Annotated in this window: 117 protein-coding genes and 2 riboswitches (2 of these 119 cut by a window edge); of the genes, 12 read left to right on the top strand and 105 right to left on the bottom strand. The window is 32.3% G+C overall.

All coding sequences use genetic code 11. The features are described 5' to 3' along the window. From ACY191_RS09080 to cmk, 21 genes are all read right to left on the bottom strand, one after another. Nucleotides 1-1153, bottom strand: the beginning of a protein-coding gene (locus tag ACY191_RS09080; protein WP_042738659.1) for a helicase C-terminal domain-containing protein. It extends 1550 nt beyond the left edge of the window; only the first 1153 of its 2703 coding nucleotides appear in the window; its start codon is at nucleotides 1151-1153; the stop codon falls past the left edge of the window. A 30-nt stretch (nucleotides 1154-1183) separates the two neighbouring features. Then, entirely contained in the window at nucleotides 1184-2155 is a 972-nt protein-coding gene (locus ACY191_RS09075) for a biotin--[acetyl-CoA-carboxylase] ligase (RefSeq protein ID WP_229367217.1), read from the bottom strand. Beyond that, nucleotides 2142-3347, bottom strand: coding sequence for a CCA tRNA nucleotidyltransferase (locus ACY191_RS09070; protein WP_463270005.1), 1206 nt, complete (start codon nucleotides 3345-3347; stop codon nucleotides 2142-2144). Before ACY191_RS09070 ends, ACY191_RS09075 begins: the two co-directional genes overlap by 14 nt. Continuing rightward, nucleotides 3340-4488, bottom strand: coding sequence for an N-acetyl-alpha-D-glucosaminyl L-malate synthase BshA (bshA, locus tag ACY191_RS09065; RefSeq protein ID WP_229367219.1), 1149 nt, complete (start codon nucleotides 4486-4488; stop codon nucleotides 3340-3342). Before bshA ends, ACY191_RS09070 begins: the two co-directional genes overlap by 8 nt. 27 nt (nucleotides 4489-4515) lie before the next feature. After that, complete coding sequence (locus ACY191_RS09060) at nucleotides 4516-4833, bottom strand: nucleotide pyrophosphohydrolase (RefSeq protein ID WP_229367220.1); 318 nt, start codon at nucleotides 4831-4833, stop codon at nucleotides 4516-4518. A gap of 452 nt (nucleotides 4834-5285) precedes the next feature. Continuing rightward, the gene (locus ACY191_RS09055) at nucleotides 5286-5981 is read right to left on the bottom strand and encodes a zinc metallopeptidase (RefSeq protein ID WP_042738654.1); all 696 of its coding nucleotides are present in this window, start codon (nucleotides 5979-5981) and stop codon (nucleotides 5286-5288) included. Nucleotides 5982-6018: 37 nt separating this feature from the next. Then, nucleotides 6019-6621 carry a DUF1405 domain-containing protein gene (locus ACY191_RS09050; protein ID WP_042738653.1) on the bottom strand — a complete coding sequence of 201 codons (603 nt, stop codon included), beginning with the start codon at nucleotides 6619-6621 and terminating at the stop codon, nucleotides 6019-6021. Nucleotides 6622-6625: 4 nt separating this feature from the next. Next, entirely contained in the window at nucleotides 6626-7186 is a 561-nt protein-coding gene (locus ACY191_RS09045) for a YpiB family protein (protein ID WP_042738652.1), read from the bottom strand. An 18-nt stretch (nucleotides 7187-7204) separates the two neighbouring features. Continuing rightward, nucleotides 7205-8452, bottom strand: coding sequence for a tetratricopeptide repeat protein (locus ACY191_RS09040; RefSeq protein ID WP_042738651.1), 1248 nt, complete (start codon nucleotides 8450-8452; stop codon nucleotides 7205-7207). Nucleotides 8453-8457: 5 nt separating this feature from the next. Further along, nucleotides 8458-9756: a 3-phosphoshikimate 1-carboxyvinyltransferase gene (aroA, locus tag ACY191_RS09035; RefSeq protein WP_229367221.1), complete on the bottom strand. Its 1299-nt coding sequence runs from the start codon at nucleotides 9754-9756 to the stop codon at nucleotides 8458-8460. Nucleotides 9757-9767: 11 nt separating this feature from the next. Next, nucleotides 9768-10835 (bottom strand): 3-dehydroquinate synthase, encoded by a 1068-nt coding sequence (aroB, locus tag ACY191_RS09030; protein ID WP_229367222.1) that lies wholly within the window; start codon nucleotides 10833-10835, stop codon nucleotides 9768-9770. 36 nt (nucleotides 10836-10871) lie between these two features. Further along, entirely contained in the window at nucleotides 10872-12038 is a 1167-nt protein-coding gene (gene aroC, locus ACY191_RS09025; RefSeq protein ID WP_042738648.1) for a chorismate synthase, read from the bottom strand. A gap of 333 nt (nucleotides 12039-12371) precedes the next feature. Then, the gene (gene ndk, locus ACY191_RS09020; RefSeq protein WP_042738647.1) at nucleotides 12372-12821 is read right to left on the bottom strand and encodes a nucleoside-diphosphate kinase; all 450 of its coding nucleotides are present in this window, start codon (nucleotides 12819-12821) and stop codon (nucleotides 12372-12374) included. Between the two features lie 138 nt (nucleotides 12822-12959). Further along, nucleotides 12960-13913: a polyprenyl synthetase family protein gene (locus ACY191_RS09015; RefSeq protein WP_042738646.1), complete on the bottom strand. Its 954-nt coding sequence runs from the start codon at nucleotides 13911-13913 to the stop codon at nucleotides 12960-12962. A gap of 26 nt (nucleotides 13914-13939) precedes the next feature. After that, complete coding sequence (locus ACY191_RS09010) at nucleotides 13940-14641, bottom strand: demethylmenaquinone methyltransferase (RefSeq protein WP_042738645.1); 702 nt, start codon at nucleotides 14639-14641, stop codon at nucleotides 13940-13942. A gap of 35 nt (nucleotides 14642-14676) precedes the next feature. Continuing rightward, entirely contained in the window at nucleotides 14677-15222 is a 546-nt protein-coding gene (locus ACY191_RS09005; RefSeq protein WP_107642084.1) for a heptaprenyl diphosphate synthase component 1, read from the bottom strand. A 261-nt stretch (nucleotides 15223-15483) separates the two neighbouring features. Continuing rightward, nucleotides 15484-15756 (bottom strand): HU family DNA-binding protein, encoded by a 273-nt coding sequence (locus tag ACY191_RS09000; protein WP_015900354.1) that lies wholly within the window; start codon nucleotides 15754-15756, stop codon nucleotides 15484-15486. Nucleotides 15757-15925: 169 nt separating this feature from the next. Beyond that, nucleotides 15926-16924: an NAD(P)H-dependent glycerol-3-phosphate dehydrogenase gene (locus ACY191_RS08995; protein ID WP_042738643.1), complete on the bottom strand. Its 999-nt coding sequence runs from the start codon at nucleotides 16922-16924 to the stop codon at nucleotides 15926-15928. A 19-nt stretch (nucleotides 16925-16943) separates the two neighbouring features. Beyond that, on the bottom strand, nucleotides 16944-18254 hold the full coding sequence (der, locus tag ACY191_RS08990) for a ribosome biogenesis GTPase Der (RefSeq protein WP_042738642.1): 1311 nt from the start codon (nucleotides 18252-18254) through the stop codon (nucleotides 16944-16946). A gap of 198 nt (nucleotides 18255-18452) precedes the next feature. Then, on the bottom strand, nucleotides 18453-19646 hold the full coding sequence (gene rpsA / locus ACY191_RS08985) for a 30S ribosomal protein S1 (RefSeq protein ID WP_042738641.1): 1194 nt from the start codon (nucleotides 19644-19646) through the stop codon (nucleotides 18453-18455). Between the two features lie 295 nt (nucleotides 19647-19941). Next, on the bottom strand, nucleotides 19942-20601 hold the full coding sequence (gene cmk / locus ACY191_RS08980) for a (d)CMP kinase (protein ID WP_042738640.1): 660 nt from the start codon (nucleotides 20599-20601) through the stop codon (nucleotides 19942-19944). A gap of 78 nt (nucleotides 20602-20679) precedes the next feature. On the opposite strand from cmk, the gene ACY191_RS08975 reads away from it, so the two are divergent. After that, on the top strand, nucleotides 20680-21654 hold the full coding sequence (locus ACY191_RS08975) for an asparaginase (RefSeq protein ID WP_229367223.1): 975 nt from the start codon (nucleotides 20680-20682) through the stop codon (nucleotides 21652-21654). Between the two features lie 836 nt (nucleotides 21655-22490). Here the strand turns inward: ACY191_RS08975 and ypdA are convergent. From ypdA to ACY191_RS08955, 4 genes are all read right to left on the bottom strand, one after another. Then, nucleotides 22491-23477 (bottom strand): bacillithiol disulfide reductase YpdA, encoded by a 987-nt coding sequence (ypdA, locus tag ACY191_RS08970; RefSeq protein ID WP_042738638.1) that lies wholly within the window; start codon nucleotides 23475-23477, stop codon nucleotides 22491-22493. Between the two features lie 287 nt (nucleotides 23478-23764). Then, nucleotides 23765-25585 (bottom strand): LysM peptidoglycan-binding domain-containing protein, encoded by a 1821-nt coding sequence (locus ACY191_RS08965; protein ID WP_463270004.1) that lies wholly within the window; start codon nucleotides 25583-25585, stop codon nucleotides 23765-23767. A gap of 150 nt (nucleotides 25586-25735) precedes the next feature. Then, nucleotides 25736-27115 (bottom strand): RecQ family ATP-dependent DNA helicase, encoded by a 1380-nt coding sequence (locus tag ACY191_RS08960; protein ID WP_042738636.1) that lies wholly within the window; start codon nucleotides 27113-27115, stop codon nucleotides 25736-25738. Continuing rightward, nucleotides 27105-28067: a helix-turn-helix domain-containing protein gene (locus ACY191_RS08955; protein WP_042738635.1), complete on the bottom strand. Its 963-nt coding sequence runs from the start codon at nucleotides 28065-28067 to the stop codon at nucleotides 27105-27107. Before ACY191_RS08955 ends, ACY191_RS08960 begins: the two co-directional genes overlap by 11 nt. Nucleotides 28068-28176: 109 nt before the next feature. On the opposite strand from ACY191_RS08955, the gene ACY191_RS08950 reads away from it, so the two are divergent. Next, nucleotides 28177-28425 (top strand): ferredoxin, encoded by a 249-nt coding sequence (locus tag ACY191_RS08950; RefSeq protein WP_042738634.1) that lies wholly within the window; start codon nucleotides 28177-28179, stop codon nucleotides 28423-28425. 143 nt (nucleotides 28426-28568) lie between these two features. Here the strand turns inward: ACY191_RS08950 and ACY191_RS08945 are convergent, their stop codons facing one another. From ACY191_RS08945 to ACY191_RS08920, 6 genes are all read right to left on the bottom strand, one after another. Continuing rightward, nucleotides 28569-29114 carry an ECF transporter S component gene (locus ACY191_RS08945; protein WP_042738633.1) on the bottom strand — a complete coding sequence of 182 codons (546 nt, stop codon included), beginning with the start codon at nucleotides 29112-29114 and terminating at the stop codon, nucleotides 28569-28571. A gap of 66 nt (nucleotides 29115-29180) precedes the next feature. After that, nucleotides 29181-29312, bottom strand: a riboswitch (FMN riboswitch). A 285-nt stretch (nucleotides 29313-29597) separates the two neighbouring features. Then, nucleotides 29598-31358 (bottom strand): ATP-binding protein, encoded by a 1761-nt coding sequence (locus tag ACY191_RS08940; protein WP_042739028.1) that lies wholly within the window; start codon nucleotides 31356-31358, stop codon nucleotides 29598-29600. Continuing rightward, entirely contained in the window at nucleotides 31342-32067 is a 726-nt protein-coding gene (locus ACY191_RS08935; protein WP_042738632.1) for a response regulator transcription factor, read from the bottom strand. Before ACY191_RS08935 ends, ACY191_RS08940 begins: the two co-directional genes overlap by 17 nt. Before the next feature lie 137 nt (nucleotides 32068-32204). Beyond that, nucleotides 32205-32942, bottom strand: coding sequence for a pseudouridine synthase (locus ACY191_RS08930; RefSeq protein ID WP_042738631.1), 738 nt, complete (start codon nucleotides 32940-32942; stop codon nucleotides 32205-32207). Further along, nucleotides 32935-33477, bottom strand: coding sequence for an SMC-Scp complex subunit ScpB (scpB, locus tag ACY191_RS08925; RefSeq protein ID WP_229367383.1), 543 nt, complete (start codon nucleotides 33475-33477; stop codon nucleotides 32935-32937). The genes ACY191_RS08930 and scpB overlap by 8 nt, the downstream gene beginning before the upstream one ends. Then, the gene (locus ACY191_RS08920) at nucleotides 33470-34201 is read right to left on the bottom strand and encodes a segregation and condensation protein A (protein WP_229367225.1); all 732 of its coding nucleotides are present in this window, start codon (nucleotides 34199-34201) and stop codon (nucleotides 33470-33472) included. Before ACY191_RS08920 ends, scpB begins: the two co-directional genes overlap by 8 nt. A gap of 92 nt (nucleotides 34202-34293) precedes the next feature. On the opposite strand from ACY191_RS08920, the gene ACY191_RS08915 reads away from it, so the two are divergent. After that, a complete protein-coding gene (locus ACY191_RS08915) occupies nucleotides 34294-34803 on the top strand; it encodes a DUF309 domain-containing protein (RefSeq protein ID WP_229367226.1) in 510 nt (169 codons plus the stop codon). A gap of 86 nt (nucleotides 34804-34889) precedes the next feature. On the opposite strand, the gene xerD is transcribed toward ACY191_RS08915, so the two are convergent. From xerD to ACY191_RS08900, 3 genes are all read right to left on the bottom strand, one after another. Then, nucleotides 34890-35777 (bottom strand): site-specific tyrosine recombinase XerD, encoded by an 888-nt coding sequence (gene xerD / locus ACY191_RS08910; protein WP_042738628.1) that lies wholly within the window; start codon nucleotides 35775-35777, stop codon nucleotides 34890-34892. A 42-nt stretch (nucleotides 35778-35819) separates the two neighbouring features. Beyond that, nucleotides 35820-36266, bottom strand: a complete 447-nt coding sequence (fur, locus tag ACY191_RS08905) for a ferric iron uptake transcriptional regulator (RefSeq protein WP_042738627.1) — start codon at nucleotides 36264-36266, stop codon at nucleotides 35820-35822. A gap of 103 nt (nucleotides 36267-36369) precedes the next feature. Then, entirely contained in the window at nucleotides 36370-36912 is a 543-nt protein-coding gene (locus ACY191_RS08900) for an NUDIX hydrolase (protein ID WP_042738626.1), read from the bottom strand. A gap of 207 nt (nucleotides 36913-37119) precedes the next feature. Here ACY191_RS08900 and ACY191_RS08895 point away from each other — a divergent pair, with 207 nt between their 5' ends. Next, nucleotides 37120-38034 (top strand): aldo/keto reductase, encoded by a 915-nt coding sequence (locus ACY191_RS08895; RefSeq protein ID WP_107512437.1) that lies wholly within the window; start codon nucleotides 37120-37122, stop codon nucleotides 38032-38034. A gap of 101 nt (nucleotides 38035-38135) precedes the next feature. Here ACY191_RS08895 and ACY191_RS08890 read toward each other — a convergent pair whose 3' ends face one another. Further along, on the bottom strand, nucleotides 38136-38894 hold the full coding sequence (locus tag ACY191_RS08890) for an SDR family NAD(P)-dependent oxidoreductase (RefSeq protein WP_229367227.1): 759 nt from the start codon (nucleotides 38892-38894) through the stop codon (nucleotides 38136-38138). A 143-nt stretch (nucleotides 38895-39037) separates the two neighbouring features. Here ACY191_RS08890 and proC point away from each other — a divergent pair, with 143 nt between their 5' ends. After that, entirely contained in the window at nucleotides 39038-39853 is an 816-nt protein-coding gene (gene proC / locus ACY191_RS08885; RefSeq protein ID WP_229367228.1) for a pyrroline-5-carboxylate reductase, read from the top strand. Nucleotides 39854-40501: 648 nt separating this feature from the next. On the opposite strand, the gene rnz is transcribed toward proC, so the two are convergent. Then, complete coding sequence (rnz, locus tag ACY191_RS08880) at nucleotides 40502-41422, bottom strand: ribonuclease Z (RefSeq protein WP_042738622.1); 921 nt, start codon at nucleotides 41420-41422, stop codon at nucleotides 40502-40504. Between the two features lie 151 nt (nucleotides 41423-41573). Here rnz and zwf point away from each other — a divergent pair, with 151 nt between their 5' ends. Beyond that, on the top strand, nucleotides 41574-43058 hold the full coding sequence (gene zwf / locus ACY191_RS08875; RefSeq protein ID WP_042738621.1) for a glucose-6-phosphate dehydrogenase: 1485 nt from the start codon (nucleotides 41574-41576) through the stop codon (nucleotides 43056-43058). 353 nt (nucleotides 43059-43411) lie between these two features. Next, nucleotides 43412-44275 carry an AraC family transcriptional regulator gene (locus ACY191_RS08870; protein ID WP_042738620.1) on the top strand — a complete coding sequence of 288 codons (864 nt, stop codon included), beginning with the start codon at nucleotides 43412-43414 and terminating at the stop codon, nucleotides 44273-44275. A 249-nt stretch (nucleotides 44276-44524) separates the two neighbouring features. Here ACY191_RS08870 and ACY191_RS08865 read toward each other — a convergent pair whose 3' ends face one another. From ACY191_RS08865 to ACY191_RS08850, 4 genes are all read right to left on the bottom strand, one after another. Then, nucleotides 44525-46177 (bottom strand): glycoside hydrolase family 13 protein, encoded by a 1653-nt coding sequence (locus ACY191_RS08865; protein WP_229367229.1) that lies wholly within the window; start codon nucleotides 46175-46177, stop codon nucleotides 44525-44527. 16 nt (nucleotides 46178-46193) lie between these two features. Beyond that, entirely contained in the window at nucleotides 46194-47189 is a 996-nt protein-coding gene (locus ACY191_RS08860) for a LacI family DNA-binding transcriptional regulator (RefSeq protein WP_229367230.1), read from the bottom strand. A gap of 301 nt (nucleotides 47190-47490) precedes the next feature. Next, the gene (gene gndA / locus ACY191_RS08855; protein ID WP_229367231.1) at nucleotides 47491-48900 is read right to left on the bottom strand and encodes an NADP-dependent phosphogluconate dehydrogenase; all 1410 of its coding nucleotides are present in this window, start codon (nucleotides 48898-48900) and stop codon (nucleotides 47491-47493) included. 82 nt (nucleotides 48901-48982) lie between these two features. Next, on the bottom strand, nucleotides 48983-50113 hold the full coding sequence (locus ACY191_RS08850; protein ID WP_229367232.1) for a M20/M25/M40 family metallo-hydrolase: 1131 nt from the start codon (nucleotides 50111-50113) through the stop codon (nucleotides 48983-48985). Between the two features lie 213 nt (nucleotides 50114-50326). Between ACY191_RS08850 and prli42 the strand changes: the two genes are divergently transcribed. After that, nucleotides 50327-50425 carry a stressosome-associated protein Prli42 gene (prli42, locus tag ACY191_RS08845; protein ID WP_157946403.1) on the top strand — a complete coding sequence of 33 codons (99 nt, stop codon included), beginning with the start codon at nucleotides 50327-50329 and terminating at the stop codon, nucleotides 50423-50425. 287 nt (nucleotides 50426-50712) lie between these two features. Here prli42 and ACY191_RS08840 read toward each other — a convergent pair whose 3' ends face one another. From ACY191_RS08840 to ACY191_RS08755, 18 genes are all read right to left on the bottom strand, one after another. Further along, nucleotides 50713-51705, bottom strand: a complete 993-nt coding sequence (locus ACY191_RS08840) for an aromatic acid exporter family protein (protein ID WP_229367233.1) — start codon at nucleotides 51703-51705, stop codon at nucleotides 50713-50715. A 10-nt stretch (nucleotides 51706-51715) separates the two neighbouring features. Beyond that, the gene (brxB, locus tag ACY191_RS08835) at nucleotides 51716-52153 is read right to left on the bottom strand and encodes a bacilliredoxin BrxB (RefSeq protein WP_042738614.1); all 438 of its coding nucleotides are present in this window, start codon (nucleotides 52151-52153) and stop codon (nucleotides 51716-51718) included. A 339-nt stretch (nucleotides 52154-52492) separates the two neighbouring features. Beyond that, complete coding sequence (locus ACY191_RS08830; RefSeq protein WP_229367234.1) at nucleotides 52493-53773, bottom strand: dihydrolipoamide acetyltransferase family protein; 1281 nt, start codon at nucleotides 53771-53773, stop codon at nucleotides 52493-52495. A gap of 12 nt (nucleotides 53774-53785) precedes the next feature. Next, on the bottom strand, nucleotides 53786-54769 hold the full coding sequence (locus ACY191_RS08825; protein ID WP_229367235.1) for an alpha-ketoacid dehydrogenase subunit beta: 984 nt from the start codon (nucleotides 54767-54769) through the stop codon (nucleotides 53786-53788). Continuing rightward, entirely contained in the window at nucleotides 54762-55760 is a 999-nt protein-coding gene (locus ACY191_RS08820; protein WP_107527621.1) for a thiamine pyrophosphate-dependent dehydrogenase E1 component subunit alpha, read from the bottom strand. Before ACY191_RS08820 ends, ACY191_RS08825 begins: the two co-directional genes overlap by 8 nt. A gap of 16 nt (nucleotides 55761-55776) precedes the next feature. Beyond that, nucleotides 55777-57198 (bottom strand): dihydrolipoyl dehydrogenase, encoded by a 1422-nt coding sequence (gene lpdA, locus ACY191_RS08815; protein ID WP_042738610.1) that lies wholly within the window; start codon nucleotides 57196-57198, stop codon nucleotides 55777-55779. 573 nt (nucleotides 57199-57771) lie between these two features. Next, nucleotides 57772-58668 (bottom strand): phosphate acyltransferase, encoded by an 897-nt coding sequence (locus ACY191_RS08810; protein WP_232138630.1) that lies wholly within the window; start codon nucleotides 58666-58668, stop codon nucleotides 57772-57774. Nucleotides 58669-58728: 60 nt separating this feature from the next. Next, nucleotides 58729-60411, bottom strand: a complete 1683-nt coding sequence (gene recN / locus ACY191_RS08805; RefSeq protein ID WP_042738608.1) for a DNA repair protein RecN — start codon at nucleotides 60409-60411, stop codon at nucleotides 58729-58731. A gap of 20 nt (nucleotides 60412-60431) precedes the next feature. Next, a complete protein-coding gene (gene ahrC, locus ACY191_RS08800; RefSeq protein WP_042738607.1) occupies nucleotides 60432-60884 on the bottom strand; it encodes a transcriptional regulator AhrC/ArgR in 453 nt (150 codons plus the stop codon). Nucleotides 60885-61400: 516 nt separating this feature from the next. Beyond that, the gene (locus ACY191_RS08795; protein ID WP_229367237.1) at nucleotides 61401-62279 is read right to left on the bottom strand and encodes a polyprenyl synthetase family protein; all 879 of its coding nucleotides are present in this window, start codon (nucleotides 62277-62279) and stop codon (nucleotides 61401-61403) included. Further along, complete coding sequence (locus ACY191_RS08790; protein WP_042738605.1) at nucleotides 62260-62490, bottom strand: exodeoxyribonuclease VII small subunit; 231 nt, start codon at nucleotides 62488-62490, stop codon at nucleotides 62260-62262. Before ACY191_RS08790 ends, ACY191_RS08795 begins: the two co-directional genes overlap by 20 nt. Then, on the bottom strand, nucleotides 62483-63820 hold the full coding sequence (xseA, locus tag ACY191_RS08785; RefSeq protein WP_107513289.1) for an exodeoxyribonuclease VII large subunit: 1338 nt from the start codon (nucleotides 63818-63820) through the stop codon (nucleotides 62483-62485). Before xseA ends, ACY191_RS08790 begins: the two co-directional genes overlap by 8 nt. A gap of 14 nt (nucleotides 63821-63834) precedes the next feature. Beyond that, nucleotides 63835-64221: a transcription antitermination factor NusB gene (gene nusB, locus ACY191_RS08780; protein WP_042738603.1), complete on the bottom strand. Its 387-nt coding sequence runs from the start codon at nucleotides 64219-64221 to the stop codon at nucleotides 63835-63837. A gap of 124 nt (nucleotides 64222-64345) precedes the next feature. After that, nucleotides 64346-64708 carry an Asp23/Gls24 family envelope stress response protein gene (locus ACY191_RS08775; RefSeq protein WP_042738602.1) on the bottom strand — a complete coding sequence of 121 codons (363 nt, stop codon included), beginning with the start codon at nucleotides 64706-64708 and terminating at the stop codon, nucleotides 64346-64348. Nucleotides 64709-64724: 16 nt separating this feature from the next. Then, nucleotides 64725-66083 (bottom strand): acetyl-CoA carboxylase biotin carboxylase subunit, encoded by a 1359-nt coding sequence (gene accC / locus ACY191_RS08770; protein ID WP_042738601.1) that lies wholly within the window; start codon nucleotides 66081-66083, stop codon nucleotides 64725-64727. After that, entirely contained in the window at nucleotides 66083-66556 is a 474-nt protein-coding gene (gene accB, locus ACY191_RS08765; RefSeq protein ID WP_042738600.1) for an acetyl-CoA carboxylase biotin carboxyl carrier protein, read from the bottom strand. The genes accC and accB overlap by 1 nt, the downstream gene beginning before the upstream one ends. A 330-nt stretch (nucleotides 66557-66886) precedes the next feature. Beyond that, entirely contained in the window at nucleotides 66887-67444 is a 558-nt protein-coding gene (efp, locus tag ACY191_RS08760; RefSeq protein WP_042738599.1) for an elongation factor P, read from the bottom strand. Nucleotides 67445-67472: 28 nt separating this feature from the next. Beyond that, nucleotides 67473-68531 (bottom strand): M24 family metallopeptidase, encoded by a 1059-nt coding sequence (locus ACY191_RS08755; protein WP_463270003.1) that lies wholly within the window; start codon nucleotides 68529-68531, stop codon nucleotides 67473-67475. A gap of 104 nt (nucleotides 68532-68635) precedes the next feature. Between ACY191_RS08755 and ACY191_RS08750 the strand changes: the two genes are divergently transcribed. Together ACY191_RS08750 and ACY191_RS08745 are read left to right on the top strand one after the other, a co-directional pair. Further along, nucleotides 68636-69217, top strand: a complete 582-nt coding sequence (locus ACY191_RS08750; protein WP_042738597.1) for a hypothetical protein — start codon at nucleotides 68636-68638, stop codon at nucleotides 69215-69217. Nucleotides 69218-69244: 27 nt separating this feature from the next. Then, the gene (locus tag ACY191_RS08745; RefSeq protein WP_042738596.1) at nucleotides 69245-69463 is read left to right on the top strand and encodes an SA1362 family protein; all 219 of its coding nucleotides are present in this window, start codon (nucleotides 69245-69247) and stop codon (nucleotides 69461-69463) included. A gap of 343 nt (nucleotides 69464-69806) precedes the next feature. Here the strand turns inward: ACY191_RS08745 and ACY191_RS08740 are convergent, their stop codons facing one another. After that, nucleotides 69807-70637: a lipoate--protein ligase family protein gene (locus tag ACY191_RS08740; RefSeq protein WP_042738595.1), complete on the bottom strand. Its 831-nt coding sequence runs from the start codon at nucleotides 70635-70637 to the stop codon at nucleotides 69807-69809. A gap of 168 nt (nucleotides 70638-70805) precedes the next feature. On the opposite strand from ACY191_RS08740, the gene ACY191_RS08735 reads away from it, so the two are divergent. Continuing rightward, nucleotides 70806-71192, top strand: coding sequence for a rhodanese-like domain-containing protein (locus tag ACY191_RS08735; protein WP_042738594.1), 387 nt, complete (start codon nucleotides 70806-70808; stop codon nucleotides 71190-71192). A 373-nt stretch (nucleotides 71193-71565) separates the two neighbouring features. Here ACY191_RS08735 and gcvPB read toward each other — a convergent pair whose 3' ends face one another. The 29 genes from gcvPB to ACY191_RS08590 all read right to left on the bottom strand — a co-directional run bounded on the left by gcvPB (nucleotide 71566) and on the right by ACY191_RS08590 (nucleotide 98429). Continuing rightward, nucleotides 71566-73044, bottom strand: a complete 1479-nt coding sequence (gene gcvPB / locus ACY191_RS08730) for an aminomethyl-transferring glycine dehydrogenase subunit GcvPB (protein ID WP_107527751.1) — start codon at nucleotides 73042-73044, stop codon at nucleotides 71566-71568. Continuing rightward, on the bottom strand, nucleotides 73031-74383 hold the full coding sequence (gene gcvPA, locus ACY191_RS08725) for an aminomethyl-transferring glycine dehydrogenase subunit GcvPA (RefSeq protein WP_042738592.1): 1353 nt from the start codon (nucleotides 74381-74383) through the stop codon (nucleotides 73031-73033). Before gcvPA ends, gcvPB begins: the two co-directional genes overlap by 14 nt. 15 nt (nucleotides 74384-74398) lie before the next feature. Continuing rightward, entirely contained in the window at nucleotides 74399-75490 is a 1092-nt protein-coding gene (gene gcvT, locus ACY191_RS08720; protein ID WP_229367238.1) for a glycine cleavage system aminomethyltransferase GcvT, read from the bottom strand. Nucleotides 75491-75565: 75 nt separating this feature from the next. Beyond that, a riboswitch (glycine riboswitch) is annotated at nucleotides 75566-75663 on the bottom strand. Further along, nucleotides 75660-76133: a shikimate kinase gene (locus ACY191_RS08715; protein ID WP_042739026.1), complete on the bottom strand. Its 474-nt coding sequence runs from the start codon at nucleotides 76131-76133 to the stop codon at nucleotides 75660-75662. (Overlaps the previous riboswitch by 4 nt.) A 206-nt stretch (nucleotides 76134-76339) precedes the next feature. Beyond that, on the bottom strand, nucleotides 76340-76780 hold the full coding sequence (locus tag ACY191_RS08710) for a competence type IV pilus minor pilin ComGF (RefSeq protein WP_042738589.1): 441 nt from the start codon (nucleotides 76778-76780) through the stop codon (nucleotides 76340-76342). 257 nt (nucleotides 76781-77037) lie between these two features. Further along, the gene (gene comGD, locus ACY191_RS08705) at nucleotides 77038-77484 is read right to left on the bottom strand and encodes a competence type IV pilus minor pilin ComGD (RefSeq protein WP_042738588.1); all 447 of its coding nucleotides are present in this window, start codon (nucleotides 77482-77484) and stop codon (nucleotides 77038-77040) included. Next, complete coding sequence (gene comGC, locus ACY191_RS08700) at nucleotides 77462-77779, bottom strand: competence type IV pilus major pilin ComGC (RefSeq protein WP_042738587.1); 318 nt, start codon at nucleotides 77777-77779, stop codon at nucleotides 77462-77464. The genes comGD and comGC overlap by 23 nt, the downstream gene beginning before the upstream one ends. 19 nt (nucleotides 77780-77798) lie before the next feature. Beyond that, nucleotides 77799-78866, bottom strand: a complete 1068-nt coding sequence (gene comGB / locus ACY191_RS08695) for a competence type IV pilus assembly protein ComGB (RefSeq protein WP_229367239.1) — start codon at nucleotides 78864-78866, stop codon at nucleotides 77799-77801. Continuing rightward, nucleotides 78838-79812, bottom strand: a complete 975-nt coding sequence (gene comGA, locus ACY191_RS08690) for a competence type IV pilus ATPase ComGA (RefSeq protein WP_463270002.1) — start codon at nucleotides 79810-79812, stop codon at nucleotides 78838-78840. The genes comGB and comGA overlap by 29 nt, the downstream gene beginning before the upstream one ends. A gap of 67 nt (nucleotides 79813-79879) precedes the next feature. After that, on the bottom strand, nucleotides 79880-80503 hold the full coding sequence (locus tag ACY191_RS08685; protein WP_107527939.1) for an MBL fold metallo-hydrolase: 624 nt from the start codon (nucleotides 80501-80503) through the stop codon (nucleotides 79880-79882). Nucleotide 80504: 1 nt separating this feature from the next. Further along, nucleotides 80505-80828 carry an MTH1187 family thiamine-binding protein gene (locus ACY191_RS08680; RefSeq protein ID WP_042738585.1) on the bottom strand — a complete coding sequence of 108 codons (324 nt, stop codon included), beginning with the start codon at nucleotides 80826-80828 and terminating at the stop codon, nucleotides 80505-80507. After that, entirely contained in the window at nucleotides 80828-81814 is a 987-nt protein-coding gene (locus ACY191_RS08675; RefSeq protein WP_042738584.1) for a glucokinase, read from the bottom strand. Before ACY191_RS08675 ends, ACY191_RS08680 begins: the two co-directional genes overlap by 1 nt. 4 nt (nucleotides 81815-81818) lie before the next feature. After that, nucleotides 81819-82016 (bottom strand): YqgQ family protein, encoded by a 198-nt coding sequence (locus tag ACY191_RS08670; protein WP_042739023.1) that lies wholly within the window; start codon nucleotides 82014-82016, stop codon nucleotides 81819-81821. Beyond that, nucleotides 82006-83460, bottom strand: a complete 1455-nt coding sequence (locus tag ACY191_RS08665; protein ID WP_229367242.1) for a rhomboid family intramembrane serine protease — start codon at nucleotides 83458-83460, stop codon at nucleotides 82006-82008. The genes ACY191_RS08670 and ACY191_RS08665 overlap by 11 nt, the downstream gene beginning before the upstream one ends. A gap of 11 nt (nucleotides 83461-83471) precedes the next feature. Further along, nucleotides 83472-84014: a 5-formyltetrahydrofolate cyclo-ligase gene (locus ACY191_RS08660; protein ID WP_042738582.1), complete on the bottom strand. Its 543-nt coding sequence runs from the start codon at nucleotides 84012-84014 to the stop codon at nucleotides 83472-83474. Nucleotides 84015-84160: 146 nt separating this feature from the next. After that, on the bottom strand, nucleotides 84161-84310 hold the full coding sequence (gene rpmG, locus ACY191_RS08655) for a 50S ribosomal protein L33 (protein WP_042738581.1): 150 nt from the start codon (nucleotides 84308-84310) through the stop codon (nucleotides 84161-84163). 128 nt (nucleotides 84311-84438) lie between these two features. Further along, a complete protein-coding gene (locus ACY191_RS08650; protein WP_042738580.1) occupies nucleotides 84439-86490 on the bottom strand; it encodes a peptidoglycan D,D-transpeptidase FtsI family protein in 2052 nt (683 codons plus the stop codon). Between the two features lie 122 nt (nucleotides 86491-86612). Then, nucleotides 86613-87212 carry a superoxide dismutase gene (locus ACY191_RS08645; RefSeq protein ID WP_042738579.1) on the bottom strand — a complete coding sequence of 200 codons (600 nt, stop codon included), beginning with the start codon at nucleotides 87210-87212 and terminating at the stop codon, nucleotides 86613-86615. 274 nt (nucleotides 87213-87486) lie between these two features. Continuing rightward, nucleotides 87487-87900 carry a Fur family transcriptional regulator gene (locus ACY191_RS08640; protein ID WP_229367243.1) on the bottom strand — a complete coding sequence of 138 codons (414 nt, stop codon included), beginning with the start codon at nucleotides 87898-87900 and terminating at the stop codon, nucleotides 87487-87489. After that, complete coding sequence (locus ACY191_RS08635) at nucleotides 87890-88750, bottom strand: metal ABC transporter permease (RefSeq protein ID WP_042738577.1); 861 nt, start codon at nucleotides 88748-88750, stop codon at nucleotides 87890-87892. Before ACY191_RS08635 ends, ACY191_RS08640 begins: the two co-directional genes overlap by 11 nt. Further along, nucleotides 88747-89520: a metal ABC transporter ATP-binding protein gene (locus ACY191_RS08630; RefSeq protein WP_042738576.1), complete on the bottom strand. Its 774-nt coding sequence runs from the start codon at nucleotides 89518-89520 to the stop codon at nucleotides 88747-88749. Before ACY191_RS08630 ends, ACY191_RS08635 begins: the two co-directional genes overlap by 4 nt. Before the next feature lie 155 nt (nucleotides 89521-89675). Continuing rightward, nucleotides 89676-90566 carry a deoxyribonuclease IV gene (locus tag ACY191_RS08625; RefSeq protein WP_042738575.1) on the bottom strand — a complete coding sequence of 297 codons (891 nt, stop codon included), beginning with the start codon at nucleotides 90564-90566 and terminating at the stop codon, nucleotides 89676-89678. 8 nt (nucleotides 90567-90574) lie between these two features. Beyond that, complete coding sequence (locus ACY191_RS08620) at nucleotides 90575-91915, bottom strand: DEAD/DEAH box helicase (RefSeq protein ID WP_042738574.1); 1341 nt, start codon at nucleotides 91913-91915, stop codon at nucleotides 90575-90577. Between the two features lie 137 nt (nucleotides 91916-92052). Then, nucleotides 92053-93156 carry a Nif3-like dinuclear metal center hexameric protein gene (locus ACY191_RS08615; protein ID WP_042738573.1) on the bottom strand — a complete coding sequence of 368 codons (1104 nt, stop codon included), beginning with the start codon at nucleotides 93154-93156 and terminating at the stop codon, nucleotides 92053-92055. Next, a complete protein-coding gene (locus ACY191_RS08610) occupies nucleotides 93157-93834 on the bottom strand; it encodes a tRNA (adenine(22)-N(1))-methyltransferase (RefSeq protein ID WP_042738572.1) in 678 nt (225 codons plus the stop codon). A 63-nt stretch (nucleotides 93835-93897) separates the two neighbouring features. Next, the gene (rpoD, locus tag ACY191_RS08605; RefSeq protein WP_042738571.1) at nucleotides 93898-95004 is read right to left on the bottom strand and encodes an RNA polymerase sigma factor RpoD; all 1107 of its coding nucleotides are present in this window, start codon (nucleotides 95002-95004) and stop codon (nucleotides 93898-93900) included. Between the two features lie 136 nt (nucleotides 95005-95140). Next, entirely contained in the window at nucleotides 95141-96925 is a 1785-nt protein-coding gene (gene dnaG, locus ACY191_RS08600; RefSeq protein ID WP_229367244.1) for a DNA primase, read from the bottom strand. Nucleotides 96926-96968: 43 nt separating this feature from the next. Next, the gene (locus ACY191_RS08595; protein ID WP_042738569.1) at nucleotides 96969-97793 is read right to left on the bottom strand and encodes a pyruvate, water dikinase regulatory protein; all 825 of its coding nucleotides are present in this window, start codon (nucleotides 97791-97793) and stop codon (nucleotides 96969-96971) included. Nucleotides 97794-97805: 12 nt separating this feature from the next. Beyond that, the gene (locus ACY191_RS08590; RefSeq protein ID WP_082039184.1) at nucleotides 97806-98429 is read right to left on the bottom strand and encodes a helix-turn-helix transcriptional regulator; all 624 of its coding nucleotides are present in this window, start codon (nucleotides 98427-98429) and stop codon (nucleotides 97806-97808) included. 349 nt (nucleotides 98430-98778) lie between these two features. Here ACY191_RS08590 and ACY191_RS08585 point away from each other — a divergent pair, with 349 nt between their 5' ends. After that, nucleotides 98779-100170 carry a glycine--tRNA ligase gene (locus ACY191_RS08585; protein ID WP_042738568.1) on the top strand — a complete coding sequence of 464 codons (1392 nt, stop codon included), beginning with the start codon at nucleotides 98779-98781 and terminating at the stop codon, nucleotides 100168-100170. A gap of 128 nt (nucleotides 100171-100298) precedes the next feature. Here the strand turns inward: ACY191_RS08585 and recO are convergent, their stop codons facing one another. The 17 genes from recO to hrcA form a co-directional block, all read right to left on the bottom strand. Beyond that, a complete protein-coding gene (gene recO / locus ACY191_RS08580; protein ID WP_042738567.1) occupies nucleotides 100299-101057 on the bottom strand; it encodes a DNA repair protein RecO in 759 nt (252 codons plus the stop codon). Between the two features lie 22 nt (nucleotides 101058-101079). Then, nucleotides 101080-101979 (bottom strand): GTPase Era, encoded by a 900-nt coding sequence (gene era / locus ACY191_RS08575; protein ID WP_229367245.1) that lies wholly within the window; start codon nucleotides 101977-101979, stop codon nucleotides 101080-101082. Further along, nucleotides 101979-102383 carry a cytidine deaminase gene (cdd, locus tag ACY191_RS08570; protein ID WP_042738565.1) on the bottom strand — a complete coding sequence of 135 codons (405 nt, stop codon included), beginning with the start codon at nucleotides 102381-102383 and terminating at the stop codon, nucleotides 101979-101981. The genes era and cdd overlap by 1 nt, the downstream gene beginning before the upstream one ends. Nucleotides 102384-102474: 91 nt before the next feature. Beyond that, nucleotides 102475-102810: a diacylglycerol kinase family protein gene (locus ACY191_RS08565; protein ID WP_042738564.1), complete on the bottom strand. Its 336-nt coding sequence runs from the start codon at nucleotides 102808-102810 to the stop codon at nucleotides 102475-102477. 4 nt (nucleotides 102811-102814) lie between these two features. Further along, entirely contained in the window at nucleotides 102815-103276 is a 462-nt protein-coding gene (ybeY, locus tag ACY191_RS08560; RefSeq protein WP_042738563.1) for an rRNA maturation RNase YbeY, read from the bottom strand. Next, nucleotides 103277-104224 carry a PhoH family protein gene (locus ACY191_RS08555; protein ID WP_042738562.1) on the bottom strand — a complete coding sequence of 316 codons (948 nt, stop codon included), beginning with the start codon at nucleotides 104222-104224 and terminating at the stop codon, nucleotides 103277-103279. A 632-nt stretch (nucleotides 104225-104856) separates the two neighbouring features. Beyond that, complete coding sequence (locus ACY191_RS08550; RefSeq protein ID WP_042738561.1) at nucleotides 104857-105513, bottom strand: hypothetical protein; 657 nt, start codon at nucleotides 105511-105513, stop codon at nucleotides 104857-104859. 15 nt (nucleotides 105514-105528) lie between these two features. Then, nucleotides 105529-106512, bottom strand: a complete 984-nt coding sequence (gene floA, locus ACY191_RS08545) for a flotillin-like protein FloA (protein WP_042738560.1) — start codon at nucleotides 106510-106512, stop codon at nucleotides 105529-105531. Between the two features lie 12 nt (nucleotides 106513-106524). Next, the gene (locus ACY191_RS08540; protein WP_042738559.1) at nucleotides 106525-107235 is read right to left on the bottom strand and encodes an NfeD family protein; all 711 of its coding nucleotides are present in this window, start codon (nucleotides 107233-107235) and stop codon (nucleotides 106525-106527) included. A gap of 305 nt (nucleotides 107236-107540) precedes the next feature. Further along, nucleotides 107541-107717, bottom strand: coding sequence for a 30S ribosomal protein S21 (rpsU, locus tag ACY191_RS08535; RefSeq protein ID WP_042738558.1), 177 nt, complete (start codon nucleotides 107715-107717; stop codon nucleotides 107541-107543). Nucleotides 107718-108140: 423 nt separating this feature from the next. After that, nucleotides 108141-109487: a tRNA (N(6)-L-threonylcarbamoyladenosine(37)-C(2))-methylthiotransferase MtaB gene (gene mtaB, locus ACY191_RS08530; RefSeq protein WP_042738557.1), complete on the bottom strand. Its 1347-nt coding sequence runs from the start codon at nucleotides 109485-109487 to the stop codon at nucleotides 108141-108143. 5 nt (nucleotides 109488-109492) lie between these two features. After that, the gene (locus ACY191_RS08525) at nucleotides 109493-110245 is read right to left on the bottom strand and encodes a 16S rRNA (uracil(1498)-N(3))-methyltransferase (RefSeq protein ID WP_463270001.1); all 753 of its coding nucleotides are present in this window, start codon (nucleotides 110243-110245) and stop codon (nucleotides 109493-109495) included. 2 nt (nucleotides 110246-110247) lie between these two features. Then, nucleotides 110248-111186, bottom strand: coding sequence for a 50S ribosomal protein L11 methyltransferase (gene prmA, locus ACY191_RS08520; RefSeq protein ID WP_042738555.1), 939 nt, complete (start codon nucleotides 111184-111186; stop codon nucleotides 110248-110250). 3 nt (nucleotides 111187-111189) lie between these two features. Next, a complete protein-coding gene (gene dnaJ, locus ACY191_RS08515; RefSeq protein ID WP_042738554.1) occupies nucleotides 111190-112323 on the bottom strand; it encodes a molecular chaperone DnaJ in 1134 nt (377 codons plus the stop codon). Between the two features lie 150 nt (nucleotides 112324-112473). Beyond that, complete coding sequence (gene dnaK, locus ACY191_RS08510; RefSeq protein ID WP_042738553.1) at nucleotides 112474-114312, bottom strand: molecular chaperone DnaK; 1839 nt, start codon at nucleotides 114310-114312, stop codon at nucleotides 112474-112476. A 49-nt stretch (nucleotides 114313-114361) separates the two neighbouring features. After that, nucleotides 114362-114988, bottom strand: a complete 627-nt coding sequence (grpE, locus tag ACY191_RS08505; protein WP_042738552.1) for a nucleotide exchange factor GrpE — start codon at nucleotides 114986-114988, stop codon at nucleotides 114362-114364. A gap of 29 nt (nucleotides 114989-115017) precedes the next feature. Then, a protein-coding gene (gene hrcA, locus ACY191_RS08500; RefSeq protein ID WP_042738551.1) for a heat-inducible transcriptional repressor HrcA crosses the window boundary here: on the bottom strand, nucleotides 115018-115343 show its 3' end. 655 nt of this gene lie beyond the right edge of the window; 326 of the gene's 981 nt are visible here — the last part of the coding sequence; the start codon falls outside the window, past its right edge; its stop codon occupies nucleotides 115018-115020.

Here is a 115343-nt window from a genome sequence, read left to right as displayed (position 1 = left end):
TTAAATCAAGCTCTTGAATATCACCAGTTTCAGTTTCTGTTATCCAAATAAGTAACTGCATTTTCAATATATTTACTTCGTAATTTGTCGATTCGTCTTTAAGTATTTGGCTTATCAATCCTAAAGCAATATAATCACGTTTACTTTTAATTAATGACGCATTTATTTTGAAATTCAATGCCTTTTTTAAAGCAGGGATATCTTTAATAAGTAATTGATTTTGTAATAATTTCGTATTTGTAGAAATCATTACATGTTTACCAGTCTCAATATTATACATTATCGCTGCAAGTAAGTAGGCAATTGACTTTCCGCTTCCTAAAGGGGCCTCGATCATTGCTTTTTCACTATGCATTAATTGTTCTAGGATAATTTCAGCTAGATATAATTGCTGCGGTCTATAAGTGAGGTTTAACTCCTCAGTCACCATTGTATATAAATCTTTTAATGTACCTTCAAAATTAACTTTAGGTGCTTTAAAGTCCGTTTGCTTCTTATATATTATTTGTTCGAATTGCTCATAATGTTGATCTAATGTCTCTTGGTTATGATTGCGCACCATTTCAAAGATAATGTCATATAAGTCATACTTTAAGTTTTTACTTAAATAATATAGTTGCTTTAAAGTATCGAGTGGTAATGATTCGAACTTTTCAAAGGCAAGTATCATTAATTGTGCCGTTGTTTCTGCATCTTCATCCGCTCTATGTGCATTATCCAATGCAATACCATGCGCTTCTGCTAATTCACTAAGTTGGTAACTCTTATCTGTTGGAAATGCTACTTTAAACAACTCTAATGTATCCAGCACTTTTTTAGGACGATATTTTATATTACAAGATTTAAAAGACTTCTTAATGAAATTTAAATCAAAAGCGACATTGTGTGCCACAAATATACAACCATCTAATTGTTTATAGATGTCTTCGGCAATTTGATGAAAATAAGGAGCTTGATTTAGCATTTTGTCTTCAATTGAGGTCAATGCCTGAATAAAAGGAGGAATATCTAAATCAGTTTTAATTAATGAATGATAGGTGCCAATGATTTTATTCTCACGAACGAACGTAATGCCAATTTGTATAATTTCATCATAGTCTAATTGATTACCTGTCGTTTCTAAATCAACGACTGCATAACAAGGTGTATTCATCTGTATTCCTCCTTTCGCTTAATTATGACTTTAAAACTCTATGTCAGCACTGATTAATTTATGTTGTTGATTTTCATTATCTATTACGATTAGCACGCCATCATTATCAATGTCTAGTACTTTACCTAAAAATTGATTACCATTTTCCGTGAATTTTAATTCCTTATTCCAAATATTAGAAGCATCAATATATTCCTCACGTATTGTAGAAAATGGTTCTGAAATAAATTGGTTATAACGGTATTCTATATGCTTAACTAATGCTTGTAAAAAATAGTAACGATTGATTATATCATTTGAATTTATTCTAATACTAGTGGCCTTTTCAATTAATTCACCAGTGAAATCAGCTTGAGATTGATTCATGTTGATTCCAATACCACAAATGACTGCTTCTATGCCATCACTATTAGCTACCATTTCAGTTAAAAAGCCACAAACCTTTTTACCATCAATATAGATGTCGTTTGGCCATTTGACAGTTACTCTTTTTTCAGAAAATTGTTGAATTGCATCTCTAATACCTAAAGCCATAAACAAATTGAATTTAGTTATAGTATCAAATGGTACATTAGGACGCAAAACAATGGACATCCATAGGCCTTTACCTTTTGATGACGCCCATGGTCGGTTAAAGCGACCTTTTCCTTCTGTTTGCTCATCGCTAAGGATTAAATAGGTATCGCTGTTACCCACAAGCTTTTGTTTGGCTAATATCTGAGTAGATGGTGTCGATTCTATTACTTCAATATGATTAAAAAGATTTTGTGCTTTAATAATTGGTTGTACAATGCCACTATACCATTTTTCTGGGAGTTGTATTAAGCGATGACCTCTATGATTTATGGACTCAATTTCACAGCCTTCTAATTTTAATTGATCAATAATTTTTTTGACAGCCGTACGCGAAATCGTTAATTGTTCGGCAATAAACTGCCCAGAAATATAATCTGGCTGATGTTGATATAAAATTTGTATTACATCTTTACTATATTTTGACATGTGTTTTCACCCATTCTAAAATTTCATTCTTCTGATTGTTTATTTCTCCACGAATAATGGCACATTCGATATCGCGTAATAATAGTTTTAACCATGCGCCACCAGGCTGATTTAAAGTGGTCAATATGTCATTACCATTAATTGCAATCTGTTTTCTTGAAGTTATCGGTAGTTGAGCATAAGTTTCATTAATTGTGTCTCTATTAACAATTAATGGTTGCAGGTCAATAATTTGATTATCGTGTAATAATTCAGAGTGGTTTAATACATTAATAATATCTACTTTGCCGTAATCATAAACAAAATATTTTAAATCATTTTTACTTGAAATATTAGGAATAGTTTGGATCAACTGTTCATATTTTGTTATTGCTTTCTTTTCCTGATTACTTATTTTTAACATTGATAAAGAAGCCTCTACCATAGGTTGTTGAACTTTCAAAGCAGCAATTAGTAAAGTGAAATCGACAGGTAGGTTGACTTGGAATTTTGTAAAATCAAATTGATTAAAGTAAGTTATATAGTTGAATGCATTTAAGGATTTTAAATTATTATAACTTTGAGTGATATACTTTCCAGTAAATAATTTTTTTAATTCAACAATTATTCGCTCAATTGAAAGATGCTCAATACTAGCAATGTGTGATTTCATTCCTAAATAAGTTGATTCTTCCAGCATAAATCCAAGTTGTGCTTGAAATCTGAGTCCTCTAATAATACGCAATGCATCTTCGTTAAATCTTTCGGCAGCATCACCTACTGTACGAATGATTTTATTTTCAATGTCCTGTTGTCCATTAAAGTAATCAAGTATACGATAGTGCGTATCCATGGCGATTGCATTCATCGTAAAATCACGTCGCTTTACATCTTCATATAAATCTCGGACGAAATAGACTGCATTAGGTCGACGATGGTCATCGTATTCCCCTTCAGCTCTAAATGTTGTGATTTCATATTGTTCATGTTTATAAACTACATTAATAGTGCCATGTTCCCTACCAATTGGAATTGTTTTGTCAAAAATTGCTTCAATTTCATCTGGTGTTGCACTGGTTGTGATATCAATGTCATGAATTTCTTTATGCATTAAATAATCTCGAACAGAGCCACCGACGAAATATGCTTGATAATCATGTGTGATCAAGTTGTTTAATATAGGTTGAGCTGCTTCAAAAATAGATTTATTCATTGTTTCCCTCTAACATTTTTCTATAATAATACTCATATTGATCTGCAATTAAATCTGATGCAAAACGTTGTTCTACATCTGCTAACATTTTCGTTTGCATTTCTTTATATAAATTGTCATCAAGTAGTAGTTTTTTAGCATATTTACTAGCTGAGTCACTATCTCCAACATCAACTAAATAACCTGTTGATTCATGTTTAATGACTTCCTTTATGCCTCCTGCTGTAGAACCAATTGGCACCACACCAGATTTCATAGCTTCCAGTAATGTAAGTCCAAAACTTTCCTTTTCACTCAGTAATAAAACTAAATCAGCTATCTGATAAAATTCACTCACCCAGTCTTGTTTACCAAGGAATAATACATGTTCCTCAACAGCTAAGTCTTTGGCTTTTTGCTTCATGTCCATTAATTCTGGGCCATCACCCAATAATAATAACTTAGAAGGTATTTCTTGTTGTACCTTTGCAAATGTTTCAATAATTGTATCGATACGCTTGACTGCTCTAAAGTTAGACACATGGATGAATACCTTTTCGTTATCTTTTATACCATAACATGCTTTTAAGTGCTTACTTTTTTCTGATAGTTCATCAGATTTAGTTGGAAATTCATTTTCACGAACAAAATTATAAATCGGAACGATATCTTTATCAGTTTCAATAATATCCTGTGTTTGTTGTGCTAATGATTCACTGACACTTGTTACAATATCACTTTCTTCAATACCAAATTTTATGGCATTTTTTAATGAATGATCGTAACCCAATACTGTAATATCTGTCCCATGTAATGTCGTCATAATTTTAATATTTTTATGCGACATATGTTTCGCCAATATACCGCATACGGCATGAGGTACTGCATAATGCATATGTAATAAGTCTAAATCGTATTCTTTGATAACTTCTGCAATTTTTGTACTTAGCGTTATATCATAAGGAGGATACTGAAAGACGGGGTATTGGTTGACTTCTACTTGATGGAACGTGATGTTAGGTAAAGGCTTGCGTATTCTAAATGGAATATTTGATGTTATAAAATGAATTTCATGACCACGTTCCGCTAATTTAATACCTAATTCTGTAGCAATAATGCCTGATCCACCCATAGATGGATAACATGTTATACCTATTTTCATAGTGTGCTACACCCCACAATCTCTATATTATTTACGTTCAAATCTATCTTTATCTCGTGTATTAAATTTTGTCATCGTTTCATCGAAGCTTTCTGACATATCGATGTCTAAAGAGTTAGCAATACAGAGTAAGACAAATAAATTGTCGCCTAGTTCTGCTTTAATTGTATTTTCAGCTTCTGAATCTTTTTTCTTTTTTTCGCCATAATAATGATTAATTTCTCTAGCTAACTCCCCTACTTCTTCTGTTAAGCGTGCAAGATTTGCTAATGGTGAAAAATATCCTGTTTTGAATTGGCTAATATATTCATCAACCTCATTTTGCATCTCATTCATTGTTTTCATCAAAGGATCCCTCTCAATCTTACGTTTTCTAATATAGTATAGCTTAAAATGATGATTCATGCATTATTCCTGCAATCTAGACATTTTCTGTAGCATATTTATAGCGTGTATGAGAATGATTTTATCAGTTAATAATGTTAAATAATCGTTTATGTTTGTTTAGTAAGAACTGGTCATGAAAAGATTGGAGCTGGTACATCATTCAGCGAATATTCACCACTAAATGCGTGGATATTCAAGGACTAATCATTTAAAGTACAATAGTTTGTATGATTAGGATCTATTTACTGAAATTCGCACACAAGTTAGTTTTCCACTGGCATAGTTTCCTTAGCCATATCAACAGGGTATTTCGAAAATATGATGTCTTAACATAAAAAAAGAGCTAATCCATAACGGAATAGCTCTTTTATTTTGAGAATGGGCATTTAAGCTCCAAACTCGACTATTTATTATTCACTTGAACGTGCGATTAGAATGAAACGTGCAAGTTCTGCTAACGCTACTGCAGTTGAAGCTACATAAGTCATAGCTGCCGCTGATAATACTTTCTTAGCGTGTTTATATTCTTTTTCATTTACAATATCTAAACTCTGTATTTGTTTCATAGCTCGACTACTCGCATTGAATTCAACCGGTAGTGTTACGATAGAGAAGAGCACTGCAAATGACATAAACGCAATTCCAATCCATAACGCTGTGGAACCTAAAGTACTGTGTAAAGTAGTTAAAATAATACCAGCAAAAACTGCTAAATATCCAATTGAACTACCAATATTTGCCAAAGGTACCAGTGATGTTCTGAATTTCAAGAAGAAATAGCCTTGTGCATGTTGTATTGCATGACCAACTTCGTGTGCTGCAATCGCAGTTCCCGCTACCGAAGGACGGCTAAAGTTTGCAGGTGATAATACTACAACTTTCTTTCTAGGATCGTAATGATCAGTTAAGAAACCATTCCCTTCGACGACATCTACATCATAAATGCCATTCGCATGTAGTATTTCTAATGCAACTTCTTGACCGGTCTTGCCACTTGTTGATCTAACTTGTGAATATTTCTCATAATTCGATTTAACTTTGTGCTGTGCCCATAGAGGGAGTACCATTAAGATAACAAAGTAAACTATCATATAGATAAAAGACAAAAATCCTCACTCCTTTAGTTATATTTTACTGTGAACGTTAAGGAAGGTCAAATAATTTAGTCTTTTTAAATCGGGTTAAATATAAATAAAGTACGAGTGGAATTACACTTAATGTAAATGCTAAGTAGGCCACGCCTTCAATATGTCTAGCAATAAAGTCATAAAAAGGATACTGCATAAAGACATAATCAATTATATCGTTATTAAATACCCAAATCATACTGATTAAGAAGCCAAGTAGTGTTACTTTCATTCTCGGATAAAATAGTAAGGCTTGGATTGCCATAATGCCATGAGAGAGTATCAACATACATCCAATTACAGTTACATGATCATACTGTATAAACATAATCACATTCATGATTACTGCCCAAACGCCATACTTTATTAATGTTGTAAAAGCGAGCGCTTCTACGATAGGTAATTGCTTACCTAGCATAAAGCCTATAATCGCAATACATAGAAACAACGAAGCGGTTGGACTATCAGGCACAAACGGTTTGAATTGCCAACTCGTTGCTTGTAATTGTGTACCATACCAAATATAACCATATATTGTGCCTAAGACATTACAGATTAATAAAAAAGAAAGTATTATTTTATTGTAGATACATAGCTGCCAAATTGTTGTTATGTTCATAGATTTATTCCCTCAAACCTGAATTAACATTTCTTGATTTAAAAGTATTTAATATTTGTGATAATTGATAGAACAATGGTCGATCATGCAATTGCAAACTCAAATCTATATTGGATTGTAAATGCTGAATAATTGAGCGTTCACTTTTTTTGGTTAGAGGTATGCTATAGATATCTTGCATATATAATGCATAATATGGTGAATTGAGTAGTTGATTAAGCAACAGCTCGTCTAAACGAGGTTCTCTAACATCCTCTTCCTCAAAATGTAATTTGACATCGAATGCAAATTTCGACTTCACGACATAATTAAATATTTCGTCATTATTAATCAATTGTTTGTCACTCAGTATCAAACGAATCGCAATTTTATTCGCATTAACTACCGACATCTCTAATGTATTATGTGTAGGTATAATTTCATCTACAAAATGTATGTTTTGCAAAACATCTGGTGCTGATTTTAAATAATTCAGCACCCATACGCTGATACGTGACTTAAAACGATATTGAAATAATATATATTCTATAAAAGATGATTTCATCTGTTGCAATGTGTCAGCCAAACAGTTCACCTTCCTCGACTAGTAAGATGTTAATCTTTCGGCCTCATCATGCCATGTTTCATTACTCGGCTCTAACTCTAATAATTGATTTAATATTGATTTAGCCTGTTCTACTTTACCAATTTCAATTAAATAGTAGTAATAATCACTTAAGAATGCCGATTGACTTTGTAATGTTGGATATGCTAATTCAAAGAAATGTTGAGCCTCTTTATCACGTTCTTCCTGTCCAAGCGCAAATGCGAGATGCCACATAAATACTGGATCTAAATCCTCTTCATCCACATATTGTAAAAGTCCAATTAAACTTTCGTAATCTTCTTCTGAACGGTACAAGTCACTAAGAATTAACAATGGTTCTTGATAAGCATTGTCTACTTCCAATGCTTGAATCAATAATTGAACGCCTTCATTTGCATCACCGTGTTCAATTTGAATGCTACCAGTTGACACCATCAACTCTTTATAGAATTGACTTAGTCTCAATCCCTCTTTACCAATTTCAATTGCGTCAGCATGATTATGTTCATTTTCATATAATTGCTGTAAATAGAAATAACCTTGTAAAAAGTCTGGGTCTTTTGATAGTAAAGTAGTTACAAGTTTAATGGCTTCTTGTGTTAAGTCATTCTTTTCATAGGCGATTGCTTTTTTCAAATAATCTTCAGAATTCATTTCATCTTCGTTCATTTCGTCAAACATTTTTATGGCATCGCTATAATTACCACTTTGTAAACTACAATCTGCCAATCGTGCGAATAAATTAATCGTATTCACTTCATATTCGCCAGTCTCTAATACTGTTTCATATTCCGATGCAGCTCTTAGATATTGGCCATCAAAATATAATAACTCAGCTAAAGCAAAATGAATAATTGGATCATTTGGTTCAAGCTCAATTGCTTCTACTAATTTGTCAATTGCTACTTCAATCATATTTAATTGTTGATACAGATCTGCTTCTAGCATTAGCCTTTCAGTAGATAATTCTACTTCGTTAAGATATTCTAAAGCTTCGTCAGTTTGATTTTCTGACATTAATCCTTCAATAAAATAAATTAAAAGTTCACTTTCATCTGGATACTTGTGATATAAAGTTCTAAAAACTTCTAATCCTTGAGGCATTAGTCCATAATTATATAACGTTTCTCCCAGTACAAATAAGGCGTCATCATTCGGTGAACTCAATGCCTCATTTACACGAGTGTCTAAGTTATCTAATTTTTGTAAGTTGATATCATCTATTAGTTTATAGATGTCTTCCATACTTTTTATCCCTCATTTTCTAATTGTTTTAACTTGTCCATAAACCCTGGGAAAGATACATTGACTGCATCAAATTGGTTAATCGTTAATGACTCTGAAGTTAAAAGGGAAGCGATAGCTAACATCATACCGATTCTATGGTCTGTATAACTATCTACCGTGGCAGTTTGCTCTAATGCTGATGGATGAATAATCATTCCATCGTTTGTTGGTTGCAATGTAAAACCTAATAAATTGAGCATGTTTGCTGTAGTGTCAATACGGTTAGTTTCTTTCACTTTTAATTCTTCTGCATCTTTAATGATACTCGTTCCATTCGCTTGTGTACATAAAAGTGCAATGATTGGTATTTCATCAATTGCTCTAGGTACCAAGTCCCCTTCTATATGTATTGGTTTCATATTGGGAGAATATTGCACGCGTATAGAAGCAGTAGGTTCAGCACCATTTGTTTGATTAAATAATGTAATGTTCCCTTCCATTTGAGTCACGATATCTATAATACCTGAACGGGTCGAGTTTATGCCAACATTATGAATTGTAATATCGCTATCAGGAGTGATTAACCCAGCAACAATAAAGTAAGCTGCAGATGATATATCACCTGGTACATTAAAGTCTGCTGCTTGAATATGCTCTATACCTTTAGGTGGTATTTCGATATAGCCGTCTTTTGTTTGAACAGGAATATTAAAGTGCTCGAACATTGTTTCACTATGATTTCTTGTAGTACCTAATTCTTTAATAGTTGTCTGTTCATCTGCGAATAAACTTGCAAACAAAATTGCACTTTTGACTTGGGCACTGGCAACTTCCATTTCGTAATTGATTCCTTTAATTTGTGCAGGTTTGATGATTAATGGAGTGTAGTTATTATCAATAGCAGTTATGTTGGCATCCATAGCAGTTAATGGCTTGAGAATTCTATCCATAGGTCTTTTGCCTATAGATTCATCACCGGATAGCACACTTTCAATTCCTAAACCACATAATAGTCCAGCAACTAATCTTGTTGTCGTTCCTGAATTTCCTGTATATAACACTTGGTGCGGTGTTTTAAAATGTTTATAGCCTGGTGAATCGATTTCGATTTTATTATCGGATACAAAGATATCAACGCCTAGTTTTTTGAAAATTTCAACTGTACGTAAACAATCTTCTCCGAGCAAAGGTTTGTTAATTGTTGATTTGCCAGTAGCTAATGAAGCTAACATTATCGCTCTATGTGTCATTGATTTATCGCCTGGGACCTCTATTTCACCAGTTAAAGGTCCATTAATTGCTATTGTCTCATTGTTTGTCATCTGTGGCCCTCCTACTTTTTAAAGTGCGCAACTAATAATTCGAAAGACTGAAGCAGTATTGATTTATCTACATGCTTTACGATTGGATTGCCAATACCGTCCAACAGAACCATTTGTACACCTTGTTGATTATTTTTTTTATCTTTTAACATCAATGCGTATAGTGCATCAAATTCAAATTGACTTATAATGTCTAAAGGATAGTTTAAGTCTTGTAAATATTGAATATAATGTTCGATATCAAAATCTTGATTTAGAACTTGATTACTAACAATAAATTGATAAATGATTCCTATCATCACTGCATGTCCATGAGGTATTTTAAAGGTATATTCAACAGCATGACCAAATGTATGACCTAAATTTAAATATTTTCGTACATTTGATTCCTTTTCATCCTGTAAAATAATATTCAGTTTAGTTTCAATTCCTTTATAAAGGTAGTATTCAATTTCATCTAATGCCTTAAGTTCAGTGGCATCACTATATTGCTGTTCGATTTCGCGCACTGCAGCCTCATTGTTTAATAAGGCATGTTTATAAACTTCCGCATAGCCGCTTAGCACTTCTGAAAATGGTAATGTTGTTAAGAAATTCAGATCATAGATAACAGCTTTCGGTCTATAAAATGCACCAATAAGATTTTTGCCATGTTGTGAATTAATACCAACCTTTCCACCAACACTAGAATCATGAGCTAGAATAGTCGTTGGAACTTGAATGAAATCTACACCACGTAAAAGTGTTGCTGCTAAAAAGCCAGTAAAATCGCCAGTAGCACCACCACCTATAGCGATTAAACATGTATCACGAGTTAATTGTCTGCTCAGTAATGCCTCAATTGTCTCTGCATAGAAGGTTAATGACTTAGTTGACTCTCCTGAAGGTATTATCACTTTATGTGCATCATATTCAGAAGTTAAAAAGGCTAATGCAGAAGACCATGTATTATTTACTGTGGCATCAACAACTAAGACGATATCTTTATAGCCTTGTATAAATTGATGTAATTGTTCTAATGCGTTATGTTCTACAATGATTGGATAGTTGTTAGAATTATAAGTCGTTTCTAATATCATGATTTCACCTAATTACATTTAATATTTTAATATTGCTTAATATTCAATATTAATTTGACGTTGTGCTTCAATTTGTTCTTTTAATTGGTCGATATGATTTGAATGGAACTCTTCTAATACAGCCTTTGCCAGTTCAAATGCTACGACATTTTCCATTACGACACTTGCTGCAGGCACTGCACAACTATCAGAACGTTCGATTGACGCTTTAAATGGCTCTTTGGTATTGATATCAACAGAATTCAATGGTTTATATAAAGTAGGGATTGGCTTCATCACGCCACTCACTACAATTGGCATACCATTGGACATACCGCCCTCGAAACCACCTAAATGGTTAGAACCTCTGTAATAACCTTGTTCTGCGTCATATAAAATTTCGTCTTGTACTTCACTACCAGGTAACTCAGCACATTTAAAACCTTCACCAAAGCTTACACCTTTAAAGGCATTAATACTAACTACACCTTGGGCAATTCTTCCGTCAAGCTTTCTATCATAATGTACATAACTTCCAATGCCTACTGGTACACCTTCTACTACTGTTTGAACAATACCACCTATTGTATCGCCGGCTTTTTTAGCTGCATCGATTTTATCTCTCATTTGTTGTGCTACGCTATCATCGATAACACGTACATCATTTTTATCTATATTGTCTTTAATTGTTTGTATGTCATATTCAGCATCATCTTTAACGCCGCCAATTTCAACTACACGACTATAAAAGTTTATGTCTAATTGTTTAAGTAGAATTTTAGCTACTGCACCTACAGCAACACGTGCAGCTGTTTCACGTGCAGATGAACGTTCTAATACATTTCTTAGATCTCTATGATTATATTTCATACCACCAATAAGGTCAGCATGTCCTGGACGTGGTTTTGTAATAACACGTTTCATGTTATCTTGTTCTTCTTCACTTATTGGTGCTGCACCCATAATGTTTTTCCAGTGAGTAAAATCATCGTTAGTAACAACAAGCGTAATTGGGCTGCCTAATGTATAGCCGTTTCTGACACCTGAAACGATTTCAATTGTGTCCTTTTCAATTTGCATACGTCGACCTCTACCATAGCCACCTTGACGCTTGAACATCTCTTCATTTATATCTTCTACATTAATTTCTAAATTCGCTGGTACACCTTCAATTATTACAGTTAACTGTGGACCATGTGATTCCCCAGAAGTTAAATATCTCATTATTTACCCACTCCGTTCTTTAGTACTTTAAATTGTTATATGTTCTATATCTTATCATATTCATTTAAGCAAATTAATAGAAAAATTTACAAATCTTAAATCTTAAGAAAATTCTATCATTTCTATTTGCATTAGTGTACCACTTGTAAAGAGAGTTATAAATAGCATAAAGTGTTTAGCATGCATTTATGTCATTATTTAAACGGAAAATACGTAGAATGTAATAGTGTGTGTAAAAAGGTGATATAACGTAATGTTAAAAGCGCATAAAAAATAAAACCCTTAAGAAATTCATCTCAAGGGTCTCAATTTTATAATATATGTAAAATGGTATTATTCATATAACCAAGTTTCGCGAGTCTCAGTATAATCGCTAAGTTCTTCAGGTTTGAACCACAAAGCAATCTCTTTCTTTGCAGATTCTACAGAATCAGATCCATGAATAATGTTTCTTCCAACTGTTAAACCTAAATCTCCTCTAATCGTACCAGGAGTTGCCTCAGATGGATTTGTCTTGCCAATAATATGACGCGAGATATGTACAGCATCTTCAGCTTCAACAACCATTGCAAATACTGGTGCAGAAGTAATGAATTCAATTAAATTGTTATAGAAAGGCTTGCTCTTATGTTCAGAGTAATGTTCTTCAGCAAGTGATTGTGGCACTGTCATTAATTTACCCCCCACAATCTTTAACCCCTTTTGTTCTATACGAGAAATAATTTCTCCAATTAAATTACGTTGTACCGCGTCCGGTTTAATCATTAAAAAAGTTCTTTCCATCTTGTGTAAATCCCCCTGTATTGTTGTTTAAGTGTAAAATTCGTTATACACAATAAGATATATCCAAATAAATATACTTATCCGATACATTCCTATATTAACAGGTAATTAAAGCGCTTTCAACGTTTTTCACATAACTTACACATTTCTTTTTCCAACTTTTTTAATAATCTTTTTAAATAATGGTTTTGCACTGTCATTTTCAAGTTCATCAATCAGACTCAAAGCTTTATCGAGATACTTATCACTAATTTCTTGGGCAGTTTGTATCACATTTGATTGACGTATTGTATTGATACATGCCTCAAATTCTGCTTTATTACTCTCAGGGCTAAGCGCTGCAATTTGTGTTTTAAATTCAGTGTTAACTTTCATTTCAAGCAGTACTGGCAATGTAAGATGACCATTCATTAAATCACTTCCTACAGGTTTGCCTAATTGCTTCTCCGTACTAGTAAAGTCAAGAATATCATCTACAATTTGAAAGCTCATACCTATATAATGACCAATCATTTTTAAATTGTGGATTGTTTTAATATCTGCACCTGCAGCAATAGCGCCAACTTCTGTAGATAATTGGATAAGCAATGCAGTTTTTCTATTGATACGTCTTAAATAATTAGTAATAGTTTGATTGCTGTTAAACTGGTCTTGAAATTGGAATAATTCTCCTTTGCAAACATCGACAATAGAGTGTGAAATAACTTTGTGAACCCGATTATCTTCTATATACGAAATATATTCTAAGCCTAATGCAAGTAAGAAATTGCCAGTTAATATAGCAGTGCTCTGATCCCATTTTTTAGAAATAGTTAAACGGCCACGGCGACGATCGCTCTTGTCTATCACATCGTCATGAACCAGTGTGGCCATGTGAATTAATTCTAATGCGACAGCTACTCTATACACATCTTCGCTTTCTGTTTCACCAAATTGTCCGCTTAAAATAGCGAATGCGGGTCTAACACGTTTTCCACCTGATGTGAATAAATGCTTGGCAGCAGCTTCTAGTGTCGGATCTTTGCTGATAATTGCTTGTTCGATTCTTTTTTCTACTTTTTTAATTTCGTTGTTCATGTTTAACTTTGACACGCTAATCACCTTTGGTTAATTCGATTTTATTTATAGCCAAGGTGCATTGCTGCAACGCCACCTGTAAAGCTACGTACTTTTATGTTACTGAATCCAGCTTGTGAAAATAGTCTTTTTAATTTCTCTTTATCTGGGAAATCAAATGTTGATTGTTGAAGCCATTCATATTCCTCTTTGGATTTAGCAAAAATTTTACCAAAAATAGGCATGATAAATTTAAAGTAAAATTTATATAACTGTGTGAATCCAGGTGTTGTAGGTTGGCTTGTCTCGAGACACACTACCATTCCCCCTGGTTTTAATACGCGGTTTAATTCCTTTAGCGTTGCCAAATAATCGGGAACATTTCTAAGACCAAACCCAATTGTAACATAGTCGAATTCATTATCTTCGAAAGGCAAGTTCATTGCGTCACCATGGACTAAATTAATATTGTCCATATCTTGCGTTTTTGTCTTCCCTACTTCAAGCATATTTTCACTGAAATCAACACCTGTTACTTCACCTGTTGGGCCTACTGCCTTACTAAGTGAAATTGTCCAATCAGCTGTTCCACAACAAACATCTAAGGCCTTTGAACCCGGTTTAACTTTCATCTCTTTCATAACATGCTTTCTCCAAGTCTTATGTTGTTCAAAGCTGATGATGTTATTTAATCGATCATATTTTCCTGATATATTTTGAAAAACGTTATGCACTTTTTCCTTGTTTACTTTATTATCTGCCATAGTTATTACCTCTTTTAAATTTGATTTCAGTTTAGTTAAATATTTTGAATGAATAATTTAATTTCGTTATCTGTATATTTTTTTAAATAAGCAGGTTTCTGTTCAATGAGTTGACTTAATAGTTTGTCATTAATGCTTTGTATATCAATTGCTTCATTGGCATAATGCTTCAACGTAATCATTAAAAAAATGTTCTCTACTTTTAGTATGTGAGAACCCATTTCTGATTTATCTAAATCATCTTGGTGTACAGATGATTTAATTTCATTTACCTCCACAATTGATCGACTGATATCCTTTTGATAACTTGGATTATTTAAAGTTGCTAATAATGTATAAAAATGGGCACTTAATAAATCACCGATTAAAATAGATTTCTTTGAAGTATCTTTTATATAGGCTTCATCTAAGTGGCGCATTGCAGTATCTATAGTGAGGCAAGCTAATTTCGCTTCTTCAGGAATATCGTATGTATCAAGTATTTGACCTAATATTTGGTTGAAATATATAGATTCATAATGGTCTACACCTTTAAGTCTGCTGCTAATTTGTTTTTCTAATATGCTTAATGTCGTTTCCATGTTCACACCTCACGTTATTATCAATATACATATTAACATTATATAATGAAAAATAAAATCAACGATAATTAAAGTTATTAATATTTAATGTTAAATATACCAGTTAATGACAGTTTGTTGAAGATTATGGAATTTTTAAATCCCTAATTTTATGTAAATCACTTAAATGAGAGTTATTGTTTAATTTTTATGTATTGCGTCATCGAAAAAATTACAAAAAGAAAAAGCCCCTTTAAAAGGGCTTTAAGTAAAAGTAAAGAATTATTTAACTGCGTCTTTTAAAGCTTTACCAGCTTTGAATGCTGGAACTTTGCTTGCAGGGATATCAATTTCTTTACCAGTTTGAGGGTTACGGCCTTTACGTGCAGCACGTTCACGTACCTCAAAGTTACCGAATCCAATTAATTGTACTTTTTCACCTTTAGAAAGTGATGATTGAATTGATTCGAATACTGCATCAACAGCTAAACCTGCTTCTTTTTTAGTTAATTCAGCTTGTTCAGCTACAGCATTGATTAAATCTGTTTTGTTCATTATGAATTCACCTCCCCTAGGGTCTATAATGATAACTTTGTATCATTATGCTTTGACTTTAACACAACGATAATCACTACTGCAACGATTTATGCGCAAAAAACGTTGAAATAATGGGATTTTGATGACAAATTGTTATAAATTTAATTAAAAGTGTAAAAATACTTTATTATTCGGACTTTTTGCCGCGTCCCATGAGGTCTTTGACACTTTCTGATACAGGTGTATTTTCAAATAAAACACGATATAAAGCTTCAGTGATTGGCATTTCAACATTATGCTTTTTAGCTAAATGATGAACTGATTTCGTCGTATAAACGCCTTCGACAACCATGTTCATTTCATCTAAAGCTGTTTCTAGTGATTTACCTTCACCTAATTTGTATCCTAAAGTAAAGTTACGAGAATGTGTCGATGTACATGTAACGATTAAATCTCCAATGCCACCAAGACCTAAGAAAGTAAGTGGATCTGCACCTAGCTTTTCACCAAGACGACTTATTTCTGCCAGCCCTCTTGTCATTAGTGCTGCTTTAGCATTGTCGCCAAAGCCCATGCCTGTAATCACACCACTAGCAACAGCGATAATATTCTTTAATGCGCCACCTAATTCAACACCAACTAAATCGTCGTTTGTATATACACGCAAATATTCATTCATGAATAAATCTTGTGTCAACAAACTAACTTCTTTTGACTTTGATGATGCGGCAACAGTTGTTGGTTGTTTTATAACAACTTCTTCAGCGTGACTTGGTCCAGATAGTACACCGATGCCAGCATTGTGTTCAGGAGAAATTGAATCCTCTAACATCTCTGAAACACGTTTGAAGGTGTCATTTTCAATACCTTTCGCCACATGTATAAATGTTTTTTTAGTTGTTAGCAAGCTATCGATTTTTTTAGCAATTTCACGCATTGCTTTTGTAGGCAGTGCCATTAAATAAATATCCGCAAATTGTGTTGCTTCTTCAATATCTAATGTTGCTTTAATCGATGAATCTAAAATTGCATCATTTAAATACTTTGTATTTTTATGTTGTTCATTGATATCGTTAATTGTTTGTTCATTTTTTCCCCACATTAATACTTGATGTCCATTTTCTGCTAAGACATTCGCAAGTGCGGTTCCAAAACTTCCAGTGCCAAATACGGTAACGTTTGACATGGTATCCCCTCCGGTCTAATTAATTTCGTTTTCTTGGTATAATATGCACAGGTGTTCCTTCAAAACCAAATGCTGATCTGATTTGATTCTCTAAATAACGTTTATAAGAAAAGTGCATTAATTCTACATCATTAACGAATACTACAAATGTAGGTGGTTCAATTGCCACTTGAGTCGCATAGAACACATTTAATCGACGCCCTTTATCTGTAGGTGTTGGGTTCATAGAAATGGCATCTGTAATTACTTCGTTTAGAGTTGAACTTTGAACACGCTTTTTATGATTTTCACTAGCTTCTCTAATGTATGGGAAAAGTGTTTTTAATCTAAGTTTTTCCTTTGCAGAAATAAATGCAACTTCTGCATAATCTAAAAATTGGAATTCTTTACGAACTTCATCTTTAAATTCTTTCATTGTATTCGTTTCTTTATCAACTGTATCCCATTTATTGACTACGATAACAATTGCTTTACCTTCTTCATGAGCATAGCCCGCAACACGTTTATCCTGTTCGATAATACCTTGTTCAGCATCTATAACGATTAAAATGACATTTGAACGTTCGATCGCTTTTAATGCGCGTAATACAGAATATTTTTCAGTATTTTCATAGACTTTACCCTTTTTACGCATTCCAGCAGTATCAATTAATACATAATCTTGCCCATCATAACTATACTCTGTATCAACCGCATCTCTTGTAGTACCAGCTACGTTAGATACAATAACGCGTTCTTCACCCAAAATGGCATTAACTAAACTAGATTTACCAACGTTTGGTCTACCAATAATAGATAAACGGATAGTATCATCATCGTAAGGTTCAGGTTCTTCGTCTTTAAAATGCTTAACAACTTCATCTAACAAATCCCCAAGGCCAAGGCCATGCGAACCTGAAATAGGGTATGGTTCTCCGAATCCTAATGAATAAAAATCATAAATTTCATTACGCATTTCAGGATTGTCTACTTTATTAACCGCAAGTACGACTGGTTTTTTCGATTTATATAGCATTTGGGCAACCATTTCATCACTTTGAGTTAACCCTTCACGTACATTTACCATAAAGATGATGACATCTGCTTCATCTATAGCTATTTCTGCTTGTGCTTTTATTTGTGTTTGGAATGGTGCATCACCAATTTCAATACCTCCAGTATCAATAATATTGAAATCATGTGTTAACCATTCGCCTGATGAATAAATTCTATCACGAGTTACTCCGGGTGTATCCTCAACAATAGATACACGTTCACCGACAACTCTATTAAAGATTGTAGATTTACCAACATTGGGCCTTCCTACAATCGCTACTATAGGTTTAGTCATAACTTACTTCCTCTCTTTTATAATCTCTATAATTTTATCACATGGTTTAATTAATTCAAAAGAAATATTAAATCAATCGCCTCTCTTGAATGATAATCGGAATATGTTGCTTCATTTCAGTATATATAAGCACATAAAAAATAATCTTGTCCTATGAAATCATAAGGACAAGATTTAAATTGGTATATATGGGTCAAATTAAAATTTAAAGTCTTTCAATTTATCTCCAAAGACATCACCGAGTGTAGGATTATCATCCTCATCTGATGAACTATCTAAGTATGATTGTGTCTCTTCATTACTGCTTTCTTGAGAGTGATCATCAGACTCTTCATTTGGCAATGTTGCTTTGATAGATAATGAAATACGTTCGTTATCTATATCCACACCAAGTACTTTCACTTTAACTTCTTGACCAGGTTCTAGTACTTCGCTCGGAGTACCGATGTGTTTGTGGCTAATTTCAGAAATGTGTACTAATCCTTGTACACCTGGTTTAATTTCAACAAAAGCACCAAATTCAGCTAATCTGATAACTTTGCCATCGATAACATCGCCTTCGCTAAACTCTCCTTGGATAGATTCAAACGGACTAGGTAAAGTATCCTTAATTGATAATGAGATTCTTTCAGAATCTTTATCGATTGATTTTACTTTTACTTTAACATCATCACCAATTGAAACGACATCTTCAGGAGATTTAACATGTTCGTGAGATAACTCAGAAACATGTACTAAACCATCTACGCCACCAATGTCGATAAACGCACCAAAGTTAGTTAAACGAGCAACTTTACCATCGATAACATCGCCTTCATTTAATGAAGATAATAAAGCGTCCTTTTTCTCTGCATTTTCTAATTCTTCTACAGCTTTTCTACTAAGGATGACGCGATTATTAGCAGGATCTAATTCCTCGACCTTTAATTTTAAGACTTGACCTTCAAAATCAGAGAAATCTTCAATGAAATCAGTTGAAATTAATGAAGCAGGTACGAAACCTCGTTGTCCTACATCCACAACTAATCCGCCTTTAACTACTTCTGTTACTTTGGCTTCAATTGTCTCATTGTTATCAAGCTGTTCTTGCAGGAATTCATATGATTTCTCTGTTTCAAGTTGACGTTTTGATAGTATATATGCACCTGTTTCATTCTCTTCGTCATACTCAACTTTTGTAACGTATGCACCAATTTCGTCACCGACTTTCACAGCATCACTAGGTGTATCAATGTGATGAGTAGAAAGTTGACTAATAGGGATAATGCCATTAAACTTACTACCGTTTACATGAACAATTACTTGCTTTTCTTCTATTTCTAGAACTTCGCCAGTAACCTTGTCCCCTTCTTTAATATCGTGGATCATTGATTCGTTGAATTCTTCAGTCATCTTGTCTGCCTCCTTATTACACTACATATTTATAACATCTTATAAACTGTCAAAATTGTCAAGAAATTCTACTCTTTTAGAGGAATGCCATACATTTTGTTATATAAATGTAAAAATATTTTGATTTAAACTCACTGAAATTTAATGAATTTTACTTTTATTTTACATTTATGCCAATATATGTAGTAATAAAATCATAAAAAATTGTACATCCTTGTTATACCCTATTCGAAATAATATATAACTTTTTTAGTCAATTTTTACGTTGCTTTTAATAAGATGAGCTGAAATAGTTTTATGCCAACGATGAAACCATATCGAGTATCTCATTAGTTACAGTTTCAATATCCTTTCCAGTAGTATCTAAAGTTACCGCATCATCTGCTTTTTTAAGTGGAGAGATTTCACGATTCATATCATAATGATCTCGGTCTGCAATTTCTTGTCTAAGTTGCTCGACAGTTGATTCAATGCCTCTTTCCTCATTATCTTTTTGTCTACGAATAGCACGTTCTTCAACTGAAGCGATCATGTATACCTTTAAATCAGCATCAGGTAATACAACAGTACCAATATCTCTTCCATCCATGACGATACCTTTTTTAGCTGCCAATTCTTGTTGTTTATTTACTGCAAACGTTCTTACCGGTTCCTTTGAAGCTACATATGAAACATGATTCGTAACGTCATTTTCTCTTAAGTAGTCTGTAACATCTTGATTATCTAAGATGACACGTTGTCCTTTCACTTCGTCGTATGTTAAAGCTAATTCAGAACCTGCAATTAATGTCTCAAAATCTTCTGTTTTATTTTGTTGTAAATATTTATATGTAATTGCACGATACATTGCTCCCGTATCGACATATATCATTGATAATTTTGCAGCAACTATTTTTGCAATTGTACTTTTACCTGCGGCTGCAGGACCATCTAATGCGATATTTATTCGTTTCATTTCAGAAAACCTTCCTTGTTGTTTTATGAATAATATTTTATCATAAATATGTATTATATTAATAGGAGGAATGCACGCATGAAAAAACTTCTTGTCATACATACAGGTGGCACAATCAGCATGTCGCAAGATGAATCAAATCAAGTTGTTACTAATGAGAAGAATCCAATTTCAACACATCAAGAAATTATTAAAGCATATGCTGATGTAACAGAAATTACACCATTTAACGTACCATCACCACATATGGATATTCATTACGTTGAGCAATTAAAGAACATTATTGAATCAGCAGCTAAAGAAAATCAATATGATGGTTTTGTAATTACTCATGGTACCGATACACTGGAAGAAACTGCTTATTTATTAGATTTAACAGTAGAAATTTCCCAACCGATTGCAATTACAGGTGCAATGCGTTCCTCAAATGAAATTGGTGCAGATGGTTTGTATAATTTTATATCGGCAATTCGTGTTGCGACGAGTGATGAATCCACAAATATGGGAGTTATGGTTGTATTTAATGATGAAATACACACAGCTAGAAATGTTACTAAAACACATACATCAAATACGAATACCTTCCAAAGTCCAAACCATGGACCGTTAGGTGTAGTGACTAAAAATAGTGTCCAATTTCATCACAAACCTTTCGAACATCAGATATTAGATAAAATCGATCAAAATTTAAATATTCCTTTGGTAAAAGCATACATGGGTATGAATAATGACGTTTTAGAATTTTATAGTAAACAAAAGGTTGATGGAATTATTATAGAAGCCTTAGGTCAAGGTAATTTACCACCTACTTGTTTAAAAGGTTTAGCTGCTTGTTTAAATCAACGTATTCCTATTGTACTTGTTTCACGTTCATTTAATGGGATTGTTGGCCCGATTTATGCATATGAAGGTGGTGGCGCAACGTTAGAACGTCAAGGTGTTATATTTTCTAATGGATTAAATGGGCCAAAAGCCAGATTGAAATTATTAGTTGGACTTAGCAACAATTTAAATAGTGACGAATTAAATCATTATTTTGAATCTCAATTATAATTTGTGGATTTGATTGATAGATTGATAGTCCAAATTTATAAGTCTATTAAAAGTATGACTTTAAATTGCATTTCATCAATAGGTTTTATAAATAATAAAGTCTTGTATATGAATTTCGGTAAAATAACACTCAGATGATTGAATTCAATTTATCTGAGTGCTTTTTTTGTCGAATATTACGTATTGTTAGCTCGCTTTCCTAGGGGACAGCTTCAGCCTGTAGTCTTCAGCTTGTCCTGTTCCCACAGGAGTCTCGCCAAAATACGTTGAAATTATTTGTGCCTATTAAATTATCATACATTTAAATTCTTCTATTCAATTCGTCTTGTATTTGTTGGTATATCAATCATTAAATGTATAATATTTTATTTACTAGATTTTCATTCATATTATATATTGTTAAATCGCTTTCCTAGGGACAGTTACATCCTGTAGTCTTTAGCTCGTCATCTTCTCACAGGAGTCTCGCTAACATACTTTGTATCTATGTATAAATTCATATTAAAATACTATGGGCAAAAATGATCCTTTTGTTCATTTACTAACTATAAATAAACTAAACAAAAAAGCTATTTTAAGTATAAAGACTGCAACTCAACTTTACTGTCAAAGGTAACTACAATACGAATCCCCTTAATTGTTAGTTGATGATATATTATTGAAATTGTTTTATCATACCTTGGAACTGAATATTGATGAATACCAACATCATCGTGCTACTACTTCTAATGATTATAAAAAAGACAATTTCTATATTATTTCAATAGAAATTGTCTTCTTAAACTTGTTCGAAGATTTTACATCTCAGAATCTATTTATATTTATTATCCTATCTATTATGATTCAAGCGGTGTTTGCTTTTTAGTTAAAATACTTTGTGTAATTATGCCACCGTGGTATTTTCCATTTTCAATAAAGATGGTATTTGCATCATTACCAGCAGCGATTACACCTGCAATATAGCAGTTTTCTACATTAGTTTCGTAGGTTTCTTTATTGTGTACGGGTGCTGTACCAAATTCATTTGTGTTTATTTCAATCCCTATTGATTCTAAGAAGTCATAATCTGGATGATAACCAATCATCGCAAATACATAATCATTAGGGATTTCGAATATTTGATCATCTTGCTTATATTCTATTGAGTTTTCATTAATTTTTATAACTTCAGCATTAAAGTGCATATTGATTTTTTCATTTCTTACTAAAGATTCAAAATTTGGTAATATCCATGGTTTTATTGCTTGTGGATAAGCTTCACCACGATATAGTACTGTAACATTAGCACCAGCTTTTTCAAGTTCTAATGCCGCATCAACTGCAGAGTTTTTGCCTCCTATTATAACCACATTTTGATCAAAATAAGGGTGCGCTTCTTTAAAATAATGTTTAACTTTTGAAAGTTCTGCACCTTCAACTTCAAGTGTATTATGATGTCCATAATAACCTGTAGCAACTGTTAAGAATCTACATTGATACACATCTTTAGTCGTTGTAATTGTAAATCGATTATTAATCTTTTTAACGGTAAGGACTTCTTCAAAAGCATTAATACGCAATTGATGATGTTTAACAACTTCTCTATAGTATACTAATGCTTGGTTTCGATGAGGTTTACTGTCTTCTACAATAAAAGGAATGTCTCCGATACTTAATTTATCACTTGATGAAAAGAATGTTTGATGCGTTGGATAATTGTAAATTGCATTTACGACGTTACCTTTTTCAATAACTAATGTTTCGATACCTTTTCTTTTTTGTTCGATAGCGGCACTTAGTCCACAAGGACCTCCGCCTATTATGATACTTTCGACTGTTTGCATACGTAATTGTCCTCCTTTAACCACTCAATATATTATACCAGTAGTTATAAAAAAACCAAATGAAAGAAACTGAAACTTCTATATATCAACTGTTTAAATTTAGAATTTATAATTGTAAGATAAACATATTTTTAAACAATAACTTAAAGTAGTTAATCATATACCAATGTCATTAATTGCAGCAGGAAATTTTCAATGTATAAATTAAGGCGAGCTAATCCAAAGAATAAGATTAGCTCGCCTATTTAAAGCGTGTGTATTAATGCTAGTATCACTTTAAAATTTTATTATTGTGGAATTACTAAACGTTGACCATTGTGTATATCATTGCCTGAAAGGTTGTTCGCTTGTCTTATTTTTTCTACATTTTCAGGTGTTCCTTCACCATAATATTGAATAGCAATTCTATATAAGTTTTGACCATTTACAACATGAGTACGTTGTCCTGAAGTGTTTGTTGATTGTTGTGAATCTTGGGAACTATTTTGGCCACTTGTTGACTGATCATCGCTGTTAGAAGAGCTAGATTGACCTTGGTCAGTAGCTGCACCACTTGAGTTACTATCACTAGCACTTTGATCACTAGAATCAGAACCACTTGTAGCTTGATCAGAACTACTGCTTTGACTACTGTTGTCAGATGAATCTGAATCACTTGTAGCTTGATCAGAGTCAGAGTCGCTGCCGTCAGACGCACCAGATGATTTTTCACTGTCATCTGAACTTTTAGACTTGTCATCGCTAGACTTATCTTTATCTTTATCTTTATCAGAATCAGCTTTTTTATCTTTATCTCCGTCTTTGTCTTTATTATCAGCTACTTTTTTATCATCGTTAGCACTCTTATCATCATTATTTCCAGTTAAGGCCATGCCACCGAAAATACCAATTGCCGCCAAAATTAAGATTGCTGCTAAAATTGGTAATAATTTACCTAATAAGCCGCCTTTTTTCTTTTTACGTTTGTAATCATCGTTATTATTATTACTATTATTTTGATGATTGTTTCCGCCATTTCCATTAGAACCGGAACCACTTGCTTTTGAAGCTGCTGCGGCGCCACCAGCACCCGCTGCTGCAGCACCACCAGCGACTGCGGCACCTTTTTTCTTGGATTTACCGTTGTTCTTTTCTTCATTATGTTGTTCTTTTGATTGTGATTCGTTTGATTTATTGTCTGCAGTGTTACTTTCTGCGTTTTTATCTTTGTTTGATTTGCTAGCAGCATAAGCACCTGCACCTGCGCCCGCTGCAGCAGCACCACCAGCAATAGCAGCGCCTTTTTTCTTGGAACCATCTTTTGAATCGGTTGATTCATTTTGCTCATGTTGTTCCTTGTTATTTTTATTATGCTCTGGATCATTGACTCTATTATCAGCATCATCCTTATTTGCAGCATATGAGCCTGTGCCAGCACCAGCAGTAGTACCACCTGTCTGTGTAGCGTCTTGCTCACGATTTGTAGTATCATTTTGATCATCAACATGCTGTTCTTTCGAAGAATGCTTGTCGTTGTTGTGTTTATTTGCAGCATAAGCACCTGCACCTGCACCAGCTGCTGCGCCACCAGCAATGGCAGACCCTTTACCATTATGTTTATCATCTGCAGTTCGCTTGTCAGCTGCATCTTTATCTTGATGTGATAAATCAGTATCATCTTTACGAGTGTTTACGTCACTTCTGTCATGATTTTCTTGTTGCTTTAAGTCGTTATTTGATTTGTCATATTGATTGTTACGATGTTGTTCATCAGAAGTTTCTTGATAGATATTATTGTCTCGTGAATGATCATCATGATCTTGTGACTGGTTAAAGTCTGATGATGATTTGTTTTGGTCATTAAGGTGTTGTTCTTGATCAAGTTGTTGCTCTTGTTGTTGATCAGATTGTTCCCCTTTATTTTGATTTGTTGCTGTATCTCGTCTACGTTGTCTTCTTTGAGCATTTCTTGGAGGGAATTGCTCATTGTTTTTGTCGGATACTTCTTCTTTTGCATTGTCAACAGAAGCGTCAACAGATTCATTTGTTTTGTCTAGGTGTTCATTTGGATCAATTGATTGACGATTTTTCTCAAAATCATCTTTAAAGTTGTTGTTAGACAAATTCATCATCCTTCCTTTATTTATATATTAAGTATATACTGTTTTACCCTAATCAAACGTAAATATGTATACCTATTTTAAGAAAACTACAATATTTATGTCATTATAAGTTGTATTATAGCTTGTTTGAAAATGTTAAGTAAAGTAATTGTCTATCTATTTGAACAAATTTTTTAATTTTTCATTATAATCAATTTTACGTTTTACTTTTTTGCGATTAAATATTTTTATTAATTCAATATCAGCATCATTATCACAACATTTTTCAGGTCGTTTATTCACAAATTCACCAAAAAATTCCATAAGATATGCGCGTCTACACTGATCTAAATTCTTATAACCCAACATTCTGATATAACCATTTCTTTTACGTTGGTAAGTATTTTCAAATATATGTCGTAATTCATTAAATGTATAATAACTACTTAAAATTTCAATAATTTCTTTTTTATAAGGTATTAAATCCATACCTAATTCAAATGCATTAACATCTTCATTAGTTATAATATCAGTAAATAACAGTGTTTCAAGTAAGAAACTATCATCTGGTTGATATAAACTGATGGCTTGACTTTGTTTGCCATCTCTCCCAGCACGACCAATCTCTTGTAAATAATTCGACGGACTAGTTGAAAGATGAAAGTGAATGATTGTACGAATATCTTTTTTGTTTATTCCCATTCCAAATGCACTTGTAGCAACAATGATAGGAATATCGTTATTAAGAAATTGATGTTGAACCGTTTGCCGTTCCTGATAGGATAGATCACCGTGATAAATACCTGTTAAAAAGCCTTGTTGATAAATTTCTTGAGCTAATGATAAACAGACTTTTTTTGATGAAACATAGATAATTGTCGGTCCAGATTGTTCTAATGTTGGCAGCAACCATTTGAGTTTTTCTTCATCATCTGCAAAATTTTGATGGTGTAGTGAAATATTGTCTCTATTCATACTTGTTTTAACTACATTGAATTGAGTACGTAACATTTGGTTCAAATCAGATAATAGATGTGGTGGTGCTGTCGCTGTTAATCCTAATATAGAAACGTTAGTAAATTGTTGAATGATTTTTCCTATAAGTGCATAATGTGGTCTGAAATCATAGCCCCATTCTGACAAACAGTGGGCTTCATCTAAAACAATAAGACCAAAGTTAATATGTTTAATGAGTTTGAAATTATGGGGTTGGAGTATAAATTCAGGGCTTAAGAAGATAAAACGACTTTGCTTTAGATTTTTGATATTTGCTGAACGTTCATCTTCATCCATACCAGAATGAATACAACTCACTTTATGTTCACCATGTGCTTTAAGTTGCATAACTTGGTCATCCATTAACGAAATAAGTGGTGAAATAATTAATGTAGGTTGTTGTTTAATATATGTAGGTAATTGATAACACAGACTTTTACCACTACCAGTTGGTAATATACCTAATGTATCTTGTTGGTTTAGTACGCTTTTAATAATTGCTTCTTGTCCAGGCTTAAATGTTTCAAATCCAAACCAATGTTTCAGTTCGTCAATCAGCATGTAGCTCACCTCTTTCTATGCCTACAATGATAAGCTTGATTGTAAAGTAACTTAATGACGGGAATCGTTCTTTATAGTTCCGCAATCTTTCATCCTTATGCTGTATATAATAATTTAGAAAATCAGAATTTAAATCATCCTTTAGAAACGCTTTATAATTTGATAAATATCCCTTTATAAACAATTCTAAGACATGGTCTTCAATTGTATTAATTTTAACTTGTTGATGTTGTGCCAAATCATCCATAGTTAGTCCTTTTTTTAAGCCTTCAAAAGATAAATCTGTTTTATGTAATAGCGTAGGTAACACAATTAACTGATGCAAAATAGGGTAACGTTGATTATCTTCAATTTGAAACATCATTACAACTAAATCGTTTAATTCTAATTCAAATAATAATTCTTGTGGCAAACCTTCTATTAAACTAACTTGCTGTCTAGTGTACATGCTATCTTCAAACCCTTGTAAGTAGTAATGAATGTAAGTCCCTTGGTTTTCTTTATGAATAGCTTCGAATAACATATGAAGTTCTGCAATAAAATCTTGTTCGAGGTTTGCCTCTTTAAGATATTTATATACATATTTAACACGTTTATGTATAGTTTGCTGTTGAGTGAGAGGGATAAATTGACTATCCTTATGCTGTAATTGTGAAATCGTTTGTGTTAATAATTGTATTGCTTGAAACGTATTAACGAGACTATCAAATGTATATCTTGGATGTACGCGTACGTTTAATGTTGTTTCTATTTCTGATTGGCTCAGATTATAATATCGCTCGAATGACGGATACTGGATATTAGGTAAGCTATGATATAATGATAGTAATTGTTGGCTACATGCATCAAAAAAGGTTTGATGTGATTTTTTGCCTATGATAATATTATATATGCTTTTTTCGGTTTTATAATGGTGTGTATTTTGTTGGATGAAATGAAATAAATTTTGCATGTTTACTCCCCTAATTAATTAAAACGAAAACATTGAAAAAAATAAGTACAGTGCTTACAATATTAATTGTGATTTTATTGTAGCATTTTTGTCAAAGGAGGCGAAGAAAATGGCTAAATATACTATTGTCGATATGGATACTTGCATTGCATGTGGTGCTTGTGGTGCTGCTGCCCCTGATATATATGACTATGATGATGAAGGTATTGCTTTTGTAATACTTGATGACAACCAAGGTACTGCTGAAGTGCCTGAAGAATTATATGAAGATATGGAAGATGCATTAGAGGGATGTCCTACTGATTCAATTAAAATTGAAGAAGAATCTTTTGATGGGGACGCACTGAAATTTGAATAGATTTTAAGTGACGAATTATATTTTAACCTTATTATAGGAAAAGCGCATGTTTAAATTAACTTAAACATGCGCTTTTGTTATATGAAAACAAAATTTTATTTGTCACTATTTATTGATACGTTAGTGTATGTTAGCGCAATTTGTTATCTCGGTAAAACACTATTCAAGCGTTTGTATAATAAGATAAATATAATTGAAATAACAATACCTTTAATAATATTGAAAGGTATAACACCTGATACTATAATTATTTTCAAATTACCAAAAACATCTGATAAATTCATAATCATGCCATAGAGTGGTAACAACACAAAATAATTCAAAATGCTTAATACTAGTGTCATTATTAAGGTTGCTACAGCTAAACCAGTAACTAATGATTTAGCGTTATTTTTATTTTTAGCAACATAAAACGCAGTAAGTATAAAACTTGTGGCTGCTAAAAAATTGGCCAACGGTCCTATTGGATCCCCTACATTGAATAAAAAATTCAATAAATTTTTAATAAATTCAACGATGATGCCAGCAATGGGTCCTAATGTAAATGTTGCAAGAAGTGCCGGTACATCACTAAAGTCTAATGTTAGATATGGTGGTAAAAATGGTAACGGGAACTTGATAAACATTAATATAAAAGCTACCGCACTTAACATGCTAATCGTTATTAGACGTTTGGTTTGTTGTTGCATATTCAATTATCTCCTTCCATTCATCTTACTCAGAATAGGAGGATTTAATTGCACAACAAATTAACCCTCCATCTTCTCCCATCCAGACTATACTGTCGGCTCTAGATTCACACTAGATCAGCTATTTATTGAACAATAAATAGGTCGCAGGCTTATATTACTGCCGGTTGGGAATTACACCCTACCCCGAAGATGAACATTTAAATTTTATAAATATATCATAGCGTATAACTCAGATAAAGACAATGATATTGTTTACAGTATTTAGTGCTAATTTACCAGCAATATAAAATTAAATTTTACACACTGTACTAAATAGCGATGTAAAATGATTTCAATTCATATTTTAAAGCTATAATCACAAAAAACACCTCCGCCTTACACATTAAATTGTATAAATCGGAGGCACTTTACCTTATTTAGTTAGATGATTATTATAATTATTTTTGACGTTACACATAAAATCATCAATGACTTATTCCTTTAATCTCTAGTTGGTGGTTTCGGTAAGCGAATAATAAATGTTGTACCTTGACCGAGTTCACTTTTTACGAGTATCTTACCTTCATGTTCATCGATAATCATTCGACATATAAATAGTCCAAGTCCGGTACCTTGCTTACCTCTTTTACGTGCTGCATCTACTTTGTAAAAACGATCAAAGACTTGCTCTAAATGTTCGGGAGCAATACCCGTTCCTGTATCGGTAATATATAACAAGTTGTCATGATCATTTTCAGCAATATCGACGGTTATTGTATCTCCTGGTTCTGTATATCGACATGCATTATCAATCAGATTCGTAAGCACTTGTTCAATTCTATCAGAATCATAATACCAGAGCGCTCCATTAGAAATTGGATTTAATTTCATGGTTAGTTCTAAGTCTGCAGCTTGTTGTTGATATTTCAATTGCATCTTATTTAACAACGGATCAATAGGTTGGATTTCTCGTTCAACACTTAACCCTTCTGCATCCATTCTAGCAACATTTAAGAGTTCATTAACCAGTCTGTTTAAACGTTTCGTCTCATCTAAGACGATGCTCAAGGATTCATGGATCTCTTCAGGTTCAGTAACAATCCCATCAACGATTGATTCTGTATAGCCTTGCAATAAAGAAATGGGTGTACGTAATTCATGTGAAACATTTGCTATAAAATCTTTCTTCATTTGATCAATATTATGTTCATTGGTCATATCTCTTATGATGGCCACGATACCACTTCGTCCATCTGGTTGAATTTGCTCTATATAACTAGTAATGATTACAAAATATCTAGTATTAATTTCATATTCTTCAAACTGTGTATGTTTGTTCTTAAAAGTTAATTCTGTTTGTTCATCAAGCTTTTCTAATGAATACTCATCTAAAAGTTGTAATGTATTTTGAGCCATTTGGTTAGATAAAATAACTTCCTTCTTATCGTTGTATCCTAATACACCTTCAACCATGGAGTTGATTAAACTATCCCTAATGTTCTTAGAAGATGACAGTGCATCGATATGTTGTTGGATTTCAGAACTCATCGTATTAAAGGCACGAGATAATTCTCCAATTTCATCCTTTGAATTTACGGGTTCAACTTGCGCATATTGTCCTTTTGAAACTCTCAATGCTTGAGACCGTAGATTTCTTAGAGGTTTCGTAATACGAGAAGAAAGGAAAAAAGCAAATATCGTTGTAATTGCTAAGAAAATAATGGCAATAATTAAAATAATAACCGTGATTAAATTATTAGTATCTTCGATGGTTTTTAAATCTTGATAAATAAAGACACCACCGTATTCATCTTGTTTAACATCGCTTAAATTCTTTGAAGGATATCCAATTAATACATAAGTATGTTGTTGATCATTAATTTTTACATTAACGTGTTCCGAAATTTTCTTTCCTTTATTAAATACGTCATCATAGTCTTTGTTTTGTTTGATTTCATTTAACATCTTTTGTTTAGTATTGCCATACTTACTATTTTGACTGTTTTTATCATTCATTATAATGAGACCAACAGGGCCTTCAATCAACTTACGACTGTGTTCAATCGCGGTTGCTTTATTATCAGAGCTTGCTACTAATTCACTAATACGTTTAGCATCTTTGAGTAAAGAATCTTCTGTTTCCTGTGTGAAGTATGATTGGATAAATGTGATTAAGGCTGCGCTAAGTAAAATTAAAACTGTCGTTACTATAAATATTATAGTTAACCACAGTTTTATGACTACATTATTGAGTCGGTTCATCATTTGATTTAACTTCAAACTTATAACCTACTCCCCAAACAGTTTGAATCATCTGAGCAGCCTCTTCAGAAACGCGATTTAACTTTTCTCTTAAGCGTTTAACATGAGTATCTACGGTACGTAAGTCTCCATAAAACTCATAATGCCACACTTCTTTTAACAGTTGTTCTCTATCAAATACTTTATTAGGTGTTTTCGCTAAAAATATTAATAATTCATACTCTTTAGGTGTTAAGTTTACTTGGCTCTCATCTGCAAGCACTCTATGAGCATCATTGTCGATAACTAAATGATCAAATTCTATCAAATCACGCGCATGTGGTTCGCTCTGTTCTGTATGTGCGACCTGTGTTCTTCTTAGTAATGCTTTTACACGTAACACAACTTCTCTTGGTGAAAAAGGTTTAACAATGTAATCGTCTGCACCTGATTCAAAACCTTCAACACGATTTGTTTCTTCGCCTTTGGCTGTTAACATAATAATTGGTGTATCTTTATGCTCTCTTAGTTTAGAAGCAACAACAATACCATCCATTTCAGGCAACATTAAATCTAGTAATATACATGCATAATCATGTTCCATTGCCATATGATATGCTTCACTACCGTCTTTAGCTTCATGTATTTCAAAAGATTCTCTTTCTAAATATAATTTAAGTAATCTTCTAATTCGATCCTCATCATCTACGATTAAAATTTCATTTGACATACGTATGTACCTCCCACACTGCTTACTTTCCAATACATTCACAATTATAGCATAGGTTAACTTTGAAAAGTACAAATGAACGAAAAGTTTGTGAATTTTTTCTCATTCGAATTATTTTGTCAAAAATATTTCAAAGTTTATTTACCGTGTTCAGCAATTTGACGAATGACTTTTACTTCGTGCGGTGTTAAAACACGACCTTCACCTGCATTAAGCCCCTTCAAATTTAATGGACCAAATTCAATTCGTTGTAATTTACTAACTTGATGTCCAAAATGTTCGAACATACGACGAACTTGTCTATTTCTACCTTCAGTAATCGTTATTTCAACTAAAGTTGAGTTCTTTTCTTTATCTTGGTTTTTTACTTTTACAATTGCAGGTTGTGTTTTACCATCCTCTAATTCAATACCTTGCTCTAATGCTTTTACCTCTTCTCGCATTAAGTAACCTTTTAATTTTGCAACATACTTTTTCTTGATCTTGTATCTAGGGTGCGTCATTAAATTTGTAAACTCACCATCATTCGTTAATAGCAGTAAACCTGATGTATCATAATCTAATCTGCCAACAGGATATATTCTTGTTTCAATTTGTTTGAAGTAATCGGTTACTACCTTTCTTCCTCTATCATCAGATACACTCGTAATCACTTGCGATGGTTTGTAGAATAAAATATACAGTTTGTCTTCTTGCTCTAATTTAATACCTTCTACTTCAATTGTATCTGAATTTTTCACTTTCGTACCTAATTCCGTTACGACTTCACCATTTACTTTAACCTTACCTTCACTGATAAGTGTTTCAGCTTTTCTTCTTGATGTATAACCACTGTTAGCTATACGTTTTTGTAATCTCTCTAATTCTTTACTCATTATTTTCTCCTTTTTGATTTACCAAATTACTGAAAAATGCTTCGATTTCTTCGTCCTCTTCATCAGTAGTTGGTAAATCATCTAAATGTTCAATTCCAAATACATTTAAAAATAGTTCGGTTGTATATAGTTGCTGACTTCTTGAATCTTTTTCGTCTTTTGCTTCGATTAAACCTCTTGCGATCAATGTTTTAACTGCACCATCGGAATTAATACCTCTAATCATTTCAATATCACTTCTTGAGAGTGGTTGGTTATAGGCGATTATGGATAGTGCTTCCATTGCGGCTTGAGATAGTTTCATATTAGACTTATGTTCTACAAGTGCTTCAATATATTCAGCTGCTTCTTTTTTCGTTGTTAATACATAAGTTTGTCCGAAATGTTGAATGACAAGACCTTCTGAGTGATAGTTATTAATCAAAGATTGTAACTCACTTAGTGAAATGTCTAATATTTCAAGCAGTTGCTTCTCTTCTAATCCTTCATCTCCAGCAGTGTAGAGTAATGCTTCTAATATACCTTGATTATCCAATGCCATAGTTGACTCCTCTTAATATGTTGATATCTTCAAAACTTTTTTGTTGTTCAATATTGACTATCCCAGATTTAGACATTTCCAATATTGCTAAGAAATGGGTTACTACCATTTCAATTGGTTCTGAGAAATTAAATAGACTGAAGAAGTTGAATGATTGTTGTTGTTGCAGTCTTTCATGAACCTGTGTGGTTGCTTGTTGAATCGTAAAGGTTTCTTTCTTTATTTCGACAGTTTTTGGTGTGTTAAATTCGACACGGTTTTTGACCTTTTGATAAGCAATTATCAGTTCGGTTAAATCAATGGTGTTATCCGAACTCATTAATTCATTTGTTTCTAAATGTGATAAGTCTGTAGGGTGTTTCGAGTAGAATGAAGCCCGATTTACCTTTTTATCATTGAGCAATTCAGTGTATTCTTTATAATTTTGGTACTCAATTAAACGACCTACTAAATCATCACGCGGATCATCTTCTAATGATTCATCTGTTTCAGGCTGTGGTAAAAGCATTTTACTTTTTATCATTAATAATTCAGAGGCCATCACTAAATATTCACTAGCAACATTAATTTCTAATGAATTCATGGCGTGAATATATTGCATGTATTGTTCTGTTAATGCTTTCATTGGAATATCATAAATATCTATTTCGAATTTTTGAATAAGATGCAATAATAAATCCAATGGTCCATTGAAAGCATCTAATTTTACTTCATACATTTTATCTACCTCATATAGCAAGTTAAGTGCGTATTTCACTAAAATATTATAGCATGTTTATAACAAACATTTAAATTTGGAGCGGTTCTTATATGGAAAAAGCACTACAACAATTTTATTATCAATTTCATACCAAGCAACATTATTTTCTATGTCATGATATTCTAGAGGATGCTTGGAAAGAAAACCCACATTTTTCAAAAAAAGATGCGGTCGTCAGTTTAATTTTATTAACTACAGGTTGTTATCATTTTCGTCGTAACAACTTTCAAGGAGCTAAAACATCGTTTGACAGAGCATTGAATGTTATACAATCTAGTCATGACTGGCAAATGCTAGGTTTGAATATTGAGCAATACATCATATTATTAAAACATTTAAAGCAAGCAGCAAAAACACATCAACCATTTCTTCCAGTACACTTACCATTACAAGATGAAATGCTCCATTCAATACAAACCACTTTTACAGACTTTTACTTTCGAGAAACGCTCATTGATGATAGCTATATCGTAAATCACCATTTAGAAAGGGATCGGACAGAAGTGACTGATGCACGAAATAAAGCACTTATTGAACGACGTATTAACCGAGAATCATAATATATTTAAATCAAATACACAACATGACATAACCTTATAAACAATAAAACACAGATTAGTTCATTAAATGATAAACTAATCTGTGTTTATGCACGTGGATGAAATTCGTTATACATTTTACGGATTTGTGATTTAGATACATGTGTATAAAGTTGCGTTGTAGAAATATCAGAGTGTCCTAACATTTCTTGTACAGCTCGTAAATCTGCACCGTTTTCAAGCAAGTGTGTAGCAAACGAATGTCTCAGCGTGTGCGGTGTTAATGTCTTATTAATATTGGCTTTAATACCATTTTGCTTTATCATCTTCCAAATGGCTTGCCTTGATAATGGTTTTCCATGCATATTTAAAAACAATACTGGTGTGACCGTTCTTTTTAATAGTTGTGGACGTATGTTTTCAATATAATGAGTTAAGTATTCAATAACCGCTTCACCCAACGGCACAATACGCTCTTTATTTCCTTTGCCGAACACCTTAACAAATCCCATAATTAAGTTAACATCATCTAACTCTATATGAATTAATTCTGATACCCTCATCCCCGTTGCATATAACAATTCCAACATTGTTCTATCACGGTAACCATTATTTTTTGATAAATCAGGTGTCTCTAATAAAGCTATCACTTCATTGATTTCCAACACGTCAGGTAACTTTTTATCATATTTCGGTGTTTCAATTAAAACTGTGGGATCTTTAGCAGCATATTTTTCTCTCAATGCAAATTGGTGAAAACTGCGAACAGTTGAAACAAAACGTGCTAAAGACTTTGAAGATGCACCTTCATCATGCAATGAACCTAAACATTGCTGGATGGTCTGTCTATCAACAAAGTCAATGTGAGTAATTTTGTTTTCATCTAAATAATTTGCATATTTAGTTAAGTCACGTTTATAAGCGCCTATTGTATTTGTACTAAGACCTTTTTCTAATTGGATGAACCTTAAATATTCTTCGATTATGGTATTCATTGACTCACCCCTATCATTAAAATTAAACAGGATGAAAATTCATTATTTACCTTTAGCTTGGCATTCTGAACAAACGCCATGAAATGTTAAACGATGATCTAAAATTCTAAAGTTAAAATCACTTTCAACTTTTTCTTCTACTGCAGGTAATAAATCTTCCTCTATCTCTTCAACTTTCCCACATTCCATACATACAAGATGATGATGAAAATGTTTCGCACCTTCTTTACGTAAATCAAAGCGTGCAACGCCATCCCCGAAATTAATTTTGTCTACAACCTTTAGCTCTGCTAATAATTCTAATGTTCTGTACACAGTAGCTAAACCTATTTCAGGTGCTTTGTCTTTCACTTTTAAGTATACATCTTCAGCGCTTAAATGATCTTTCTCGTTTTCAATTAACACTCTTAATGTTGCTTCTCGCTGTGGAGTTAATTTATATGATGATTGTTGTAATTGTTGCTTCACGCGATTTAATCGTTCTTCCACGGAAGCCTCACTCCCCTACTAATAATTATAATCATTTTAATTTACAATATGATACATATATAAAATACCAGTAATTGATAAAATTAGCAAGTTTGTTCGTTTCTTATTTATAATCATTATAATTAAGTAAGATATGTTGTAAAGCAATAATTGTTTTTGCATCCTCTAAAGATCCACTTTTTAATAAGTCAGAAATTTCATTAATGTGAACACGATCTAATTCAATAAATTCATCATCATCAAGATTCATGTGCCCTTTTTTCAAATCTTTAGCAAAGTAAATAGATAACTTCTCATTAGAAAAACCAGGTGAACCATACATTTCATATATGAGTTGCAAATGATCAGCGATATAGCCTGTTTCTTCTTCTAATTCTCTTTTAGCTGCTTCAATGCGATCTTCTCCACTTTCAAGTTTTCCGGCGGGGATTTCTAACATTGTTTTTTCAGCAGGTTTACGAAATTGTCTTACTAATATAATTTCGTTGTCCGGTGTTAATGCACAAACAGCAACTGCACCATTATGAAAAACTAATTCTCTTTTTGATGTTTGACCATCTGGGAGTTCTACATCATGTACTTCCAAATCAATAATTTTTCCGTTATATATATGTTCCTTCGCTATAGTTCTCTCGTAAAATTCCATTATAATCACGTTCCTTTTATTTTAAGTATCTACCTGTTAAGATATAGTCGGTAGCTCGTACGGTTAATTGTATTTGAATTGTGAATAACCACTATACAATTGCATTAACAAACAAGCTAAAGCAATAAATAGTGATATCAATATACTTTCATATAATTGATAAACACGCCATATTCTATGATTTAGTGTATCGAAAGGAGCAATAACATGCAAAAAAATGTCTTGAAAAGTGGTTTAGAAATTTCAGAAGTAGGACTAGGATGTATGAGTTTAGGTACAGATTATAAAACGGCAGAACCTATAATCGATAGAGCTATTGAACATGGTATTACATATTTTGATACTGCGGATATGTATGACAAAGGTATAAATGAACAAATCGTTGGCAAAGCATTAAAAAAATACCAACAACGTGATGATATTGTTATCGGAACAAAAGTGGGCAATCATTTAAAAGAGGATGGTTCAACATTTTGGGATCCATCTAAAAAACACATTAAGCATGCTATTAAATCATCTTTAAAATCATTAGGTTTAGACCACCTAGATCTTTATCAATTGCATGGAGGTACTATTGATGATCCACTAGATGAAACGATAAGTGCATTCGAAGAATTAAAATCAGAAGGTCTAGTTCGTGCTTATGGTATTTCTTCTATTAGACCTAATGTAATTAATTATTATTTGGAACACAGTAATATAGAAACGATTATGAATCAATTTAATTTAATTGATAATAGAGTTGAATCTTTGCTTGATGCAATACATGCCAAAAATGTAAAGATACTTGCTAGAGGCCCTGTTTTCAAAGGTCTATTGACTGCTAATAGTAACAATGCATTAGACAAGAAATTTGCTGAAGGTATTTTTGATTACAATTATCAAGAGTTAGGCGAAACAATTGCATCAATTAAAGAAATTGAAAGTAATTTAACTGCCTTAACCTTTAATTACTTGACCTCACAACAGTCACTTGGTTCAATTATTGTTGGTGCAAGTAGTATAGAACAATTAGACGAAAATATTAAAAATTATAATTTAGCGAAAGATATTGGCTTTGAAACTTTAAAAGCTGCACGAGGTAGAGTGAAAAATTTAGAATACACGCAACACCTTAATTAAACAGAAAAAAGAGTTTATGTCATGTACTTATAACTGTGTTCGATCCAGCATAAGTTTCTACGCATAAACTCTTTTTTTGTTATGTTTAATACACATTATTGTTATATTTTATTTTTAAAAAAACGTGAGAAATGCTTTTCTATGAATCTTGGTGTAAGCTGGTACAGTTTAAGCATAAATGACATCCACAGCGGTTGATTGATTTCTTGTCGTTTTGACTTCATAGCTTTAAATATACGATCAGCTAGTTTATCGGGATTTATCATGATTTTGTTGTAACGTTTCGCATAATTTAGTGAAGGATCCGCTTTTTGGTGAAATGGTGTATTGATTGGTCCAGTATTTACCGTTAAAACATGGTAATTGTGATGTTCTAATCGAATGGCATTTAATGTTTGATAAAATGCTGCTTTTGATGCACCATAATGTGCTGCATTAGCTTGTGTAACAAAAGCAGCTTGACTACCTATGCCTACGATGATTGGATATTTATTGAAAAATGGTCTAATTACTTCTAACAAAATGTTGAAACTTATAATATTAAGCTGATATGTCTCAAGCATTTCTTCAGTTCGATGTGCTTCAATTGATTTGAAATAACCTAGTCCAGAACAATAAATTAAACCATCAATTTTTTGTTGTTGAAGACTTTGCGTAATATGATAAATTTCTTTCTCAGACTGTAAATCACATTGTATGATTGATAATCGATCTGTATGATATTGAGCGACAAACTGATTTAATTTTTGGGGATTTCTAACCAGTACAGTTACATTGATATCATTAGCTAATAACTTTTTTAATAATGCTTTACCTAAGCCGCTTGTACTTCCTGTTAATATAAAATGTTTCCCTTGCATCGTTTATCCCTACCTGTTTTTGTCTTTATAAATAGTATAAATGATTATAATATTTTCTGTCATTATTATAATTAAATGATTAGCCATAATTCTAAACTATGTTAATATGATTACATAAAACAAAGAGGAAGTGGGAATTTTACATGAAACTTGTATTTTATGGTGCCGGTAATATGGCTCATGCAATTTTTACAGGAATCGTTAACTCAAAAGTAATAGACTCAAACGATATTTATTTAACAAATCGATCAAATGAGGATGCTCTGAAATCATATGCTGCTGAATTAGGTGTCAATTATAGTTATGATGACGCAGCATTGTTAAAGGAAGCGGATTATGTTTTCTTAGGAACAAAGCCATATGATTTTGATAATTTAGCAGAACGAATTAAACCATATGTTACTGATAGTAATAAATTTATTTCAATTATGGCAGGTTTACCAATTAGTTATATTAGAGAACAACTTAATACAGAAAACCCTGTTGCTCGAATCATGCCAAACACGAACGCACATGTTGGTCATTCTGTGACAGGTATCAGTTTTTCAAATAATTTTGATCCAAAATCTAAAACTGAAGTTGATGATTTAATTAACTCATTTGGTTCAGCAATTGAAGTTTCTGAAGATAATCTACATCAAGTAACAGCGATTACTGGTAGTGGACCGGCCTTTTTATACCATGTATTTGAACAATATGTGACAGCTGGTACTAGACTTGGATTAGAGAAATCACAAGTCGAAGAATCTATTCGAAACTTAATTATTGGGACAAGTAAAATGATTGAACGTTCTGATTTAAGTATGGAACAATTACGAAAAAATATAACTTCAAAAGGTGGTACAACACAGGCAGGTTTAAATGCGTTATCTAAATACGACTTAGAAAGTGTATTTGAGGATTGTTTAAGAGCTGCCGTTGATAGAAGTGTAGAACTATCAAATCAAGATGATGATTAATCCTTACATCAATTCTATCGATAAGTTAGCAAGTTATTATTTATTTGCTTTATCTTTAAGTAATCGATTTTAATATTGATTTAATAAAAATAATTCTATCGGGATATATTCCTTAATAGCAGCCAACTCGAAAGTGAAAACTTTTTGGTTGGTTGTTTTTATTCAATAATTTTGTATTGATATGTGATGATCATTATAAAAATAAAGCTTTTGATGCCGTATTTAAAACTTGTTACAATTGTAATCAATTGCACTATTGAAGCCATATATTTATAGTTTGTTTACCTAATGTAATGCGATGAATCGTTACTTTGTCTCTTATACTACCCTGTCCAGTGCTTCGCCGATAATAAATAATACATATTGAGTAATGACACATCATATGTATCAATGTTAATTGGACGAGTAAATTATCTTTGTAAAGCAATTCTGTACATATTGAATCATTTCAGAAATGTATTATAGATAGTTAAAGAACAGATCGCTAAAGATCGCTAAGACATTTAATTCCCTATAGTAGAAAACAGACCTTAACTATTGCTTTTTACTAGTTAGGGTCTGTTTTACTTGAGTTAATCTTATTGTAAAGCATTATATTTGTTTTGCTAAATATGCTATAACGATTGAATCAATTATTCTTATTGTGAATTAGAATGACCAAGTATCGAAGTCTTTAACAAATTTAAATGGTGGTGTATCACTTTTAGTCTTTAATAATTCACTAATTGATTCAACTTCTTCTTGTGTGTATCTATTACTTATATGCGTGATTAAACTATACTCCACATTTGCCTCTTTAATTAAATCAAAGACATCATCAATATGGCTATGATGATAATTATTGGCTAAATTTTTATCCCCTTCTATATAAGTACTTTCGTGAACCATAACATTTGCATTACGTGCTATAAGTAACTCGTTGTTACATGGCATTGTATCTCCAAATATGGCAGCTACAGGTCCTTGTTTTTCATCACCTTTAAATTGACTAGAATCATAAATCTTTCCATTATATTCAAACGTCTCATTATTTTTTACTTCTTGATATTTTGGACCTGGTTCTAATCCAATTGATTTCAAGGCTTGAACGTCAATTTTCCCTTGTGTAGATGGTGCTTCTACTCTATAGCCAAAAGAAGTAATACCATGATTTAATAAATGTGCTTCAACATTGAATCCATTATGCTGGTATGAAAGATGATTTTCAATTTCTATGTAAGTGATCGGATAGTTTAATCTGGATTCTGATAATCGTAATGTCGTCTCTACAAATTCTTTAATTCCTTTTGGACCTACGACAGTAAGTGGTAGTCCTTCTCCGCCTTGGAATGAACGACTGGATAGCAATCCAGGCAATCCGAAAATATGGTCACCATGCATATGCGTTATAAAGATATGATCTACCTTACCTAATTTAATTGAATGGTGAAGTATTTGATGTTGTGTAGCTTCACCTACATCAAATAGCCAAATATTATTTGAATATGGTTCTAGATTTAGTGCAATGGCTTGAGTATTTCTTTCTTTCGTTGGTAGACCTGCACTTGTGCCGAAAAATGTTATTTCCATGCATATGCCTCCTCTTCTTGTTCACATTTTATCATAGAAAAGATAAAAAAATATAATAATTTTTGAATGCTTTTAAGCAAAAATGTATGAACATTGTTAATTATTGTTCTATAATGAAATCAGATTTATAAAAAGAATTGAGGTTTTGAACTTGAATACTAGAAATAAAGACATTCCATGCTTAATAACTATCTTTGGAGCAACTGGTGATCTTAGTCACAGAAAATTATTTCCATCATTATTCCATTTGTACCAACAAGATAACTTAAATGAACAAATTGCTATAATTGGAATTGGAAGAAGAGAATTAACGAATGATGATTTCCGTAGTCAAGTGAAATCGTCAATTCAAGAACACGTTAAAGATACAAAACATCTTGATAAGTTTATGGAACATGTTTTTTATCATAAACACGATGTAAGTGACGAAGCGAGTTACCAATCATTATTAGAAGTAAGTAATAACTTGGATAATGAGTTTAATTTACAAGGTAACAGACTCTTCTATCTTGCAATGGCACCAAATTTCTTTGGTGTAATTTCTGATTACTTAAAATCTTCAGGCTTGACTGACACTTCAGGCTTTAAACGCTTAGTAATTGAAAAGCCATTTGGTACAGACTTAGAGTCAGCTGAAAAACTAAATGAACAATTACGACGTTCATTTAAAGAAGAAGAGATTTATCGAATTGACCACTATTTAGGTAAAGATATGGTGCAAAATATAGAAGTATTAAGATTTGCTAACGCTATGTTTGAGCCATTATGGAATAATAAGTATATTTCAAATATACAGGTTACTTCTTCTGAAGTATTAGGTGTAGAAGATAGAGGTGGCTACTATGAATCTAGTGGTGCACTCAAAGATATGGTACAAAACCATATGCTACAAATGGTAGCGCTACTTGCAATGGAGGCACCGATCAGTTTAAATAGTGCTGATATTAGAGCAGAGAAAGTCAAAGCACTTAAATCATTACGTAAATTAGAAGCTGAAGAAGTGCGCCATAACTTTGTCCGTGGACAATATGATGAAGGTGTAATTGAAGGTCAAAATGTTAAACGTTATCGTGACGAAGATCGCGTTGCTAGTGATTCTACAACACCTACTTTCGTATCTGGTAAATTAACAATTGATAATTTCAGATGGGCAGGAGTTCCATTCTATATTAGAACAGGTAAACGTATGAAGAGTAAAACAATTCAGGTCGTAGTAGAATTTAAAGAAGTACCAATGAATCTTTATTATGAAACTGAGAAAAAATTAGACTCAAATTTACTTGTGATTAATATTCAACCAAATGAAGGCGTATCACTACATCTTAATGCTAAGAAAAACGTTCAAGGCATTGAAACAGAACCAGTACAATTATCATATGCAATGAGTGCACAAGATAAAATGAATACAGTTGATGCTTATGAAAACTTATTGTTTGACTGTTTAAATGGTGATGCGACAAACTTCACACATTGGGAAGAATTAAAATCAACATGGAAATTTGTTGATGCAATTCAGGAAGAATGGAATCAAAATGAACCGGAATTCCCTAACTATAAATCTGGTTCAAATGGTCCTTTAGAAAGCGATTTATTGTTAAGCAGAGACGGTTTCCATTGGTGGGACGATATCCATTAATGGATTGATATAGAGTTAATAAAAGCAGTTCAAATTTATTTAAGTTTGAACTGCTTTTTTATATTACATAAATTCATGGATATGCTTTAGGAGCTATTATGTTAATGTAAAATTTCATATAGGTTGTTACTTTTTTATTCAATATATAATGTGTTATGATTTAGTCTATTGAGAAAGTTTATATAAACTGTCCTTTTAAATTACATTTTACCCTATTTAAAATTTTTAAGATGTAAGTATACAAATAATGATGTAAAATATAAGTATTAAAGTACATGTGTTTTATTTAAAAAGAATAAACAAATGATTTAAGAAAGTGCAAATAGTTAATTGGGAATTAGGAGTGAAAGTTTTTGGACGTTATCAAGCAAATACAACAGGCAATTGTTTATATTGAAGATCATTTGCTAGAGCCTTTTCATTTGCAAGAACTTAGTGATTACGTTGGTCTTTCACCATATCATCTAGATCAATCATTTAAGATGATTGTAGGACAGTCGCCAAGTGAATATTCAAAAGCGAGAAAAATGACCGTAGCAGCCAAAGAGTTACTAAATGGTTCTGCTCGGTTAGTCGATATTGCTAAAAAATATCATTATACCGATACAAATGCTTTTGCTAATGATTTTAGTGACTTTCACGGTATATCCCCTATTCAAGTGAATACGAAGCGTGAGGAATTAAAATTAGTTCCGAGATTGTATATTAAATTAACAACGACTGATAAAGCGCCATATCCGTATAGATTAGAGAATACACCAGAACTATCCTTGGTGGGTTATGCTAAATTTATACCGGCAAATGAGCTTGAAAATCCATATAAAGTACCTGATTTTTTAGAAGATTTACTAGTAGAAGGCCACATTAAAGAATTACAAAGATATAATGATGTTGGGCCACATGAACTATATGTCGTGAACTGTCCATTAGATTATGGTATGGAAATTTTTGTAGGCGTTCCTAGTGAACGATATCCAGCGCATTTGGAAAGTCGGTTTTTGCCATCTCGTCAATATGCGACCTTTAACTTACAAGGTGAAATTGACTACGTGGTAAATGAGGCATGGCATTATATTGAAACAACAATGCAAATGTCACTACCCTATGAATTTAATAGTTTGTATGTTGAAGTGTATCCTTTTGATATTTCTTTTGATGACCCATTTACGAAGGTTCAATTGTGGATGCCAGTAGATCAAGATAATGAATTTTATTAACTTTGTTGTAGCGTGTTAAAACATTCTAATTGTTAAAACTAAAAATCAAATCAAAATTATAGCTATATCATTTGTTAATTTATTTCCGCTGCTTTACAATACTCTAAACTGTTAGCCTAAACAAACTGATAAATTTATGCCCTTGGTTAGTGATGTGTATGAATACGTAAATAAAATGCAGGCAAAGACATATTTATTGTGTCTAGCCTGCATTTTTAGTATTGTGTTTCAACTGCAAATGTTTCTTTATTATTTTACTTCAATTACACATGCTTCGTAAGGTCTTAACTGAGCAAAATTAAGGCTGTGTTCTTTATAATTATGTAATAACACTTCCCATTCAGTAACATCAGTCGTTAAAGTCACAGAAGTTGTTTGATCAGTTAAGTTACCAATGACAATAACTTTTTTATTATTATAAATTCTTGAATAAGCAAAAACATCAGGGTTATCTACATCAACCAGTTTAAACTGGCCATATGTGAATAATTCATCAGATTTTTTTAATTGAATGAGTTGCTTATAAAAATTTAATATGGAATCTTTATCTTGCTGTTGTTGTGCAACATTTATAGTTGTATAGTTTGGATTGACTGGAAACCATGGTTTATGTTCAGAAAAGCCTGCATTGGTAGAATCATCCCATTGCATTGGTGTTCTAGAGTTGTCTCTGTTTTCCATTTTATGTTTATGTAGTAGCTCTTCTACGTTACCACCTTGTGATTTAACAATATTATATTCATTTACTACAGCTACATCGTTAAATGTTTCTATTGATTCAAAAGGATAATTGGTCATACCGATTTCTTGTCCTTGGTAAATAAAAGGCGTCCCTTGCTGTAAAAAATATACAACAGCATGACTTGTTGCCGATTCATACCAATATTGTTGATCATCTCCCCAAGTGGAAACACGTCGAGGTTGATCGTGATTTTCAATAAATAAAGCATTCCAACCTACATTTTCTAATTTGTACTGCCAATTCGATAGTACTTGCTTATAGGAAGAAACATCAAACTGTACATCGCCAGTATTCCATAATCCTAAATGCTCAAATTGAAAAATCATATTAAATTTACCTTCTGATTCTCCAACCCATTGTTCAGCATTATCTGGATCTACACCATTTGCTTCTCCAACAGTCATGATATCGTATTTATCTAAAGACTGTTCTTTCATTTCTTGTAACCACGATTGTATACCTGGTTGATTCATATCAACGTCAAAAGCTGGTGCATACGTTTTACCAGCAGGCACTGTTAAATCACCTGCTTCAAATGATTTCTTGATGTGTGTAATGGCATCTACTCTAAATCCATCTATGCCTTTATCAAACCACCAGTTCATCATTTTAAATACTGCATCGCGTACTTCTTTATTTTCCCAATTTAAATCAGGTTGCTTTTTACTAAACAGGTGAAAATAGTATTGCTGTGTTGAGTCATCATATTCCCAAGTTGAACCATTAAAGATACTTTCCCAGTTATTTGGTTCTGTACCATCTGGTTTACCATCTTTCCATATATACCAATCCCTTTTAGGATTATCTATGCTAGATTTAGATTCAATAAACCACGGATGCTCATCAGAAGTGTGATTTACAACCAAATCTAAGATTAATTTCATACCACGTTGATGTATGGCTGCGAGTAATTCATCAAAATCTGCCATTGTTCCAAATTCGTCCATAATTTCATGATAATCACTGATATCATAACCATTATCATCATTTGGAGATTTATACATTGGACTTAGCCAAATAACATCGATGCCTAAATCTTGTAAATAATCTAACTTGGCAATTAAACCTTGTAAATCACCAATCCCATCATTATTTGAATCGTTAAAGCTTCTTGGATATACTTGATAAGCTACTGCTTCTTTCCACCAATTTTTCATCATTTACATTCTCCTTTTATTAGTTTGTTGAATAACGTTGTACAATTCGTGTAGGTATTATATTTTGACATTGATAACGATTAACGTTTTCTAGCTTGTTCGTTAACAGCCGTACCGCTGTTTGCCCTAATTGTTCTGGGAGGACGTCAACAGCTGTTTGTGGCGGAGATGCATAGGCATTTAGAAATGAATCATTAAATGTTGCTGTTTTAATATCTTCTGGTATACGTATATTTAATTCATATAAAACACTAATAATCATCATATTGAGCATAGTATCAGTAGTAATGATTGCAGTGAATTCATGCATTTTAAAAAGTTCGATTAAACTTAATTTAATTGCAGTTCGATCCAAGTCTATTATATGAACATGAGGTGTTAAATGTTCATGAAACATAACTTGACGATATCCTTTTATACGATCCTTAAAGACCTCATAATCACTTTGTTCAGTTAAAAGTAAAATCTTGTCATTTCCTTTATTAACCAAATACTGTGTTAAATCTTCAGCTGCAGCAATATTATCATTATCGACATATAAAGTTTTTTCACTTGATAATGGCTTTCCTATTATTACATAAGGACATTGTTTATCAATTAATAATTGTTCAATTACATCATTTTTTCTTGAATATAATAAGATAAAGCCTTCAATATATTGTGACTGTATTAAACGCTGGACTTCTATCATTAATTCCTGCTCAGTTGTACTTGTAGTCACTATTGTTAAATAAGCGTGATTATCACTATAACGATGTATACCGGTTAGTACATCGAGTAAAAATGGGTTCTGTTTAATTGAATCACCACCACTTTTTTGTATAATACCAATGGTTTTAGAACGCTTTGTAACTAAAGAGCGTGCCATTTGATTAGGAACATAATTTAATGCTCTCATACAATCATGCACTTTTTGAGTAGTTTCCTTACTTATACGAGTATTACCTTTGATAACCCTAGACACTGTTGAAGGTGAAACATTAGCCATTATAGCCACATCTTTGATTGTTGCCATCACAACACTCCTATCCCCAATTAAAACGCTTACATGTATAATCTTATTTTATTGTATTTATGTGAACAATGTCAAAAGATTTGTGCAAACGTTTGCGCAATGACATGAAATTTTATAACTGATTTTGTATATTATTAATTGATTATTTCCATTTAAAATAATTAAAACGCCAATCCCTATTAGCTTTAAATAGGAATTGGCGTTTATTTATTCATACCGCAAAGTTATTAATGAATACAATTATTCAATTACTTTATTATGTTCTATAATAACATCGCAGTATATTAAATTAATAAAGTGCTTATTCTTCAATCCATTGTGTATGGAACACACCTTCAATGTCTTTACGTTCGTAAGTGTGCGCACCGAAGTAGTCACGTTGTGCTTGGATTAAATTTGCTGGTAAATCTTCAGAGCGGTAACTATCATAATAGTTAATACTAGCTGAGAAACCAGGTGTTGGTACACCATTTTGTACACCTGTAGCAACTACGTCACGTAATGCTGATTGATAATTTGTAACAATATCCTTGAAGTATGGATCTAATAATAAGTTACGTAATGATTCATCATTATCATAAGCATCTTTAATTTTTTGTAAGAATTGTGCACGGATGATACAACCTTCTCTCCAAATCATAGCTAAGTCGCCTAATTTAAGGTTCCATTCATTATCATCACTTGCTTTTCTCATTTGTGCAAATCCTTGTGCATATGAACAAATCTTACTCATATATAAAGCTTTACGGATTTTTTCTAAGAATTCTTCTTTGTCACCATCAAATTGAGAAGCTGGACCATTTAATTGTTTAGATGCATTAACTCGTTCTTCTTTAATTGAAGAAATGAAGCGAGCAAATACAGATTCCGTAATAATTGTTAATGGAATACCTAAATCTAAAGCGTTAATTGAAGTCCATTTACCTGTACCTTTTTGGCCAGCAGTATCTAAAATCTTTTCAACAAGAGGACCGTCACCTTTATCATCTAATTTACCAAAGATGTCACCAGTAATTTCTATTAAATAACTAGAAAGTTCTCCAGCATTCCAATCTTTAAATGTTTTAGCGATTTCTTCGTGTGACATACCAAGTAAATCTTTCATCATAGCATAACTTTCAGCGATTAATTGCATATCTGCATATTCGATACCATTATGTACCATTTTCACATAATGACCTGCACCGTTTGGTCCAATGTATGCAACACATGAAGCGCCATCTTTGGCTTTTGCTGAAATTGCTTCTAAAATATCGCTAACCTTATCAAATGCTTCCTTTTGACCGCCTGGCATTAATGAAGGTCCAGTTAAGGCACCGACTTCTCCACCAGATACGCCCATTCCGATAAAGTTTACGCCACTTTCTGCAAGTGCTGTATTACGACGGATAGTATCTTGATAATTTGTGTTACCACCATCGATTAAGATATCATCATTATCTAATAATGGTAATAAACTGTCGATTGTCTTGTCAGTTGCAGGACCAGCTTTAACCATTAATAAAATTTTACGGGGTTTTTCTAATGAATTTACAAATTCTTCAATTGAATATGTTGGGTGAATGTTCTTGCCTTCAGATTCTTTAACCATCTCGTCTGTCTTTTCAGAAGAACGGTTATATACTGCAACATTATAACCACGAGATTCAATATTCCAAGCAAGGTTCTTACCCATTACTGCTAAACCTACTACACCAATTTGTTGTGCCATTTTACTTACCTCTCTTTTACAAAGTTTTCTAGTTCATTGTATCATAAAGCATATATAATAATCACTAAATCAGTTTTCAGATTTATTTGTTATTTGTAACTATTTCTATAATTTTTAATATTTGCTGGCTCAATTGATTTAATGAAGTTATTGGCATACGTTCTGATGTTGTGTGTATATTTTCATATCCAACGCCTAATATCACAGTAGGTATACCTAAACCATTAATAATATTCCCGTCAGAGCCACCGCCTGCAATGATTGTATCTGCAGCTAATCCTAATTGAATTGCACTTTCTTTAGCAATCTCTGTTACTTTAGCATCTTCAGCTACTTTAAATCCTGGATAACTTTTTGTAATCTCTATATCAGCATTTGTACCATAACGTTTAACGGTATTTTCAACTACTGATTTCATATGCTCAATTTGTTGTGCAATGCGTTCATCTGAATGAGAACGTGCCTCTGCTTTTAATGTAACTTTATCGGCAACAATATTTGTAGCAGAGCCACCTTCAAATCGACCAATATTAGCTGTTGTTACTTCATCTATTCTACCTAATTTCATGTCACTTACTGCCTTAGCAGCAATGTTAATTGCACTTATTCCTTTGTCAGGTACACTAGCATGCGCAGTTTTTCCATAAATCGTCGCATCAAATTTCATTTGTGTTGGAGCACCTACAACTGTAGTTCCAACAGGTGCACTGGCATCCACTGCGTATCCAAAATTTGAATCTAATAAATCTGCAGGCAATGCTTTAGCTCCTTCTAATCCAATTTCCTCTCCCACAGTGATTACAAATTGAAGTTGTCCATGAGGTAGCTTATTTTCATGAATAACAGCTAGTGCTTCTAAAATTGCAGCTAATCCTGCTTTATCATCTGCTCCAAGAATGGTAGTACCATCTGAATAGATATAGCCATCATCTTTTATTTGAGGATTAATGTCTATACCTGGGACTACAGTATCCATATGACTTGTAAAGTACACCTTATCAATTTCTTTATTGTCGATTGTGCTTGGTAGTGTACAAATCAGATTATTTGCGCCTAAGTTTTGATTTTGACTCGCTTGATCTTCAACGACTGATAAACCTAGTGCTTCAAACTTACCTTTTAATTGAGCTTGAATATGCCCTTCATTACCACTTTCAGAATTAGTCTGAACAAGTTGTAAAAATGTATCTAATAATCTTTGTTCGTTAACCATAAATATCCCCTACCTGTCATTTAATACATTTTTTATGTATGTTAATAATTTATATAGTTAAGTGTAACGAATTATTTCGGTTTGCAAAACAAATATGATTGTTTGTATCATTTTCGGTTTTGAAAAGTGCATATAATATAGTTGTTAAGTATTGTAGAATTTCGTATATTTGGATAAAATATGAGTTAATACAATATATTTGGAGGAATTATAGTGAGTAACAATAAAGTGTTAAGAGTTATTATTATTGTGATGCTAATTGCTGTTGTGCTTGCATTAATATTAACTAGTGTCGTACCATTAGTAAATTAATCATTAGCGTTATCTGTTTTATATATTTATTATTATTAAAGCCATAAATAATACAGCCTTTATAAACTGTGCTATTTATGGTTTTTGTTTTCTTCATTTTTGATGATAAATCATAAAGTAATATATCAAATCATAAATTTTAAAGATAACAAGTTCGCAGTTATACAAAAATCAGCACGATAAAAAGCCTCCATAAGCGTATTTATTCATAGAGATCGCTGTTGTGGAGGCTTTTTAATGTAACAATAATAATTTGTAATTTATTTATAGTTATGAAATTTAATTATTTAGTTAGTGACAGTGTTCGTACCATTGTGGTATTTTAACGAACCAAACTGCGATTTTACAACTAAGTATTCCTCTAATTCATTTAATAATTGTAATAAACTAGCGCGCGTTCTAAACATTTCTCTAGATGTAGGTAAATCCAACTGATTTAACTCTATCCTAATCTCATAAAGTGAATGTAAACGTAATGCCGTATAATCATTACTATTCACATTGTGCGCAACTTCAGCTAAGAGTTGTGATAATTGATCCAGTAAGCAATCTTTCATTTCAATACTTTCAATCATTAATGCAATTCTACGCATTAAATCTAATTGTTCTTCTCGCATATCGAAATAGTGATAGTAGGAATTTTCATTTCTGACAAAATGATTTTTAACGTCTCTAAAGGCGATTGATTTTGCTTTTTGTATCGTTAATTGTAAATTATCAAACGGGATATTTAATGTTTGATTAGGTACTTTACACTTTTCACTAAATGTTTCAAAAATTTGAGTGTATTGATCTTCGATTTGCTTTTTGAAATGCTTTAACGTACCATCCAGACTTGGCATGATTAAATTCATTAAGAAGGCAATTCCTAAACCTACAATAAGTAACAGAATTTCGTTAACAAATAAATGCACATCAATTGTTTTGGCATTAAAAACATGTAATAAAATGACACAACTTGTCACAACACCCTCTTGGACTTTAAATACCACAGTCAAAGGAATAAATAATAATACAATTAAACCTAATACTACTGCATTTTGTCCTAACAAACTAAATATGACTGAACCAAGAATTAGAATCATAAAACAAGATACAAAACGGGACACGATTGCTTGAAGCGAATGAACCTTCGTATGTTTAATACATAAGACTACTAATATAGCACTTGAAGCAAAATTATCAAGCCCAATTAGTTTAGCAATTATTATACCAAGTGCCATCCCAATCGCTGTCTTAATCGTTCTAAATCCGATTCTATATGGATTTAAACGTGACATGAATATTCCTCTATTTCTCTTCGCAATAAGTATCGAATAAAGATTGTAATTGGTTGATTACGTCCATTACTTCATGACCTTCAATTTGATGACGTTCTACCATTTTAGTGATTTTGCCATCTTTAATAAGTGCGAATGAAGGACTTGATGGAGCATAACCTTCAAAATAATCTCTCGCTTGTTGTGTAGCTTCTTTATCTTGACCTGCAAATACTGTAACCAAGCGATCAGGTAAATTATCATAATGTAGTGCATGTGCTGCTGCTGGTCTAGCAATGCCACCTGCACATCCACACACTGAGTTCACCATTACTAATGTTGTACCATCTTGTTGTAGTACACTATCTACCTCTTCAGCAGTTGTTAATTGTTCATAACCTGCTGCCTCAATTTCATTTCTTGCTTGATTAACAACATCTGTCATATATAAATCAAAATTTAAATCCATTTTTAACGTCACCTTTCATTTCAAATTAAGTACTTATATTCTACATATATATCTATTATACTTCAACAGCTGTGTTTATAGTATTTTAAAAATTGAATATTTTATAACTTTAGTGAATTTTGCTATAATCTTCGCAATTGAAATAACTTGATATCGAAAATTTTGTGTTACTTAATTTCACATCACTAAATATTGCAATTAAATATTTAATGGACTCAATTTTATAAATAACAAAAACACTTTCGAAAATTTATCGAAAGTGTTTTTGTTTAATGTGTATTTATTAATCATGAATATACTTCACTACTTTAAATGTATAACACTCATATTACATACACTCTAGTAAATACTAGTATGCTCAATAGAATATTGCTCTATACGTGATTTAACAAAGTTCATAAATCTACCAGCTTGTAATCCGTCTAAAATACGGTGGTCTATTGAGATACAAAGGTTAACCATATTTCGTATTGCAATCATATCATCAATAACAACAGGCTTTTTAATAACAGATTCGATTTGTAAAATTGCAGCTTGAGGATGATTAATAATACCCATAGATGAAACTGAACCAAATGTACCTGTATTGTTTACTGTAAATGTGCCACCTTGCATATCTTCAGAACGTAATTTTTTATTTCTGGCTCTTTGAGCTAAGTCGTTTATTTCTCTGGCTATACCTTTGATTGATTTTTCATCTGCATTTTTAATTACTGGAACATATAATTTATCTTCATCTGCCACAGCAATTGAAATATTAATATCTTTATGCATTATAATTTCAGAATCTTGCCAGCTACTATTTAATAACGGATAAGCTTTAAGCCCTTCGGCAACAGCTTTCACAAAAAATGCAAAGAATGTCAGGTTGTATCCTTCACTCTCTTTAAAACTGTTCTTATGATAGTTTCTAGTTTTCACTAAATTGGTAGCGTCTGCTTCAACCATCATCCATGCATGAGGAATTTCATTGACACTGTTGACCATATTTTGAGCAATTTGTTTCCTTACGCCGTTCACAGGAATTGAAGAACCTGGTGAAGGTTCATTGTATTTTGCCTGTTGAATGACTTTTGGCGAATCTTTAGGTGCAATTACTGTTTCTTGTTTATTACCTACACCTTCTTTAATTGCTTTTTGAATATCCTTTTTAGTCACTCGACCTTCGAAACCTGTACCGACAACTTGTGATAAATCGATTTGATTTTCCGAAGCAAGTTTAAAGACAACTGGTGAATAACGCCCGTTATTTTTCGGTTGTTCTTCATTCGAAGTATCTCTTTCTTGATGTTCTTGTCTATTAACGGGTGTTTCTGATTCTGTAGATGAACTAGAGTCAGGGACAGTTTCTGTAGCTGTCGTGTCTACTGATGTATGTTCGGAGTCATCATCAGTTGTTAATATACAAATTGTTTCATCTACTTGAACTGTCGTGCCTTCTTCTACTAAGATTTCTTTAATTGTTCCGGAATAAGAAGATGGTACCTCTGCTGTAACTTTATCAGTTATGACTTCACAAAGTGGATCATATTCTTCTACAGTATCACCTACAGAAACAAGCCATTGTTCAATTGTTCCTTCATGTACACTTTCACCCAGTTTAGGCATTTTTATTTCCATGATTGTGCCTCCTTAAAATTCTGCAAGTTCACGCATTTTTGTTTTTATTTTATCTGGATTAATCATAAACTCATCTTCGAGTGTTGGTGCGAATGGCATTGAAGGTACATCTGGACCAGCAAGTCGCATAATCGGTGCGTCTAAATCAAATAAGCAATTTTCTGAAATAATCGCAGCAACTTCTGAAATTACACTACCTTCTAAATTATCCTCTGTAACTAATAAAATTTTACCAGTTAGTTTTGCACGTTCAATAATTGTTTTTTTATCTAATGGGTAAACTGTACGCAAATCGACAACTTCTACATTAATTCCTTCTTCTTCTAACATATCAGCTGCTTGGATACAATAGTTTACACATAAACCGTAAGTGAACACTGTAATATCGTCACCCTGACGTTTAACATCTGCCTTACCGATAGGCACAGTGTAATATGATTCTGGTACTTCTTCTTTTAATAGTCGATAAGCTTTTTTATGTTCAAAGTAAAGTACTGGATCATTGCTTTCAATAGAAGCTAATAATAATCCTTTTGCATCATATGGTGTTGAAGGTATAACAACTGTTAAACCTGGTGTAGAAGCAAATATAGATTCAACACTTTGAGAGTGATATAATGCACCGTGAATTCCACCGCCAAATGGTGAACGTATCGTGATAGGACAATGGAAGTCGTTATTTGAGCGATAACGCATTTTAGCGGCTTCACTCATAATTTGATTCGTTGCTGGTAAAATATATTCGGCAAATTGAATTTCAGCAACTGGTCGTTTTCCAAGCATTGATGCACCAATACTTGTACCTACTATATTTGATTCAGCTAAAGGTGTATCAAGCACACGTGCTTCGCCATACTTTGCTTGTAAACCTAAAGTGACTCCGAAAACGCCACCTTTTTTACCGACATCTTCTCCTAATACAAATACATCTTTATCTCTTTCCATCGCTTGATCTAAACCTTGATGAATCGCTTCTAGATATGATAATTTAGCCATTATTTAAGCTCCCTTCTTCATAAACATGTGTATATGTCTCTTCTGGCGATGGATAAGGTGCTTTTTCTGCTTCTTTTGTTGCTTTATTTACAATTTCTTTATGTTCTTTTTCGATTTCATCTAACCAGTTGTTGTCGATAATGCCTTCTTCGAGTAAGAATTCCTTAAATTTGATATTACAATCTAAAGATTTAAGTTCATCTCGTTCCTCTTTTGAACGGTATTTATCATCATCATCAGAAGAATGTGCTGTTAGACGTGTACACATGGCTTCAATCAATGTTGAACCACCACCGTTTAAACCACGTTCACGTGCTTCTTTCATTGCTTTATACATTGCAATAGGATCATTGCCATCTACTGTTTCACCATGCATACCATACCCAATTGCACGATCTGATAATTTTTCGGCACCATATTGTAATGAATCTGGTACAGAAATAGCATATTTATTATTTTCAATAACACAAATAAAAGGTAATTTGTGAACACCAGCAAAGTTTAAGCCTTCGTGGAAATCACCTTGGTTAGAACTACCTTCGCCTACAGTTGTCATTGCAATATTTGATTTGCCATCCATTTTTAGGGATAATGCCGCCCCAACAGCATGGATAATCTGCGTACCAACAGGTGAACTTTGTGATAGAATACCTTTTTCTCTTTTACTAAAATGAGAAGGCATTTGTTTACCACCAGAACTGATATCATCCTTTTTACCAAAAGCAGCTAACATAGACTCTAAAGGTGTCATTCCTAAATATGTTACTAATGCTAAATCCCTATAGTAAGGTGAAGAAATATCCCCTTCTTGCATGGCATATGCCATCCCTATTTGAGCTGCTTCTTGTCCTTGGCAACTAATAACGAATGGTATCTTACCAGCACGATTTAATAGCCACATACGTTCATCTATTTTACGTCCTAAATCCATCCATTTGTACATCGTTTGTAGGTCTGTTTTATCTAAACCTACTGATTTATAGTCAAACATGCTATTTCCTCCTTAATTAAACGTGAATCGATCTGTTTTCAACCTTCAAGCCTAGTTCCATTAACACTTCTGAAAGTGACGGATGTGCATGTGTTGTTAAACCTAGTTCTAATGTTGATCCATTCATAAACTGGAACAATGATACTTCATTTATTAATTCAGTAACATGTGGTCCAATCATATTTAAACCTATTACGGTATCATTATCTTGATCGATTACTACTTCGCAAAAGCCATTTTGATTGTTTGTGTCCTCAATTACGGCTTTTCCAATTGCTTTAAATGGCACTTTATAAGTACGGGCCTTAATATTTTGCGCTTTTGCTTCATCTAAATGCATGCCTATACTTGCTATTTCTGGTTGGGTGTAAACGCATTTTGGCATAGTCATATAATCAACGGGAAGTGGTTGTTGTTCAAACATATGATCAATAGCTGTTATACCTTCTTTGGACCCAACGTGTGCCAATTGTAGTTTGCCGATACAATCACCAGCCGCATAGATATGGCTATCTTCAGTTTGTTGGAAGTCATTTACTAAAATATGGTTACTTTCAGATAGCTTGATTTTAGTATTATTTAATCCAATATCATCTGTATTCGGTTTTCGACCTATAGATACCAATAACTTATCATATGTATATGTCTTGTCATTAATAGTAATATCTATATGATTATCCATGACCTTAACATCATTCTCTGTTAAATGTGTATTTTCAAAGAACTGAACACCTCTAGCTGTTAGTTCCTTTTTCAATGATTTAGCGATATGCTTAGACTCCGTTGGAAGGATACGCTCACCTGCTTCAATTACAGTTACTTCTACATTGAAATCAGTCATCATCGATGCAAACTCCAATCCAATCACGCCACCACCAATGATTGCTAACTTATTAGGTAATTGTTCAAGTTTTAATATATCATCACTTGAAAGTACTACTTCATGATCAAATGGTAGGAATGGTAATGAGACTGGTGTTGACCCAGTACAGATTAATACATTTTTATTAGGAATTAGCTCTGATTCTCCATCTTCAAATTCTACTGAAATCGTACCACTTTGTGGTGAAAAGATAGATGGGCCTAAGATGCGTCCTATACCATTAAATACATCGATGTTATTATACTTCATCAAATGATTTACACCGTTAAACATTTGATTTACTACCTCAGCTTTACGCTCTTGAATGCGTGAAAAATTCAACTTAAAATCATCAACATCAACACCATATTCACTTGCATGTGTAATAGTGTGCATCACTTCGGCTGATTTTAATAATGCTTTAGTAGGTATACACCCCTTGTGTAAGCATGTACCACCCAAAAGTGCCTGTTCAACAAGTGCAACTTTCTTACCTAATTGTGAAGCTCTAATTGCAGATACATAACCAGCTGTACCTCCGCCTAGTATAACTACATCATATTGTTGTTCTGACATATTTTAACTCCTAACTATATGTTTTCGCCGTTAATATGTGCATTAAAATAATGACATACCATTTAGCGAATCATTATACGACATTAAACCTCTAATATATTTAGCGAATTTTCTATCTTTCTGTGTGAGTTTATGTGGTCATATATTTTGATGTGCCAATTAATATAACTTTCATAGTTCAAATGAATTTTGAAGTATGAAAGTTATTTTAAAAAGAACATATAAACGATATATAATTTCTCATCACGAACATAAAATTATTTCCTTTATATTAAGAAGGTTAATGCCAATCGCTGATTTTTATAACCTGCTACTAATTTATATTATAAAAAACCGCATTTTGAATTGCATCTATAAGATACTTATTTTATGGCCACTTAATACTTTACCATAGAATGTCCCAAAACATGAATAGTCAACATGTTACATAACAAAATTTCGGGTCAATAATTGACCATTTTAGCAAACATTATATTTGCTTCCTATTACAGTTTACATCAAATAAACTGTTTATAAAATTAAAAACCTATTCTGATATCTTTTAATTAAATTTACAAAGAGATAATAGTTCGTCTATGAATTAATTTTTAATGCTAATATCAGTGAGTCTATTTTACTTTGTTTGGATGCGGATCTTTCACTAAAAACAATTGGAAACTTCGCACCAATAATTAGACTTGCAATTCGTGCTTGACCAAATAATTTGAGCGCTTTATATAAAGGATCTCCAACATCCTTATTAGCGACTACAATAGCATCCACATCACCAGCAATTTCAGATTTAAGATTATTTTTTATAACACTTTCCATATCTGTAGCATTTTCAAATGTTAGTGGTCCTTCAATTAATAAATCATTGTTGCCAATGCGTTCAAAGGTGAGTTTTATTTTTTCGGCTTCGGTAGCAGAAAAAATTTTTTTATTCGGATTATTAACAGAAGATAATAATGCTAGTTTTAGTTGTTTATAACCAATTGCCTGTGCAAAATTTTGCAAGTTTTTAATTATTTGCTTCTTTTCTTCAACCGTAGGCGCAACATTAAAATACACATCGCTCATCATTAGATGTTTATGATAATGTGGCAAATCTAAACATACTACATGATTTAAATAACCATAGTTTTCCATAAATTGTCGATTGCTTAAAATAAATGAAAACATCTTGCTATCTTCAATATTGCCTTTCATTAACACTGTAACTTTGCCTTGGGCCAAATCATTCGAACAAGTGTTGTACAATGCTTGTTCTGAATCGAATTGATAAATATGAACTCTATTGATCAGTGTACTATCAATGTTGTATGACCGAATTAACTCTGTAGGATCTTCAATATCATATAAATAAAGTTCTATATCTGTTTGTTCTAACACTGTTAATAATACAGAGATTATTTTTTCATCATTAGCAAATAAAACTGCTACCTTGCCGTTTAATGTTTGGTTCGGCTCAACTAAATGTTTGTATTGCATTACATCAACGCCCTTCTATTATTAATCGCACGATTTAATACAATTTTTAACAATAATAAATTATTGCTTTGTAGCATGATTTTGTTCGATCATTTCCTTAGCATTTTGACGTGTAAGTTCTGTAACACTAGCACCTGAAATCATACGTGCAACTTCATCTACTCTTTCATCACCGGTTAGTTCTTTGACCTGAGTAGTCGTCCTATCGTCGTTTGAAGCTTTACTTATTAATAAGTGATAGTCACTCATTGTTGCAACTTGTGGTAAATGAGAGATACAAATAACTTGAATATGTTGAGCTAAATCTCTCATCTTTTCTGCCATTTTTTGAGCTGCTTGGCCAGAAACCCCTGAATCAACTTCATCAAATAATATTGCTGTTTGACCTCTACTCTTAACAAATATTGTCTTAAGTGCCAGCATGATTCTTGATAGTTCTCCACCCGAAGCAATTTTATTTAAACTTTTAAGAGGTTCTCCCTTATTAGGACTAATTAAAAATTCAACAAATTCAATACCTTCACGATTAGGTTTATCTAATGGCTTAAAGGAAATTTCTAAGTTAGCATCTTTCATTTGTAAATTTTGAATTTCATCAACGATATGGTTTCTTAGTTGTTGAGCCACTTTACGTCTTTCTTTAGATAATTGGCCTCCTAAATCCAATACACGTTGATATAATTCATTAATCTGTTCACGTAATTGTGAAGTGCTTTCTTCGTAGTTTTCTATTTTATTAATTTCTAATTCTAATTTCTCTTGATAAATGATTAATTCAGTAATATCTTTACCGTATTTGCGCTTTAAACTGTTTAATAAATTCATTCTAGATTCTAATTCGTTTAAGTATTGTTCATCAAATTCTGTGTTTGTTAATTCATCATAAATTTGGTGTTTAGCATCTTCAAGCGTATAGTAAAATTGATCTACTTCATCCTTTAATTTATCATATTTATCCGGTAAAATTTCCCCAATCGATTCTAATTGTGTACTTAATTCATATAATCGATCAGTTATTGCGTGTTCATCAGTTAGTGTTAGATGAGCATTATTTAAAGCAAGACTCAAATTTTCAGAGTTTTGGATACGTTTAATGTCTGTTTCAAGTTGTTCTACTTCGCCGTCTTTCAAATGTGCCTCTTTAATTTCATCTAGCTGAAATTTTAACAAATCTAACCTTTGTAGTAATGCTTGATCAGCTGTTTCTAATTCTTCAAGTTCCTTTTTCTTTGCTTGATATCGATCAAACGTATCAATATATTGTTGTAACAACTTCGCATAAGTATCTTCAGCATAATTATCTAAAAGTTGTAAGTGATATTTTTGTTTCAATAATGCTTGTGTTTCATGTTGTCCATGGATATCAAGCAATTCTTGCATTACTTTTCTCAAATCTTGTAATGTTACTGTTTGATTATTTATTCTACAAATACTTTTGCCTGAGCTAAATATTTCTCTTTTAACTAACAAAAAGTCCTCATCACTGTCGATTGACAACTCACTTAATAGAGTCAATGCTTCTTTACTATCGTCTATGTCAAAGATACCTTCAATAATGGCTTTCTTTTCACCATGTCTTACATAATCTGAAGAAGCACGCATACCAATAAGTTGTCCAATTGCATCAATTATAATTGATTTACCTGAACCTGTTTCTCCACTGAGAACAGTTAGCCCATCACCAAAATGAACCTCTAATTCATCAATAATTGCAAATTGTTTTATTGATAAAGTTTGTAGCATGTTTACTCACTTCCTTAAAATTATAGTAAATTAAAGATACGTGTCTTGATTGTTTCACCAGCTTCTTCATCTCTACATATAATTAAACATGTATCGTCACCACAAATTGTACCTAACACTTCATCCCAGTCAATTTGATCTAATATGGCACCAATTGATTGGGCGTTACCCGGTAATGTTTTTAACACTAATAAATTACCTGTTCCGTCAATATTCACAAATGAATCCATTAAATATCTGCCAAGCTTTTCTAACGGGTGATATTTTCTGTCATTTGGCAAACTATAAACATATTGACCTGTTGGCGTGGGGACTTTAATAAGTTGAAGTTCTTTGATATCTCTAGATACTGTCGCTTGAGTAACGTTGAGTTCGTATTCATTCAAGCGTCTTACTAATTCATCTTGAGTTTCTATTTTTTCATTAGATATGATTTCACGTATTTTAATATGTCTTACTGATTTTTTAGCCATAACTTACACCTCTGTAAACGAATATTTATACAACAAGTTTAACACATGCATAGAAATACGACTACTAAAGTTATTTAGTAATTTTACCCAATTAAACACCATAACCACGCTAAATTTGGACGAGATAATCATTGTGATTAAATGAATTTGATTGATTTAATTGTAATTGGATAGAATGAAATAAACTTTCATAATGAATAATTATAAAATTGTTTATAAGTTATTTATGCAAAATCAGAATATATGCGTCAATGAATTAAATAAAGAAAACGTCAACTTCAATTATGAGATAATAGAAGTTGACGTTTATGCTTTATAAATATATGTTCCCGCTCTTACCGAATTCAATTGATTGTTAATGACTTGTTGGAATTTAGACAATACCATTTTTAAATTTGCTCCAGTTATAACATACAAATATAATAACGAAAGATAATATTTTTGTATGTCCTAATAAATCTAATGTATTCACAAAGCGGTACTGTTTCAATTGTAAATTTGAGTGATTGCTTATAATTATGATTCTCTGTCGTTAAATAATTTTATTATGGCATCTAGTTGTGTTGTATCATAATTATCGGGTAAATTTGCTAAACAATCATAAGCAGCTTGCGTATGATAAGCTAATTTTTCTTCGGCACCCTCTTTACCTAACAATGATACATATGTACTTTTATCGTTAGCAAGATCACTGCCTACTTTTTTACCTAATTTAGTTTCATCACCATAAATATCGAGCAAATCATCTTTAATTTGGAACATTAAACCTAAGTGTTCACTATAAAGTTCTAAATTATTAGCTACATCTGAACTTGGATTTGCGATATCGACTGCTGCCATGACTGCAAACTTAAGTAATGCACCCGTTTTAGCATTATGAATTTGTTCCAAGGTTTCTAAATCAACTGGTGTACCCTCGCTTTGCATATCCAAAGTTTGGCCACCAACCATTCCAAGATGACCACTAGCATTAGAAAGACGTTGAATTAATTTAATCTTTGTTAAGTCAGTTAATGCTTGATCATTTGAAATAAGCTCGAAAGCCTTGGTTAACAGCGCATCACCAGATAATATTGCTTTCCACTCACCATATACTTTATGATTTGTAGGCTTTCCTCTACGATAATCATCATTATCCATTGCTGGAAGATCATCGTGAATTAAAGAGTATGTATGAATCATTTCCAGACCAATTGCTGATGATATCCCCTTCTTGTAATCGCCACTAAGCATTTCTAAAGTTAATAACAACACTACCGGTCTTATGCGTTTACCACCAGCATTTAATGAATATAGCATACTTTCTTCCAAGTTAGTGTTAAGAGCAGAATTTGGAATTGATTCTGAGAGTAATTGATTGATTTCAACTTGTAAATTATTCATCTTTGGATTCATTTTCAGCGACATCCTTTTCGTTAGACATTAAATCATTTACTTTTTGTTCAGCATTTTTCAATGTTTCATCACATTTAGCAGATAATGTCATACCTCTTTGATATAAACTTAAAGAATCTTCCAAAGAAACATTTTCATTATCAAGCTTTTGCACGATGCCTTCTAATTCAGTCATCATATCTTCAAAACTTTGATTATTTTCATTACTCATCTTTACACCTAACTTTCTTAACTTGTGCGTCCACTACGCCATCTTTCATAGTTAATTCAATATTATCACCAGCAGATAAATCTTGTGTGCTGGTGATAACACTATCATCTTTATTAACAATTGTATAACCGCGTAACATCGTATTTGTCGGACTTAAATTGTTTAAGCTTTCTAACTTTCTACCTAAATCATTCTTGAATGTCGTAAGTAGCGCATTAATTTGTTTATTTAATTTATCATGTTGTTGACTCAGCTTTTGTTGCTCACTTGTAATATGTTGTTTGAAATTTTTTAAATTAAGTCGATTAGCTAATAACTGTAGTGATTGAGATTCACGCTTTAGTTTTAAATCAATAATTAAATTCAGTTGTCTTTCAAGTTCATCACGTTTTTGGATTTGTTGATCATACAATAATGTTGGTGTTTTAAATTTATAATAAGATGAAACATGATCCAAATATTTTTGCTGTTGTTGAATATGTTGTTTAATATATCGTGTGAGTGAAAGCTTTGTTTGTGTTAAGTACTGACGTAATTCAAATTGATCAGGTGTAGCAATCACTGCCGCTTGTGTAGGTGTAGCAGCTCTAACATCCGCTACAAAATCACTCAGTGTAAAATCAGTTTCATGACCAACAGCTGAAATAATTGGTGTCTGACAATCAAAAATTGCTTTAACTACCGTTTCTTCATTAAAATTCCATAAGTCTTCGATAGATCCTCCACCACGGCCAATGATAATCGTATCCACACCCAATTGGTCCGCTTGTTGAATTTTATCTATGATGTCCTTTTCTGCTTGTGCACCTTGAACTAATGTATTTAATTGTATCTGTTCAACTAACGGATAACGACTATTGATCGTACTATGAATATCTCTGATTGCAGCGCCTGTACCAGCAGTCAGAACTGCAATTTTCTTAGGATATTTTGGAATGGGCTTTTTATATTCTTGATTAAAAAAGCCTTCTTTAGTAAGTTTTTTCTTTAATTGTTCTAATTTTTGATATAGGTTACCTACACCATCTAATTGCATTTTATTTACATAAATTTGATAATTTCCTCGCTTTTCAAAAACGGAAACCCTAGCTTCTATTAATACTTCGTCGCCCTCTTTCGGTTCAAAATCGAGCTTTGATGCATTCCCTTTAAACATCATTGCATTAATTAAACTATTGTTATCTTTAACATTAAAGTAAAGGTGCCCACTACTATGTTTTTTAAAGTTTGATAACTCTCCTTTAATTAACACAGATTGTAGGTGAGGATCTTGATCAAATTTATATTTGATATACTTAGTCAACGCAGTAATACTTAAATATTCAGCCATTTATATCACTCATTTTATTCAATATTGCTCAATACACCATTAATAAATTTATAATGTTCATCATCACTAAATTGTTTCGCTAGTTCGACCGCTTCATTGATGATAACTTTCTTTGGTGTTGAACTGTTAGATAGTTCAAATGTAGCCATTCTTAAAATAATTCTGTCTGTTTTAAGTAATCTTTCTAATTTCCAATCTTTTAAATGCGGTTGTATCTGTTGGTCCAATACACTTTCGTGATCTTTCACACCTGAAACTAACCAATTTATAAATTCAAATTCTAAATCGGGATTATCATCTTTGATAAAACTGATTGCCTCATCAATAGATAAATCAGTATTCATCATTTCAAGTTGAAATAGAGTTTGAAAGGCTTGTGTTCTTGATTCTTTTCGACTCATTTTAAACTCCTTCAAGCATCATTTTCTTAATATAAATTAGCAGAAAGTATGTATACTAATTTGAACATCATACATTCCGCTAATTTAACTATTGAGATTAACTGTGCTCTTGTTTTATTAAATTTTAATTTTCGGGTTCGATATTTGTAATATGAACATTGATTTGACTTGGTTCAATCGTTGTCATCGTTGTTAATGAGTTGAAGATTGCTTGTTGGATATGGCGAGCTGTTTCTGAAATATTCACGCCATAACTTAAGGCACAGTATACATCAATAAATATACCGTCTTCTCTAGCATCTACTTTTATCCCTTTATGCAGTTGCTTTTTACTCACTTGTTCAATATTAGTTTGTTTCAATTCTTTAAAGTGTCCACGAATCCCTTTCACTTCGGATGTAGCGATACTTGCTATAACAGTTAATACTTCTGGCGCAATTTCTATTCTACCCAAGTTGGAATGTGATGTTTCTGTTACCTTTACCATGTCACATACCTCCTAATTATTCAATTTCTTCATCCATAATATTATAAGTTTCTAAAAACTTAGTATTAAATTCTCCACTTCTAAAGATATCATTATTTAATAGGCGTATATGGAATGGAATTGTTGTATCTATCCCTAATACTAGGAATTCTCCTAATGAACGTAAACCTGCCATAATTGCTTCATCTCTAGTGGGTTCGTGCACAATAAGCTTAGCGACCATCGAATCATAATATGGAGGAATTGTATAATTAGTATAACATGCAGATTCAATTCTTACTCCGAATCCACCTGGTGCTAAATATTGAGTAATTTTCCCTGGTGATGGCATAAAGTTTTTATAAGGGTTTTCTGCATTGATTCTGAATTCTATAGCGTGCCCATTTATCTTAATATCTTTTTGTTTAAACGGTAATGGTTCGCCCATCGCTATTTTAAGTTGGAGTTTAACTAAATCTACACCTGTAACCATCTCAGTAACAGGGTGTTCAACTTGAATACGTGTGTTCATTTCCATAAAATAGAAATCATTTGTATTTAAATCATAGATAAATTCTATTGTACCGGCATTTTCATATTTAACTGCCTTAGCAGCTCTTACAGCTGCGTTACCCATTTCTTTTCTCTGTTCATCGGATAAGATTGGAGATGGTGCTTCTTCTACTAATTTTTGCATTCTACGTTGGATTGTACAGTCTCTTTCACCAAGATGAACGACATTACCAAAGCTATCACCTACGACTTGAATCTCAATATGTCTAAAGTTTTCAATGAACTTTTCTAAATATAGTCCGCCGTTACCAAATGCAGTCTCTGCCTCTTGTTGAGTCATTTTGAAGCCAGTTTCTAACTCTTTTTCATCACGAGCAACTCGAATGCCTTTACCGCCACCACCGGCAGTCGCTTTAATGATTACAGGGTATCCAATTTTGTTTGCAATTGATTTAGCGTCTTTAATATTTTCTACTAAACCTTCACTACCAGGAACAACCGGTACATCAGCACGTTTCATTTCTTCTTTCGCCACGTCTTTTATACCCATTTTTTGAATAGACTCATAGCTTGGTCCAATAAATTTCAATTGACAAGCTTCACATAGTTCAGCAAAGTCACCATTTTCAGCTAAAAAGCCATAACCAGGATGTATTGCATCACAACCTGTAGATGTTGCAATTGATAGTATGTTAGGAATATTTAAATAAGAATCTTTAGATTGTGTTGGCCCAACGCAATATGCTTCATCAGCAATTTGAGTATGTAATGCGTCTTTATCTCCTTCAGAATAAATAGCCACAGTTTGTAATCCTAAGTCATGACAAGCACGAATGATTCTTACTGCAATTTCTCCTCTATTTGCTATTAAAATCTTATTCATTATTTCACCTTAAATAACGGTTGGCCATACTCTACCATTTGACCGTCTTCGACTAGTATTTCAGCAATTTCTCCAGAAACTTCCGCTTGAATTTCATTGAATAATTTCATAGCTTCTAATATGCATACAGTAGTTTCGTTTGAAACTGAATCACCTACTTGGACATATGCACTTTCTTCTGGTGAAGGAGATTTATAGAATGTACCAACCATTGGTGCATTAATTGTTTTTAAATTGTCATCTGATGATGTTGCACTTGCATCTTCAGTATTAGTATTTGCTGTCGGTGCAGCAGCCACACTTTGTTGAGGTGCCACTTGTTGTACAGGTTGTTGACCTATTTGAGGAGTTATAATTTCAGTTTCTTTTTCTTTTTTTAAATTTACGACATTACCTTTGTCTTCGATATTAATTTCAGTCAAACTTGATTGATCAAGTATTTCAATCAATTCTTTTATTTCTTTAAAATTCATAAATACTGACTCCTTTAGATTGTTATCATTTACCTATTTTATTTTACTTTAGTGATTTCTTCAATTCAAGCATATACATACTTTCTATAATAAACAGAATATTATTCATAGCGCACTATTTATAACATTATGGGTTTATATTAAGTAAGCGTTAACGTTAATTATGTATGATGGTTAAAAAATAAAATTATAGCCTAGCTAATTTAAAAGAATAGAAGTGATGATTTTAATTTAATCTAAACATCAAAAACCTTTCCAAAACATTATGTATTGGAAAGGTTTGAATACATTCGTTATGAAATCAAATGTGTAACTATTTAGCAAGGCGTATTACGCTCTTGAGATATAACTACCATCACCTGTATTAATCACAAGTGTATCTCCTTCATTAACGAATAAAGGAACGTTTAAAGTATAACCTGTTTCAACAGTAGCAGATTTAGTAGCACCTGTTGCAGTATCACCTTTAATACCTGGTTCAGTTTCTGTTACTAACAGCTCAACAGTTTTTGGTAATTCAACACCAATTGTTTCGCCTTCATAACTTTGAATTTGAACTTCCATGTTAGCTTTTAAGAATTTCAATTCATATTCTAAGTAATCTGCTGATAATTCAGTTTGATCAAATGTTTGGTTATCCATAAATACATGTGAATCTCCATCAGCATACAAGTATTGCATGCGGCGGTTTTCAATCATAGCTTGTTCAACTTTTTCACCAGCTCTGAATGTTTTCTCTTGAATTGCGCCAGTTCTTAAATTTCTTAATTTAGAACGTACGAATGCTGATCCTTTTCCTGGTTTTACATGTTGGAAGTCAATAACTTTCCAAATACCATTATCTACTGAAATTGTTAAGCCTGTTTTAAAATCATTCACCGAAATCATTCAGTTTCCTCCTAAATTATAAGGTCTTCTATAAAATAATAAGGTTTTTTGTGGATTTAGTAAAGTATTCACAGCCATTTTCTGTAATTAAAATGTCATCTTCAATACGTACGCCACCTAATCCATCGATATAAATACCTGGCTCTATTGTAACACAGTTATTAGGTACTAATTCATTTTCAGATTTTCTTGATAAATTAGGGCCTTCATGAACATCTAAACCAATACCATGACCTAATGAATGACCAAAGGCATCACCATAACCGTGTTCAGTAATATAGTCACGTGCAATCGCATCAAGTGCTTTACCACTCATTCTAGGTTTCGCTGCTGCTACTGCTTTTAAGTTAGCGTCTAGCACGATTTGATATATTTCCTTTAATTTTGGATCAGGTTCACCAATCGCAAATGTACGAGTAATATCAGAAGCATATCCTTGATAATATGCACCAAAATCTAAAGTGATTAAATCTCCTTGTTCAATGACTTTTTCACTTGCTACACCATGAGGTAATGCGCCTCTATAACCAGAAGCTACGATTGTATCGAAGGAAGGACCTTCTGCTCCCAATGATAACATTTTACTTTCTAACTTAGCTTTAAGTTCTTGCTCTGTCATACCTGCTTTTGCTATTTCTAGAACATATTCATATGTCTGGTCTACTATTTCAGCAGCTTTTTGAATAATAGCAATTTCTGATTCGTCTTTAACTTCACGAATTTGCTCAACTAATCCTGAAATACTTATTAAGCTGATATATGATTTACTTAGTTGTAAATATGTATCATAACTTACTAAATCTCCTTCGAATCCAACGTTTTGAACATTTAATTGTTCTAATTGTTGCTTCACTTCGTCAATTAATGCACCTTGTTGCTTAATGATTGTGAAATCAGGTGCTTGTGAAGTAGCTTGTTCAATATATCTAAAATCTGTTATTAGTAATTGTTTGGATTCAGTTATGATTAATGCACCACTTGTCCCTGTAAAGCCTGATAAATAGCGTCTATTGTAATCTGATAGTATCACTACGGCTTCTAAATGTTTTTCTTTAAGTGACTGATTAAGTTTTGTTAATCTTGACATTTAAAATCCCCCTCATCAATTGATTTGTACATTTTCGTTATATACATTAAAATGATAGCATAATTAATATACAAATTTATAGTTTTTAAATTAGGAGTAGACGAATGAAGAAAAAAATTGTGGCAATCATAAGTGCAACATGTTTATTGGCTGGTTGTGGCAGTCAAAACTTAGGACCGTTAGAAGAAAAAACAACCAAACTAAGAGATGATAACCATAAATTGAAGAGCAATATTCAAGAGCTAAAGCAAAATATAAGTAAAGAAAATCAAAAAATTGCTTCATTAAATAAAGACAAGAAAAATATGAAACAAGCTAAAGAAAATAAGAAAAAAGCAACAAATTTAAAGGCCTCATCTACATATTATAAAAATGTTGCCAAACGTATCGATGATTACAATCAAATTGACGATGATGTTACAAAGAATAAAGGCAATAAGAACATTGAATCTAAATTAACGGATATAAATAACCAAATTGATAGTGCGTATAGTGATTATACAACACAGATTGATAAGGAAAGCATGAGCGATTCAGATAAATCAAAAGACAAAGATATTAAACGTTTAAATAAAGATTTAAGTAAGGCGATGACAGAAATTAGAGAAGGTTATACTACTAAAGACAAGAAGAAAATTGTAAAAGGCCAAAATTTACTTTCTTCTGTTTCTATTACAAGTAGTTAAGCAGTGAATTTATTGGGAGTGTTCAATTTGAAACAAGCATTATTTTATATAGTAATTGCAATTGCAATCATTGGTTTAGTACTAAATTTAGACGCATTTATATTTAGCTTTGTTAAAATGTTGGTTAGCATTGCAATTTTTGCTGGAATAGCATATCTTATTTATTATTTCTTTTTCTTAACAGAGGATCAAAGGAAATATAAACGAGCGCAAAGAAAATATAAAAAGCGTAATAGAAAGAAATAATCGAGTTAATTCCTAAACTAGAAATATAGTATATTAAAATTAAAGGTTTAATTGATAATATCATGTAACATTAATTAAAAGGTGCCCCGTGTAAAGTGATGTAACAATTATTTTATACGAGGCACCTTATTTTTATAACAATGGCAATTTCTAAGTAAACGATTTATTTGTATGTATACGAAACATAACTATATAGAATATAACAATAGACAATACTTACTGAGAAATAGGATAATCATTTATTGTTGTTCTAAACGAATTAAATTCTACAAATAGAATCAGGGCCAATCTACAAAAGTAGATTAGCCCTATTTTCATAAGCAGTTTGTATTAACTACTTTTATTATTTTCGATAATTCCAATCGTCTGATTTATATTTTTCTATTAATTCATTCACTTCTGCTTGTTGAGCTTCAGTTAGTGTTAAAGGTTTGAAATCAACATTTAAACCTTTTTTAAATCCTTTTTCAAAGGCTACTTCCATTTCTGCTATAGTGATTTTCTTATCAGAAATATCATTTAGAGCAACAGCTTTATCTAGAAAAGCTTTCTTCATTTTTTCTTTTAAACGCTCGTTTTTAAATATAAACATATCAAACAAGTCATCCACATCAACATCTTGAAGCAATGAACCGTGTTGGAGAATAACCCCTTTTTGTCTAACTTGTGCGCTTCCAGCAATTTTCCGTCCTTCTACTACAAGTTCATACCAACTCGGTGCATCAAAGCAAACTGCACTTCTAGGTTGCTTTAATTTATCTCGCTCTTCTTTTGAACGAGGGATAGCAAAATAAGCATCTAAACCTAATTCTTTATACCCTTGTAATAAACCTTCAGAAATAACTCGGTAAGCTTCAGTTATTGTTGAAGGCATTTCAGGATGCGATTCAGGAACTATTACACTATAAGTTAACTCTTTATCATGTAATACACCTCTACCACCAGTTTGACGGCGAACCATGCCGTAACCTTTTTCTTTTACTTTGTCTATGTCTATTTCTTTAGTTAATCGTTGAAAATAACCCACCGATAACGTTGCAGGATTCCAAGTATAAAAACGAATTACTGGATCAATTTCTCCTCTTGAAACAAAATTAAGTAACGCCTCATCTAAAGCCATATTATAAAATGGATCATTACTTCCCGTATTGATAAAATTCCATGTTTCAGTCACTCTAAAAAACTCCTATCAAAAATTGTTATTATTATACATGTATGGTATCGTTTTCAATGATTTTATAAGTATGTTTGCAACACCTTCTAAAACTTAGTAAAAATATTTTGATAAATTGTGCTAACAGTCTTATAATATATAATATCGGTTAATTAGGGAGGATGCAAGATGAGTAGTTTTTGGTTTATAGCGTTAGCAGTTTTAATTATTATAATAGCATATATGCTAATTAATTATCTTCTTAATAAAAGAGCAGTCACAGAATTAAACCAAAATGAATTCCATAAAGGTTTACGCAAAGCTCAAGTTATTGATGTAAGGGAAAAAGTAGATTATGATTATGGCCATATCAACGGAGCGAGAAACATACCAATTACTATGTTTAAACAGAGATATCAAGGTTTAAGAGTAGATCAACCAATTTATCTTTGTGATGCAAATGGTATTTCGAGTTACCGTGCCGCTAGAACTTTAAAGAAAAATGGTTATAAAGACATTTATATGCTAAAAGGCGGTTACAAAAAATGGACTGGAAAAATCAAATCTAAGAAATAATCAAATAGCTAACAAATAACAGTGTTGCTTTATAAACTGTCGACGAAATCATTGGTTTTGTCGACAGTTTTTTATTTATATATTTTTATCACTGTAAAATTTTTCAAACCTTTTATTTTACCTCATATGTTTATATACTTGTGTTGCCAGACGTTGCAAATAGACGGTGCGCTATAAAAATATAAGATTAACTAAAGAAACATAATTTATCTAATTTTACACAGGACAACCAAAAAGACTAATCCATCAGCTAAACTATGCACCATCAAGTTGACATTGGTCAGATGTATACTTGATGAGAACAAGTCACTGTGATGAATTAGTCCTCATATTTAATAATAAATTTTTGACTTAATATTTAATTAGGCTGTATTTATTCTTTCTCAGCTCGTAATCCTTCGAACTTTAAAATTGGTTGTCGTGCTGCCTTTGTTTCATCTAATCGATCTATAATTGTTGTATGTGGTGCTTCTAATACTTTGTCTGGATCTTCTTTTGCTTCTGTAGCAATTTTAATCATCGTATCACAGAAATAATCTAACGTTTCTTTAGATTCTGTTTCAGTAGGTTCAATCATCATACCTTCATCTACGTTAAGTGGGAAATAAATAGTAGGAGGATGCACACCAAAGTCTAACAGTCTTTTAGCCATATCTAAGGTACGTACACCAAATTCTTTTTGTTTTGAACCACTTAACACAAATTCATGTTTACAATATTGTGGATATGGAATTTCAAAATGCTCTTTTAATCTAGCTTTAATATAGTTGGCATTTAATACTGCTGCTTCTGATACCTCTTCTAAGCCTTTATTACCCATAGATCGAATGTACGTATAAGCACGTAAATAAATACCAAAGTTTCCGTAAAATGGTTTTACTCTACCAATTGAATGTTCAATATCATTATCATATTTATATACGCCATTTTCCTTAACCACCATAGGCTTTGGTAAAAAGTTTGCCAATTCTTTTTTTACACCAACAGGGCCAGATCCTGGACCGCCACCACCGTGTGGACCAGTAAAGGTTTTGTGTAAATTTAAGTGTACTGCATCAAAGCCCATATCACCTGGACGTACTTTATCCATTATGGCATTTAAATTTGCACCATCATAATATAATAAGCCGCCTGCTTCGTGTACAATATTTCTAATTTCCATAATATTTTTTTCAAATATACCTAACGTGTTAGGGTTAGTCAGCATAATCGCTGCAGTATTTTCATTTACAACTCGCTTCAAGTCCTCAATATCAACTTCGCCACGTTCATTTGATTTAACCGTTACCGATTTAAAACCTGCGAATGCAGCAGATGCAGGATTTGTACCATGTGCAGAATCAGGAACAATTACTTCATCACGATGAGATTCTCCATTTTTTTGATGATATGCTTTAAATATCATCAATGCTGTCCACTCACCATGTGCGCCTGCAGCAGGTTGTAAAGTAACTTCATCCATTCCAGTAATTTCTTTAAGCTCTTCTTGTAAACTATGAATTATTTCCAAAGAACCTTGAATTTGTGACTCATCTTGTAATGGATGAGATTCAGCGAAACCAGGAATTCTAGCAATCTTTTCATTAATTTTAGGATTATATTTCATTGTACATGATCCTAGTGGATAGAAACCTGAATCTACACCAAAATTTTTATTAGAAAGCTCAGTATAATGTCTTACCAAATCAAGCTCAGAAACTTCAGGTAACTCGGCTTTATTCTTACGAATGAATTTATCATCTAATAATTGATTGACTGCATCCGTATTTATTTCTTTTTTAGGTAATGAATACGCATAACGTCCCTTTTTAGAACGTTCAAAAATTAATGGACTTGATTTACTTACTACCATTTATTTCACCTGCTTTCTCAACAAATAAATCGATTTCTGCTTTAGTTCTAAGCTCTGTAACTGCAACTAACATTACATTGCTTAATGTTTTTGATACTTCGCTCATATCAAACCCACCAATAATACCTTCTTGCACTAATGCATCATTAATATCTTTAACTGGTTTATCAAAGGTCACAGTAAATTCATTAAATGAAGTGTCTTCAGATACTTCAAAACCAGCTTGTTTAAATTGTTCTTTGGCATAGTTGGCATTTTCAAAATTTTGCACTGCTATATCATATATACCTTGCTTTCCTAATGCTGACATACTTATAGATGATGCTAACGCATTAAGCGCTTGGTTTGAACAAATATTTGAAGTCGCTTTATCACGTCGAATATGTTGCTCTCGTGCTTGTAACGTTAACACAAATCCGCGATTACCATTGGCATCTTCGGTTTGACCTACTAATCTTCCAGGAACTTTACGCATTAACTTTTTAGTTGTAGCAAAGAAACCACAATGAGGTCCACCAAATTGTGCAGGGATTCCGAATGGCTGTGTATCACCTACTACGATATCGGCACCGAATGTACCTGGAGGTGTCAGTAATCCTAATGCTAATGGATTCGCATACACTATAAATAAAGCTTTTTTATCACTAATAAATGATTTAATTTGCTCTAAATCCTCGATTGAACCATAAAAATTAGGATATTGTACTGCAACGGCAGCTGTATCATCATCAATTGCTTGTTCTAATTTAGTTAAGTCGGTAATCGTACCATCTAAATCAACTTCTATTATTTCGAATGATTCACGCGTTTTTACATAAGTTTTTAACACTTGTAACGCTTGATAATGCATCCCTTTAGATACAACAATTTTATTCTTTTTTGTTTGGTTGAAAGCAAGAATACATGCTTCAGCAAAACTTGTTATTCCATCATACATAGATGAATTAGCAATATCCATATCTGTCAATTCACAGATAAGTGTTTGAAATTCAAAAATAGCTTGTAATTCGCCTTGAGAAATTTCTGGTTGATAAGGCGTATACGCAGTATAAAATTCTGATCTTGATATCATCGCATCAACTACAGATGGTGCATAATGATCGTATACACCTGCGCCAAGGAATGATGTATGTGTTTCTTTGGTAATATTTTTCTTAGCAATTCGATTCAAACGCTTTGACAGTATCGTTTCATCTTCACCGTCAGCAATATCTAATTCTCTATTTAATAAAATATCTTCTGGAACATCTCCAAATAATTCTTTAATTGAGCTTGCTCCAATCGTTTTTAGCATTTCATTTTTGTCTTGTTCAGTTAAAGGAATATATCGATGACTCACGTTAACACCTCTTTATTATTTTGTTATATGATTCTTTTTCACAATTTTAGCTTTCACTTTGCGTTTTCGTACTTGAATTTGTATTTCTTTACCCATTTCAAATTGCTCTCTTTTAATTAAGCCTAAGCCTATAGACTTACCTGATGAAGGTGATTGCGTTCCAGAAGTGACTTCCCCAATTTCATTATCGTCTAAATCAAAAATGACATAACCTGTTCTTGGAATTCCTTTATCAATCATTTCCAAACCAATTGCACGACGTTCAGAACCATTTTCTTTTTGAGCTTTCAATACTGATTTACCAATAAAGTCAGCCTCTATTAACGGTTTTGCAGCAAATGCGATTCCAGCTTCATAAGGTGAAATAGTCTCACTTAAATCCTGTCCATGTAACGGTAATCCAGCTTCCAGTCTTAATGTATCACGAGCTCCTAAACCACATGGAACAACATCTAAACCGATAAGTTTATCCCATAAATATTTGGCATCTTCTGCTTTACAATATATTTCGAAACCATCTTCACCTGTATATCCTGATTGAGAAAGAATGACTGATTTTTCGAAAAATTCTACATTTTGTTTAAATTCAAATGGCTTCATCTCAGAAATGTCGACATTTGTATTAGCTTGAACTATTTCACGTGCTTTAGGCCCTTGAACAGCCAACTGACTATATTCACTTGAAACATTTTCTACAGAAACATCAAATTCTGTTGCTTGAGCATTAATCCAGTCAAAATCTTTATCAGTATTACCTGCATTTACGACTAATAAATAAGTTTGATCTGCAAGTTGATAAATAATAAGATCATCAATAATTCCACCATTTTCATTGCACAACGCTGTGTACAAAGCTTTAGATGAAGTTAACGTATCCATATCATTAGAAAGTAGGTATTGTACAAATTGCTTTGAATCGGAACCTTTTATTAAAATTTCTCCCATGTGACTTACATCAAATAAACCTACTGAATGCCTTACTGCATTATGTTCTTCTTTGATACTTGAGAATTGTACAGGCATAGCCCATCCGCCAAATTCTACAATTTTTGCACCACTATCTACAAAAGTCTGATATAACGGTGTCTGCTTTAATTCGTTTGACATGAAGAAACCCCCTAATTTTATATTAAAAAAACAGGATAGACATTAAGTCTACCCTGTTAAAACACTCCAGGAATGCGTCACAATATTATCCTTTTGCCTGAGAGTTTCGTTAAACTTGCACCTTCGGCGATGAATTGTATATTTCACAATTCATTCTCTCTAATACTGATCATTCGCATAAAACCATTTCTTGAATTATATGATATAACTCTCGAAGTGGCTGATTACTATTCAATTTGGTGAATGCGATTTCATTATATCTTGAAACCCTTGAGGAATACAAGCTTTTTAATTCAAAAAAACTTTTATTATTTGCATTAGGCCGATTACTATCATTTTTGATTCTTTCATAAACAATATTTAAGTCGCAATCTAGCCAAATTACATTATGTCTTGATTTCAATAAATTAAATGCATCAGGTCCTTCGACTATACCCCCACCAGTTGAAATTACATCATATTGTTCTATACATTGTTGTAAATAAAGAAACTCCAAATTCCTAAAACCTGTTTCTCCTATTTTATCAAAAATTTCTGGGATAGAACGTTGCTCTTGGCTTACAATATACTCATCTAAGTCAATATAATTCAAGCCATCGTTTGAAGCGATATACTCTCCTAATGTAGTTTTACCTGTACCCATAAATCCAATAAAGATAAGTGGTGCTTTTTTATTTGTTTTCAATTGTATCGCCCTTTTTGTCAAAACTATTTAATTGTCTATCATAATAGCTTTCTATATTATATAACGTTTTCAGCTGAATGATAAACCGCGCTGAATACGCGCTAATTAGAGTTAAATATAGCACAAAAATCCACATTACAAAAGGATACAAATAACCATTTAATCTAAAAATAAATTTGTCTTTCAATCAATTCCCCCTTAATATAAAGTTTAAGTTTTAACTTGATAAAATCGTTGTTAACTTTTTGAAAATATACACTGCGAATATTGTTTATCATCGTTATATTACCAGAATGGTTAACGGTCTTAATTAATTTGTTATTTCTAAAACGATACGTAATAATCTGATTTCCTTGCTTTAAAGTCAAAGTATTTCCTACATCATTTATTGAAACATATTTTGCATTATGTACGACTTGATCATCTGTAAGATCCTTCGCTAGATAAATTAATTCCGCATCATCAAAATCAGCAATTTTATTAAATGTTGAAACGGATTTAATTAAAATAGGTATCAGTGCACATATGATACTAATAACAAGTAATACAAAGAGTAACTCAAGATATGTAAAACTATTTATTTTTTTGAGATATACAGATTTCATCATGACTCTCCTTGTCAATAATGCAATATTTACCATTTAGGCCTGTGATTTGATATCGATAAATATTAAATGTACTGTTTCCATTCGTTTTGGGATTCTTTACTAAAGTTGACATAAGGATGCGCTTCATTTCGATTCGATTTTGTTGGTGATTTAGTTGATGTAACATATGATTTAACATCGGGAAATAAAACAAACATAAGCTAGTGATTATTGATAATGAAAGAAGTGCATCAATTAAGAGTGATGAATGAAGATTATACTTTTTCATAACGAATTCTACCCTTTTCTAAATGAAATATAATTCTATAAACCGTTTCATTTAAATTGATAAATATACTTCCAAACTTATTGGTGTTTCCGTTTTTTTCAAAAGTAATTGTTTTGAGGTTGGTTCTATAATATATATAGCCATTTTGAGGTAATTGAAGTTTTCGTGTCTCATGATATTGCTCTAAAATAACAATATCTGTTGAGTTTGGTGTTATAAGAAGAGTTATGGGTTGATTATCTTTAATTGCTATGGATTTAATATAATTTAAGTTCATAATAAAATTTTTGATTTTGTTTTCGTCATTAATGCTATCTAATCGTTCCATTGGTATAAATTTAAATTGAATCATAATTAAAGTAGTTATAATACTTAGTACAAGTAGCATTTCTAACAATGTGAAAGCTCTGCTAGTTGGCAATAGCTTCACCATTATTTATAGTAATTGTTGCACCAGATTTACAATATTTTTGATTTTCTTTTAAATAACCTTTTTGAATTAAATCGTCAATAGAGTCTGGATTTTTATTATATTTTAATGCGAAAGCTTCAATTTGACTATCTACCATTTTTAATTGCGCTTCACATCCTGTTTCCTGTATGGATTTAGATTGTTTTGATATATTTGGAATGATTAATATAAGTAATAAACTTATGATTAATAAAACTAAAAGCATTTCAATTAAAGTGAAAGCATCTTTATAGTTAAATTTCGGTTGTTTATACATTGGTTATCGCTCTCCTAAACTATTTTATAGTTTGCATTAGTTCAAACATAGGTAACATAATTACCAAGTACAGTATGACAATCAATCCTGCTAGAATAATAAATATTATTGGCTGGATAAACTTAATAATTGTTTGTAATTGCTTTTCTATTTTCGAAATAATGATTTCACTGTATAGTTTTAATTCTATTTCTAATTTCCCCTCCTTTTCCCCAGCTTTTATAAACTTAATTAATCCAGGTTCGAAGCAGCCGGTCTCTTTTAAAACATCACTCAAATTTAACCCCTTTTGCAAACCTAAATTAATGATATTTGACAGGTAATTAAGGTACGGATCACTCTCTTGATTAGCATAAATTTCGACAATACTTTGTAAAGAAATACCATTTTTATAAAACAACGAAAACTCTGTAGCTAATCTATATGTTTTATACCTGATAAATAGTTTTCTCAGGATTGGTAGTTTCCTTATAAATTGTATTTTCTTCGCAACTGAACACGATCGATAATAACAAATAGACAATATTACAATCAGAGAAATTATTATTACAATTAACAATAAAATTAAAGGTAAATTAAAGATAATTGAAGTAAGTATGATTTGTAAGACAGAAAGTTCGACACCCATATTTAAATATAGTGATTTAAATTCTGGAATTATCGTGTAATTTAAAATCATAATCATGATAATAAAAAAACTTAAAAGTACTAATGGATATTGTACCGTCTTATAGAAATTTTGTTTGATTTTATAATTTCGTAATAGAAAATCTTCAACATTATTTAAATAGAGTGTTAAATCTCCAAAAATTTCCGAAAAATAAACAAGCATTATAATAGATTTGGGAAATTTTAAAATTGCAAAGATTTCGGAACAACCAAAACCTTTCTTTACCGAAGCATATAAATCTTGTTTTAAAGTGCTTGATTTTAATTCAACTTGCTCAAATAAGAATGTTAGTGATTCTGACAGAGTAAAACCATGCCTTAATAAAGTGTTTAACCTCTTAACAAAGTCAATACGTTGTTTATCATTCATTGATTTACACGTAACTTTGTTAACTATAGCGATCAAGTATTTCTTCACGAATCACACCTTCTTTGGACATCATTTGTAGTTTATAATGGAGACTTTCAAAATTTACAGGTAACTTTTGTTCATGATTGAAAAAATATTCAATATCTGCAGTAGACAAAGTTTCATATATTAGTAACCTATCTTGTTTATTTGTTGTAATAAGTCGTTGATTGACGATTGCTAATATAGACTGTTGTATTTCTTGAGCACTGCACCCCATTTCTAGCAACCTTAATAATGTACCCTTACAATTACTAGCATGAATTGTTGTAAGCACTAAATGACCACTAAGACTAGCTTGAAGTACATACTTTGCAATCGTCGCATCTCTTATTTCTCCAATTAGAATTATATCTGGATCACAACGTAAAATAGCTTTAAATGAAGAGGCATAGTTTATCCCTGCCTTTTCATTAATTGATACTTGTGTTATACCTTGAATTAAAGTTTCGACAGGATCTTCAATTGTAATTATATTTAAATTTAGATTATCTTTAGCATACTTTACTAATTGGTACATCAAGGTGCTTTTTCCTGATCCAGTAGGACCACTTAATAATATTAGACCTTGTTTCTTGTTCATTAACCTATATAAATCTAATAATTCACTTGATCGTTTAGGTTCACTAAAAAATTGTGGAATAATACAAATAACACAACTTTCATTTCCTAAAGATAGTGGGAGCGTAGAAATCCTCAAATAATATAATTGTTTAAATTTATATAGATATCTACCACTTTGAGCTGTATTATGATTTGCTACATCAAGACCAGCTTGATATTTCATGAAAGTCAGTAACTTTTGATATAACGTCTGATGTATCGTTTCAATAAATATAAATTGGTCATTAATTCTGAACTTCAATATCACCTCTTTGTCACTAGGAATAAAATGAATATCTGAAGCTTTTCTTGTTAGGGCTTTACCTAAAATATTATTAAATAATAATTGCAATTAAAAAGACACCTCCTACATATATACACGTAGAAGGTGTCTTTTTTACTTTATTTAATTTAATTTTTTAGCCGTGTAAAAACGGGTTTAATTGTTCATCTGCAACTGTAGTATATTCGCCATGTCCTGGGAATAATGGTAAGTCATCATCTAATTCAAAAATCTTATCTAAAATAGAGTCAACGAGTGTTTCGTAATCTCCTTTGTATAAGTCGGTACGTCCAATACCTTGATTAAATAAAGTATCACCTACGACTGCAAACTCATCGAAAACATATGTCAAACTACCAGGAGAATGACCAGGTGTATGCAATATATTAAATTTAAATTCATCAATATTGAATTCACCTTCCTCAAGTGACTTGGGTTGTGCATTGCTTGTTATTGAAGGTAAACCGTATTGTTTAAATGCTGCAGATCCATTTTTATTAACATCTGTTAGAAAATCAAATTCTGACTTATGCATGTATACAGGAACATCATATTTAGCAAGGACATCGTCTAATGCTGCTATATGATCAAAGTGTGCATGTGTTAATAAAATTGCTTTAACAGGTTTGTTAATTTGATTAAGTTTTTTAAAAATTAAATCACTGTCACCTGCTGGATCAACAATTAATGTATGTTGGTCACTTTCGATAAAATAACAATTTGTTGATACTTGACCTAAAGTCAAACTTGAAATTCTCATTTTATTTGCCTCCATCATTTAAATGCTTTTGAACAGCGGTTACCTTGTCACCCATTTTTCTAGATTTATCACGACGGTCATCAATTCTAATATTCGTACATACTCGGTCTAAGCCTTTGTTAAAAGGTAGTTCATGGATGACTTGTACAACTTCTAATAAATCCTTTAAATCTCCCTCTATTAAAGTATTCATTGGTGTTAATTGATAGTCAATTTTACCTGCTGCTTTATATTCTTTTAATTTAGATTGAATCTCAGCTATATATTTACTTACACTTGGACCTTCTGTTCCTACTGGGATTACTACAACATCAACAATAGCCATTATTTAACACCTTCCTTTTCAATAATATAAGTATAAATCAATCCAGCAGCGCCTGTGATGCCTGCATCATTTCCTAATTGTGCTTGAACAATTTCAGTACCTTCTTGAGCTGGAGAAAATGTTAAATTATGATATTCAGTCTTAATATTTTCAATCAATATCAAGCCGGCTGTAGACATACCGCCACCTAAAACAATATATTTAGGATTACTCGTAACACTTACAATACTGCATAAATAAGCAATATAATTCGCAACACGTTCAGTAATGAATATACAGAATTGGTCACCTGCTTTTGCAGCATCAAACACAGCTTTAGCTGTAACTTTATTGTCTTTAATCAATTGTAAGATTGAGGATTTGAAAGTGAGTTTAGGATAATAAAAGTTAACTAAATTAACAACACCAGTAGCAGATGCTACAGTTTCTATACAACCCGATTTGCCACAATTACACTTGAAACGTTGATCATGATCTACTCTAAAGTGACCAATTTCAGCACCTGAACCATTATGACCATGTACGATTTCACCATTTGAAATAATACCTCCACCTAATCCAGTTCCTAAAGTAATTGCCACAACATCGTCGGCGCCCTGGCCAGCCCCTTTATGTTTCTCACCAAGTGCAGCCACATTTGCATCATTATCTACATACACTGGACAATCAACAAATTGTTGGAAAATTTCTCTCACATTAACATCACCGTGCCAATAGAGATTAACTGCCCCATGTACAATTCCAGTTTCAAAATTAACAGGTCCTGGGACACCTATTCCTACACCTAACACATCTGAAAAATTGTATTCAGTTTTTGCAACTGCATCTACGAATGAATCATAAATGTTTTTCAACAATAAATATCCTGTAGTATCAGTTGTATCCGTATCAATTGACCATTTAGAAATACGATCTAAATTTTCGTCAAAAATACCTAGTTTACAAGTAGTTCCACCAATATCTGCTGCTAATATAATCTTCTTCATCTATTTATTCATTCCTTCTCTGATTTATAATTAATCTAGACTTCAAATATTCATCCTTAGATATTAATTTATATTGAAATAGAGAGTGAATTTCCTGCTCCATCATTTCATACATATCATTTTTATCTTTAAAGTAAATAATGAAGCCAAATTTTTTCAATAGCTGTTGTACATCATAAAAAGTTGATAAATTATGATTCATCATCTTGATCACTCAATTCTTTATGTAAGTTGACGTAATCATCATTTGATGGGTCAATTTTAAGCGCTTTTTTAATGTATTTCAATGCTTTTTCATTATCATCGAGTGATCTATTAGCAATGGCTAATTCATAATTTAAAATACCTGAGTTAGGGAAATAACTCAATCCTCTTTCCCATGTTGCCACACCCTCTGCTTTAGAATCAATTGTTGCAATAATGAGTCCCTTTAAATAATATGTTTCATCGTCGGCATATTTCTTTTCGATTGTTTGTTGAACCATTTCTTTTGCCTCTTTATAATTATTATCTTTCATTTCATTTTTGATAATTGTGTTATAAATATTATCTTCTTTTATAGTAAATATTCTGATTTGTGCAGCTATAAATAAAATTAATATTATAATTAATAATATCCAGAAACGGGTTCTATTTTCCTTGAAATAATAACCTATTAATGTGATTAATACGCCCCCAACAAAACCTCCAATATGTGCAACAATATTGACGTTATGCATAAATAGTGACAAGCCAATTAAAATAACTAGGACTATCAGAAGTTGTCCTATTACCTTACGATCGAATCGTTGGCTAATATACATAAATGCGAAAATTGCACCAATTAAACCGAAAATTGCACCACTGGCACCTACGGACACAGTATCTGTATTAAAGGATAAAGAAGCAAAGTTACCAAACAAACCTGATATGATATAAATAGCAAGCATGCGCCAATGACCGACGATTGACTCAACAATTTTCCCAAATATAAATAAGCTCAACATGTTCATTAATATATGTTCAAAATTAAAATGTAAAAATATCGAGGTAATCAACCTATACCATTCACCATGTACCACATTAAAGTGTACTAATCCACCAACATCAAGTAATTTAAAATCTGAAAATCGATTTAATATTAAAAACATCAATAACCAAATAATGACATTAATCGCTATTAATGCGTATGTGACAGGTGAAAATTTAACCATGTGCTTTTCGACTGGATTGGTATTTAAAGCTCTATTTTTATAAAATGTTTTAGTTTGTTTATTCTGTCTATTAAAAACTGTTTTTATTGCTATATTTGGCAATAATTTATCAATTTCTTTATTATCTCTGATGATTTTAACTCTAAATTTTGTATCTTCATATTCATCTAGATTTTCATCGGTAAAGGTTTTTTCTGTAAAAATATATAATTCATATTTATTTGGTGTAAAGCCTAAAAATGAAGTAATATCTGCTTTATGATCTTGGATTCTACTTTTATCGAATCGTACTTCTTGAGCAGAATTCGCTCCATATTTATAAACGACAATTGATGACTTTTTCTCATTGACTAACCAAATTTCGCTATCATCAGTATTTTGATGTATCACTTGATAGTCGAGATATTTCACCCAAGTATATATACATTTCCAAAAATACTTTTCAGTAATCATTTTTGCCTCCGTTATTTAGTTGTAGCAATTATTAATTTCTCAACTGGTTGGTCATGGTTTTCAGGTTCAAAGTTACTCAGTTGAAAATCATATATTAAACTTATAGTCTGTTGCTTATTGCGACTTAAAAATTTATCGAAATAACCGCCGCCATAACCGATTCGGTACCCCATCTGATTGAATACTACGCCTGGAACGATAAGTAAATCTAAATTATCAGTAATTTCAGTGTCATCTTTGACATGATTTATCCCTTTATCATCTGGACCAATATTATCTAGATTTAATAGCGCCTTAAAATGCATTGTTTTATTTATATAATCTGTTTCGGGTACGAATACGTGTTTATTATCTCTTAACATATCTGTAATTATATTATATGTATCAACTTCATGTTCCATAGATAAAACAATACCAACTCGTTTGGCCTGTTTATATTCCTCAGTATCATATAAACGTTTGGCTAATTCTTTATCAATTGATGGTTTGTTTTCATTAGTTTTGAAATCATTCATTGTACTTAATTTGCTATGGCGTAATATTTTCTTACTCACTAGAACACCTTCCCCTAATACATACTGTTAATATTATAACGTTAATGAATTATAATGTCATTAAAGTGAATTATTAAAAAGAATAAAATTCATATTTTACAAAAAAATACCAGATTCTAAAGATAGAATCTGGTCTAAAATAATTATTATTTTGTTTCACGGTGCAATGTATGTTTGTTATCACGAGCACAGTGTTTTTTCATTTCAATACGTTCAGGATTAGTACGTTTATTTTTTTTAGTAATGTAGTTTCTTTCTCCACATTCTGTGCAAGCAAGTGTTACGTTTACGCGCATGCTAATTCCTCCTTACCTTTTCAAAATACGACCTATTTATCATACCATTTAGTTATAAAATTGAAAAGTATTATTTTTTATTAAAGACGATTATAACAGTGTCTAAGATATATTTTATCGTAATAAATTTAATCTTTATCCTTATTCTTGAAGTAATAGTTTATAACATCTCTACCTAAATCACCACCGTTTAACCAAGGCTCTGGTACAGGTTGATTTGTATAGACGATAGAAAATGCAAGTTTAGGGTTATTAGCTGGTGCATATCCAATATATGTTGAATTTACTCTAGGTTTGCCGTCTTGGAATACTTCAGCAGTACCTGTTTTACCAGCTGATGGTACGTCAGTATTTTTGAAACTTTGATAACCAGTACCCTCTTGCTTGTTAAATGCCATATAAAAACCATCTTTTACTTCGTCAAGTTCATTCTGGCTATTATTCACTTTATTTAACACAGTACCTTTTATTTTAGATTTAACTGGACCTAATGAATCTTTGTTTGTTGCCTTTCTAACTTCTAAACCAATATGCGGTTGTATACGATAGCCATTATTACCAATTGTAGAAACGTATTGTGATAACTGTAATGGTGTGTACGTATCATATTGTCCAATTGCTAAATCAAGATAGTTACCAGGATTATTTGTTAAAGGCTCGGTTTGACCACTTGTCTCATTTGGCAAATCAATTCCGGTTTTAACTCCTAGTCCAACCTGATTAAGACCTTTACGTAATTTTTGTCCTGCAGTTGTTATATCTGAAGGTAGTGTCATATTAGGTGTATAAGGGGCACCAGCCATCTTCAATGCTGTTTTAAACATGTATACGTTAGATGAATGCATCAGTGCTTCTTTATCATTAATCGTTACCTTACCATCTTGGTTGAAGTAAGAATGTTTAGATAGACCGCCAGCAAATTTTAATGGTTCATCGACCATTTCTTCACCAACATTGATTGCATTATTCTGATAACCTGCTAATAATGTTCCACCTTTAACGGATGAACCAACAGCATATTGTGATGTAAATGTTCCTATGTCATAATCTGTCAAATCACCATTTTTATCAATTTGCTTACCTGCCATAGCTAAGATATCACCATTATTAGGATTTTGAACAACCATTAGTGCATTGTCCATATCTTTGGCACCTTCACTACGTAATTTTTGGATTTGTTCCTCCAAATACTTTTCAGTTTTACGTTGCAAATCAATATCGATACTTAATACTAAATCGTCACCACGTGACCCAGGATTAACCACTTTAGAATCAATGACATCTCCTGACTTATCAGTAGTGTACTTCATTTCTTTCTTTTTGCCTCTTAAAATATCATCATATTGATATTCTAGATATGATTTTCCGACGCGATCATTACGAGAGTAACCTTTAGCTAAATATTTTTCGGTTAATTCTTTAGGAATCCCTTCTTCAGTTGTAGAAACATCTCCAAACACACCTCTTAACGTGTTTTTATATGGATATGTACGATCCCAATCAGTCGTAGTATTCACACCAGGTAAATCAGATAATTTTTGTGAAACTGCTGCGTATTCTTTGTTTGATACATCATCATTTTTAATTGTTTGTGGATCAAGTGCAGACCCTGACATCATTTGACGATAAATTGCTAATACTTGTAAATCCTTTTTAGATAATGAATCCATTTGTTTTTTTCCTATTTTTTTATACAAAGTTTCATCATAATCATCTTGAGAAATACTACCATCATCAAGCATTTGCTGTTCGTTCTTCATTAAATCCTTAGCTTTGTTCGGATGGATTTGTATCCAATAGTCTTGCTTATCGCGGTCGGTAATCTTATCCGTATCCATCTTGATTAAGTCGGATAAAGACTTAGCAGTTTTTAACACCTCAGCTTGTGTAGTCTTTCTGCCACGCGTATATGTAATAGCTTTTTTCGACGCATTATCTACTAGTACTTTACCGTTTCTGTCTAATATGCGTCCTCTGGGTACAGCCTCATTAATAGTTAAATTTTCACTATTTTTAATGAGTTGCTTATAATGAGAACCTTGTGCTATTTGCAAGTAACCCAACCTTAATACGATTATTGCGAAGATGAATACAATAACTCCAAATATAAAGCCAATTCTTTTGTTCATGACATTCATGATCTTTTCATCGTTCGATTTTTCTTTTAATCTTTTTAACACAATAACATACCTCTATTCAAAAGTTCTCATAATAAATGATATATGAAATTTAAGATTATTTCTATTATTTTACTAAAAAAAATGACGACCTTTATAAAGGCCGTCATTAGCGCATACATAAATTATTTTGCAGCGTTATATAACTCGTCAACTTTTTCCCAGTTAACAACATTCCAGAAAGCACTGATATAATCTGGACGTTTGTTTTGATATTTAAGGTAATATGCATGTTCCCATACATCTAGACCTAAGATAGGTGTTTTACCTTCAGTAATAGGGTTGTCTTGGTTAGGTGTAGTAACGATTTCTAAGTTACCGTTATTTACAACTAGCCATGCCCAACCTGAACCAAAGCGTGCTGCAGCTTTATCTGCAAATTCTTCTTTAAATGCATCTAAAGAACCCCATTGTTCTTTAATTTTATCAACTACAGTACCTTTTTCTTCAGAGTTAGGAGTTAATAATTCCCAGAATAATGAGTGGTTTAAGTGTCCACCACCATTATTTCTAACAGCTGTTTGAATATTTTCTGGTACACTGTCTAAGTTTGCAACAATTTCTTCGATTGATTTAGATTCTAAATCAGTACCTTCAACTGCAGCATTTAATTTAGTTACATAAGTGTTGTGGTGTTTACCATGGTGGATTTCCATAGTTTCTTTGTCAATATTAGGTTCCAACGCGTCGAAACCATAAGGTAAATTTGGTAATTCAAAAGCCATAAATAATCATCCTCCTAATTAATCTTTAAATAAAGCATAACAACTTATACAAATGACAACAATTAATTTGCTTTTAAAAGTAAAATATAAATGTCATAGCATGATGTTTGTCATCTTTAGTTACAATATAAGTATATCTCAAAATGAGAATATTTAAACATCATAAACCAACTATTTTCAAAATTCAAACTAATTCATACTAATGACCTATGTTTTATTGTTCATTTGATTGTATATCTAAGAAATAAATGTCAAATTACACCAATTATAATTATTACGCTTGCTTACAAGCTTCACAAATTCCATACACTTCCAATTTATGTGTATGAATTTCTACGTTTGGTAAGAATGATTTAACTTCATCTATTGGACAAAAATTTATTACTTTAGTGTCCCCACATACTTCACAAATAAAATGATGGTGATGATGATTTGTACAGGCAATTCTAAATTTCATTTCTCCGTCTAATTCTGTGTTTTCAACGATGCCTAATTCTTTAAATAAATGCAGGTTTCTATACACTGTATCAAAAGAAATACCTGGATATGTGTAATCCATTTTTTGTTGAATATGCTTAGCATTTATATATTTATCTTCTTTGACAAAAATATCTAACATTTTTCTTCTTTTATCTGTATATTTATGTCCATTCTTTTTTAAAATACTAATTGCGTCATCAGTTTTCATTTTCAACAGATCCTTTCATAGAATTTATTCTTAATTTTTGAATAAGCATTGTTAAAGCAAGCATTAATACAAGTAAGACAACAATGACTCCACCCGGCGAGATATTAATATAAAATGCAAGTATTAACCCACCTACAACTGATAATTCACCAATGATAATACTTAGTATAATTAATTGTTTAAATCCTTTTGTGATGCGTATAGAGATAGCTACAGGTAATGTTATTAATGCACTAACTAATAATATACCTACGACACGCATCGATGCAGAGATAACCATTGCTACAATGACAATAAACATCAACTGTATCCATTTTGGAATCCCTATCACTTTACTATATTCTTCATCGAAAACGAGTATAAACATTTCCTTATAAAAAGAGATGATGAACACTAGTACAATGACTACAATTGCAACAATTGTAAGTACATCGCTTTTCGTAACGGCACTTATAGAACCAAATAATAGTCCAACGACCTCTTGATTAAACCCGTCTGCTAAAGATATAAAAATCGCACTTAAGGCAATACCAGTACTCATAATAATAGGAATAGCAATTTCTTGATAATTACTATAAGACGTACGTAGTTTTTCGATTAGTATAGCGCCAATAACAGCAAATAATATACCAAACCAAATTGGATTTATAAACGTTAACACCGGAGCGATTGTAATGATAAACATACCAAAGGATATACCACCTAAAGTCACATGACTCAATGCGTCTGCAATAAGTGATAAACGCTTCACAACAATGAATGCACCGATTAATGGTGCAATAAACCCTATTAGCAATCCGCTTAATAGTGAATAGCGCATAAAATCGAAGTTTAATAACGCTTCTATCATGATGAACAACACTCCCTATTATGTTGGTGATCTACGAATTGTATAGGATGACCATAAATTTTTGAAATTTCTACCTCATCTAAAGATTTAAACTCTTCAGTTGAACCATGGAAGTGAAGGTGTTTGTTTAAACAAGCAACCTCAGTTGCGGTATCAGCAACAACACCAATATCATGTGTTACCAAGATAATTGTAACGCCTTCTTGCTTTAATCGTTGTAATGTTTCATAAAATTCACTTACATGTTTAGCATCGATACCATTTGTTGGTTCGTCTAATATTAGTACTGATGGCTCACTGATTAATGCACGAGCAATTAATACACGCTGTTGTTGTCCACCAGATAATTCAGCAATATTTTTATCAATTAAGTTTGATATATTCAAACGCTGTAATACAGTTGCAACCTTTTTTTCATCTTCTTTGTTAAAGCGCTGAAATAATTTTTTTCTTTTGGTTAATCCGCTTAGGACCACCTCTTTAACACTTGCTGGAAAGCCAGACTTAAATGCTTGTGCTTTCTGCGATACATAACTAATTTTTAACATAGATTGTTTACCATTATAATCTATACCATCAACATAAATTTTACCTTTTTGAATAGGTAAAAGGCCTAGGATAATCTTTAATAAAGTTGACTTTCCTGCACCATTTGGACCTACAATGGCTAAAAATTCACCGCGATTTATTTTTATATTAATGTTTTCTAATACATGTTTATTGTCAAAATAGTAATCAATATTATTCAATTCAAATACAGGAGTAGACATGTTTTCACCTCGCTCTATACTATACAACGTGAAAAACATTATGTAAATAGTAATGTTTACGAATTAAAATAAACTACCTTTAATCAGTTGTAATTGCGTCAAAAATTTATATATTTCTAAACGCTACACAATAGAATTAAAAGTAGTTCATCTGTTTATTCGCTCATTATTTTATTTTTTAAATCAGCATCAAATTGTTGTTTTTTCAACATTTCAATTTCATGTTTGTATGGTGGTCGTTTATTCTTTTTATCTTCACCAACAAATGGTGTTTCTAAAATTTTTGGAATATCTTTAAATGTTTCATGATGTACTACATAATTTAATGCATCGAAACCAATATAACCGAAACCGATATTTTCATGTCTATCTTTATGTGCGCCAATATCATTTTTACTGTCATTCACATGGACAACTTTAATGCGGTCAACACCAATAATCTTATCAAATTCATTTAAAACGCCATCGAAATCTTCTCTGACATTATAGCCAGCATCATGGGTATGACATGTATCAAAGCATACAGATAGTCTTTCATTATGGTTTACACCATCAATAATTCGTGCGATTTCTTCAAAACTACGACCAATTTCCGAACCTTTCCCAGCCATCGTTTCTAATGCGATTCGAACATCATTATCATTGGTAAGTACTTCATTTAACCCTTCGATAATCTTCTTAATACCAACATCTGCTCCCTCGCCAACATGTGATCCTGGATGCAATACAATATCCTTAGCACCTAAAGCTTGTGTACGTTCGATCTCGCTTTGTAAAAACTCTACTCCAAGCTCAAATACATGAGGTTTTAATGTATTTGCAATGTTGATTATATAAGGTGCGTGCACTACAATATTTGACAACCCATTTTCACGCATCACTTCATGGCCTTTTTCGATATTTAATTCTTCAATCGGCTTTCTACGTGTATTCTGAGGAGCCCCTGTATAAATCATGAAAGTAGATTCACCTAATTTAGTCGCTTCTTCTGCTGAACCTTGTAACATTTTTTTACCATTCATAGAAACATGTGAGCCTAATAACATAAGTTAAATTACCCCTTTCTATTTTTTCTTTCTTGTCTTCTTTGTTGTTTACTGTGTTGTCTACGTTCTTTTTGTTTTAATTGATCTAAATCACGTTTGAATTTCTTTTTATAACCAGGTTTAACCTTTTTCTTATTTCTTTTAACTTTATGCTTTAATTCATTTGTTAAATGATCATCTTTATTCTTACGTGTTTGACGTGTATTATGTGCCTTAATTGGTTTAAGTTCGCCATCTTTAATGTCTACATTTTCAAAATGATAACCTTGCTGTTCAATTAAACTAATATTATCTTCTTCATTTGGACTATATAGTGTTATGGCAACACCTTTATAATTACCTCGACCCGTTCTACCCACTCTATGTGTAAAGAAATCAATATCATTTGGAACATCGAAGTTAATAACATGGCTTACGCCTTCAATATCAATACCTCTCGAAGCCAAATCACTCGCGATAACATATTGAAATTCTAAATTACGAATACGTTTCATTTGTTGTTTACGTTCTCTCGGTGTCAAACCACCGTGAATCATACCCACTTTTATTCCAGAAGCATTTAACTGTGCAGCTAACTCATCCGCACTTTCTCTACTATTACAAAAGACGATACTTAAATATGGATTAAGTATATCAATTAAACGTAATGTTTTTTCTACCTTATCTTCACCTTTTGTTGGAATTAGATAAAATTCAATATTCTTTTTATTTTTCTGTGTATGTTCAATCTCAACAAATTCAGGATTTTCTAAATATTTATTTAAAAATGGATGTAATGATTTAGGAATCGTCGCACTAAACACTGCAATATGTGCAGATTCGTCTAATCTTGTAGCAATATGATCTACTTCTTCAATTAATCCTAAATCTATCATTAAATCTGCTTCATCGATAACTAAATATGACGCTAAATGTACATGTAAGTCACCATGCTTTGCTAAATCATTAATACGTGTAGGTGTCCCAATAACTAATTGTGGTTGATTCTTAGCACGTTGTTTATCTTTCTCGATATCAGTACCACCAATAAACAATTTAACTGACACTTGATCTTTAAACTTTGCTAAGTGACTCGCTACGTCAAATAGTTGCTGAGCTAATTCTCTTGTAGGTGCTACTACAATCGCTTGTGGTTCATTTATATTAATGTCTATATTATTCAACAGAGGTAGTAAAAAGGCATGTGATTTACCAGTACCTGTCTGCGATTGACCTATCAAGTTTGATTGTTTTATTATCTTCGGAATTACTCTTGTTTGAATTTCAGTTGGTTGATCAAAATTCAAATCCTTCACAGCATCAATCAGACTTGGTTCTAACTTAAAATTTTCAAATGGGTGATTCGCCATGTCTTGGCCTCCTTAAATCTTCATCTTTTCTATTATAAAGCATTCGTTAGTAATTTTGAACAAAATTAAATAAATATTGAAAATACCATAACCGTCAAGCTAATTATAGTTAAACTTATTTATTAAATCGACATTATTTAATAATAAGTAAACGGATCTGTATTAATTTGGGATACATTTACTTTCACTGTTTGATCTTGTTCTGCAAGCCAATTTATTAGTAATGCTTTTAATCCCTCTTTCATAACATATTCACTATAATGGTTAATATCAAGTAAATTCACGCCATCAATTTTCGCATCTAATGCATCGTGATGTTTAATATCTCCTGTAATAAATAAATCTGCCCCTTTACTAGCAGCTAAATATTCATATCCAATACCTGAACCACCAATAATTGCTACAGTTTCAATATGCGAGTGGTTATTGCCTATAAAGCGTACACTCGGCATATTTAATTGTTCTTTTACATATTGTACAAAGTCTGGCACGTTGTAAGATTGAGTAAGTTTACCAATCATGCCCAATCCATAATCAGCTTCTCTTGTAAGTTGAATTAAGTCATATACTGGGGTTTCATATGGATGATATTGGTTAATTAAATCTATTGCTAACTGTTGCTGCTGCTCTGTAATCATAAATTCTAATTTCATTTCATTAACTGATTCAATTTCATTCATCGTACCTAAATAAGGATTCGCACCATTAACTGGTTTGAATTGTCCAGTTCCTTGACTTTGAAAGAAACAATATTCATAGTCACCTTCTTGAGCAAGACCATACTTACTCAATTTACTTTTAAAATCTGTTAGATTTGCTTCAGGAATAAAAACTTGTACCTTATAATAGGTTATCACTTCAGGGTTTAAAATTCGCATATTTTGTAAACCTAACTTTTCTCCTAACATAGCATTTACGCCTTTTGGATAAACATCTAAATTTGTATGCATAGCAATTAAATTAATGTTATTTTGAATGATTTTACGAATAATTGCTCCATAACCATCTTGTTCATTGATTTGTTTTAAACCTTTGAATATTAATGGATGATGACAAATAATTGTATTTGCGCCTAATTCAATAGCCTCATTAACTACATCAACAGTACAATCCAGTCCAGTGAGAATACTTGTTATTTCAGCGTTTTCATCACCAATAAGTAAACCAACATTGTCCCACGACTCTGCTGTTGTAAATGGTACATGATTATTAATTACCTTTAATAAATCACTTATTTTCATTTATAACACCTCATTAATCAAATTAATTTCTTTATTAATCTCATCCAATCGAGTTGCATGTTGTTGCTCATTCAAATTACTTTTAATTTTTAATAATGCATCCTTTTCGTGTTGCCATTTTTTATAAAAGTATTCATTTTTATTCAACAATAATACCGGGCCAAATTTTAATGCTTGCTCAGTCATTGTACCTGGATGCTCACTAAAATCTGCAACAATTATTTCATATATATGTCCTTTTTCTTCAAAAATTTCTTCATTGGTAATTGTATATCCTAAATTAGGTAATAACTTTCTGATTGCACTAGATTGCACATTACTCTGTAACACCAAACGTGGTTTATTATTAAGTTTGAACTGACCTTCATTTAAAATTTTAGCAATTAGAGGTCCGCCCATGCCACAGATTGTCACTGTCGTGACGTTATTTGAGTCCTCTAATACAGATAAACCATCACCTAATCTTATATCAATTACTTTCCCAAGTTGATGCTCAGCAACACTTCTTTGAGAAGCTTCAAACGGTCCTTTAATTACCTCTCCAGCTATAGCCTGTTTTGTTAAGTTATTTTCAATAGCAAAAATTGGTAAATATGCATGATCAGAACCAATATCTGCTAATAAATCTCCAATAATATACTTACTTACATTCTTAAGTCTTTGATTTAATGGAATCATCTTGTTTCTCCTCACATAATATGTAAAAAGCTCTTTTGTACTTTGTACAAAAGAGCTGAAAAATTAGTCCATAAAGTCTTTCAAACGTTTACTTCTACTTGGATGTCTTAATTTTCTAAGCGCTTTAGCCTCGATTTGACGAATACGTTCTCGAGTAACACCGAAGACTTTACCTACTTCTTCTAATGTACGCGTTCTACCATCATCTAAACCAAAACGTAGTCGTAATACATTTTCTTCTCGGTCAGTCAATGTATCTAACACATCTTCTAATTGTTCTTTTAATAATTCATAAGCAGCATGATCAGAAGGACTTTGCGCCTCTTGGTCTTCAATGAAGTCACCTAAATGACTGTCATCTTCTTCACCTATTGGCGTTTCTAAAGATACTGGTTCTTGAGCAATTTTAAGGATTTCTCTTACTTTTTCAGGTGGTAAATCCATTTCTTCACCAATTTCTTCAGGAGCTGGATCACGGCCTAAATCTTGTAATAATTGTCTTTGTACGCGAATTAATTTGTTGATTGTCTCAACCATGTGCACAGGAATACGAATCGTTCTTGCTTGGTCGGCGATAGCACGTGTAATCGCTTGACGAATCCACCAAGTTGCATATGTCGAGAATTTAAACCCTTTGCTGAAGTCGAACTTTTCTACTGCTTTAATTAAGCCCATGTTTCCTTCTTGAATCAAATCAAGGAATAACATACCACGGCCTACATATCTTTTAGCAATACTTACTACAAGACGTAAGTTAGCTTCTGCCAAACGAGATTTTGCAATTTCATCGCCTTGTTCGATTTTTTTAGCCAATTCAATCTCTTCTTGTGCACTTAAAAGATTCACACGTCCAATTTCTTTTAAATACATACGGACTGGGTCATTTATTTTAACTCCTGGAGGGGCACTTAAATCATTTGGATTTAACTTTTCATCAGTATCAGAACTGTCTTTTTCATTAACTAAACTAATATCATTGTCAGTTAATTGATCAAAGAATTCATCCATTTGGTCTGAATCCATTTCGAAGTTTTGCATTTTTTCAGCAATTTCTTCATGACTTAAATGTCCTTCTTTTTTACCTTTTTCAATTAATTGTTTTTTTACATCTTCTATTGTTAAAGATGGATCAATGGTTTGTTTTTTTATTTTAACTCTATTTCCAGACATGAAATGGCCTCCCGAATATAATATCAACTAGATATTAAAATATTATAAAGACAAAAATTAATGAAACTAATTTAGAATAATACTTCAATATACATGTTGTCAATAGCATTAATATACAAATATATTCATTTTTGATTTAACTCATTCTATTTTTATTGAAATTTACAATCTTTTCTAAATAGTATTTTTGTAATTCCATATCACCTAATTTAGAAGCCTCCCGGAGCTTATGATTAAGTGATTCAATTGTTTCTTCATTTCTATTAGATATTATAGTGTTTAAATAATCATCAATTTCATGCTCATACGGTTCTTCATTGATCATATAGTTATCTAATGATATCAATGCTTCTTTAATTTCATTGGAATCGACGTATTGTAACACATCACTAATATTGAACGTATCATTTTCTGAGTAAAACTCACGTAAAACATTAAATATACGCTTAAAAAATTGATTTGTAAAGTCTTCAGTTTGAAGTGATTGATGATAATTAAGAAAAACATCTTTATCGTTCATAAAATGTCTTAATAGTGCCCGTTCCGCCTTTTCCTGTTTAGTTAAATTATTAAATTGAGGTAATGACGGTACTTGGTTAAATTGGGGCTGACTATTGTCTTGTTGATGTCCTACTTCATTAATTAGACTATCCATGCTAACTTTAAACAATTCTGACACTTCTTGCAATATCTTTTTACGTTGAATCGCTGATTTAACATAAGAAATATCCATTGTCACTTCTTTTAAATATCGTTCGTATGCAAGGTCATTATTGTTGATTTCTGCTTGATGCAAATTAACTTTGTACAGAACAAATGCTTTCTTCTCATGTTCTACATAATAATTAAAAGCTTCAGCCCCATGTTTACCAATGTATTCATCAGGATCCATATCTTTAGGTAATTGAACTACAAAGACATTCAATCCTTGTTGTAAGAGCATTTGACCTGTTTTTAATGTTGCTTCACTACCAGCAAAGTCACCATCAAACATTAAAGTTACATTCGAAGTTAGTTTTTTGATAAATGTGATATGCTCTTGAGAAATCTGAGTACCCATACTTGCCACAACATGTTTCAATCCAGCTTGATCAGATTTAATAACATCCATAAATCCTTCTAATAATATAATCTCATCAATCTTTCTGATCGCTCTTCGTGCCTTATCCACGTTATATAGCAATTTACGCTTTTGGAAAATAGGTGTTTCTGGACTGTTTAAATATTTAGGTTCTTGATTTGTATATGTTCTACCTGAATAACCAACAGTACGCCCTTGAGCATTTGTTAGCGGGAACATAATTCTATCTCTAAATCTATCATAATAACTGAAGTTCTCTTCATTTCTTGATAATAAACCAGCCTCATATGCAAGTTGTATATCGTAACCTTTCTTCTGTAAAAAGTCATGACAAAAATGAGAATTGTTCGGTGCATAACCTATTTTTCTACTATCTATTAAATCCTCTGTAAACCCACGTTCCTTTAAATAATTAAGCGCCGCTTCACCTTCGACTGTTTTCTTCAATGCATAATGATAATATTCTTGCATTAATTCGTGCATTTCAATCATCTTCAAATCATCTGACGCAACTTGATGACCTTCTGCAGCCTCATAAGTTGAACTACCTGTGTCTACCTTTATATTTACCCTTTCGCCTAATTCTTTAACAGCTTCGGTAAAAGAAAGACCTTTAATCTCTTGTGTGAATTGAAAGACATTACCACCTTTTTTACAACCAAAACAATGGCATATTTGTTTATCTTCGGAAACGGTAAAGGAAGGTGTTTTTTCATCATGAAAAGGACACAAACCAATGTAATTGCGTCCTCTCTTTTCTAATTTCACATATTCACTTACTAAATCTAGTATGTCAGTTTTATCTTTAATTTCATTTATTGTTGCTTGATCAATTCGCAAATATATCACCTATTAAACATTAATTATAATAGTATAAATGTTTTTAATTATTTTTGAAACTATTTTGCTCAATAATGCTGATTATATTATTTGCTGTTTCTTCTATTGCTTTATCTGAAACATCAAGTACTGGGCAGCCTATCCTCTCAACTAATTCATGAAAATAATTCAACTCTTCTGCTATACGTTGTTCTGTTGCGTATCTTGCACTATCTCCTAATCCGAGTTGCTTTAATCGCTCTTTACGTATTTTATTGAGCTTTTCTTCACTTATCTTTAACGCAATACATTTAGCTGGATCTATTTGAAATAGGTCATCTGGTGGCGTAACTTCAGGGACGATTGGTATATTCATTACTTTATAACTCTTATGTGCTAAATATTGTGATAAAGGCGTCTTTGAAGTACGCGAAATTCCTAACAATACTATATCTGCTTTTGGTAAGCCTTTTGGATCCTTGCCATCGTCATATTTAACTGCGAATTCAATCGCATCAATTTTCTTAAAGTATGCTTCATCTAATCTGTGTACTAAACCAGGTTCAAAATAAGGTTGTTCATCGATTTTATCCAATAAGATATTCATCAAAGGTCCCATAATATCAACTGATTTAATTGCATATTCTTTTAATTTAGCTTCCATATACTTTCTAATTTCTGGTTTAACTAACGTATATACTACTATTGCTTCTGTATCTCGAGCAACTTGAATAACTTCATCAACATTTTCCAATGCTTCTATATATGGATACCTATGTATTTCACTGTCGCATTGATTTGGATTAAATTGCGAAATACATGCTCTAGCAACGAGTTCAGCTGTTTCACCTACTGAATCAGATGCAACAATTATCTTTATATTTTCCATGATTACTACCACCTATTCATTAAATAATGATACAAATATTTTATTTATAGTTGTTTTTGAAATTCTACCTTTTACTTCATATTTACCGTTATCTTTTTTCATTACGATTGGTAAAGAATCAATTTCCTTCTCAATCATTAAGTTAGCTGCATGGATAACACGTTCATCTTCTAATACAAAATGAAGGTTCGGCATACGTGTCATGATAATATCTACAGGCATAGTATGAATATCTTCACCTATCATAGATGCTCTAAGTAGATCCTTTCTTGAACATACACCTATGAAATCTCCATTTTTATTAATAACAAATAATGTACTCACATCTTCTAGAAAAAGAGTACAAATGGCATCATATATAGACATCTCATTTTTCACTACTACTGGATGAGATGCATAATCTTTTACAATATATTGCTTTAATTCGTCAGCAATTAATTTATTTTTTGGTTTACCAGAATAATAATAACCTACTCTTGGTCTAGCTTCCAAGATTCCTGACATTGTTAATATAGCTAAGTCAGGTCTTAAAGTTGCCCTTGTTAAATTTAATCTCTCTGCGATATGCTCCCCTGTAATTGGACCGTTACTTTTCACTATTTCAACAATTTGTTGTTGTCTCTTACTCAGTTCTATAGGTCTTCACCCCTTTATTCATTCTCCTTAATTATACATACTATTATTAATTGCTACAAATACATCTATTTACTTGCTTATAAACATCCAATACATTAAAATTATATTTAAAGCGAGTTAAGGATAGTGAGAGCTTAACAATGATTAATGGCTACAATTAAATTATAGTTAAAAGCGAGTGTACACACTAATTTGGGTGGAACCGCGGGTTAACAATTATCTAGTATAAGAACACATTTATTTTAATGTGATTAAAAGTGATTAACTCGTCCCAAGATAAGGATTTAAGCTGTAGGCTTATTTCTTTGTCTTGGGGCGTTTTTATGTAAAAAAGGAGTGTATTTTGTAAATGGCAAAAGATATGGAAACAATTGTACAACTAGCGAAGCATAGAGGTTTCGTTTTTCCAGGTAGTGACATTTATGGTGGGTTATCAAACACATGGGATTACGGTCCACTAGGTGTCGAATTAAAAAATAATGTGAAAAAAGCATGGTGGCAAAAGTTTATTACTCAATCACCATATAATGTTGGTATTGATGCTGCTATTCTTATGAATCCAAAAACATGGGAAGCTTCAGGTCACTTGGGTAACTTTAATGACCCAATGATTGATAACAAAGACAGTAAAATCCGTTACCGTGCAGATAAAATCATCGAAGATTATATGGCTAATGAAAAAGGTGACGAAAACTTTGTTGCTGATGGTTTAAGCTTCGATGAAATGAAACGTATAATTGATGAAGAAGGTATTGTTTGTCCAGTCAGTGGTACTGCAAACTGGACTGATATCCGTCAATTCAATTTAATGTTCAAGACTTTCCAAGGTGTTACTGAAGATTCAACTAATGAAATATTTTTACGTCCTGAAACAGCACAAGGTATCTTTGTTAACTATAAGAATGTGCAACGTACGATGCGTAAAAAATTACCATTCGGTATCGGACAAATTGGTAAATCATTTAGAAATGAAATCACTCCAGGTAACTTCATCTTCAGAACTCGTGAATTCGAACAAATGGAATTAGAATTCTTCTGTAAACCAGGTGAAGAAATTGAATGGCAAAATTATTGGAAGACATTCGCAAGCCAATGGTTAAAAGATTTAAAATTAAGTGAAGCAAATACACGTTTACGTGACCATGATGAAGATGAGTTATCACACTATTCAAATGCAACAACAGATATCGAATATCGCTTCCCATTTGGTTGGGGTGAACTATGGGGTATCGCTAGCCGTACAGATTTCGACTTGAAAAAACATAGCGAACATTCTGGTGAAGATTTCCAATATCACGATCAAGAAACTGGCGAAAAATATATTCCATACTGTATCGAGCCTTCATTAGGTGCTGACCGTGTTACACTTGCTTTCTTATGTGATGCATATGAAGAAGAAGGAGTAGAAGGAAGTAAAGATGCAAGAACAGTATTACGTTTCCACCCTGCTTTAGCACCTTATAAAGCTGCAGTTTTACCATTAAGTAAAAAATTATCAGGCGAAGCAATTAAAGTGTTCGAGAATTTAAGTGCTACTTTCTCAATTGACTTTGATGAATCTCAATCTATCGGTAAACGTTACCGTAGACAAGATGAAATCGGTACACCATATTGTATAACATTTGATTTCGATTCTTTAGAAGATCAACAAGTTACAGTACGTGACCGTGATACAATGGAACAAGTACGTATGCCAATTTCTGAATTAGAAGCTTTCTTAGCTGAAAAAACAAAATTTTAGTTAATTTAATATAATAAATAACCGGCTGGTTGCTGAACTTATCAGTAACTAACCGGTTTTTATATTACTATTTATTTTAAAAAGTTTAATCATATTCTGTAGCTACAAATGTAATTAATACCCGTATATTATGATAGATGATCTAATCTATGTAATTGGTTGATTAATTTTTGACTTTTAAAATACATTCCTGCATATTCTTTATACAGTAGTATGACAAGTGTCGACATTTCATCAACTACCTCAGCATGAATACTTAACGAACTCATTTGTTTAAATGGTAATTTCTGTAAAATATCCAATAAATACAATGTTTTATTAGATACCTGTAAAGCATGAGGATCACGATCAATAACAGTATTTGATATCGCGCCATCAAATTTGAAACTATATGCAACTAATTTAGATTGGTCTGGGTCATTCGTTACTACACATCGATCAAAAATCGCATTAAATCCAAACTTTCTCATGTATTTTAATAAAACAATAACTGACATTAATTGCGCAGATACACCTGCTTTAATCTTTTCTAAAACAAAGTGCAACAAATCATAACTATATTGTGAAACTTCTTCATATTCAAAGGAACGATCGATGACTTCGGTACATAAACTAGCAAAGCTACTTTCATAAATATCTAACCTCAAATGATAGTTTTGTTCTATAACGTCAACCGTACTTAATGTACCCATACCTTTCCATTTAGAATAAATAAACAAGCCGTACACAAATAATTGTGTATTAGCTTGTAGTCCACTTCTACTCTTTTTTGCTTTTCTAACCATCAATGGAACCTTGGCACCGTGCTCATTTAAAATGGTTATAATTTTATCGGATTCGCCATAATCCACTGCCTTTATTATTATGCCTTTTTGTTTGAGTAACATCGCAGCTCACCGACTCTCAAATTTAATCTTGATCTTCTAGATAACCCATTTGTCGTATAAAGTTCACCTTATTGCGCCAATCTTTTTGGACCTTAACCCATAATTCTAAATAAACTTTAGATCCGAGTAATCTTTCAATATCTTGTCGCGCACGTTTACCTACTTCTTTTAATTTCTTACCGCCTTTACCAATTACAATACCTTTTTGCGAATCACGTTCCACATAAATAGTCGCTTCGATTCTAACTCGATCCTCATCTTCTTTTATCATTCGATCAACATTCACCCCGATTGCATGAGGAATTTCTTCACTAGTTAAATGTAAAATCTTCTCACGAATTAATTCTCCGACTACGAATTGTTCAGGATGATCCGAAATTTGATCATCTGGATAATATTTTGGTCCAGCTGGCAAATAAGACTTCAATACTTCTAAGAAGTGCTCAACATTTAGACCTTCTAAAGCTGAAATCGGGACAATTTCAGTAAAATCCATATATTGTTTATATTGTTCAATTCTTGGCATTAATTGATCTGGATGTACTAAATCAATCTTATTTAACACTAAAAACACTGGCGTTTTGATAGATTTTAGCATATCCATGATATACTCATCACCGCGACCAATATCCTCATTAACGTTAACCATAAACATAATTGCATCAATTTCAGATAGTGTGTTTTTGGCTACACTCATCATATAATCTCCTAATTTATGCTTTGGTTTATGAATCCCTGGCGTATCTAAGAAGATGATTTGCGCGTCATCTTGAGTCATAACACCTTGAATTTTATTTCTTGTCGTTTGTGCTTTGTCAGACATAATTGCAATTTTGTGTCCGATTACACGGTTTACAAAGGTAGATTTGCCTACATTTGGTCTCCCAATTATTGATATAAAACCTGATTTATGTTCTGCCATTAATTTAAATCCTTTCCAGAAAACCCTAAGGGTAATAATTGTTCCACAGTTGATTCTATCACTTTACCAGTTTGATTCGTCATATACACTGGCATGTCATCATCACATAGTTCCTTCAACACTTGTCGACAAGCACCACATGGCGAGGATGGTTCATCTGCATCTACTGTAATTGTTATCGACTCAAAATCACCTGGTCGATATCCTTGTGAAATTGCTGATACTAAACTTGATCTTTCTGCACAAATGGTCATAGGATACGCTGCATTTTCTACATTGGCTCCGTAAAAAGACTGTCCATCTTTGGTTTTTAAAAATGCGCCTACCTTAAACTTACTATATGGTACATAAGCTCTCGATTGTGCTTCTCTAACTTCTGTAAAATAATGTGGTTGATATGCCATTTTATGTTCTCCCCTATTCAACTACAATTGTTTTGATAGATAAAACGTATGCTCTCTAAGTATAAACAATTTTTATAGAATTGCACTACTTTCAGAACAAATAAGGTAGAAAAACAACTAAACCTATTACTAATGCTACAATGGATGCTAACATTACACTAAATGCAGCGACATCCTTTGCGTGTTTAGCTAACGGATCATATTCAGTAGTTACTAAATCTACAACATATTCAACTGCTGTATTGATTGCTTCAAAAGCAAGTACCAGTCCTATTGCAATAACAATCATCAGCCAATCTAGTGTAGATATCTGAAAGAACCATCCACAAATAATTGTGACAATACCTACTAACACATGCATTAAGAACTTGGAATCTTTTTTGAATAGTATCATCATACCTTGAAAAGCGTATTTAAACCTTTTCATACAATTAATCTCTTGTTAATCCATAGGCATTAAGTATTTGGTCTTGTCTTCCGAACATCTCTTGCTCATCTGTTTCATTCATATGATCATATCCTAATAAATGTAAGAATCCATGTAATGCTAAAAAGCCTAGTTCTCTTTCGAATGAGTGGCCATAGCTTTCCGCTTGTTCATTTGCAACATCAGTACAGATAATAATATCTCCTAATACACGTGGCATATCAAGACCCGTTATTTCTGGTTCATCTTCTTCTAAAGCAAATGAAATTACATCTGTAACTTTATCTTTATCTCGATATGTTTTATTAATTTCTTGTATTTCATCTTTATCTACAAATGTAACTGATAATTCAGCTTCACCTTCAATTTGTTCCTGCTCTTTTGCAAATGTAAGCAATTTATCTATTTGCTCATACCATTCATCTTTAACTAAGTCTGTATGATCATTAAAATCAATCGTAAACATTTATTCATCTCCTTCGTATTTATCAATAATTTTACTGACAAGTGGGTGACGTACAACATCACTTTGATCTAAATGATGAATACTTAAACCCTTAACATCTTTTAACTTATTAATCGCTTCTTTCAAGCCACTTTTAACACCTTTTGGTAAGTCGATTTGTGTATGATCTCCCGTAACTACCATCTTCGAACCAAATCCTAATCGTGTTAAAAACATTTTCATCTGTGCGTGTGTCGTGTTTTGTGCTTCATCTAAAATAACGAAAGCATCATCCAATGTACGACCTCGCATATATGCTAATGGTGCAATTTCAATTATTCCTCTATCAATAAATCTTGCAGTTTGTTCTCTACCAAGTACTGTATTCAAGCCATCGTATAATGGTCTTAAGTATGGATCGACTTTCTCCTTTAAATCTCCTGGTAAGAAACCTAGAGATTCACCTGCTTCAACTGCAGGTCTAGTTAAAACAATACGTTTCACATTACCTTTTCTTAACTGTTTAGCAGCATAAACTACTGCTAAAAATGTTTTACCTGTTCCGGCTGGTCCTACACCGAATACTAAATCATTATGATGCATTGCATTAACATATAGACGTTGCCCCATCGTTTTGGCTCTAATTGTCTTGCCGAATGCATCTTTAGTAATTTCATCATCATATAAATCAAGTAAGTATTGAATCGTACCCTTTTTAGCCATTTTAATTGCTGCTTCGACATCTTTCAAAGAAATTGAAACACCTTGTTGTATGACTTTCAATAAATTAATTAGTACTGATTCAGCTTGTTCTACATGCTCAATTTGTGTACCTCTCACAGCAATTTCTTGTCCTCGAGCATGTACAATGACATCAAATCCTTCCTCAATTGCTTTAAGGTGTTCATCATTATTACCAATGAGTGCTTGTGCTTCATTGATGTCATCAATTTGAATAATTCCAGGCATATAGTTGCTCCTTTTCAAACATTGTCGTTTACACTTATTTTATCTTATTAGATTTTAAGATACAAAAATAATTTTTCAAAAAATCGTCTTAACTATTGTAATATAGCTATCTATTCAACCTAATTATTACATTTCAATTATATCATGAATTATCTTTATATCATTTCAAAGCGATTTAAATTGCTTACCTTTGTATGAAACTTTACGTTATATTAACAAATTTAATTTAATATTACAGTATCAACGGTATCATAAAATATAAAACAACTTATTTTGCTTTAATAAATAGCTTTAATAAAATGCGTTGTATCACTTAACAATAATTAAATTAACGACTTGTAAACATAGATCAATAACACTTGTTGTTAAGTACCAGCTATCCATTTCAAATGTACTTTAGGTTATTTTTTACTAATCTATTTAAACGTATTAATGTAGACCAAAATTTTCACTACAAGCATTATTTATTAATAAAATAATTCGCTTAAATCTCGCCTGACTATCGTTAGTTTATTTATTGATTTTTTATACTAATTCACCTTGAATTTAAAGATAAAGAAGCCCTCAAATGAAGTCTAAAACTACATTTAAGGGCTATATAATTTAAGTTTGATTTCCTAGCTTATACTTGCTTATAATTGTTTAGGTTTTTCTAATATTTCTGACCATATAATTCCATTTACCACTTCATCGTTATCAAATCGAAATTGACCATTTACATTAGAACTTTGCATTTTATGAGAGTAAATCAACTGTTTCAAGCGATAACGTTTTGTTCGCTCAGATAAATTTTTATCAGCAATAATAGCGCGTGCTTTACGTTCTGTTCGCTGCAATTTCTTTTCATTCTCACGATCTAATTCAGATTTAACATCTTGTAAATCACCCATTAGTGTTTGTTCTAATTCTTTTCTTAACTGTTCATCTTTTTGATTTTGTGTACGTTTCTCTTTCTCGGCTTCCGTTTCACTTTGTTCATTAGATGATACTGTAGTTGGTCTTGTTGGTTGTGGTGTTTCCATTTTTTCCGAACTTGGTTCCGATGGTTTTGAAGGTTGAGGTCTAGGCCCTGTTGTCGTCGGCTCTTCATTCAATTGTTTTTCAATTTCTTTAAAGGCCTTTCCAACTTCTTCAAGGAAACCACGCTTTTGCGGTTGTCCATTTTTGGTTTGTGGTTGGCCATGGGTTGGTCTTTGTTGCTTTTGTCTTTCCTTATGACTATTGTCATTAATAGCACTAATAATCGTAACAATAACGGAAATAACAAAAATGATAATACCTATACTCATTTAACCACCCCTAAATTATTTATCCGGTGATTCGTCATCTTCTTGATTTGTTCGTTTATTAATTGAATTTCTCATGCCAGTATCTGCTTCAATATTTTTTAGATTATAGTAATCTCTGACACCTAAATTACCTTCACGTAAGGCTTCTGCCATTGCTAGTGGTACCTCAGCTTCAGCTTCAACAACTTTAGAACGCATTTCTTGTACTTTAGCTTTCATTTCTTGCTCTTGTGCAACCGCCATGGCACGACGTTCTTCTGCTTTAGCTTGAGCAATATTTTTATCTGCTAATGCTTGTTCTGTTTGTAAATCTGCACCAATGTTCTTACTGATATCTACATCTGCAATATCGATAGATAAGATTTCAAATGCTGTACCAGAATCCAAACCTTTACTTAATACAGTTTTAGAAATGTTATCAGGATTTTCAAGCACTTGTGTATGGTGTTCACTTGAACCAATAGTCGACACTATACCTTCACCAACACGGGCAATAATTGTTTCTTCACCAGCACCACCGACAAGTCGTGCAATGTTAGCGCGAACTGTAATACGTGCTTTAGCCTTAACTTCGATACCATTCATAGCAACACCGGCAATAAATGGAGTTTCAATTACCTTTGGATTTACTGACATTTGTACTGCTTCAAGCACATCTCTACCAGCTAAATCGATTGCCGCACCACGTTCAAATGGTAAATTGATATCTGCTCTTTGTGCTGCTATGTTTGCATCTACTACTCTATCAACATTACCACCAGCTAAATAGTGTGATTCAAGTTGATTCGTAGTTAATTGTAATCCAGCTTTATGCGCCTTAATTAATGGTGCAATAACCTTTCTTGGTGATACTCTTCGTAATCTCATACCGACAAGTGTGCCGATTCCTACTTTAACTCCTGCGGCTATAGCTGAAATCCATAGTCCAACCGGAACAAATGAGAATAATAACAGTAAAGCAATTATAACTATGACTGCAATAATTAATAATCCGATCATGGTTTCTCTCCTTTATGATTCAATTTCTCTTACAACAACACGCGTACCTTCAACTTCCAATATCTTGACCTGCTTATTTCGTAAAATAAATGATCCGTCAGAAACTGCATCAATACGTTCATTATTGTATGTAATAATACCTGCTGGTCTTAAATCAGTTGACGTAGTCGCAGTTTGGCCAACTAAATAAGAGCGATCTTCGTGTGAAGTGTACCCAGCCTCTGCATTTGTAGAATCTTTCAATACAACTTTTTCTAAAAATGGAATATTTCGTTTGAATATTTTCACAAGTACCACCCATTCAATGATTGATAATATAAGTGCAACAACAACATTTGCAATCATAAAAATTAAATTATCACCTAATGTGACAATACTTAAGACAATAAGCGTTATACCAATAATACCTATAATTGCACCTACAACGAACAACTCAATGATTACAAATAGTACGCCAATTCCAAACAATATAACGGAATAGAAATTCACATCTCCTTTTATGAAAAAACCTAAAAAGAAGATAAGTAAAGCTAAAGTAGCTAATATACCTATTAAGTTAATCCGTTTAGAATACAGTTGATATAGAAAACCCATAAATATGATACACGTCAAAATAAGTGCAATCACTGGATTAACTATCCAATCTGCCAAATGATTCATCCAATTACCATTTCCAGCAAAAGCTGTTAAAAAGTTAGTATGTAAACTACTCGAAGACAACACTCTATCACCTCGCTCTCCTCTTAATTATACATGAAATTATTATGTGATTATAGGGATAGTATCATAATATTTAGTTTTATTTTATTTTCTCTAATATTTAAGTGATATTAGAATTATAAAATTGCCTATTTATTTTGAAAATTGATTACATTGCTAGTATTTCTATCATTTTTTACAAATTAAAACAATCGTTTTATATTGCATGGCATATTTATTTCTACAAATTAAAAAGCCTTAGCTGAATTATCAGCTAAGGCTTTGTTTATAATTAATGTTGGTGTTGAGGGAGTCAACGAAACAATTAATTATTTGAATTTACGTTTACGTGCAGCTTCTGATTTCTTTTTACGTTTTACGCTTGGTTTTTCGTAAAATTCACGTTTACGTACTTCTTGAATCGTACCGCTTTTAGAAACTGAGCGTTTGAAACGACGTAAAGCATCTTCAAGTGATTCGTTATTTTTGACTACTGTTTTAGACATGTGTATTTCCCTCCCTCCAAATATCAACGAAACTTTATTATCATTTACATGGTATTAAACCATGTATAAGTTAGTATAATATATCTGATTAATGTGGTCAATTAGGAAATTTTCTCCTTTATAGACTTTAAATCTAAATATACTATAAAACCGCGTCAAATCAAGCTTTTCACAACTTTTCACAATCTGTGATTTCATATTAAAAATAAACTATTATTAGCAAAAATATAATGATAAAGGCTTTTATAACAGCGTTTCATCAAATAAAGCTTATATATTTTTAATGAATAATTAACACTCTCATTCAATCTTGCATAAATTTATTTAACATTTTAAAAATGGCACGAACGTTTCATACAATGATACGCCGGCCATTTATTAATTATATTCTATATTTTGTTTAGTTTAAGCTGTTCAAACACCTTAGACTAATACTGTTTGATCAGATTTATTTGTAGCATGCTCAACGACACGCAATAATTCACCTGTATTTATTGGATAATCAGGTTTTGTTACTTTTACTTTAACCAATTGACCAATCAATGTTTCATCACCAGCAAATTGAATTTTCATGTAATTATCAGCATAACCTACCAATGTGTTTGGTTCGTCTCCTACCTCTTCAGGTATTACTTCCAAGACATCCTGATCGAATTTAGAAGCATAAGTTTTAGCAAGTTGATCACTTAAGTTGATAAGACGATGTACACGTTCATTTTTTACTTCTTCATCAATTTGATCATCCATTCTTGCTGCAGGTGTTCCAATTCTTGGTGAATATGGAAATACATGTAACTCAGAAAAATGATGATCTACTATGAAATCATAGGTTTCTTGGAATTCTTCTTCTGTTTCACCAGGGAAACCAACAATGACATCACTAGTGACTGCTAAACCGGGTAACACTTCATGCAAGCGTGTTAAACGCTCTGAAAAATGTGCCATTGTATACTTTCTTCTCATACGTTTAAGCACAGTATCAGATCCAGATTGCAGAGGGATGTGTAAGTGTCTAACCACTTTATTTGAATTAGCAATAACTTCAATGACTTCATCAGTCAATTGACTTGCCTCTATTGAAGAAATTCTAATTCTTTCTAAACCATCGACTGTTTCTAAATCGCGTAATAGTTGTGCTAAATTATAATTCTTTAAGTCTTGTCCATATCCACCAGTATGAATACCTGTTAATACAATTTCTTTATATCCAGATTCAACAAGTTGTGTTGCTTGAGCAATAACTTTTTCAGGTTCTCGAGAACGCATTAATCCTCTTGCCCATGGAATAATACAAAACGTACAGAAATTATTACAGCCTTCCTGTATTTTAAGTGAAGCACGCGTACGATCAGTAAAGTATGGTACTTCTAACTCTTCGTAAGTTCTATTTTTCATAATATTACCAACACCATTAATTGGTTGGCGCTCTTGTTTAAATTCATCTATATAGCCGATTAATTTCGTTCTATCCTGTGTCCCCACAACAATATCAACACCAGGAATATCCATGATTTCTGCAGGTGATGTTTGTGCATAACAACCTGTTACACAAACCACTGCTTCCGGATTTTGTCTAATTGCACGTCTGATTACCTGCCTACTCTTCTTATCTCCTGTATTGGTAACCGTACAAGTATTGATAACGAATACATCCGCATTCGTTTCGAAATCAACTCTATCATAATTTGCTTCTTTAAATAATTGCCAAATCGCTTCAGTTTCATAATGATTCACTTTACAACCAAGTGTGTGAAATGCAACTGTTGCCATAAATATCACCCCAACAAATCTTTTTGATAGCTTACAGCACTTAATACATATAATGGTGCTGTTTCAGCTCTTAAAATTCTAGGACCAAGCCCTATCTGTGAAGCATTTGTATCAAACAATTGTACTTCTTCTGTAGAAAGGCCGCCCTCTGGTCCAAAAATGACTAATACACGATCACCAGACTCGAAATTTTGCACTAGCTTTTTAAAATTGCTAACTTCCCCATCTTTTGCTGCATCTTCATAGGCAATCAGTACATAATCATATTCATTAATAATATCATATATTAGTTTTAAATTCGACTTATACTGTATTTCTGGTATAACTAGACGATAGCTTTGCTCTGCTGCTTCTTTAATGATCTTTTGCCAACGTTCAAGTTTCTTATCCACTTTATTATCAGTCAATTTGACAACTGACCGTTGCATACCCACAGATATAAAGTCATTGGCACCTAATTCAGTAGCTTTCTGTAGCATCCATTCATATTTATCAGCTTTGATAAGCCCACTACAGATAGTTATTTTTTGAGGTAGCTCAGTATCAATATTTAATTTTTCCACTCGCTCAACTTCAATAGAATCTATATTAATTGCAATAATCTTACAAGTATATGCACTTTGATTATTAAATGTCACAATTATATGATTGCCTTCTTGATGACGCATTACATTTGCAATATGATGAATATCACCTTTATCTTCAATAAAAAAACGCTGATTTTCATCAGCGTTTTGGTTAATAAAGTATCTCTGCATTATTACTCGCTCACTTTCTGACCAACGATACATACCCAACTGTTATCATGATCAATAGAAATAATTTTAAAACCTACACGCTCCATTTGTTCAAGGATAGCTTCATGTTTTTCTTCAATTATACCAGAAGTAATGAAATAACCATCTTCATTTAATGTATTATAAGCATCTTCAATCATTTCTTCAATAATATGAGCTAAAATATTTGCGATTACAATATCAAATTTTTCTGTTTCATCATGCAATAAATTTCCAGGCATTGCTTCGATATAATTTTCACAGTTGTTCTTTGCAAAATTTTCTTTAGCAACTTTTACTGCTAAATCATCGACATCGAGTGCCTTAATACGCTTAGCACCTATTAAATGTGCTGCAATACTGAGAATACCAGAACCAGTACCGACATCAATTACTGAATTCGCAGGAGATACATATTGTTCGATTGCTTTCAAACACATACTTGTTGTTGGGTGGTCTCCCGTACCGAACGCCATACCCGGATCAAGCTCGATACATAATTCGTTAGTGTCTTCCTTATCATATTGCTCCCAGCTTGGAACAATCGTGAACTTTTCAGACGCACGAAATGGGTGGAAGTAGTTTTTCCATTCATTTTCCCAGTCTTGTTCTTGTAGTGATTGTTCCTCAAATTTGAAGAGTTCTTTATCTAAAGATTCTATCGCTGTAATTTTTTCAATTAATTGTTCTCTAAATGCTTCAGTGAATTTAATATCATTAAAATAAGCTTTTAATCTAACACCCTTTTCAGGATAATCGTCAGCTTTCAAATTATAGATTTCACCAAATTTATCTTCAAAATCATGATTTAAATCTTTAGAATCTTCAATCACTACCCCGTTAGATCCAGCATTTTCTAAAATATTTGTTATTATAGGCGACACTTCATGATTTGCAGTAATTGATATTTCGGTCCAATTCATATATTATTCTCCTTTAAAGAATCTCTTAGCTTTATCTCTAAAATTAGAAGGTTGTTCTTCAATTTCTTCTCCACTAATTTCTGCAAATTCTCTTAACAATTCTTTTTGTCTTTCACTAATTTTTGTAGGTGTCACCACATTGATATTTACGAATAGATCCCCGTGACCATATCCGTGCACATTTTTAACACCTTTATCTTTTAATCTAAATTGTTTTGCAGTTTGAGTACCAGCAGGGATTGTCAGCATAACATGACCATTTAACGTAGGTACTTTTACTTCATCACCTAATGCTGCTTGCGCAAAGCTAACATTTAGAGAGTGATAGATATCATCACCGTCACGTTCAAATATTTCTGATGGTTTCACTCTGAACACAACGTATAAATCACCGTGTGGTCCACCATTTTCTCCCGGTGCACCTTCGCCTGCTAATCTAATTTGTTGCTCATTGTCTACACCTTCAGGAATTTTCACGCTTATTTTCACGTTTTTATTTTCAGTTCCTTTACCATTACATGTTGGACAAGGCTCTTCAAATTCTTGACCTGAACCACTACATACTGGACAAACCTTTTCAGTTCTCACTCTACCAAGGATTGTGTTTTGTTCAACTGATACATGACCAGCACCATTACAGTAAGAACATGTTTTTTTATTTGTACCTGGTTTCGCACCTTCACCGTCACATGTGTGACATGTTACATCTTTGCGGATTGAGATTTCCTTTTCAGCACCAAAGACAGCTTCATCAAATGTAACAGTCATTGTATATTGAAGATCATCACCTTTACGAGGTGCATTTGGATCACGTTGACGTCCGCCTCCGAAGAATGAACTAAAGATATCTTCGAATCCGCCGCCACCAAAGCCACTGAAGTCTTGACCGCCAAATCCTTGGCCACCAAAGCCACCTTGTGGACCATCATGACCAAATTGATCATAATTTGCACGTTTATTTTCATCACTTAAGACTTCATAAGCTTCAGAAATTTCTTTGAATTTCTCATCTGAACCTTCTTCTTTATTAATATCCGGATGATATTTTTTAGATAGTTTACGATAAGCCTTTTTTATTTCATCTTTTGAAGCACTTTTACTAACACCTAAGACTTCATAATAATCTCTTTTGGCCACTATGCTCTCTCCTTTTACTTTATAGTTAAATCACTTATAGCAAAAAAGAAAAAGTCAAAGCCAATGTTCAATTGACTTTGACTTATTTTGGCTAAGCAATTGTCTCATATTTAGTTAATATGATGCACTAGAATGTGTTAAAGATTAATATTATTTTTTGTTATCTTCGTCATCTTTAACTTCTTTGAATTCTGCATCTTCAACATCACTGTCATTAGAAGCATTTGCGCTTTCACCTTGAGCTTGTTGTTGTGCTTGAGCAGCTTGTTCATAAACTTTTGCTGATAATTCTTGAACTACTTTTTCTAATTCTTCTTTTTTAGCTTTGATATCTTCAATATCTTCGCCTTCTAAAGCAGTTTTCAATGCGTCTTTTTTCTCTTCAGCATTTGTTTTATCTTCTTCGCTGATATTTTCACCTAAATCAGTGATTGTTTTTTCAACTTGGAATACTAAGCTATCTGCTTCGTTTCTTAAATCACTTTCTTCACGACGTTTTTTGTCTGCTTCTGCATTGTCTTCAGCATCTTTAACCATACGATCGATTTCATCATCAGAAAGTGAAGAACTTGATTGAATTGTAATATTTTGTTCTTTATTTGTACCTAAATCTTTTGCAGTAACATTTACGATACCGTTCTTATCGATATCAAATGTAACTTCGATTTGAGGTACGCCACGTGGAGCTGGTGGAATGTCCGTTAATTGGAATCTACCTAATGTTTTATTATCTGATGCCATCGGTCTTTCACCTTGTAGCACGTGGATATCAACGGCTGGTTGGTTATCTGCAGCTGTTGAGTAAACTTGTGATTTAGATGTTGGTATTGTTGTATTTCTTTCGATAAGTGTATTCATACGTCCACCCATAATTTCAATACCTAATGATAATGGTGTAACGTCTAATAATACAACATCTTTAACGTCACCAGTGATAACGCCACCTTGTATTGCAGCACCCATTGCTACTACTTCGTCTGGGTTAACACCTTTGTGCGGATCTTTTCCGACTTCTTTTTTAACTGCTTCTTGTACTGCTGGGATTCTTGTAGAACCACCAACTAAGATTACTTCATCAATATCTGAGCTTGATAAGCCAGCATCTTTCATTGCTTGACGTGTCGGTTCCATTGTACGCTTAATTAATGAATCAGCTAACTCTTCGAATTTAGAACGAGTTAAGTTGATTTCTAAGTGTAATGGACCACTTTCACCAGCTGAAATAAATGGTAATGAAATTTGAGTTTGAGATACACCTGATAAGTCTTTTTTAGCTTTTTCAGCTGCGTCTTTCAAACGTTGTAACGCCATTTTATCTTGTGATAAATCTACGCCATTTTCTTTTTTGAATTCAGATACTAAATAATCAATGATAACTTGGTCAAAGTCATCTCCACCTAGTTTATTGTCACCAGCAGTTGAAAGTACTTCAAATACGCCATCGCCTAATTCTAGGATAGATACGTCAAAAGTACCGCCACCTAAGTCAAATACTAATACTTTTTGATCAGTTTCAGTTTTATCTAAACCATAAGCTAATGCTGCAGCTGTTGGTTCATTGATAATACGCTCAACTTCTAGACCTGCAATTTTACCAGCGTCTTTAGTCGCTTGACGTTCACCATCATTAAAGTATGCAGGAACTGTAATTACTGCTTTTTCAACTTTTTCACCTAAATAATCTTCAGCTGTACTTTTAAGGTTTTGTAATACCATAGCTGATATTTCTTGTGGTGTATATGATTTACCTTCTACGTCTACTTTATAATCAGTACCCATATGACGTTTGATAGATTGAATAGTGTTAGGGTTTGTGATTGCTTGACGCTTAGCAACTTCACCTACTTGTGTTTCACCATTTTTAAATGCTACAACTGATGGAGTTGTTCTAGCACCTTCTGGATTTTGGATTACTTTAGGTTCGTCACCCTCTAAAATAGAAACACATGAATTTGTTGTACCTAAGTCGATACCTATTACTTTACTCATAATAAATTTCCTCCTGTTTGTTTATAAAATTGGGTATTTTCATCAAATATTATTGATTTACTTTAACCATTGAAGGTCTTAACACTCTATCTTTCAATTTATAACCACTTTGTAATTCTTGAGTGATTTGCCCTGATTCAAAATCAGGATTATCATCTTGAACTACTGCTTGGTGTACATTTGGATCAAATGCTTGACCTTCAGTTTCAATTTTTTCTAAACCATTATTATTTAAAGCATTTAATAAACTTTCATGAACCATTTCTACACCTTTTTTCAGTGCTTTGAATTGTTCATCTTCACCATCTATTTGTAATGCTCGTTCGATATTATCCAACGTAGGTAAAATATCGTTTAGCACATCTTGAGATTTATAAGTTCTCATTGTTTGATTTTCTTTTTGAATTCTACGTTTATAATTTTCGAATTCTGCATATAATCTTAAATATTTTTCTTCATTTTCTTGCACATCTTTTTTCAATTGTTGAATTTCTTCATCTTTAGGATCTACATCTGTATTCGTATCTTCTGTATTGTCATCCTGCAGATTTTCTTGTGCCTGTTCTGTTGACTCATCAGTTTGATTAACTGATTCATTTTCCACTGACTGTTCATCATTAGTCGTTTGGTCTTTTTCCTCAGTTTGATCAAAGACTGATTCATTTTTTTCTGTCATTGTCTGCCCTCCAATACATATTTAAAAAATCACCAAATTGTGTTAAGCAATCTGATAACATTTTGGTAATTCATCGCTGTCGGTCCAATTACCGCTATCTTCCCTTTCAATCTATCATCAATGTGATATTCACTTGTGACAATAGATATATCACTCAAAGATGATTCAATTTCATGACCGATTCTAACATTTATTGAAGCATTGGTCATATCATCAAGTAATTGAGCGATTTTATTTGATTCGATATATTGTAAGATAGGTTGAATTGACGAAACATTTGATTCATTTAATGCATCAATTAGTTTAACCTTTCCACCCATAAAAATGCCATTACTTTGATCATCGAAATGAACTT

The sequence above is a fragment of the Staphylococcus sp. TCBT05 genome (genome assembly GCF_055179755.1).
This window is presented reverse-complemented; position numbering and strand designations above follow the sequence as displayed.

Bases quoted from the DNA above. Each gene is read 5' to 3' on its own strand.
- ACY191_RS09075 (WP_229367217.1), bottom strand. From the start codon at position 2,155: ATGTCAAAATATAGTAAAGATGTAATACAAATTTTATATCAACATCAG.
- ACY191_RS09070 (WP_463270005.1), bottom strand. From the start codon at position 3,347: ATGAATAAATCTATTTTTGAAGCAGCTCAACCTATATTAAACAACTTG.
- bshA (WP_229367219.1), bottom strand. From the start codon at position 4,488: ATGAAAATAGGTATAACATGTTATCCATCTATGGGTGGATCAGGCATT.
- ACY191_RS09060 (WP_229367220.1), bottom strand. From the start codon at position 4,833: ATGAAAACAATGAATGAGATGCAAAATGAGGTTGATGAATATATTAGC.
- ACY191_RS09050 (WP_042738653.1), bottom strand. From the start codon at position 6,621: ATGAACATAACAACAATTTGGCAGCTATGTATCTACAATAAAATAATA.
- ACY191_RS09040 (WP_042738651.1), bottom strand. From the start codon at position 8,452: ATGGAAGACATCTATAAACTAATAGATGATATCAACTTACAAAAATTA.
- aroA (WP_229367221.1), bottom strand. From the start codon at position 9,756: ATGACAAACAATGAGACAATAGCAATTAATGGACCTTTAACTGGTGAA.
- aroB (WP_229367222.1), bottom strand. From the start codon at position 10,835: ATGATATTAGAAACGACTTATAATTCTAACAACTATCCAATCATTGTA.
- aroC (WP_042738648.1), bottom strand. From the start codon at position 12,038: ATGAGATATTTAACTTCTGGGGAATCACATGGTCCACAGTTAACTGTA.
- ndk (WP_042738647.1), bottom strand. From the start codon at position 12,821: ATGGAAAGAACTTTTTTAATGATTAAACCGGACGCGGTACAACGTAAT.
- ACY191_RS09010 (WP_042738645.1), bottom strand. From the start codon at position 14,641: ATGGCAGATAATAAAGTAAACAAGGAAAAAGTGCATAACGTTTTTCAA.
- ACY191_RS09005 (WP_107642084.1), bottom strand. From the start codon at position 15,222: ATGGAAACGACATTAAGCATATTAGAAAAACAAATTAGCAGCAGACTT.
- ACY191_RS09000 (WP_015900354.1), bottom strand. From the start codon at position 15,756: ATGAACAAAACAGATTTAATCAATGCTGTAGCTGAACAAGCTGAATTA.
- ACY191_RS08995 (WP_042738643.1), bottom strand. From the start codon at position 16,924: ATGTCAAACGTTACCGTATTTGGCACTGGAAGTTTTGGAACCGCACTT.
- der (WP_042738642.1), bottom strand. From the start codon at position 18,254: ATGACTAAACCTATAGTAGCGATTGTAGGAAGGCCCAATGTTGGTAAA.
- rpsA (WP_042738641.1), bottom strand. From the start codon at position 19,646: ATGACTGAAGAATTCAACGAATCAATGATCCACGATATTAAAGAAGGG.
- cmk (WP_042738640.1), bottom strand. From the start codon at position 20,601: ATGAAACGAATAAATATCGCATTAGATGGTCCTGCAGCCGCAGGTAAA.
- ACY191_RS08975 (WP_229367223.1), top strand. From the start codon at position 20,680: ATGAAAAAACTTCTTGTCATACATACAGGTGGCACAATCAGCATGTCG.
- ypdA (WP_042738638.1), bottom strand. From the start codon at position 23,477: ATGCAAACAGTCGAAAGTATCATAATAGGCGGAGGTCCTTGTGGACTA.
- ACY191_RS08965 (WP_463270004.1), bottom strand. From the start codon at position 25,585: ATGAATTTGTCTAACAACAACTTTAAAGATGATTTTGAGAAAAATCGT.
- ACY191_RS08960 (WP_042738636.1), bottom strand. From the start codon at position 27,115: ATGCTGATTGACGAACTGAAACATTGGTTTGGATTTGAAACATTTAAG.
- ACY191_RS08955 (WP_042738635.1), bottom strand. From the start codon at position 28,067: ATGCAAAATTTATTTCATTTCATCCAACAAAATACACACCATTATAAA.
- ACY191_RS08950 (WP_042738634.1), top strand. From the start codon at position 28,177: ATGGCTAAATATACTATTGTCGATATGGATACTTGCATTGCATGTGGT.
- ACY191_RS08945 (WP_042738633.1), bottom strand. From the start codon at position 29,114: ATGCAACAACAAACCAAACGTCTAATAACGATTAGCATGTTAAGTGCG.
- ACY191_RS08940 (WP_042739028.1), bottom strand. From the start codon at position 31,358: ATGAACCGACTCAATAATGTAGTCATAAAACTGTGGTTAACTATAATA.
- ACY191_RS08935 (WP_042738632.1), bottom strand. From the start codon at position 32,067: ATGTCAAATGAAATTTTAATCGTAGATGATGAGGATCGAATTAGAAGA.
- ACY191_RS08930 (WP_042738631.1), bottom strand. From the start codon at position 32,942: ATGAGTAAAGAATTAGAGAGATTACAAAAACGTATAGCTAACAGTGGT.
- ACY191_RS08920 (WP_229367225.1), bottom strand. From the start codon at position 34,201: ATGTATGAAGTAAAATTAGATGCTTTCAATGGACCATTGGATTTATTA.
- ACY191_RS08915 (WP_229367226.1), top strand. From the start codon at position 34,294: ATGGAAAAAGCACTACAACAATTTTATTATCAATTTCATACCAAGCAA.
- xerD (WP_042738628.1), bottom strand. From the start codon at position 35,777: ATGAATACCATAATCGAAGAATATTTAAGGTTCATCCAATTAGAAAAA.
- ACY191_RS08900 (WP_042738626.1), bottom strand. From the start codon at position 36,912: ATGGAATTTTACGAGAGAACTATAGCGAAGGAACATATATATAACGGA.
- ACY191_RS08895 (WP_107512437.1), top strand. From the start codon at position 37,120: ATGCAAAAAAATGTCTTGAAAAGTGGTTTAGAAATTTCAGAAGTAGGA.
- ACY191_RS08890 (WP_229367227.1), bottom strand. From the start codon at position 38,894: ATGCAAGGGAAACATTTTATATTAACAGGAAGTACAAGCGGCTTAGGT.
- proC (WP_229367228.1), top strand. From the start codon at position 39,038: ATGAAACTTGTATTTTATGGTGCCGGTAATATGGCTCATGCAATTTTT.
- rnz (WP_042738622.1), bottom strand. From the start codon at position 41,422: ATGGAAATAACATTTTTCGGCACAAGTGCAGGTCTACCAACGAAAGAA.
- ACY191_RS08865 (WP_229367229.1), bottom strand. From the start codon at position 46,177: ATGATGAAAAATTGGTGGAAAGAAGCAGTAGCTTATCAAGTATATCCA.
- ACY191_RS08860 (WP_229367230.1), bottom strand. From the start codon at position 47,189: ATGGCAACAATCAAAGATGTGGCTATAATGGCTAATGTTTCACCTTCA.
- gndA (WP_229367231.1), bottom strand. From the start codon at position 48,900: ATGGCACAACAAATTGGTGTAGTAGGTTTAGCAGTAATGGGTAAGAAC.
- ACY191_RS08850 (WP_229367232.1), bottom strand. From the start codon at position 50,113: ATGGTTAACGAACAAAGATTATTAGATACATTTTTACAACTTGTTCAG.
- ACY191_RS08840 (WP_229367233.1), bottom strand. From the start codon at position 51,705: ATGTCACGTTTAAATCCATATAGAATCGGATTTAGAACGATTAAGACA.
- brxB (WP_042738614.1), bottom strand. From the start codon at position 52,153: ATGGATTTAAATTTTGATTTATATATGACAGATGTTGTTAATCAAGCA.
- ACY191_RS08830 (WP_229367234.1), bottom strand. From the start codon at position 53,773: ATGGAAATAAAAATGCCTAAACTGGGTGAAAGTGTACATGAAGGAACA.
- ACY191_RS08825 (WP_229367235.1), bottom strand. From the start codon at position 54,769: ATGGCTAAATTATCATATCTAGAAGCGATTCATCAAGGTTTAGATCAA.
- ACY191_RS08820 (WP_107527621.1), bottom strand. From the start codon at position 55,760: ATGTTTGACTATAAATCAGTAGGTTTAGATAAAACAGACCTACAAACG.
- lpdA (WP_042738610.1), bottom strand. From the start codon at position 57,198: ATGTCAGAACAACAATATGATGTAGTTATACTAGGCGGAGGTACAGCT.
- ACY191_RS08810 (WP_232138630.1), bottom strand. From the start codon at position 58,668: ATGCAATACAAACATTTAGTTGAGCCGAACCAAACATTAAACGGCAAG.
- recN (WP_042738608.1), bottom strand. From the start codon at position 60,411: ATGCTACAAACTTTATCAATAAAACAATTTGCAATTATTGATGAATTA.
- ahrC (WP_042738607.1), bottom strand. From the start codon at position 60,884: ATGGCTAAAAAATCAGTAAGACATATTAAAATACGTGAAATCATATCT.
- ACY191_RS08795 (WP_229367237.1), bottom strand. From the start codon at position 62,279: ATGAATCCAAAGATGAATAATTTACAAGTTGAAATCAATCAATTACTC.
- ACY191_RS08790 (WP_042738605.1), bottom strand. From the start codon at position 62,490: ATGAGTAATGAAAATAATCAAAGTTTTGAAGATATGATGACTGAATTA.
- xseA (WP_107513289.1), bottom strand. From the start codon at position 63,820: ATGGCTGAATATTTAAGTATTACTGCGTTGACTAAGTATATCAAATAT.
- nusB (WP_042738603.1), bottom strand. From the start codon at position 64,221: ATGAGTCGAAAAGAATCAAGAACACAAGCCTTTCAAACTCTATTTCAA.
- ACY191_RS08775 (WP_042738602.1), bottom strand. From the start codon at position 64,708: ATGGTAAAGGTAACAGAAACATCACATTCCAACTTGGGTAGAATAGAA.
- accC (WP_042738601.1), bottom strand. From the start codon at position 66,083: ATGAATAAGATTTTAATAGCAAATAGAGGAGAAATTGCAGTAAGAATC.
- accB (WP_042738600.1), bottom strand. From the start codon at position 66,556: ATGAATTTTAAAGAAATAAAAGAATTGATTGAAATACTTGATCAATCA.
- efp (WP_042738599.1), bottom strand. From the start codon at position 67,444: ATGATTTCGGTGAATGATTTTAAAACAGGCTTAACAATTTCAGTAGAT.
- ACY191_RS08755 (WP_463270003.1), bottom strand. From the start codon at position 68,531: ATGTCAAGATTAACAAAACTTAATCAGTCACTTAAAGAAAAACATTTA.
- ACY191_RS08750 (WP_042738597.1), top strand. From the start codon at position 68,636: ATGAAGAAAAAAATTGTGGCAATCATAAGTGCAACATGTTTATTGGCT.
- ACY191_RS08735 (WP_042738594.1), top strand. From the start codon at position 70,806: ATGAGTAGTTTTTGGTTTATAGCGTTAGCAGTTTTAATTATTATAATA.
- gcvPB (WP_107527751.1), bottom strand. From the start codon at position 73,044: ATGGTAGTAAGTAAATCAAGTCCATTAATTTTTGAACGTTCTAAAAAG.
- gcvT (WP_229367238.1), bottom strand. From the start codon at position 75,490: ATGTCAAACGAATTAAAGCAGACACCGTTATATCAGACTTTTGTAGAT.
- ACY191_RS08715 (WP_042739026.1), bottom strand. From the start codon at position 76,133: ATGGGTACAGGTAAAACTACATTAGGAGAGTATATCGCTTCAAACGAT.
- ACY191_RS08710 (WP_042738589.1), bottom strand. From the start codon at position 76,780: ATGAAATCTGTATATCTCAAAAAAATAAATAGTTTTACATATCTTGAG.
- comGD (WP_042738588.1), bottom strand. From the start codon at position 77,484: ATGGTGAAGCTATTGCCAACTAGCAGAGCTTTCACATTGTTAGAAATG.
- comGC (WP_042738587.1), bottom strand. From the start codon at position 77,779: ATGTATAAACAACCGAAATTTAACTATAAAGATGCTTTCACTTTAATT.
- ACY191_RS08685 (WP_107527939.1), bottom strand. From the start codon at position 80,503: ATGAGAATTTCAAGTTTGACTTTAGGTCAAGTATCAACAAATTGTTAT.
- ACY191_RS08680 (WP_042738585.1), bottom strand. From the start codon at position 80,828: ATGGCTATTGTTGATGTTGTAGTAATCCCAGTAGGAACAGAAGGTCCA.
- ACY191_RS08675 (WP_042738584.1), bottom strand. From the start codon at position 81,814: ATGAAGAAGATTATATTAGCAGCAGATATTGGTGGAACTACTTGTAAA.
- ACY191_RS08670 (WP_042739023.1), bottom strand. From the start codon at position 82,016: ATGAATCATAATTTATCAACTTTTTATGATGTACAACAGCTATTGAAA.
- ACY191_RS08665 (WP_229367242.1), bottom strand. From the start codon at position 83,460: ATGATTACTGAAAAGTATTTTTGGAAATGTATATATACTTGGGTGAAA.
- rpmG (WP_042738581.1), bottom strand. From the start codon at position 84,310: ATGCGCGTAAACGTAACACTTGCTTGCACAGAATGTGGAGAAAGAAAC.
- ACY191_RS08645 (WP_042738579.1), bottom strand. From the start codon at position 87,212: ATGGCTTTTGAATTACCAAATTTACCTTATGGTTTCGACGCGTTGGAA.
- ACY191_RS08640 (WP_229367243.1), bottom strand. From the start codon at position 87,900: ATGAAAACTGATGACGCAATTAGTATTTTAAAAAAGAATGGACATAAA.
- ACY191_RS08635 (WP_042738577.1), bottom strand. From the start codon at position 88,750: ATGATAGAAGCGTTATTAAACTTCGATTTTATGCGCTATTCACTATTA.
- ACY191_RS08630 (WP_042738576.1), bottom strand. From the start codon at position 89,520: ATGTCTACTCCTGTATTTGAATTGAATAATATTGATTACTATTTTGAC.
- ACY191_RS08625 (WP_042738575.1), bottom strand. From the start codon at position 90,566: ATGTTATTAGGCTCACATGTTTCTATGAATGGTAAAAAAATGTTACAA.
- ACY191_RS08620 (WP_042738574.1), bottom strand. From the start codon at position 91,915: ATGGCGAATCACCCATTTGAAAATTTTAAGTTAGAACCAAGTCTGATT.
- ACY191_RS08615 (WP_042738573.1), bottom strand. From the start codon at position 93,156: ATGAAAATAAGTGATTTATTAAAGGTAATTAATAATCATGTACCATTT.
- ACY191_RS08610 (WP_042738572.1), bottom strand. From the start codon at position 93,834: ATGATTCCATTAAATCAAAGACTTAAGAATGTAAGTAAGTATATTATT.
- rpoD (WP_042738571.1), bottom strand. From the start codon at position 95,004: ATGTCTGGAAATAGAGTTAAAATAAAAAAACAAACCATTGATCCATCT.
- ACY191_RS08595 (WP_042738569.1), bottom strand. From the start codon at position 97,793: ATGGAAAATATAAAGATAATTGTTGCATCTGATTCAGTAGGTGAAACA.
- ACY191_RS08585 (WP_042738568.1), top strand. From the start codon at position 98,779: ATGGCAAAAGATATGGAAACAATTGTACAACTAGCGAAGCATAGAGGT.
- recO (WP_042738567.1), bottom strand. From the start codon at position 101,057: ATGTTACTCAAACAAAAAGGCATAATAATAAAGGCAGTGGATTATGGC.
- era (WP_229367245.1), bottom strand. From the start codon at position 101,979: ATGGCAGAACATAAATCAGGTTTTATATCAATAATTGGGAGACCAAAT.
- cdd (WP_042738565.1), bottom strand. From the start codon at position 102,383: ATGGCATATCAACCACATTATTTTACAGAAGTTAGAGAAGCACAATCG.
- ACY191_RS08565 (WP_042738564.1), bottom strand. From the start codon at position 102,810: ATGAAAAGGTTTAAATACGCTTTTCAAGGTATGATGATACTATTCAAA.
- ybeY (WP_042738563.1), bottom strand. From the start codon at position 103,276: ATGTTTACGATTGATTTTAATGATCATACAGACTTAGTTAAAGATGAA.
- ACY191_RS08555 (WP_042738562.1), bottom strand. From the start codon at position 104,224: ATGCCTGGAATTATTCAAATTGATGACATCAATGAAGCACAAGCACTC.
- ACY191_RS08550 (WP_042738561.1), bottom strand. From the start codon at position 105,513: ATGAGTATAGGTATTATCATTTTTGTTATTTCCGTTATTGTTACGATT.
- floA (WP_042738560.1), bottom strand. From the start codon at position 106,512: ATGATCGGATTATTAATTATTGCAGTCATAGTTATAATTGCTTTACTG.
- rpsU (WP_042738558.1), bottom strand. From the start codon at position 107,717: ATGTCTAAAACAGTAGTCAAAAATAACGAATCACTTGAAGATGCTTTA.
- mtaB (WP_042738557.1), bottom strand. From the start codon at position 109,487: ATGGCAACAGTTGCATTTCACACACTTGGTTGTAAAGTGAATCATTAT.
- ACY191_RS08525 (WP_463270001.1), bottom strand. From the start codon at position 110,245: ATGCAGAGATACTTTATTAACCAAAACGCTGATGAAAATCAGCGTTTT.
- prmA (WP_042738555.1), bottom strand. From the start codon at position 111,186: ATGAATTGGACCGAAATATCAATTACTGCAAATCATGAAGTGTCGCCT.
- dnaK (WP_042738553.1), bottom strand. From the start codon at position 114,312: ATGAGTAAAGTAATAGGTATCGACTTAGGTACAACAAATTCATGTGTT.
- grpE (WP_042738552.1), bottom strand. From the start codon at position 114,988: ATGACAGAAAAAAATGAATCAGTCTTTGATCAAACTGAGGAAAAAGAC.